This is a genomic window from Thermococcus sp. Bubb.Bath, assembly GCF_012027595.1.
Taxonomy (GTDB): Archaea; Methanobacteriota_B; Thermococci; order Thermococcales; family Thermococcaceae; genus Thermococcus.
On record NZ_SNUR01000004.1, the window covers coordinates 1 to 109805 of the forward strand.

Below are 109805 nucleotides of genomic sequence, written 5' to 3' on the forward strand. Positions count from 1 at the left end.
GCATACCTAACACCCGGAAGGGCGAACGGGTTGAACTTAACGGTTCCACTTGAATTGACGAGACCGGTCTGCGGGTCACCAACGAGGTTGAGGTCGAGAGCCCACCAAACGGCAATGCTCTTTATCAGGCTGACTGAATCACCGTACTGCTGGACAACGCTCTGGAGCTGGTTGTAGGGAGTCTCGTACCAGTAGAAGGCGTAGTCACCCTTAGCAACTGCCAGAAGGGCAGTCTGAGCGTTGCTGGTACCGTAAACATCAATCTCCTTCCAGTACGGGTCCCATGGAAGCGGCTGGCCATTGATCTTGTCGGTGGCAAAACCAATCCTCGTGTTGTTGGCGCGCTTGAGGACGACGGTGAGGCCCTTCGGATCGTAACTGTACACGTAGTACGGACCGTCACTTATGAGAATGTTCTTGTAGTTGTCAACCCACTTGATGACGTCGTTGTAACCTTCTTTGGCCATGTTAACGGTTATACCAGCCTGGTCCTCAGTGACACCCCACTTCTGGAGGTATGTGTTAATTCCGCTGTTATTGCTAAGCCAGATGGGTATTGGGTTGTTGAGGAGCTTCTGAGCCTCAGCCTTAAAGAGCTGGGCCTGCGTGGGGCTGATCATATCGAGCTGGTAGTCGACACCAGTGGAGGTGCTCCACGAGAACGTCTTGCCGTTAACGCCGTGGGCAACGGCTTCGCTCATGACGTTGTAGGTCTCCCATGGGAAGGCCGGCTGCTCCATGAAGTTTCCAACGGCGGTGCTCCAATAGTCGTATGGGACATAGAAATCCTGGTAGATGGTGTATTCGATGTAATCGTTAGTGACCTTGTCAACCTTAAGACCCTTAACGAGGGAGAGAACGCCCTGGTAGTTGTTGGCCCAAGCCTGGTCGTAGTACGGGTCGTTTTTGCTGTCTTGGTATGCCCACTCCCAGGTCATGGCGTAGTCGAAGAGGTAGTCGGCTAGGGTTATGGGCTGTCCATCCACCCACTGGCCAAGGCCGCACTTCCAGGTAACGGCACTCGCAGCCTTCTTACCAGCGTAGGGGTCAATCCACTTCTTCTGGGTTCCGTTCCAGATTATGGCATCGTCCGGAACGGTGACGTTGGTTGCAACGTTAACGAGCTGGCACTTGTAGTTGTGGTAGTGTGCATCTGGACCCACAACGTATGCCGGGTCATGAAGGAAGTACCAGATGCGGACAACGTAGACGTCGGTCATTCCACTGGGTGATGGATTGAAGACACCCATGAAGAGAGAGTTCTGGGACGCGAGCTGAACGATCTTAAGAACGTCGCCCTGCGGCTCCGCTGCACTTGCTGGTTTTGACACTACAAAAACACTAAACACCATCAAACCCATTATAAACAAACTGAAAACCTTCTTGTTCATATTCCACTGCCTCCTTTCAGTTTTGGCATGTCTGCCTTTCACAGGCCATGGCAGCATTAGTTTATACATTCAATCCCTTTTAAGGATTACGATAATCAGAGGGGCTATCACCGGGAGGGGCAAAAAATTTTAACGTCAATTAACGAAATGGGGAGCGTTGCTAGCCGGAAAATTTGAAGGAAAATTTTTTATTGATATGAAACAAAGGTCGTGCGGGCTTCAATGCACGAGCTCGTGATAAGAGGAAGGTTCCTAACATCCGAAGGGGTCTTTTGGAGGAGTCTCGGGATAGACCGGGGCGGGATAACAGAGATTTCAAAGGGTGAGCTTCCGGGAGAGAGGGTAATAGCACCTCAAAAGGAGGCCTTGATACTTCCGGGATTGATAGACACCCACGTTCACCTCAGGGACTTCCTCCAAAAGGAGAAGGAAACCGTTGAGAGCGGAACAAAGGCAGCCGTCCACGGGGGGATAACAGCAGTCTTTGACATGCCCAACACGAACCCACCCGTTATGGACAAGAGGACGTTTGAGAGAAGGCTGGAACTCCTAAAGAAACATTCCCACTCGGATTATGCCGTGGGGTTCCTAGTGGCAGGAAACTGCGGGGAAGCGGCTTCCGTCGATGCAGATTTCTACAAGATATTCATGGGGTCTTCCACGGGGGGAATATTCTCAGAAGACTTTGAGGCGGATTACTCATGCGCACCCGGCCCCGTGAGCGTTCATGCAGAAGACGCGGAGATTATAAGGGATAACCCGAAAAGACCGCCTCAAGCAGAGATAACGGCAATAAAACGCGCGGTAGAGGTCGCCAAAAAGATTAGGAAGCGCCTTAACATCTGCCACGTATCAACTGGCGAAGGGCTGGAAGAGATACTACAGGCAAAGCTGCCCTGGGTCTCGTTTGAGGCCACACCCCACCACCTCCTCCTGACCAGGAGAGACTACGAGAGAAATCCATACCTGAAGGTCTATCCTCCCTTGAGGGGAAATGAGGATAGAATGGCCCTCTGGAGGCACTTTAAAGAGATTCCAATTATAGCCAGTGACCACGCACCCCACACTCCAGAGGACAAGGAAAACGGCGCTGCTGGGATCCCTGGCCTGGAGACGGAGGTGGCCCTTCTACTGGACGGGGCATCGAGAGGCCTTCTAGAGTACACCGACATCGTGGAGAAGATGCACGACAACCCAATCAGGGCGTTTGGGATAAATGGAAGGAATTTCGAGGTGGGTGGAGAGGCCACGTTCACCGTAGTAGACCCCAAGATGGAATGGGTTGTTAAACCGGAGGAGTTTTATACAAAAGCCAAGTGGAGCCCCTGGGAGGGCAAAAAGCTGCGTGGGAAGGTTGTGATGACAATAATCCGTGGAGAAATCGTAATGGAGGAGGATGAAGTTCTGGAAAAGCCGGGAGGGGTGAGATTGAATGTTAACGGTAACGAGGATAAAAGAAGCCTTTGATGTAGCGCACAACGTTAAGGCCTTCCGACTCAACAGAAAGTTTGAGTTTACTCCAGGACAGTTCGTGATGGCGTGGATTCCCGGAGCTGGAGAAAAGCCATTCAGCCTGGCGGATGAGGACATGCTCGTGGTGAAGAAAGTCGGACCGTTCACGTCAAAGCTCTTTGAGCTTGGAACGGGGGACAGGCTCTGGATACGGGGACCGTACGGTAGAGGTTTTGAGCCAAAAGGGGAGAGAATCGCGCTCGTGGCTGGAGGGATAGGCATCCCCCCACTTTACGCTCTCACCAAACGGTGGAACAAAAAATTCAAGAGGATCACCTTAATCTACGGGGCCAAACGGAGGGAGGAACTTGTCCTCATAGACGTGGAGAAATACGTTGACGAACTCATAACGACCACGGACGACGGCTCTTCCGGGACGAAAGGGTTCCCCACGGATGTCTTGAGGGAGAGAAAAGACGAGTTCGACTTGGTCTACGCCTGTGGCCCGGAGCCCATGCTGCTGAAGGTTCTGGGGATAATGAATTACAGCCGCGTTCAGGTCTCGATGGAGAGGCGCATGAAGTGCGGAATTGGTGTCTGCGGGAGCTGCAATCTCGGGAAGTACCTGGTCTGCCGGGACGGACCGGTGTTTAAAGGAGATGAACTTAGAGAAGTCTTCGAAAACCCGAAGGTTTAAATCGATTAAATGGTTATAAAGATGTTAGGGGAAAGCCATGGGCCGCGAGGAGGTTGTTGTCGATAGAGAGGGCATGAGGGAGGACCTTCTCGGATGGAACATAAAAGAAGTGACAAAGCTCGCATTATCCTATGACTCAGCGTTCCAAATTTTAGTGGAACTATTGGAAGATAAGAACCCAATGGTCAGGGCAAACGCCCTCCAAGTAATAAAGGAGATGATAGGGTCCGGAACTCTCACACCCAAGAGAACGTCGATGGTGATAGACAAAATAATCAAACTTACAAAAGACGACAGCGAGAGGGTAGCCCTAAAGGCGCTTGAGGTCCTAAACAGCCTCCTTGAACGAGGGGAACTGAGGGAGGAGGAGTACGACAAAGTTACAGAGGCGTTGATGGATATAGTCAAGAGAGGTATGCCCATACTAAGTGAGTACGCCTCGGAGGGTCTTGGGAAAACTGGAGCAAGCGTGCTGAGGATAGCTAGAAAACTTATAGGGTGGCTGTTCAACCTCATCAGGTCATCCGAGGACCGGCAGGTCCAGAGCGCCGCGATATCGGCACTAGCTGAGATGGCTCACAGGACGGAGGACAGGAAGATATTCAATGAGATAGTCGATAAAACTGCGGACCTGCTCGAACACACAGACCCATACGTTCAGGAACGCGCACTCCTCGCCCTCGACAGAATGAGCACCAGAGCAGATATGATGACAAAGAGAAACAGGCTGAAGGTATTAAAAAAGGTCAAGGAAGTTCAAGGAAACATCAAACTGGCCTCCAAAGCCAACCTCCTCCTGGAGAAGCTGGAGAAGCTTGAAGGGGAAGAGCTCACTGAGAAAGTGGAAGTAAGGAAAAAACTTGAGGTAAGCGAGTACGGACCGGATGATGTTGAAAGGCTTCTGGATGCTGGAAGGGCAGATATAGTGGCCGAGATGGCAAAGCTTGACCCGATGGTGATGTCTCAAATACTGGAGATGCTAAACTCCGAAGACCCAACGAGAAAAATGGACGCCCTCTGGGTGCTTTCAAGGGTGGTGTCCCATCTTACCCCAACAGACGCATACTCGGTGCTCCCAACGCTGGGGGAGCTTTTGAAGAGCAGAAACCCGTGGACGCGAGAAACTGCCGCAGAAACCATGGCAGAGATATACGCCCTCTACCCCGGAACGGCAGGCTTTTTCACTTCACTCCTCGATGTCCTTCTCAAGTCCAACAGGCCGGCAGACGTTGAGGGTGCCCTTGAGTTGATAAGCGCCATACAAAAAAAGATGCCCACTGAGGAGTTCAACAGGGCAATAATAGACGTATTGTCCAAACTGATATCGCGGAAAGAGACGAGGGGTGTTGCCCTCCGTTTTCTAGCCAGAGAATCACAGAGGCTGCTAGAGATGGAACCCGAAACCCTACTTGCTCTAGAGAACACTGTAAAGAGTGTTTATGGGAGGGAAGGCGGGAAATACGACAACATAATAGCGGCGTTAGTTGATGCGATAGATGACATAATCAGGCTGAAAGCTGGAGAAGGGACCGGGAGAGCCCAGTAAACCTTAAGTTTTCAATATTGGGTTCAAAAAATCTTCTTAAATCTCCCCTTCTATTCTCAAGCGGTGGTAACCATGGAGAACGGGGACGTTATAGTTAAATTGAACGAGATTGAGGAGCTATTGGATAAGCTTGGGAAAGAACACCCAAAGGAAATAGCCGCATTCTCAAGGTTCCTGCGCGAGACACTCGACAACAAAGCTTTAACCACGAGGGAGAAGGAGCTCATCGCACTTGCCCTAGGCATCTCGGCTGGCTGTGAGTGGTGCATCTACCTCCACACTCAGAAGGCACTTGAAGCTGGTGCAAAACCGGAGGAGCTTCTCGAGGCGGGGCTGGTGGCGGTTCTCATGGCAGGAGGCCCAGCACTCATGCACCTCATCCCGCTCACGAAGGCTATAGAAGCCTTCAAAAAAGAGCATGGGGAAGGGTGAGTCCTCTTTCATTCTTCCGTGAGCTTCAGGATGGCCTCTGCAAGGTCACCCTTAGCCTCTTCTAGGGCTTTCTTTGCAGCCTCATAGTCAACCCCGGCCTGCTCCATGACGAGCTTTATGTCTTCCTCGGATATCTCCAGAACCTCACGGACTTCCTCGCTTCCGGGGACTATCTGATAGCTCTTCTCGCCCTGTGCGATAATTACGGTTATCGCAGGGTCCTTAAGGACTATCTCCTTGCCCTTCATCCTTATGACGACTTCCTCAACCCCTTCGAGCTCCTCCATCTTGATGCCCATCTGCTTCATGAGCTTCTTCATCTGCCTCGGATTCATTCCCATCATCTCCATCACCTGGGAGGAATTGGAAGGGGATTTTAAAAATGTTGGGAGAAACAAAATTAAGAACTTCATCCAGAGCTCAAACAGCTCTTCCTCCTTCAATCCGACTTTGAAAACTATCAGAACTTATAAGCTCCAGATAAGTATCTTGATGGGGTGAAAATAAATGCCCTTGCCTTCCCCCGATCAACCGGCCCCAACGGATAAAGGCATCTTGCTCGCTGTTCTGGGATTGGCCGCCCTGGCGGTCTTCTTCTGGGCCCTTTCGAAATGGATGGAGGGATATGCAGAGCGGAAGGAGAAAGAGCTCCAGGAGGAAGTAAAGGAACTTGAAGATGAGGGTAAGGTTTACTGATCTCCACATCACTCAAATTTTCCAAAAACCACTTAAATGGAGAAGTCTTAGTTTTTATCATGGGCACCGAAGTGGTTAGACTGGACGAAAACGGCAGGCTGTACCTCCCGGCGTCGCTGCGAAAGAAGTTGAAGGTGAAGGAATTCTACATTGAAGAGAGAAACGGAGAGATAGTTCTCATCCCGGTCAGGAAAAAGATCGAGAAGTACTGGGGCATCGTGAAGGGAGAGAAGCTGAACGCTGAGGAGATTAACAGGGTGATTGAGAAAGAGACAGAAAAGCTCCTGAGGGATGAGCTTTGAAGGTCTACGTGGACATCAACGTGATCTACTACGTCCTGACGGCTAACGATGAGTTCGGCCCGAGGGCAAAGGAATTAATCGAGGGGTACTACGGCAGAATGATAACCTCGGCACTGACCGTCTGGCAGCTCTACATCCTCCTCCGGCGTTCGGGGGCCAAGCTCAGAATAAGCCAAGTTTTGGAGGATTTGGGCGTAAAAGTCGTTGCCCTGACTCCGGAGATTATCAAAATAGCGGAGGAATGTAAGAAGCTCGACTTCGATGACTCCATACACTACGCCACGATGAAGGCACACGGGATTAACGTTATCCTCTCCAACGACAAGGACTTTGACAGAGTTGAAGACGTGAAAAGGCTGTTTTAGGTTCATAGAAAGGTAAGGGAGAAAAGGAAGCCAAAGCTCACTCTTTTTTCTCCTCCGGGAACTTCGAGGTCTCCTCGTTTGCTTTCATGATCTTGGCCCTGTATTCCTCGTACTTCTCCCTCGCCTCTTCCGCCTTCTCATTCTCGCCGAGGTAGTCGTAGGCCTCGGCAACGTGCTTCCACCACATCGGGTCTTCCTCTGCCTCCTCCAGGCAGTACTCGAGGAACTTCCCGTAGGCTTCCCTGGCGAGCTCCTCCATGCCGAGCTTCCTCGCTATGTTGCCGACGTCCTCCCAGAAGACTCCTTCCTCCTGGGCCTCGCCTTTGTAGTACTCTAGGGCCTTCTCCCAGGCTTCCCTCACCTTCTCCTCGTTTCCAAGCTCCTCGTAGAGCTTCGCCACGTCCTCCCAGAACCAGGGCTCCTCCTCGGCGTAGCGCTCCAGAGCCTTGGCGGCCCTCTCCATGTCTCCTGCCTTCTTCCAGTACTCATGGGCCTCCTTGAGGTAGTAGGTGTCCTTCTCCTTCTCGTAGAGCTGCTCATAAATTTCGGCCGCGTTGGAGTACTTACCGGCCTTCTCATAGGCCCAGGCCGCGCTCTCAAGCCAGCCGAGCTTTATGTACATCTCCGCGGCCTTGAGGTAGTCCCCGGCCTTCTCATACTTCCTTGCCGCCTGCTTGTACTTTCCAGCTTTTTCAAGGCTCTTAGCGCTCTTAAAGCGATCGATTAGACCGAGGTCGGGCTCGCTGATGTACCAGATTCCGAAGGCAAAGAGTGCTAGGAAGAAGATAATTATTCCGCCAATGACCCAGAGCCCCTTCCAGACCCAGCTCAGGTAGAGAGCATAGCCGCTTATTGCCGTTAAGACCCCCAGTATAATACCATACTTCCAGCTCTCGGCGTAGAGAGTGAGCGCCGTGAAGAACAGCAAACCGAGTGTAAGCACCAGGAAAGACAGCAGGAGCACGACCCTGAGGAGACCCGTCCAACCCCAGGCCCAGACTATTCCACCCGCTATTCCGAGGAGCACCAGAACGAACGTCAGGATGTAAACTTTGAGTTTGTCCATCTTTTCACCCCCTCAATTTCCAGCAGGAACTCCTTGTAAGACACCTTAGGAGTGTAATTGCCAATACCATTGGACGCTACCACGCGATGGCATGGGACCACTATGGAATACGGATTGCGCATCATAGCACCGCCAACAGCGCGTGGTGAAGTGTTTAAGCGCCGCGCCAGTTCACCGTAGGTTATAACCTCACCTCTTTTAACGGTTTTTGTTAGAACCTCGTAAACCTTCCTCTCAAACGGAGTGAGCCCGTCGAAAGACAGCATTGGGAGGACGTTCACGTTGGGAAGCCTCCCCCTGATGGCGTCAAAGACAGTTTCCGGGAACCTAGAGGCAGCGACGGAAGTATTAAAAGCCACTCCTCTCCTGGATAGGAAGGAGCCAAGGGTGATGACCCTCTCTCGGAGGAACTCGTCCCCCTCCAGAGAGTACGTTACTCCAAGGACTCCCCGCTCATCCCAGAGAACGGCCACCTTAATCTCCCTTCCAGCTATGTGAAAATCCCCTACGCTGAGCATCCTCATCGACAAGACTTTAAAGGGGTTGCCTTTAAACGGTTGTGGTGAGAGGGTGAAGGCAAGAGGTGAGCTGGGACTTTTAACGCTTGGACTCGCACTCATGGCTTACATTGGACTGAGGGTTCCGTGTGAGAAACTGCCCTACTTAGCGCCGTACCTTTTCCTGTCCATCCCCGCGGTCAAGAGGAAAGCACTGCCCTACGGGGCTGCAGCCCTTTTCTCGAGCCTGTTCATTGAATGGAAGCTCACTGGAAGCTACTTGACAGTGGTTGGAATGGCCGCAGCGTTCCTGACGATACCACTGAGGGTAGAGAGGCAGCCCGTGAAATTCTGGGAGCGGGGCCTGAACGTTGTAATCGCGGGGGCAATAGCGTACGTGGGCATTGTTTCGCCTGACTGGGGGATCAAAGTGGGAAGCCTCCTAGCAGCCCTAGCACTCCTCTCCAGCAACAGGGCCTTATCCAGCGGCGGCCTCCTGATGGCGTCGGGGATTCTGATTACCATTCCCCTGGCAAACCTAAGCGATTTAAACCACGACATATTCATGTTCTCTTCAACGGCGATCCTCCTGTACTCACTGCTCCATTTAAGGAAGCTCCTGAGGTGATCACGTGAAGGTTTATGTACTGGGAGCAGGCTCAATAGGCTCCCTCTTCGGGGGTTTACTTGCCAGGGCCGGCCACGATGTAACACTCATTGGGAGAGCAGAGCAGGTTAAGGCCGTAAGGGAAAGGGGACTTCACGTCTTCGGGGTCGAAGAGTTCACAGTTCATCCGAAGGCCACGTTAACGGCACCAGATGAGCCGCCCGACCTCCTCCTTCTCGCGACAAAATCCTACTCCACGAAGAGTGCCCTTGAGTGTGCTAGAGGTTGCATAGGGGAGGACACTTGGATTTTAAGCATCCAGAACGGACTGGGGAACGAAGATGAGGCCCTAAAACTAACAAAAAACGTCATAGGCGGAGTAACCACGAACGGAGCCATGCTCGTGGAGTGGGGCCGGGTACGGTGGGCAGGCAAGGGGATAACGGTGATAGGCCGCTACCCAGAGGGAAAGCACCCCTTTGTTGAGGAAGTGGCGAGAACGTTTACCTCAGCCGGGATTCCAATGACAACGAGCGAGAAAATATCCGGATGGAAGTGGGCGAAGGCGATAGTCAACTCCGTGATAAACGGCTTGGGAACCCTTCTGGAAGTTAAAAACGGCTTTTTAAAAGAGAACCCGTATCTTGAGGGTATATCCGTGAGCATAGCAAGGGAAGGGTGCATCGTGGCGCAGCAGCTCGGGATAGAGTTTGAGATACACCCCCTCGAGCTTCTTTGGGATACCATCGAGAAGACGGCAGAGAACTACAATTCAACCCTCCAGGACATCATGCAGGGCAGGAGAACGGAGGTGGACTATATAAACGGTAAGATAGTGGAGTACGCAAAATCCGTCGGTCTCGATGCCCCGATGAATGAACTCCTCTGGGCAATGATAAAAGCCAAGGAAGATAAAAGTAGAGAAGCAAAAAAGACAACTCGCTGAGAAAAGAGGGGGCAATGATAAAATAGATAAAGTCTGCATTCAAAATAGGTTGGGGGATGAGGATGTCGATATTCGGAGGCAAAGAAAACGACGTTTTTGAGGCCATAGATGACCATCTAGAAGCCGTGAAGGAAACTCTCACAGCCTTCAAGGAGCTCATGATTTCGTACATAAACGAGGACGTTGAGAGGGCAAGAACTTTTGAAAAAGAAGTCAGCCAGCTCGAAACGAAGGCAGACCAGCTGAGGAGGAGCATAGAGCTGATGCTATATGAAGGAGCCTTTTTGCCTGCAAACAGGGGGGACTACGCAAGGCTGAGCGAACTCATCGACCAAGTGGCTGATGCAGCCGAAAGCGCAGCCCATACCATAATCCTTTCCAAGCCAAAGGTACCGCTAGAATTAAAAGAGGAGTTCATAAAGCTCGTCGATACGGGTATTGAGACGTACGAGAAGCTTGTGGAAGCCGTCAAAGCACTGAACAAAGACGTTGACAAAGCAATGGAGCTTGCCAAGGCCGTGGAAGATGCAGAGGAAAAAGCAGACGATGTGGAGTACCACCTAAAGGAGAAGACCTTTGAGAGCGAGACGATAAGCACGTACGCGAAGATAATGTGGAACCAGATTATAACCAAAATCGGCGACATAGCCGATCGCGCCGAGGATGCGTCTGATCAGATTCTGCTCATGTCCGTCAAAAGAAGGGGATGAGGTGATGGAGATGAAGGTTCTCGTTGCAGCACCGCTGCATGAAAAGGCCATTGAGGTTTTGAAAAACGCTGGATTTGAGGTCCTTTATGAGGAATACCCGGACGAGGAAAGGCTTATTGAGCTCGTTGGGGATGTCGATGCCATCATCGTCAGGAGCAAGCCCAAAGTAACCAGAAAAGTCATCGAAGCGGCCCCGGAGCTCAAGGTCATCGGCAGGGCCGGTGTCGGGCTGGACAACATAGACCTAGATGCCGCCAAGGAAAGGGGCATAAAGGTAGTCAACAGCCCCGGCGCCTCAAGCAGGAGCGTTGCCGAGCTGGTGCTCGCTCTCACCTTCAACGTGGCTAGAAAAGTCGCCTTCGCGGACAGGAAGATGAGGGAAGGCGTCTGGGCCAAGAAGCAGTGCATGGGAATTGAACTTGACGGCAAGACGCTCGGTATTGTGGGCTTTGGAAGGATAGGCTACCAGATAGCGAAGATAGCCAAGGCCCTCGGAATGAAGGTTCTCCTCTACGACCCCTATCCAAACGAGGAGAGGGCAAAGGAGGTTGGAGGAACCTTCGTGTCCCTTGAAGACCTCCTCAGGGAGAGCGACGTCGTTACCCTCCATGTCCCGCTCATTGACGCCACGTACCACCTCATCAACGAGGAAAGGCTCAAGCTCATGAAGAAAACGGCCATACTCATCAACGCGGCGAGGGGGGCTGTGGTGGACAACAACGCCCTCGTCAAGGCCCTGCAGGAGGGCTGGATTGCCGGAGCGGGTTTGGATGTCTACGAGGAGGAGCCCCTGCCGAAGGACCACCCGCTCACCAAGCTCGACAACGTCGTCCTCACCCCGCACATAGGAGCCTCAACCGTCGAGGCTCAGATGAGGGCAGGCGTCCAAGTTGCCGAGCAGATAGTCGAGATCCTGAAGGGTTGAGTCCCCTTTTCCTTTTCTCCAAACTTTATCAGCATAGTGGGAAACTTTTAAGGAAAAGTTTGCCAGTATAATAGTGAAGATTGTTGCTCTCCCAATGGCAAACTATTTTAAACCCAGCACGAATTTTTAACAGGTGAGTGTCTATTGGAAGCCCCTGTTGATCCTATTGTTGAGGCCATCAAACTCGCGGTCACGAGGATTCCAGACGATACCGTTTCCGCTCTGAGGCGGGCCTACGAAAGTGAGGAGAGCGAAGTAGCGAGGTTCAACCTCGGCAACATCCTCAAGGCAATCGAGATCGGGAGGAACCGCTCGATACCAGTCTGCCAGGACACCGGGACCATGACATTCTTCGTGAGGGCCGGCGTTGAAAGCCCCCACCTCGGGGAAATCGAGGCCGCCATTCTGCAGGCTGTGAAAAGGGCCACCCTAGAAGTCCCGCTCAGACCGAACTCTGTGGACGTTCTAACTGGCAGAAACTCCGGCGACAACACGGGGAAGGGTGTCCCGATAATCCACTGGGAGCTGACCGGAGGGGACGAGATCGAGATAACCGTCTTCCCCAAGGGCGGGGGAAGCGAGAACTGCTCCGCTTTAGCTATGCTAACCCCAGCTGAAGGCTGGGAGGGCGTGAAGCGCTTCGTCCTTGGGAAGGTTAATGAGTGCGGAGGAAAGCCCTGCCCGCCGGTTATCCTCGGAGTGGGGATTGGCGGAAGTGCAGATCATTCGCTCAAGCTGGCCAAAAAGGCCCTTCTGAGAAGAATCGGCGAGAGGAACCCAGATGGGAGGATAGCCAACCTGGAGGAAGAGCTTCTCAAAGAGGTCAACTCCCTCGGAATAGGGCCCATGGGGATGGGTGGAAAGACCACTGCACTCGACGTTAAAATCGAGGTCGCCCATAGGCACCCGGCGAGTTTTCCGGTTGGTCTGGTCGTCCAGTGCTGGGCCAACAGGAGGGCGTTTCTCAGGATAAAAGCCGACGGGAGGGTCGAGGTTTGGCAGTGAGGCTGAGAGCACCGCTGAGGACGGAAGACGTCCTAAACCTCAGGGCCGGCGAGGTCGTTTACCTCTCCGGGCTCATCTACACGGCCAGGGACTCCGCCCACAGGAAGATTCTCCGGCTGGCAGAAAAGGGGGAGCTCCCGTTTAACCCCAAGGGGGCGGTCATATACCACTGCGGGCCGGTCGTCAGGAGAAAAGAGGAAGACTGGGAGATAGTTTCCGCAGGCCCGACCACGAGCGCGAGGATGAACCCCTACCTCGATGGTATTCTAGGGCTCGGCGTGAGGGGGATAATCGGGAAGGGGGGAATGGCGGTTGAACCTTTCAAAGGTCGCGCCGTTTACCTGGCCTTCACAGGAGGGGCGGGCTCTCTGGCCGCGGAGAGCATAAAGAAGGTGAAGAGCGTTTACTGGCTCGATGAGCTTGGAATTCCAGAGGCGGTCTGGGCCCTCGAAGTGAGGGACTTTCCCCTCCTCGTTGCGATAGACAGCCACGGGGACTCCCTCTACCGGTAGTCCTTCCGCCTCTCGTTCATGGGCTCGATGAAAGCTGAGTAGAACTCCCTCAGCTTCCTCGTGTGCTCCTCGATCCACTCACCGCTCACCCTTCTCCTCGCAACGCCATCGTTTACGGCCGCCTCTGCAACTGCCCTCGCCTCCTTCGGAAACACATCAGGGTGAAGCGGAGAGGGGATTATGTAGTCCTCGCCCAGCTCGTCGTCGCTCACGACCGAGGCTATGGCTTTTGCAGCGGCAAGCTTCATGCCGGACGTTATGTCTCTGGCCTTGACGTCGAGGGCGCCCCTGAAGATTCCTGGAAAGCCGAGCACATTGTTTATCTGGTTCGGGAAGTCGCTTCTTCCTGTGGCAACGACCCTCGCGCCGGCCTTCCTAGCCTCTTCCGGCATTATCTCAGGGATCGGGTTTGCCATCGCAAAGGTTATTGCGTCATCAGCCATCCCTCTGACCATCTCCTTACTCACTATCCCGCCAGCACTCACCCCTATGAAGACGTCGGCCCCTTCCATCGCCTCCTTCAGGCCGCCCTCTATCCCGTGAACGTTGTATTCCGCGATCTCGCGCTTGTAAGGGTTGAGGTCTTCCCTGCCCTCGTGTATTATACCCTTCCTGTCAACGGTGACTATTTCCCCCACACCAACGCTGTGGAGCGTCTTCGCTATCGCTATCCCCGCCGCTCCCGCACCGCTGATGGCAACCTTTATCTCCCTGAATTTCTTGCCGACGAGCTTCAGAGCGTTTATCAGCCCGGCGAGGGTTACGACGACCGTCCCGTGCTGATCATCGTGGAACACGGCTATATCAAGGCTCTCCCTCAGCCTCTCCTCTATCTCAAAGCATCTTGGAGCGGAGATGTCCTCCAAGTTTATCCCGCCGAAGCCGGGACTTATCAGCTCAACAGTCCTGACGATCTCCTCAACATCTTTCGTGTTGATCAGGATGGGGAAGGCGTCCACGCCCGCGAGCGCCTTGAAGAGAACCGCCTTTCCTTCCATAACCGGCATTCCGGCGACCGGCCCTATGTCGCCGAGGCCTAGAATTGCTGAACCGTCTGTAACAACTGCCACGGTGTTCGGTATGACCGTGTACTCGTCTGGATCGGCTCCGTTGGCTATCGCCTTCGAGGGCTCGGCAACGCCAGGGGTGTAGGCGAGGCTCAGGGTTTCTCTGTTAACAGGAACCTTCGATATGACCTCTATCTTCCCGTTGCCGGGGAAGTTGTCCCTGTGAAAGTCGAGAGGGTCCATATCACCACCAGGATTAGTGGCCTTGCAGATGTTAAAAACCCTATCCTTCCACTGGAAAATAAACTTAAATCTGCCCAGGAGTGGACCTTTCGGAACCAAAACTTTTTAAACCTCCCTCGGATTCACTAATACGGGTGCGGGCCGGTAGCTCAGCCTGGTATGAGCGCCGCCCTCGCAAGGCGGAGGCCGCGGGTTCAAATCCCGCCCGGTCCACCATTCAGCCCTTTCTGACGAAAGCGCTGGCGGAAAGTTGTATGCACTTCTAACAAGCCCATTTTTCAAGGGATTACTTACTAATTTACCTGATTTGAGGGATTTCCTCATCGTATAGCGCCCTTCGTACGCTAAAAAGAAAGTTTGAAATCAAGAGTAACGCGAGAGTTTTAAGATTAAACCCCCCATTAAGAATGCCATTCTGGGGAAACTACACTCATTAACCCACACAAATCTAAAAAGAAGGGAACATTTTGGTGAAGCTTTTTCTAAAAGCTTCCTGCGCGACGTTGAAGCGGAGCTTCAACGCACGGGACGATAGTCCCGTTGAGTTTGATCAAGGTTTGTGGCTCCTTGTAAATTGATGGTCTATATGTGATTTTCCACATACACGGGCTAAAAATGAATGAATTCCCTTATCATGACTTGTCAGAAGGAGTTTCTCTCCTTGACGCCCTCCGGGCGTCGATTACAAAGCAAACTCACAGAGAACAAGCCACTGGAAATTGGAATTAAGAATGGAAACAAATTTTCAAGAAAATCACTCCAAAACAGCACTTCTAACAAGAGCCAAGAACTTTTAATTAAACCCAGAAAAGCTACCGTCGTGCGTTGAAGCTTCGCTTCCCAGGAGCGCTGGCAAATGAACTTTGTCATACAAAGTTTAATTAGAAATGCCTTTCCCATAAAACGCGAGAAAATACGGGGCGTCAACTGTGCACTCTTTTTATACTCTTTATAGAGGGGTTTAATTCTAAGAGCAAGCTTTTACGAACTTTTTTGTTCTGGCGTCCGCAGGATGCATTGTGGAGAACAAACGCTTTGGAAGGCAAATGATAAGTAAACTCCTTAAAAATTTGCATTTCAAAAAAAGCACGCTCTTTTTCACTAATTTTTGCGAAGCAAACTGTTTAGGGTGTGGGGCGTAGCCCCCCAGCAACCTTTGCTTGCGCAAAGCTTGACCAAAAAGTAATTACTCTTGAGAATGAGCCGAAGAGAGTTTGTACGTGCTGTTTACTAGGTCAATTTTTAGGGCTTTTCAAGTCAAAAGTGGCGTTTTAACAGATGGGTTTACTCTCTCTTGCGCCCTTCGGGCGCTGTTAAAAGTAAACCTCTCTTAGAAAAAAAGTCTGCTCAAGGAGGAAAGCCTTTGGAATTAATGCACCTGAAAAGCACGTACAAACTTTGATGAAACTTTGCGCAGGCAAAGTTTCTGTGGTGGGCCCGCGGGGATTCGAACCCCGGACCTCCACCTTGTAAGGGTGGCGTCATAACCGTCTAGACCACGGGCCCGCCCGGATGAGAAAAAGATGGGAGGGATATAAAGCTTTCGCTAGACCTCATCCAGAATCTCCTTTGGAGCCCCTGCGAACTCAACCAGGTACTCGGCCTCGACTATGTGGAGCCTTCCGGGGACGATGAGGACGTGAGGTTGCCTCCCGAAGTCTTCCTTGATCATATCCCTGATGTGGCCCGCCCTGAGGGTTGGACTGAGGGAACCCGCCCTTGCGAGGACGACCACGAGCGTCTCGGGTGTGAAGACCTCCTGGCCCTTCATCTCCTCAACCTGTAGCAAGATCTCCATCGCCTCGTTGGCAGTCATGTAGCGGCCCTGGTCGGCCTTTATGTCGAGGAAGAGGAGGGTGTGGAGGCCCCTCTCCTTGTTCTCCCTTATCACATCATAGTGACTAGTCGGAAACCAGTTCTTCTCTGGATATGCAACGGTCGCGCTCTTGCCGAACTTGTAAATCTGAAGCCCGGTAATGGCAACCGCCGAGTAAATACTAGGGGCGTGAATTACGTAGCTCTCAATTCCCGCTTTCTTCGCCCTTATCCTGAGGTCTGCGTGCGTGGTAGCCACCATCGGGTCACCGGCCGTGAGGAAGGCGACCTCCTTGTCCCTCGCCTCGCTCAGCACAATTCTCTCAAAATTCAGCTCGACGTCCTCCCTGCTGAGCCGTTTTATTGGCTTCCCTATAAGTTCCTCGACCTTTTCAATGGTCGTTCCGGCGAGCAGGGAGGTGTAGAACTCCGCAAAAACTTTCTCGCACTTCCTCGCCGTTTCGAGTCCCTTGAGCGTTATGTCCTTCTCATCGTAAAGACCCAGACCTATGAAGTAAATTGCCATCCCCTTCACCGTACGGCGTTAGGGTTGAGGCTTAAAAGATGAACGGTAAAAAGGAGTAGAACAGAACAGAAGACTCAGATTATCAGAGAGACGAGGTCCCTTATCGCCCTCTCCGGGTCCTTGGCCTTGGTGACGCCGCTCGCGAGGAGAACACCTACGCTTCCAAGTTCGAGCGCCTTCTTAACATCCTCGCCTGTGCTTATTCCTGCGCCCGTCAGGACGCCAACGTCCGGGTTTACCTTCTTCACGAGTTCAACGGTGTTGGTGACCACCTCCGGCTGGGCCTTGCTCACTGGAATTCCTGTCCCTATGAGTTCGGGGGGCTCAACCGCAACGTAGTCCGGGCCGAGGGCAGCAACCGCCGCCGAAACCGCCGGGTTGTTGGAGCAGACCATCGTCATAAGTCCGACTTCCTCGGCGCGCCTTATGCTGGCCTCCAGATCCGCGAGGATCATCCTGTTCTCGGAGTGGTTGAGGAGGGTTCCAACGGCCCCGGCCTCCTTAACCGCCTCTGGAAGAACGTGGCCGGTGTGGCTTCCAGGCGTTATCGGGTCTATGTGCTGTGCGAAAACTGGAATCTCAACGCTCTCCGCTATCATCCTAAGGTCAACGAGCTGCGGTGCAACGACGAAGGTTATCCCTGTCTCCTTGGAAACCTTCTCGGCTGCCTTCGCTATCTCAAGGGCCCTCTTTCCGGTGGCCTCGATGTAGGTCTTGAAGTTTATCGCTATTATCGGCTCCTTAAGCTTCCCCATAGGTATCACCGAAAGTGTTAGGATTTTCCGGTTTAAACGTCTTTTCCCGCGAGACCAACACTACCCAGCGTAATCACCTACACAAAAGGGTTAAGTACCGCGGGAGAGGACTTATATGGGGGTTCAGCGATGAACAAGGCTTTACTCATAATGGGCATCATCACGGTAGGCCTGATGATATACGCGATTGAGACCGCGCAGATACCTCCAGCGAGCGTGGATTACCAGGAAGTGTACTACATCAACAACCAGAGCTCCGTTTACGTGGAGAAGGACGGATGGGGCCTCTTTGAGATGAACGTCAAACCGCGCATTAAGGGCTTCGAGCTCAGCCTGGAGTTTCCGAAGAACACAAGCTACCTGGTGGACATCGGGGGTAAAGAGTACAAGGGAACCGGAACCTTCAAAACTACGGTGAGCGGGAGCGAGACAATATACATCCACTTCAAAGTCAGCGACGAACTCCTCAAGGCCCTCTACTACAATGGAGCCACGTCCAAAATGGAGATACACCTTGAGAAGGCCCCGTTCTGGAGGGACCACTACACAATATACCTTATCCCCAGGAAGTCCAAGTGATTTCCTTCAATTTTTTAAAGACTTCCTCCGGGCTCATGAGCACCAGTTTAATCCCCAGTTCTTTTACGTAATCCTCAACCCAGCCAGGTTTTGCTCGGAAATGCGTGACAACCCAAAGCTCCGGAAAGCCCGCCCGATGGGCCTTCACAGCGTCGTAGAGAAGTCTCTGGGGAAACCACTTGAATGATGCCTCAAGCTCAATCGCGAGTAGCTTTTTCTCGCCGTCGAGGATTGCAATGTCTATCCGCGTGCCGTCAGGGGTTCGGTATTCGGGAACGGCCTGAAGGCCAAGCTCTGAAGAAAGCTCTATAATCTGACGGGTTAGGGTTTTCACCTTGATTCTATCACTCTCCAAGCAACAAAGTGGGAAGAGGGAAAAAGGCCTCAACTAAGCCTCTTCTTAACCTCTTCAATCGCTTCCTCCGCTTTGAGCGGGTTCTTTATCCTGCCCTGCGCCAATTCTTTCCTTCCTCCGCCGCCACCGCCGGCGACGCTCGTTATCACCTTCGCCAGCTCGCCGGCCTTGAGGTCTATGCCGTCTCCAACAGCCACCACAAAGTGACCCTCCCTCGTAATGAGGACGATGACGCGGTTGTCACTCCTGAGCTTGTTGGCCGCTTCCCTGAGGTCGTCGATGGTTCCTTCCACGACCTTTCCAATGAACTCAACATCGCCAACCTTCTCGACCTTCTCCTGGAGCTCGTAGACGAGTATCTTCGCCAGCTCCTTCCTGAGCTTCTCGACTTCTTTCCTGGCCTCTTTCCACTCGTTGAAGAACCTCTCCGCTGTCTCGGGCACCTTCTCGGGCGGCACGCGGAATACCTCGCTCGTCCTCTTGAGTATCCTCTCCGTCTCCTGCATCCAGTTCACGGCTGCTTCTCCAGCGGCGAAGATAATTCTCTCAACGCCGTCCTGTATCCTCTCGGTCCTGAGTATTTTAATCGGGCCGATTAAACCGGTGTTCGGTAAATGCGTTCCACCGCAGGCCTGGACGTCCCAGTCCTCTATCTTGAGAACCCTGATTACCCTTCCGGGGACGACGCCGCCCTGATACAAGCGGAACCCGTACTTCATCTCAGCCTCAGTCCTCGGGAGCCACTCCCAGGTAACCTTCCTGTTCTCCATGACTGCCCTGTTGGCGAGCCTCTCAATCTCCCTCAGCTCCTCCTCGCTTATGCGCTTGTAGTGGCTGATGTCGAGCCTGGCCCAGTCGGTGTGGAGCTGGCTTCCGGCCTGCCAGACGTGCTTTCCTAAAACGCGGACGAGCGCCCCCATGAGGACGTGCGTTCCCGTGTGGTGGCGCATGTGCTGTATTCTTCTCTCCCAGTTCAGCTTTCCGTGGACGGTGGTGCCTTCCTTAAAGAGCTCCGGCTTCTCCACCTTATGAAGAATGACCTTCCCTATCTTCTGAACGTTTGTAACCGGGATTTCCTCGCCGTCCACTTCCAGAACTCCCGTGTCGTAGGGCTGACCGCCACCCTCGGGGTAGAAGGCCGTCCCGTCAAGGACAACCCAGCCGTCTATGACCTTCAAAACCTTCGCGTCGAACTCCTTCATGAACGGGTCCTCGTAGTAGAGAGTCCTCGTGTTGGGGAGGTCTTTGACGAGCTCAAAGTCCACGACGTACTCAGCGGCCATCTTCTTCTCGGTCTTCTCGGCCTCTTTAGCCACCAAGGTGTAGAAGTTGTCAGGTATCTCGACCTTGACGCCTTCCTTTTCCGCTACTTCCCTGACTATCTCTGGCGTTAGCCCGTGGCTCTCGTAGAACAGTATGAGCTTCTCAAGCGGTATCTCGTTCTTTCCAGCCTTCTTGAGCTTGGTTATCTCGCGCTTAACGAGGTCACTGCCGCGCCTGAGGGTATCCTGGTAGCGCTTCTCCTCGACGTTGATTATGTCGAGGATGACGTCCTCCATCTCTTTGAACTCTGGGTAGGCCGGTGAGAGCTCCTTTATGTGCATGGCGACGATCTGGGCCAGTAATCCGTCTTCATCACCAAGACCAAGCTCCCTCAGGTGTCTTATGCTCTTCCTTATGAGGAGCCTCGCGAGGTAGCCGGCTTTCACGTTGGAGGGGATGACTCCATCTGCCAACATGAAGGTGAGGGTCCTCGTGTGGTCGGCTATCGCGTAGATCAACTCGTAGGGCCTTACCGCCTTCTCAAGCTCCTCGACGGTTATGCCTACCTTACCGGCGACCTGCTCCCTCAGATAGCGGAGGTCGCCCATGTCGTCGATGTCGAACATTCCGGCCAGTCTGGAGTTCTCCATCAGGATGCGCTCGTCTATCCTCTCTATTCCGGCCATCCTCTTGAGCGGCTCGACGACATAGCCGAGAACCGCGTCGTAGGCGGTAGGAGTTCCGTGGCTCATCCAGACGAGCCTCTCCAGACCGTAGCCGGTGTCAACCACGCGCGTCTCCATCGGGACATAAAAGTCGCCCTTTATCTCGACGACCTGGCTCGGGTCGGCGTTCTCTGGAGCTTTCTTGTACTGCATGAAGACGAGCGTCGCCACCTCAAGCCCGCGGTAGAGAACCTCGAAGGCAGGCCCAGCGTTCCCACCGCCGGCCCACGGGTTCTCCTTGAAGGTTATGTCCTCGGCCTTCATACCCAGCTCCTTGGTGAAGAACTCGAAGGCAAGCTCAACGGTCTCGTCCATCCAGTATATTGGCTTGCTCGGATAGTTAAAGGCGTGGTGGGCCATCATCTCGAACATCGTGAAGTGCCTGCCGGTTATTCCGACGTTGTCAATGTCCGTGAACCTTATCGAAGGCTGGCTTATTGTGAGCGGGTTCGCAGGGGGGTCTGCCTCGCCGCTTATGACCCACGGCTGAAAGTCCATGATTGAAGCTCCAACGAGGAGAACGTCATCGCGCCAGCGCGGAAGGACTGGGAAGCGCTTGACCCTACCGTGGCCTTTTCTCTCGAAGAAGCCCAAGAACTTTTCGCGCATCTCGTCAAGGGTGTACTTCTTCGGAATTCCTGGCTTCCCAATGAAGGAGTACTCATCACACGGCGGGTCTCCGCAGGTCTCCCTGTCCGGGTCGAGCGTCCAGAAGAACTTGCCGCACTTGGGGCACTGCTTCCTTATCCACCCCTCTTCTTTAAACATTCTCGTCGTCATGTCCATGCTCATAAATACCACCTCTTTAGCTGAACCTAAAAAGAAGGGGGAGTTAATTAAGGTTTCCGTTCATCATTACCCCGGTGATACGTTGGTATGGACGCTCGAAGGGGTACAAAAAATGGGGAGGAACCCTCGAACTACCAAAAAACCATATAACCAAAAGTAACATTGACTCAGTAAGCTAATGAACCCATGCCAAAGAGGTTGAGCTTCACCTATCTTTCGCTCATGGTAGCTGCGTTTATGGTGGGGCTAGGAAACGTCTGGAAGTTCCCATCGATGGTAATCGAATACGGCCTCAGTGGACTCTTAGTTTATCTGGCCTCGGTCGTTATCATTACGGGTATGCTGGCCGCAGCACTCGAGACCACCAAGAAAAAGGGATATGAGGTTATGGAATACTTTTCCAAGGAATACGGAAAACCTGCCTTCGCCCTGCTGTTTCTGGTGTTTGACGTTCTTCTCATTGGGTACTACTCCATCGTGGGCGGCTGGACCATCAGCTCGATGATTCTCACCAAAATTCCCAACAGTATGGCATGGAACATCAGCATGAGCCTCATATTCCTCCTCCTTATCCTGATAGTCCTCGTCGCCGGGAGGAGGTGGACGATGGACTTCATGGTGGCCTCATTCATCCTGTTCCTGATGGCCATGTCTGCCCTCATATGGGGGATGTACACAGCCACCGGCCGGGCAGCCCTGGCCGATACTATATGGAAGATTCTTGTCTGGAAGGGGGTAACTCCGAGGATGGCGCTGGATATGGCATCCCAGGCGGCGTACTCACTCGGGCTCGGTATGGGCTTCTACCTCGCCCTCGGCGCTATCATGCCGAGGAGGGTCTCAGGGACGGGAGTCGTTGTCGTTGGGGCGCTCATAGACACCCTGATGGCCATAGGCGGGCTCCTCCTCGTGGCGACGCTGATAACGATTGAACCCACCTCAACCGTGAACGGCTCAGAACTCATATTCAAAGACCTCCCAGAAACAATAAGGAGCACCCTGGGCCTCCCCCTGCTCTACGCATTCAACGTCTCCCTCTTCCTTGCGGCGATGACCAGCATGATCCCAATAGGGGAAGTAACCGGAAGGATCACCGGCGAGATTATGGGGGCTCCGAGGGAGGACGGGGTAATCCTATCACTTACCGCAGCGGCCGGAGTTGGGATAGTGGCCGCGATCCTAACCTGGCTCGGGTTCGACCCCGTTGGGATTCTCGATGGGACTGTATCGACCTTCATCCTCTTCGGGGGCATAATAGAGGCGTACGCGGCGGTTAAGTGGAGGGGCCATTTACCAAGCTGGCTCAAGGCATGGGCATGGATCGGGATAGTTACCGCGACCATCCTGGGCCTCTATGCGTTCACGAGCTGGAGTTCCATCCTGTCGCCTGCACTCCTAGTCATGATAGCACTCACAGTGCTACTCTTAAACGAGAGGCTAAGGAGAAGGCTCAACACCACTGGGAAGAGACTACCCAGGGGGCACTACCGCTGAGCTAATTCAGAAATGTCCACATCTTCAAACTCGTCCTCATCAACGATGACGAGCGGCACATTCATCTTCTTCAGAAAGTTGATCATGACCCTCTCCCTGCGCTCCATCATCTCAAGCTTGTGCCTCAAACTCGCGTTCTCAATGGCAAGGCCGTTGGCCTCGTCCACCTTCCTCTGGAGCTGCACCCTGAGTTCGGTTATCTCGTCCTCCAGCTCCCTAACCGATATCTCAAGGCGCTCTATCTCAAGCAGATAATCCCTGCATAGCTTTCTTTTTATCATAACCTCCTCCCCGCCTTGGGTGGCTTCTGAATCTATCTTCATCGTCTCCGATTTTAACGTTTCCCATGTGGAGGGTGCGAACCACCACTGGGTTGACTGAAATAAGGCTCTTCCCTTTCATTTCTTCATTCTCAGCGGCTTTTCAAACAAATAAAAACGGTCAGCCCCACGAATCCTCCTCATCCATCAGGGGGCTCCAGACTCATCATCCCGCCGTAATTGTTTTCAAAACTTTTTAATGGTTATCCTTCAACTTAATTAACAGGAAAAATAAATAGCATAGCCCTATATGGCGTATTCGTGAACGTGATCAGGATAACCCCACCTGAGTTCTTGTGAGTATTAGCCTGTAAGCGGAGAAAAAGGAACCGTTGTCTTTCAGGTCGATCTCTATTTCAAATAGCGAATAAAGCAACCATTGAATAAAAATATAAACATCAATAAATCTTCTCCGGCGGAATTAAAATTGAAGGAATTCTTTTTTGCAGCAATACTGGTCTAAAGTACTCCGATGGCCCCTTTGTTATTGCAATGTTTTCAACAAACGCGTTTTCTTCCAAAATCCCTTGAGCTATAATGACGTAATCGCTAATACTGACCAGGTAAGAATGGAATCTTTCTGGGACTTCATCACTGTTCACGATGAAAATATCCCAGAAGTTGAGTCCTTCTTTTATCAGTTTTTCTCCTACACGCAGACGTGCCATGAGTAAGTCCCTCACGCTCTTTTCCCCAAACTTGTCATATAATGTACTTAGCGTTGCGAGTGCATGTACCACTCTCCTATTCTTCAAGTCATAATCTTGGAGGATTCTCTTATGGACCCGCCCGTATTTCGGGATAATGGTGGTATCATCAACGTCCGTTAGGGGGTACACAAAAGCATAAGGCGGGGATTCCTTGTTGAGTAAGTCAATAACAGCTAAGTTCCCAGCTTCCCCCTCTTTGATGATATCAATTCCTCCAGACTTCATCCTCCGGTAAAACTTTCTAAAGGGGAGTGCAACGTTGGTTATTATGCCAAAGCCTCCTGCATCTATCTCATCTTTCATAAGTTTGACTACGATTTTCCAGCCAAGAGAGTACTGGTTGTACGAGAGCAGTAATATCCCTCCAGGGATAATTTCCCCAAGATAGTCCCACATACTCTTTGGAGAAGACATAGTGACCACCCATCAATTTGTTTTGTAGTAGATCCAACTGATATATAAGATTTTCTAGTACATACAATTCACAGGGAACAGCTTGGATTATCCAACATGAACACACTTAAAAATAAAATTTCCCACAAGAACCTTTGTAATTCTAGCAACAGCCCAATGACTCACTCACCAGAAAGCTCAGGAGGGAAAGGATAAAGATACAGAAATTCAAATCAAAAAAGCAGGTTGAATTAAAGCCCCAAAAGTTCCAAGAGCTCTTCCATGGCTTTTTCCTTCTCGACCGGTTTCTGCTCGCCGCTCTCCATGTCCCTTACCGTGACCTTGCCCTCTGCCAGATCCCTCTTCCCAACGAGGACCACATATGGAACTCCGAGCCTTCCAGCGTAGTCGAGAGCCTTCCTGAGCTTCCTGCCGGTTAGTTCGATGTCAGCTTTCATCATAGCCTCTCTAAGGCCCTGGGCTATCTCTATAGCTGTCTTCTTGACTTCCCTGTCCTCTCCGATTGGGATAACATAAACATCAGGTCTGAGCTTGATCTCCGGGAGGAGCCCCTTCCATTCGAGGATAGGGATGAGCCTCTCGATTCCTATGGCGAAGCCAGTTGCCGGGGTCGGCTTTCCTCCAAAGACCTCGATGAGATTGTCGTACCTGCCACCGCCGCCTATCGAGCCTATCCCGAGGTCGTTGGGAGCTATCGCCTCGAAGACGACGCTCGTGTAGTAGTCAAAACCGCGCGCTATGCCGAGGTCTATCCTTATCCATTTTGAGACGCCATAGGCATCGAGTAAGTCAACCAACTTGTAGAGCCTCGTTATTTCGGCCTTCGCTTCCTCACTCGTGAAGAGCTCTTCTGCCTTTGGAAGGACTTCATCGGGGAGACCCTTAATCTCGATTAGGGCGAGAACCTTCTCAACACCCTCCTCACTCAGCCCGAACTCCCTGAGGGCCCCGATAAATTCCTCCCTGTTCATCTTGTCCTTCTTGTCGATGAGCCTCATCAATCCGATATCATCCTCAACACCCAGCATCCTGGCAAACTCGTCGAGTAGAACCCTGTCCCCGATGTTCACGGTGAAGTCCTCAAGGCCAACCGCAAGGTAGCTCTGGGTGAAGAGCGCTATGACCTCGGCATCGGCCTCAACCTTCTTACTCCCTATCAACTCCACCCCAGCCTGCCAGAACTCGCGATAACGGCCGCTTTGGGGCTCCTCATATCGGAACATGTTGGCTATGTAGTACCACTTTATCGGCTTCGGCGCGTTCTGGAAGGAGTTGATGTAAAGGCGAGCGACGCTTGACGTCATATCCGGGCGGAGAGATACGTTCCTGCCGCCTTTGTCTTGGAAGGCGTAGAGCTGCTTGATAACCTCTTCGCCGCTTCTCAGCTTGAATAATTCAGTGTATTCAAACGTCGGAGTAAGGACTTCCTGGAAGTTAAAGCTCTCGAAAACTTCTCTTATTCTCTCAAAGACCCATCTCCTCTTCGCCATTTCCTCGGAAAGAAGATCCCTCGTCCCCTTGACTTTATCGAGTCTCACCACGTTCAACACCCAGCGGGGAAATGACCTTGAGGGTTAAAAGACTTGCTAAAGGAGACTACGAAACTAAGCCCCGGTCGTGAGCAGGTATATCCCTATGACCCCCTCAACCATCATCTGCGCTCCTATCGCCATGATGAAGAGACCTATTATCCTAATTGTTATACTAAGGGCGCTCTTGTTCACGGAGTTCATCATGTAGAGGGCAACGAACATTGAGAGCGCGACAACTATAATTGCTACCGCCGTTGCGGTGAGGGAGACAAAGTAACCGTACTCCGCTGTCATTGTTATCACGGCGGTTATAGCTGCTGGGCCTGCTATTAGGGGCATAGCAACCGGAACGGCCGCTAAAGCAAGGATATCCTTCTCCCTTTTGAGGGTGAACATACCACCGCTCTCAAGGGCATCAAAACCTATCTTGAACAGGACGAAGCCCCCGGCAACGCGGAGGGCGTTTATGTCGATGTGAAAGATATCCTGAAGGATTATCTGGCCGGCAACGGCGAAGCTGGCAAGGAGGAAAAAGCCTATGAGGTTGGCCCGGATTATGAGGTTCTTTATGTCTTCTATGTGAAAGTCCTCGCGGAGGAAGGTAACCAGGAGTATCTTATCGCTCGGGTCTATCATGATAAGCATGAGCAGGGCTGAACTCAGTATCGTCCCTATCTCGCTCATGTTCCCCGCTGGGAAGGGGAATTTAAAAAGCTATGCCAATCTGGTTATTACTGCGCCTACTCCCTTGAGAAGGCCCATTTAAGGAGGAACGGCGTGACTATCGTGGTTATCAAAACCATGGTCACCGGGATTGAAAAAACCCCGCTGTCGAAAACGCCCTCATCGAGGGCCACGTTGGCCATTATCAGGGCAACCTCCATACGGGGCATCATCCCTATTCCGACCTGGAGGGCCTCCTTAGGCCTGAAGCGCGAGACGAATGCCCCTATGCCACAGCCGAATATCTTACCCAGTATGGCCAGGGTTGCGTAGACGAGGGCAAAGGTTCCGGCGGTGGTTAGGACCCTCACATCGCTCTCTATTCCGATGCTCACGAGGAATATCGGGATGAAGAGAGAATATCCTATCGTCATAGTCTTGTTGGTTATCTCCCTCGCCTCCTCCGTCCCGGCAACCAGGATTCCCGCAAGATACGACCCTGTTATCCCGGCTATCTGGAACTGCTCGGCCAAGTAGGCGAAGATGAGCATTATGGCTATCGACATGGCCGTTATCGTTTCGGGAAGGGTTATCTTCTCCGAGGCTTTTAGGGCTTCCTTGACCGCGGGGTGACCAATTAGAAGACCAAGAGCGAAGTAAACGGCCACTTCGCCGAGGATTATGAGCAAGTCCTTGGCGTAGACGCTTCCCCTTGTGTTTATTCCCACCAGAATCGTCAGGACGATGATACCAATGACGTCATCAACGACGGCGGCAGCTAGAATAGTCGTTCCAACCCTCGTCCTGAGCTTTTTCATTTCCATTAAGATACTAGTGGTCAAACCAACGCTTGTGGCAGTTAGAACGCCACCGAGGAAGAGGGCCTGGACGTTGGAGTATCCCCAGACAAGGGCCCCGATGTAACCGAGGACAAATGGAGTGAGAACACCCAAGGAAGCGGCTATGAAAGCCGGAACCCCAACGTGCTTGAACTCCTCGATGTCCGTCTCAAGGCCAGCCAGAAATAGCAGCATAACAACTCCCAGCTCGGCGAGGAGCTTTACCCCCTCATCGTATCCAACTAGGTTTAGGATTGAGGGACCAATTAGAATGCCCCCGATGAGCTGTCCGAGGGCCGCTGGAAAGCCAAGGCGAACGGTGAGGTATCCGAACAGCTTCGCCACTACTAGTATCAGAGCGAGCTCAAGGAACACGTCCATGATTCTCATCCCCTGTCAGCTTCAGCTATTCAACTTGTTGCGGCATAATAAACTAGCCTGAGACTATGCGGATAAGCCGGATGATATCCTTAACCTCAAGAACCCCGTGAACTTTTTTCTCGTCGTCGATAACCGGAAGGTGGTGCTTGCCCGTTTCCAGCATTATCCGTATGGCCCTCCCGAGGTTGGAGTCGATGCTTATGGCAACTGGATTCCGAACCATAATATCCTCGACCCTGGATGCTCTGTTAATGGAGTACTTCTTGAGAAGGTTGACTCCAACAACGGAGTACCTCTTCGGCGGCTCAAAGAAGTGGAGTATGTCCTTCATGGTTACGAAACCCAGAAGCGTTCCTTCCTCATCAACGACAACCGCGGAGCTTTCCTCTCCCCTCAGCTTCTGGACGAGCTTGGAAAGTGGGTCACTGGGGTGGAGAGTCAGAAACTCAGTATCCATAACGAGCTTTACCGGAACCTTGGAGATGTAGCGGATGTTGTGACTAAGCCCATCTTTCCTCTGAAGTGTCAAAAGGCGTCTCTTGCTGTGGGTGAGATGGACTTTTTTAGCCTTGCTGGCTTTTGCCTTTGAGACATCGGAAACGTCCCCCATTACCCTCACTGGTGTATATTTATGATCAAAGATGTTTAAATGTTTTGGGCATCTGTTTACATAGAAATGCCTAAAACTTCCCAAAATTTTGGAATTTTTAGACATACAAAAGCCAAAAACTTTTTAAGGCAATGACCATAGAAATTGGCAAGGGAAATATGGTTTCTGAGAAAGGAATCGAAAAGGCTTATGACGTTGTTATAATCGGCGCCGGCCCCGCTGGGCTTTTTGCAGCCTACGAACTCTCCGAAAAGAGCGATTTTAAGGTTCTCGTGATCGACGAGGGTGGGGACGTTGACCAGCGCACCTGCCCCATGTACGAGCTCGGCTACTGCATCGGCTGCCAGCCCTGCCACATAATGAGCGGCGTCGGCGGTGCGGGTGGTCTGAGCGACGGCACGATAAACCTCCGACCGGACATAGGAGGTGATCTACGGGAGCTGACCAACGACGAGAACTACGCCTGGCAGCTCGTCTGGGAGGTTGACCAGATTCTTCTGAAGCATAAGTCTCCAAGGAACCTCTTCAGAGGCGACCCTGGGCAGGTCAAACACTGGGAGCAAAAGGCGGCCCAAGCTGGGGTGAAGTTCATTCCGATAATCCAGAGGCACATAGGCTCCGACAGGACGCCGGAGGTTATAGGGGAGATAAAGCGCCACCTGGAAAGCGAAGGCGTCGAGTTCCTCCTCTGGACGAAGGTCCTTGAGTTCAAAGAGGGTTGGGTGAAGGTAAAGCGCGGAAAGGACGTTTTTGAGATAAGAACTAAGTACATCATAGTTGCCCCCGGCAGGGGAGGGGCCGACTGGTTCCACGACGTTGCCCAGAAGATTGGGCTGAAAGCTAGGCATGGGCCGATAGATGTCGGGGTAAGGGTGGAAGTCCCTGCCATAGTCCTGGAGCCGATAACGAGCATAAACCACGACCCCAAGTTCCACATATACACCGACACCTACGACGACTTCGTTAGGACGTTCTGCACCAATCCAAACGGCTTCGTAGTTGAAGAGCGTTACGACGGCTATGTCGGCGTTAACGGCCACTCTATGCACGAGAAAAAGAGCAACAACACGAACTTCGCCTTCCTAACGAGGATAGAGCTGACGGAGCCCGTTGAGGACACAACAGCCTATGGAAAGAGCATCGCCCAGCTCGCGACCACGATTGGCGGCGGAAAACCGCTAATTCAGCGCCTCGGCGACCTTAGGAGGGGCAGGAGGAGCACATGGGCCAGGATTAGAAGGAGCGACGTCGAGCCGACACTCAAGCACGTCACTCCTGGAGACATTGCGATGGCCCTGCCGCACCGCGTCGTGACCAACATCATAGAGGGGCTTGAGAAGCTCGATAGGGTCCTTCCTGGAGTCGCGAGCGACCACACCCTCCTCTACGCTCCTGAGATAAAGTACTACGCGATGAGGGCCGAGGTGAACGAGAACCTTGAGACGAGCATTGAGAACATATTTGCCGCTGGAGACGGGGCCGGATTGAGCAGGGACATAGTTAATGCGGCAGCTACCGGTCTCCTCGCCGCAAGGGGGATACTGAAGAAGGAGGGTCTGTACACGGAAAAGGACTTCAGGAAGCCGGGCAACTGGAAGGAGAAGATTGAGAAGCTCGAAGACCAGCGCTAAGTTTATTGGGACTTACTTCCTAATTTTTTCCGGTGGTTATCATGGGGGCGATAGCCAAATTAATTGGGATCAGCTTTTTAGTCCTCCTCCTGTGGCTCGGCTACGCGGGCTACTCAATATCCCAGGGCGTCTCAAAGCTGGAAGCAAAATGGGGGCCTGTCAGCGAGGATGAGACGTCGATACTGGTAAGCGGCTCGTTCCAGAGGCCCCTATACCTCCCTCTCTCACTGAAGGAAGTAGATGTCGTTTTCATGAACGAGAGCGTTGCAAAGTTGGGCAAACTCGACTACTCCATGACATCCCCGAACTTCACCGCGGAGATCCTCATCTTCAACAAAAAGACAGTGGACGCGTTCCTGGAGTACCTCTCCAATGGGGAGAAAGGGGAACTGAACATAACGCTGGTTCCTTCACTCTTCGGCGTTCTCTCACCTAAACTCCAATTCTCAGTCCCTGTAAGGGAGAAAATCCTCGAAAGCATACATCTCTCCGCCAAGAGCCAGAACATCGCGGGCCTTCCGGGAGTGAAAACACCGGAGCTCAAGGACACTAAAGTGAGCTACAACGGGAAGGAGGGGGATAAGGCGGTCTTCACGACGACACTCGTTCTCTACAACCCGAACCCGTATCCAATCCCCGTTCTCAGGACTGCTTACAGAGTGTGGGTCAACGGCCTCGCAGTCGGCTACGGAGAGAGCGAGAAGAGCGTCGTGATACCCGAGAAAGGGACTATAGCGCTGCCGCTGAAGACTTACGTGAACCTGTCCACGATACCAAAGGTCTGGGAAATGCACGTGAAGAACGGTGAGGAGAGCACGGTGATGGCGAAGCTCTATCTGAGGATACAGATCAATCTCCCCCTGCTCGGAACGCAGATCAAGGAGGTAGAGCTGAAGACGATAAACGAGACCGTGAGGACAAACATAATGGGTGAGATAAACTCCCAACTCTCGGAGCTCAATACTTAAAAGGTCACCCCCTCTTCTTTTTTTCGGGGAGAGCAATGGAAGGAAAACTCAAAGTGAGAGAGGTTCACGACTTCCTGAACAGAATCTGGGAGGACATCTTCACACTCAACGAAGAGATTAAGGAGGAGCTTCCGCAACTGGGCTTTAAGGTCGAAGATGTCGAAGAAGTCTTCGGTGCGTACATATTCCTGGACGGTGAGTGGGGGCAGATGAGCTACCCCCACCCTGCCTTTGAAATAAAGCCCCAGATCGAGGTCGGGGCAACACCGGAGAGCTACTACCTGGTCGTGGCAGTCCCCAAGGAGAAGGTGAGCGAGAACTTCGTGGGACTCTTCCTGGAGATATTTCCACGCAGCTTCATCTATGGAAGCGAGAACTTCCTGAACGACTTCTACAACTGGAGGAGGGACGGAAGGGTCTCCCCGACGGAGGTACTGAAGAAACTCAAAGAGAGCGACGAGAAGGTTTTCCAGTTCGAGGCCAACTTTGGGAGCGTTAAGGCCCTCAAGCAGGGGGTAAAGAGGCTCATAGACCTCGGAAAGCGCTTTGAAATCTTTGACATCTGAGGTGTCGCCATGGGCTATGAAGAAGCGTTTCCGTCGGAGCTGAGGGACTACTACAGAAAGCTCTTTGGGGATGAGGCAGAGGATATTATGGCCTCGCTGAGAACGCCGGTGGAGAAGTACTACATAAGGGTCAACACACTCAAGACGAGCCGCTCGAAGCTGATGGGCATCCTCCGGAAGGAGGGTCTGAAGCCGAAGAGAAGCCCTCACCTCAAGGAGGGAATCTATTTCGAGAGGAAAGGACCGAACTTCGAAGATGACTACGAGCCCGGCCTGAAAAGGGTGACCGCCAACAAGTTCGCGAGTGAGAGCGTTTATCAGGGTGCCAACCTCTACGCGCCGGGAGTTCTCTCGGTGGATAAGAATATAAAACCCGGAGAAGAGGTTGAAATAAGGGATCCAAAGGGCCTGCTCGTGGGGATTGGAACCGCCAGAATGAGCGGAAATGAGATGCTGGAGAAAAAGCGGGGAATAGCCGTCGAGGTAAGCCTGCCGAAGTTCAGGCTGCCGAGTTTAAACGAGCTTGAGAGCTTTAAGGAGGGCCTCTTCTACGCCCAGAGCCTCCCTTCAATGGTCGTAGCCCACGTTCTTGAGCCAAGAGAGGAGGAGCTGATCGTTGACATGGCGGCGGCACCGGGGGGGAAGACCTCCCACATCGCCCAGCTCATGCAGAACAGGGGCGAGATAATAGCGATGGATAAATCACAGAACAGGCTCAGGAAGATGGGGGAGGAACTGGAGAGGCTCGGGGTAAAGAACGTCAAACTTATCCACATGGACTCAAGGAAGCTCCCGGAACTCGGAATCGAGGCGGACAAGATACTCCTCGATGCGCCGTGCACCGCCCTCGGCATAAGGCCCAAGCTCTGGGAGAGCAGGACGCCGAAGGAGATAGCGGCAACGGCCAGATACCAGAGGCACTTCATAAACGCCGCCATAAAATCCCTGAGGAAGGGCGGTGTTCTGGTGTACTCAACCTGCACGCTGAGTTATGAAGAGAACGAGGCCAACGTGAGGTACATGCTCGGGAAAGGGTTAAAGCTTGAGGAGCAGAGCGTTTTTATAGGGTCCCATGGTATCGGCATTGATAATGTCCAGAGGTTCTACCCCAACAGGCACCTAACCCAGGGCTTCTTCATAGCCAGGCTGAGGAAGGTGTGAGGATGGACTGGAGAAAGGCACTGCCATTCGTGGCTGGAATCACAGTCATGGGGGCCCTAATCTGGTGGGCGGGGACTGAGGGAGTCCTCCAGATCCTCGGGAGAACTAACCTATTCTGGCTTGGAATGGCGGTTTCAGCGTACATGGGGGGCGTGCTTACATGGGCTCTCCGCTGGCATGTTTTAATTAAGAGTCTAAACCTGAACGTCAAATTCAAGGACACCTTCGTAGCCCTCTTCGTCGGCATACTGTTCAACAACATAACCCCTGGGGCCAGGGGCGGGGGGGAGGCCTTCAGGATGTACTACCTCACCAAACGCTCTGACTCCACCTACGGGGAGATGCTGGCCACGATAACCGCCGACAGGATACTCGACCTCGTCCCGGTAATGATTATGCTCCTTCTCTCAACCTTCTATGCCTACGCTATGGGCGTTTACTCACTCTTCACCCTTCTTCTGATTTTGGACATCCTCCTGATGGCCCTCACTGGTATAGCGACCGTCATAATAACCAGCGAGAGGCGCATGAAGAGGATTACCTTTGGAATGTTCAACTTCCTCGAAAGGCTTGTGCCATCCAAGGTGAAGAAGCACGAGGATAAGTTCAACCAGCTGGTGGAGGTCAACATACCCCACTTCACAGACGGGTTGAAGCTCGTAGCGAGGGATAGAAGAGCGTTCCTCATCTCCCTCGGGTACTCCTTCATCACCTGGTTCTTCGTTATCCTGAGGAACTACCTCGTCTTCATCAGCCTCGGTCAGTCCGTGAGTTTTACAAGTATTATGATAGTCCAGATGATAGCAACGACAGTTGGACTAATAAGCATAATCCCAGGGGGCGCGGGCATCATAGAGGCGATCTCCGCAGGTTCCTTCGTGCTCCTTGGGATAACGAGGGATATGGCGGTCACCGCGAGCATTTTGGACAGGATAATCTCCTTCTGGCTGCCGCTCTTCCTTGGAAGCATCTTCCTCAGCCACTCTGGGCTGAAGCCGCGGGAAGTCAAGGGCGAAAAGGCCGCAGAAAAAGAGATCCAAGAAGCTAAAACCTCTTCTTAAGCCTGAAAGGGTACTTTGGATATATCTCGTTGGAGAACCTAACGAAGCGGGCTTTTCTGGGTGAGCGCTTTATTTTTATCTCAGTTTCTGGGGCCACCCTCATGTAGAACTGGCCGTCAATCGTCAGAATCAGCTCCCTCCGGGGAGGCTGAGTGACTACCTCGATTTCGCTTGAGGCTGGGACAACCATGGGCCTAGAACTGAGGGCTATCGGATTCAGAGGGGCGATTACGAACAGATCAAGGCGCGGATCAACGAAGGGGCCGCCAGCGGATAGGGCGTAGCCTGTGGAACCAGTAGGCGTCGCCACAATGAGCCCGTCCGAGCGTATCTCATCCGCCAGGCCGCCATCGACGTAGTATTTCATGTGGACTATCTTACCGGGGATTCCCGTAAGGATCGCGGTCTCGTTCAAAGAATCCGGAACGTTATTCTCCCCATTGAGATAGGTTCTCAGCTTCATTCTCTCATCGATGTGATATTCCCCCTCGAGGAGCCTGCTTAGCGCAAAAAAAGTCTCATGGGGCTCAACCTCCGTCAGAAAACCCAGGGTGCCCATGTTGACGCCAAGAATCGGGGAATCCTTCCTCGTCCGATGCTCAACCCGGAGTATGGTTCCATCCCCTCCGATGACTACGATGAAGTCAACATCAAACTCCTCAAGGGGCAGTACGTCACCCTCGTTGAACTCGCCGAGGTGCGACTGTGTTTCTGTGTCAACAACGACGTCGTAGCCGCTCACTTTGAGGAAATCGTAAACCCTATACGCGAGTTTGAGTGCCGCTGCCCTGTCCCTCCTGGCCACTATGCCGAACTTCATCGCCTCACCTAAAAATAAAAACTACGCTCGTTGCCTTTAAGGATTTCGATGGGAGAGAAAGGTTTTTGATTGAGGATGAGAAAGTTAAATGGTGGTCTGATGAAGAGAACCGCCCTCACAGTGCTCATCGTTGCGTTCCTCCTGGCAGGAACCCTCTGGAAGCCCACGATGGCCGGAAAAGGACCCCAGGACGTTTTCGACGCCGTGATGACCATAACAGTTTACGCCGACGGAACTGGAACAGCGGACGTTGTGGTGGAACTGAAAAACCCCTCCTACCAGAGTATTGTACTCGCCGCCAACAACTCAAGAGAGGAGTTTAGAAAGCTTGTGGAGCAGCTGGTCTACACAAACCTCGCGGAGGACATGAAGGAAAGAAGGGAGAACTTCACCATCTACGTTCCCCCAGGAGGACCGGTAAAACTCCTTGGAGGGTGGAGGGCGGAGGTTACATTCAGCGTTGTCCCATTCGCAGTCCCAGGAGAGCACGGGATGGAGTGCCCCTACAGCGGCCCGCTGGACTTCGTGGCGGGTGGAAGGGTCTACTCGTTCCTCTTCAGAAGGGTTATCCTGATTCTCCCACGGAACGCTACTGTCGTGTATACCTTCCCAGAACCAAACCAGAGCTCCGATAACGTCTTCATTTGGGATAACGCCACCTTCCTACCGATGTTCGCGTTTAAAGAACCCCAGGTGAGCAATAGGAACGGATGCACCCCACTGGAGCTTAACCTGAGTTACTCACCGGCAGAGGCCAAGGTTTTCTTCAACGCGAGCTTTTTATGCAATGGGACCTTCCCGAAGTTTCCGGGGGCAAAAGGGGTCTCGTATACGCGGGAGGGGAACCTAAGCGTTGTCAGTGGTTACCTCGTCCCAAAAATCAGCTACACAGAGGGGCTCTTGGAGAAAGAGTGGAAAGCGGAGTTAGAGCTCCCGTTTGGGTTCAGAAAAGTTAACGGGGCATCTACCGTTAAAGGAAAATCCGTTGAAATAACGGTCACGAAGAGGGGTCCGCTGTGGCTCCCATTCTGGGCGGGAGTTTCTTTGGTTTTAATAGGAATAACCATCGCAGGAGTGAGGAGGTGGAAACATGGAAGGAAGGATAAACCTTGACCCGTTTTTCTATCCAAATAGCGTCGCCGTCTTCGGGTCTTTCAAACCGGGGGCGATAGCGTACGAAATCCTAAGGAACGTCATGGAAGGAGGATTTGAGGGAAAGCTGATTCCGGTGAACCCGAAGGGCGGAAACGTCGAAGTCGCCGGAAGGAGGTTTGAAATCCGGAAAAAACTGGATGAGCCCGTTGATACAGCGATAATCGCGGTTCCCGCCAGAATCGTTCCAGCCCTGATTGATGGTATAGGGCATCTCATCAAGGGGGCCGTAGTCATCTCGGCGGGCTTCTCCGAGGTCGGAAACGAGGAGCTTGAGCGGGAGCTCGTGGAAAAGGCAAGAAAACACGGGGTAAGGGTAATCGGGCCCAACTGTGCCGGAGTCTTTGGAGTCCACGGGAAGTTCTTCGGCTCCTTCGAGGTTCGCGTTAAACCAGGCGGATTAACATTGGTAAGCCAGAGTGGTGCCTTTGGAGGGGCAGCTTTGGCAATGGGCAACGACGAGGGGATAGGCTTCTCGGCCTTTGTTTCCTATGGAAACGCCGCAGACCTGAACGAGAGCGACTTTTTGGAGTACTTCGCGGACGACCCGAACACGAGGGCGATAGCCCTCTACATCGAGGGAGTTAAGAATGGAAGGCGCTTTCTCAAAGCGCTCCGCTACGCCACCTCAAAGAAGCCAGTTATAATCCTGAAGGCGGGGAAGAGCGCGAGCGGTGCCAGAGCCGCCGCATCCCACACGGGCTCGTTGGCCGGTTCGTACGAGATATATCGCGCGGCCTTCAAGCAGACTGGTGCTATAGAGGTTGAGGAGATGGAGGAGCTCTTCGACGCGGCAAAGGCCTTTGAGATGTATGAAAAAGCCGGAAAGCGTGTTGCAGTAATAACCAACTCCGGCGGGCCGGGCGTCCTGGCAACGGATAAGCTCGAGAGGCTTGGGCTGGGGATAGCAAATCTGAGCGAAGAGACAGTTGAGACCCTCAACTCATTCCTCCCGCCACAGTGCTCTGTGAGGAACCCAGTGGATCTGATAGCAGACGCCGACTACGAGAGGTATAAGAGAACAATAGAGACGGTCTGCAGGGACGAGAACGTCGATTCCATTCTGGTTATCTGCGTCCCGCCAATATTCATACCGAGCGGGGAGATAGCTAAAGCGGTAATCGAGGCAGACTGCAGCAAGCCCGTAGTTGTGAACTTCATGGCAGGAGAGCTGGTCAGGGGAGGCGTCAGAATTCTCGAGGAAAATGGGATAAAGAACTTCACGACCCCCGAAAGGGCCGCGAAGGCTTTGAGGTGGCTCTCTCAGAGGTGATCACTTCTTCCTTTCGAATATTTCCTTAACCTCGTCCAGGACGCCGGTTTTACCGAAGACTATGAGAGAGCCCTCTTCGGGGAGCTTCGTGTCTCCCGAGGGAATTATCAGGTTTCCCTTCTTGTCGTAGACTGCTATGATTAGGGAGTCCTTGGGGAGTATAAGTTCGCGGACGGTCTTCCCAGCCACCCAGCTGTCTGGTGTTATCTCAAAGCGGACTATCTCCGCCCCCTCACGCGGGAAGAGAACCCTGTTAAAGCCGGGGTTGGAGAGGTTCCTCGATATGTACTCGGCGGCTATTTCCTCCGGCGAGATTATGAAGTTGAAGTACTTCCGTAAGTCCTCAACCGCCTCGAAAATCCTCTTGTTCTTGGGGTTGCTTATCCTGAGGGCGGTGTAGGTGTTGGGATTCAGGTTCTTGGCCAGGATGCAGGCGAGTATGTTTGCATCGTCCTTGCCCGTTAAAGCTGCGAAGGCGTCTGCCTGCTTTATGTTGGCCTCCTCAAGGGTCTTGGGGTCTGTGGCGTCTCCCTCAAGAACGAGGCCATTTATAAGAAGGGACAACTCCTTGGCCCTTTCCCCATTCTGTTCGATAACGGTAACGTCGTGGCCATCTTCCTCAAGCAGTTTGGCCACAAGGTAACCAACGCGGCCGGCACCCATTATTATCACGAACATATCCATCACCGGTGGGATTGTCAAAGTGTAAAGAAAAGAAAATCAGCCCTCCGTGAGGAGGTACTTGGCTATCTCAGCGTACGCTGGCCTGGTAACGAGTATTCCGATGAGGACACCGAGTATGGTGGTCACCGCGAATCCCTTGAGGGTGCCCACAAAGTAAATGAGGAGGAAGCTCATTGCAACTATCGTGGTCGTCGCGGATGCAAAGATAACGAAGAACGCCCTGGCAATCCTCCTGAACGTGCTTCTCCTGGTGGCAGAACTGATTCCACCGAGGAGCTCGTCGGTTATGACGATCTGCTGGTCAACCCCCGTACCTATAGCGGCGATGATACCTGCGATACTCGGGAGGTCGAGATTCCAGTGGATCAGCGCGGCTATTCCAAGGATTATGGTGACCTCAAAGAGACTCGTGCTGGTTACTGGTATGGCTATCTTCCAGCGTCTGTAGTGGAGGTAAACTATGAGGAGGACGGCTATGAGCGCTCCCAGTCCAGCTATTCCAGCCTGTTTCTTGAAGTTCTGGCCAAGGGTCGGGGAGATGTACTGCTCGCTTATGACGTGGAGCTTAACGGCCAGGGAACCGCTCCTGAGAACGGCGTACATCATCTTGGCTTCCTGCAGGGCGGCCTCCTTTGTTGCTGCCCCACCGGTTATCTCAAGCTGGGCCTGGTTGCCCTCTGCGGGGTCAAAGGCAAGGGAGTAGGGACCGTAGAGGTGGAGTATCCTCCTGATAAACGAGGGATAACTCTCGCCGTTCTGGGGGGTGTAATACGAGACGGCTATCTTGAGGTTCCCGTTCTTCACAATGCTGCTCACGTTGCTGTAGAGGTTCTTGGGAACATCGGCAAGGATTATGGCGGTCTTGTTGAGGGCAGTGGCGTTGTTAACTATCTCCTCAGGAGTCTGGTTGGTGTATGGAACAACGGTTATGTTGAGGCCCTTTTCAATCCTCTCAAGGAGGGTCGGGGCCTGGGCACCCGCCTGACCATTGAAAGCCTGGACGTCCTGAAGCTCCTGGTAGACCTGATGGGAAACCACCATGAGGGAGTTAACAGGTGGGTCAAGGAAGATGTCAACCGGCCACCCGACCTTGTGAGCTGCAATCTTCTTAAATTTGTTCTGAGCCTTGTCTGAGAGCTGGAATCCAACGCGCCATGCAGTCGGACCCTTCTGGAGGTCCAAACCATACTGGCCGGAGGGAACGGTGACGTCCGAACCAGTCGCGAAGACAGTTCCATCGAACTCAAGGTAGAGAACACCCTGGCTCTCTATTATGTCCTTGATCTGCTTCGCCTCCTCAAGGGTGACGTTGGCGACCTTTATGACGAAGAGTGTCTCACCGGTTTCTGACTCATGCTGGGCCTCTATCGAGATGTCCTTGATACCGAAGGTGTTTATCCTGTTCTGCAGGGAGGTGATTATCCCGTTGACGGTGTCGCCGCTAACCGGGTGGTCGGGCTTCGCAATCAACGCGACACCGCCGCCTATGTCAATACCGTAAGTGAGTCCGTAGGCCGCTATTGAAGCCAGAGAGCCGACGAGGAACAGGATAAGCAGGAGCACCCTCCAGTTGAGGAGGAGCTTCTTGAGGCTCTTTCTGCGTCTCGCCATCACTTACCCCTCCTGAGCTTTATGTTGAAGTGGAGCGGGCTTGAGATGTACCACCTAAGCACACCCGCATTTAGTACCCACGTGTTCATGAAGTCCGCGAGGAGACCGAATATGAGGACTATGGTGATGTTGTCTATGACTTCAGAGGTTGAGACAAGCCATAGGACGAAGAGAGCTCCAAGGGTGGTCGTGCTCATAGTGAAACCAGTGGAGACCGCGGACAGGTAGGCATCCTCAACGGTGTCCTCCTTCCTCTTGAGGAGCCTCGTTGTCAGGAGGATGTTGCTGTCGACGGTGTAACCTATGAGCATAAGCAGAGCGGCTATGGTGGCGGTGGTCAGGTTGATTCCGAGGAGTCCCATCGTGGCGAGCGCTATTACCATGTCCGAAAAGGCCGAGAAGATGATGGTTCCCGAAGGCACGAGATCCCTGAAGAACAGGAACACAACGACGGCCATTCCAAGGAACGCGTAAATGATGGCCTTTATTCCCTGCTTCTGGGCTATCCTACCGAACGTCGGATCAACTGTCATCGGGGTGATCTCCGCGTTGGGGTACTTCTCCTTCAGGGCGGACACTATAGCATCCGAATTTGAGCCCGCTGGGGCGTAGAGCCTTATTCCTGCGGTACCGCTAAGGTACTTGAAGCTCTCGGCATGGACCGAGATTCCAGTTTTCTGATGGACGTACGAAGCCACATAACCCGGATTAGCATTGAGGTTGTAAATGGTAATAACCACTCCACCCTTGAGGTCTATTCCCTTCTCCGGCGGGTGAACCGCCAGAACGAGGGCCGCTATCAGAAAGACTATCAGCGGGTAGAGTATCATCTTCTTGGGTTCCATTTTAACAAGGAAGGAGAGCCGCCTCCGTTTTTCATTGAGGAACCTCTCCCCACTTGAGAGGCCTTCCTTTTCACGAACCTTCTTCTTTGAGGCCATAGTAACACCCCTCGAAATTTTTAGATTTTTTAAACAGCACTGGGAACACTCGGATTGAATTCCCTCTACTCATAATGAAGAGCCGCAGTTTTAAAATTAGTGGTTCCCAGATTAAAAAGATGAAAGACCATTTTGAGAAATAGAGGAACAAACACAGATAAAATACCTTTCTTCCAGTATCCATCCCCATAAACATAGAACGGCAAGTATATAACCGCTCGTTAAATTCTCAAACCCAGAAAAGCCGATAAAAACCGAAAAGGCCAGATAATCTCCCGTCGATTTTGGCATAACTTTAAAAAGGAAAGCCCACAGTAGGAAGACAGGTGAGGGCCATGAGTGAGGTAGGAACAATAGGGTTTCACTACGTGGTTGAGGCTGCAGGTTGCGATCCCGAGATACTCAGTGACGCTAACAAGCTCAGGGAGATATTCCTTGAGGCCGCGAGGATAGGCAAGATGGAGGTTAAGATGACCCACTTCTTCAAGTTCTCCCCAACGGGCGTCAGCGGGATGGTCGTCGTTGCCGAGAGCCACCTCTCGATACACACCTGGCCAGAGAACGGGTACGCGGCAATAGACGTCTACACATGCGGCACGAAGGCAGACCCGGAGGCCGCCACCGACTACATCCTCGACAAAATCGGTGCCAAGTACGCTCACGTCTCAGAGATAAAGAGGGGCATCTACGAGGACGACGACACCTACACCCACATGATCATGACCTGGGAAGAAGCCCTAGACAGAACAAACGGAAAGGGCTAAGAAGCTCATAACAGCTTCTCTATCTCTTTTACCCTCTCTAGAGCGTCGTTGAGGGCTTTTCTGATGTTTTCCATCTTTGCCTTAAGCTGGTGGTTCTCCTCTTCAAGGGTTCTGACTTTCTCCTCCATCTCTCTGACATTACTTTCAAGCTCCTCCTTCTCCCGCTTGAGCTTCTCGTACTCCCCCAGGGCAACCACCTGGCCGCCCCTAGCCAGAACCTCGATGTTCCTGACGAGCTCGTCGAGCTTGCCCCCCTTTATGAGCTCGTAGGTCTCCCTGACGAGCTGGCCGGCTTTTGTCTCGCCCTTAAGGTGCTTCCTTATCGTCCCCTCGGTTCTGCCAAGCTCTTCAGCCATCTCACCAACCGTCATCCCTGCCTTCTCCCTGGCTATTGCACCGGCTGCCACCGCAAGGCTGTCAACCCAGGTTAACCTCTCCGCCGGGTCCTTTATCAGCTCTATGACCTCCGGCCTGAAGAGGGTCGCGAAGAGCAGAATGCTCTCAAGCCTGTGTATCTCCTCCCTTCCAATCGGGTTCAGTGGAACCTCCACCATCTTATCACCCCCTTTCGGTTTTTACATTTCACTCAATCTCAACAACGGCCTTCCTCTTGAGGACTTTGTCAGGATAGACGATTATTCCCCTGTCAGTAATGTCAAAGGGGTGTCTCTTCATGCTGTGGCTCGTTCCGCGCATCTTCCAGACAATGAGAGAGCGCTTTAGTTCACCGTCGATCTCGTCGAGGTCGAGGCGGATTATGCCGTCAACGCCGTGCTCAACGCCTGGCCCTCCAAAGCCCCTCTCACCGACGCTTATCTGGCTGACGAAGATGCTGGTAACCCCAAGACCGGCTAAGACCCTCTTGAGCTGCATCACGATGCCCCTCGCCATCGCCGGCTTGTTGATGTAGAGGGTCGTAACGGAGTCTATGACCACACGCTTGGCATTTATGTCCCTAATCGCAGTCCGGAGGACGTCTATGAACTCCCTAATGTCCGTCAGGTCGTGGACGATGTACTTCTCGTACTCCTTGCTCTTTCCGATTCCCGCGGTGAAGGCGTCGACCATCGCGAAGAGGCCCTCTTCTTCATATTTCTTAACGTCCCAGCCGAACTGGGCCATGTTCCCCCTGACCTGGACCGGGTGCTCCTCTAAAGCTACGTAGATTCCTGGCTCGCCCATCCCAAGGCCGTTCCAGATAAACTGCTGTGAGAAGATTGATTTTCCAGTTCCGGGTCCACCGCTGAGAAGGACGACGTTCCTCTCAGGTATTCCCCCGTGGAGTATCTCGTCCATCCCCGGAATGCCCGTCTTCACCATCCGGGTCATCGTGACCACCCCCTTAAACTAACCTTTGGTTATCATTATGTTCCTGCGCGGGAGGGCTTAAAAAGATTACGTTTGGTAAGAAAAGTCAGCAGACCCTACTCCGACGCAAAGCTTATATGTACAACCCCCCTTAACTAGTTAGGGGGAGTTGTGCATGGTGGAGAATTACTTCAACGTCCATCCGAGGATGGACACGAAGGAACTTTTTGGGAGGGAAGCCGAGACCAAGGGGCTTATGGACGTTTTAAAGGCCTCGGGCTGGAGTGCGGTACTTGGGCCAAGAATGGCCGGAAAAACAAGCCTCTCAATAGCCACTGCAGTTAAATATGCAGAAGAAGAAAAAACCGTGGTTATTTACATCAACCTGTCCACGGCTCGAAGTTTTAGGGATATGACATCTCGCCTTGTTTCTGCTGTTTCAAGGATGAACGAGAAAGGCCATATAAATGGTGCAGAGTTTCGGCTGTTCGTTCCCACGGGAATAGTGGGTGCAGGTCTCGACTTAAAATTCAAAAAACCCGACAAGAACCGTGTGAGCCAAAGGTTTGAGGAAGTCATATCGATTCTTCCGGAGAAGAGTGTTGTAATCCTTGATGAGGTACAGGAAGTTCAGGGACGCTTAGACAGGATGACGCGTGCTCTCTGGGCAGTTTTCAATGAAAGGCCAGATGTCAGGTTTATATTCACCGGTTCTTATTCAGGGCTTGTGAAGAAAGTAGTCGAGGCACATTACGAGGAACCCATGTTCGGAAGGGCTCCGATACAGATCAAGGTTCTTCCCTGGCCGAGGAGAACGGCGGAAGATTTCCTTATGGTGGGACTAAAGAAGTGCGGGGTTAATTACTCCCTCACTGAAGTGGGAAGTACTGTTGAAATTCTCGGAACCCTTCCGGGATGGCTCAATGAGTACGGGTTCAGACGCTGTCTTGGGGAAACCCATGAAGAGGCCCTCTCTCTTGTTAGGGATTCCGCGATCACAAGGGCAAGAAAAGAGCTTGAAAACCTGATAAAAATGAGGGATCCAAAGGCGAGGGAAGTCCTCCGTACCATTTCAGTAGCCCCTCGATCTTGGGGAGAACTTCTGAGAATAGGCCTCAGCAAGCCATCTCTGGACTCGCTATTGGACACATTAACCGAGGGACTGTTTATCCTGAAGAAAGAGCATATCGGCTACAGAACTGTGTACTCTTTCATAAATCCTGTTTACAGGGAGGCGGCAAAACTTCTCTAGCGCTTCCTCCTGATGAACTCACCGATGTCGGTCACGTTCAGAATGAACTTGTTCCTGCTCCCAGGGTTTATCCTCCCTATTCCAAGGATTACCCCGTTTTCATCGTAGATTACGAGCTTCTTGGTGCCCTGCCAGTTATAAGAGCGCACGCCGCTCTTCGGCACGTCTTTTCCGGTCGTGAAGAGGAAGCCGGCCTTTGGCGTTAGAACCACGTAGTTCTTCCGGACATCAACGAAGTAGAAGAACTCGACGTTGGGATAGAACTTCTCGACGAGGTTTTTGTCCACCTTTATCGTGCCGACGAAGGTTCCATATGAGTAGGGCTTGAGCTTCAAGTTTTCTATCTCAGCCCAGACCCTCTCGTTGACGGCGTAGACGTCCCGGAACTTTCCTTCCACTACCGCGAAGGTGTGGTGCTTTAGCTCGCCGTACTTTTCAGCCTCGCGGAGGATGAGGTCGTACTCCCATGAGGAGGCGCGCCGGTAGCGGAGTTCATCCATTTCCCTCACCATCGAGCCTCTCAATCAGCTCGGCAAACCCCGCCATGTCTGTCCTCTCGAACTCCCTCTCAAACTCCAGGCCGAGTTCAGCTATCTCCCCCGGCGTTATCGTCGTTTCCGGCTCCTCGGCGTTTATCCCCGGACAGCTCTCGTCATAGTAGAGCCAGAGCTTTTGCCCCCTGTATTCAAAGGGCATCTCCCCACCAATGCCAAGAGGTTTTCTGGAGACCATGAAAGGATAGATGCGGCAGATTATCGGATTAACATCGTGGATGGTGCACTTTCCGGTCTCCGGGTCGTGGAAGACGCACCCCAAATCCCACTCCCTCACCGCGAGGACGAAGCGGATTTTATCCCCTTCAACGGAGAATGTAACGAAGTCCTGGGGGTCTTTTCCGGTCTTCGCTATCCTCTCTATGTCCTTAAGAGTCAGGTAGATGTGCCTCCCCCTGCAGCAGTCGAGGCAGTAGAGGCATCTGAACGGAACCGGTTCGGTGAAGGGTTTGGGCTTGAAGCGCATCGGCTCACCTCACGTGTTCAAGTGGGCATCGAACTTTCCGTCGGGTTCGTAGTCAGCGTAGCCCCTGTCCAGCCTCTTGGCAACGTAGGGTCCGTTCTTCCGGTAGCCAAACTTCCTGTAGTAGTTCCTAACCCCAACTCCGCTTATGACAAGCATCTTCTTCACGTCGAACTCTTCACGGGCTATCCTCTCGGCCTCGGCCAGGAGCTCCCTTCCATAACCGCGATGCTGCCACTCGTACTTCGGCTTTCCGCCAATGGGCACGAGCGGACCGTAAACGTGGAGTTCCCTCACTATTGCAGACGGGCAGCAGTTTATCTCCTTTCTGTGCGCCTTTTCACTCGGAATCCTGAGGCGAATGAAGCCGATGAGAATGTCGTTCTTCGTGTCCTCGAAGCTCAGGAAAATCTCCTTTCCGCCGGCGGCATCGTAGTCCTCGCGGAGGAGTTCTATGTGCTCGATTTCCGGCTGGATTCCAAACTTCTCCATCATGTGGCCAACTTCCCTAAACCTAATCTCCCTCGGCCTGATTCCGCGCTTCACGAGCTCGTTGAAGACGAGCTGGCCGAGGTTTGAGTGCTTAACCCCCGCGACGATGAGCTTGGCGGGAATATCCCTCTGTATCCTCATGACGCGGACCCACTTGGGGAAGAGCTTGTAGGCCTCAACCAGAAGCTCAACGGCCTCCTCCGTCGTGTAGGGCCTGTATTTGCCGGCTTTGTACCAGGCGTAGAGCGGTGCATCGGCCGTAACGAGGGTCGGGTATATCTTTAACATGTCCGGCCTGTAACGGGAATCCTCGAAGATGGCCTGAAACGTGTAGAGGTCGCGTTCGAAGCTGCTTCCCGGCAGTCCGGGCATTATGTGGTAGTTTATCTTCAAACCAGCATCGCGCAGGAGCCGTGTCGCCTTGATTATCTCCTCGACGCCGTGGCCCCTCTTAGTCCTCTCGTGGATGAAGTTGAATACCGTCTGAACACCGAGTTCGACCCTCGTCGTCCCCAGTTTGAGCATTCTGTCTATCTGCCTCTCGAAGGCCCAGTCAGGGCGGGTCTCGATGGTTAGACCGACCATTCTCACCTTGGCCTTCTCGTTCTTCCTCTGCTCGTTTTCGAGGTAGTAGTAGGGCTTGCTGTGGGTTTTCTCCCATGCTCTCTTGAACTCGGGATCCTCCTCAAAAACAGACTTATCACGCTTCACTATGAGCCTCACGAGCTTGTCTTCGAGGTCGTCTATGTCTTTGAAGTAAGGAAAGTCGTTCATAGCCTTGAAGGCCTCTTTGACGAACCACTCCTGGTAATCGAGGTCAACCGCTGGAAAAGTCCCTCCCTGGATTATGACCTCCACCTTGTCCACATCGTGGCCGATATCGGTAAGCTGCTTCAGGCGGCGCATCATGATTATGTACGGGTGGTAGGCGCTCTGGACTGCCCTGAGCGCGGAGGGCTCCTTTCCGGTGTAACTCTGCGGCGAGCCGACGGAGGGGCCGCCGGGGCAGTATATACAGCGCCCGTGCGGGCAGGGAAAGGGCTTCGTCATCATGGCGACAACCGCTACTCCGCTGATGGTTCGGGTGGGCTTTTTCTTGAGGAGCTCCCTGAAGCGGTCACGCTCTTCCGCCGGAATGGCCTTCAGAATGTCGGAATTGCCAGGAATCTTTGAAAGGTGGTACTTGCGTGAAACAATGATTTTATACCTGTTAAGCTCCTCCCTCTCCTTAATCTCGCCGGAGAGGACTGCCCCCGCTATCTCCTCGACTGCTCTCCTGAAGTTCTCACCAGCTTTTGTCTCGCCCATACCAACACCTCTTGAGCCCAGTTATGGAGCGGTTTTAAAAGGGTTTGGAGGCAAAATTGGGAAAAGTTTATATTCACCTAGTGAATAATTCAGTTGGTGAATATAATGCGCTTCATCGATCGCGAGAAGGAGCTTGGGGTTTTGCATAAAGCGAGGGAAAGGAGCAGAAAAAAGCTCTATACACTGGCCATTTACGGCCTGAGGAGAGTAGGGAAAACTCGACTTTTGAGGGAATTCCTGGCCGAAGACGATTTATACTTCTTTGTTAACCGGGAGAAGGGAAGCACCGGGCTGTTAAGGGAGTATGAGAGCATTCTCCAGGAGAAGGGCGTGATAACGAAGAGGGAGAGAATAGAGAGCTGGGATGATTTTTTTGAGGTTCTCTTTGAGGGGTTTGAGGGGGCGGTTGCCTTTGACGAGTTCCAGGACTTCAGGTTTGTAGAGCCCTCTGTCTACCCGACCCTTCAGAGGCTCATCGATGAGAACGAAGAGAGAAGAAACATGCTTTTAATCTTCACCGGTTCAACGATTGGGGTGGTTGAAAAGCTATTCAGGGACTCGAAGGAACCCCTGTACGGAAGAATAAAGCGTGAGCTTCGTCTTAAGCCTCTGAAACTCTGGGGAAGCTATCAAATGGCCAGAGAGCTCGATATTGCAAAGCTGGACGATTTCTTTAAGGTTCACTCGGTATTCGGTGGCTTTCCCCGCTACTGGGTGGCCATTGAGGACGAAGGTCTGGAAGGGAGGAACGCGGAGGAAATCCTGAGGGAGCTGTTTTTTGATGAATACGCTCCCCTCGCCGAGGAAGTGCCCAAGATACTCTCTCTTGAATTCGGGAAGAGGTCCGGAGTTTACTACGACATCCTGGAGGCGATAGCCAAAGGGGCCACCTCGATAAGCGGAATAGCGGGCTACCTCAACAGGGACGAAACTTCCCTGACCAGACAGCTCCGGGAGCTCGTGCATTATTTCAGGCTTGTTGACTACGACAGGGCGGTTCTGGGGAAGAGGAGTGTTCTCTACATAAGCCACCCACTGGTGGCCTTCTGGTTCAGGTTCGTTCAGCCAAATCTTAGCATGTACGAGTTTGACAGGGAAAGGCTGTGGAAGCGGGTAAAAAATGGAATGGGGGACTATGTAGGTAAAAGGTTTGACTTCGCGTGCAGGGAGCTGCTTCTTCTTGAGGAACTGCCCTTCAAACCGGTCAGCATCGGAAGGCACTGGGGTTATTACCGGGAGAAAGGTGTTAGGAAGGTGTACGAAATAGACGTAGTGGCCCTTGACGAGAGCGGAAAACGGGCAATATTCGGGGAATGCAAATGGAGAAACCGAGCTCAGAACGGGCAAAAACTCGTGGAAGAACTCAAAAGGAAGGTGGAGCTGACGGGCTGGAAGGGGGAGGCCCACTATCTCCTGATTGGCAAGAGTTTCAAGAACGTCCCTGAGGGGGTTAAGGTTATAGACGAGGAAAGGATTAGGAAACTCCTGGAGGGATCGGAATGAACCGCGACGAACTCGTCTCGTTCCTGAATGAATACCTCAACGTCTCAGCCTACCCCGACAAATCCAGCAACGGCCTCCAGGTGGAGGGGAAGGAGGAGGTTGAACGCGTTGCCTTCACGGTGGATACGACTCTCAGGACGATAGAGCGCGCAGCTGAGGCCGGTGCCGACATGATGATAGTCCACCACGGCATGATATGGGGTGGGATAAACTACGTAACCGGGATACACTACAAACGCTTGAAAGCGCTGCTCTCTTCAGGGATTAACCTCTACGCGGCTCATCTTCCGCTCGATGCCCACCCAGAGGTCGGAAACAACGTTGAACTACTTAGGCTCCTGGGACTGGAGCCGAAAGGGCCTTTCGGTGAATACAGAGGACTCTCCATCGGATTCTGGGGAGAGTTCGAGGAGCCGCAACCGATAGAGAAAATCGCGGGGATAATCGCGGAGAAGCTCGATACAGCTGTGAAGACCTACGAGTTCGGGAAGAGGGAAATTAAAACCGTCGGGGCAATCAGTGGGGAGGGTGCCTTCGCTCTGGAAGAAGCCCGGAGGAAGGGAATCGACCTGCTCATAACCGGAGAGTTCGGCCACGCGGACTACCTAACGGCCATCGACCTGCCACAGAGCGTTCTGGTTGCCGGCCACTACAAGACCGAGACCCTTGGTGTTAGAGCCCTGATGCCGCTCCTCAGGGAGAAGTTCGGGCTGGATGTATTTTTCATCGACGAACCGACCGGGCTCTGACTTCCTTCGTTTTCACATTTTGCTTTTCCCTTGAGTTAAAGGATTCCCAAATGGGTCTATCAGGCCGGCGCGGATGAGGGATGAGCTGATCTTCGGCCCTATCCTGCTCCGTACGAGCTTTATCGTGATCACATCAAGCGGAGGTAGCCCCTTCTCTTCCCTCGCCCGGTTAACGATGATGGCCCCTTTGTACGTCTCTTCGCTGACGACGATGGCCTCAAGGTCTTTCAGCCTGTCGGCAAAGCCGATGGCGGTGTGTATCTTGATAACCCGGTAGTTCCTGAGGCCATTTACCTCGAAGAACTTGAGGAGATCCCGAAGGCGGAGCCCGTAGGGAAGTATTTTTTCGGCGTAGGGCTTATTCACAATCATCTCATCGGAGGTTAGGCCCACGTAGACGTACTCCCCAACTTCAAACGCCTTTCTGAGGAGGGCCTTGTGGCCGAGATGGAGCCTGTCAAACGTGCCACCCACTACAACCTTCCGGTACGGCTTCTGGCCCATTGACAACCCTCACAGGGGCTCGAATTCCCTCAGAAGGAGGGCCCTTTCACGCTCGTCTAACGCTTCCCCGTCCGCGAACACTACGAGAGTAGAGCCTGCCGATGTCACGTGATCCTTCAGGTTGATGAGGAACTTAAAGACCGATGTGAAATCACTATAGAGGAGGAGGTACTCAAGGCAGTCAATGACGACGAGGGAACCGGGCCTCTCCCTGACGAACCTTATGGCGTTGTCCTGAATTACATGAAGCGCCGTTGGGGAGATCCCCTTGTCAGTGACCTGGGTTATCCAAACCGGCACCACAAAATCGCCAAGTTCGGAGTAAAAATTCGGGTTTCGGGTGAAAACAATGGTCGGGCGCTGAAAGGATTTTATGACGTTGAGCACCTCGAACATCTTCCCGCGGGAGCCCATTATTAAATAGGCTCCTGTAAGGGCATCCTTTTTATCCTGGGGGGAAGGTTGGGATGGAGAAGTGGACGCCAGCGGGATGTATGAGTTCTCAAGTCGAATCACATACACTACCATCGTATAGATAACGCCAACTATCGAGACACCGTAAAAAAATACGTATAGGTAGCCTGCGTAAGGAACCTGGACAAAATCCGCAATGAGATCAACGGTCCTACCCGCAACACCAAAAGCCAAGAAGACAACTGCACTCCTTATGAACGGCTTGAGCTCAGCGGTGTAGCGGTTCCACCGCTTGGCGAAGAAGTACCATACGTAGAGGAGGGCAATCAGGAGGGTTACATCGTATACCAGCTGATACGTCGGAACCAGCAATTCCATAGTTCAACACCATCTGAGCCATTTAATTCTCGACGGCCCGTTAGCACGTCATCACGTGTTACTTAAACCTTTCGTCAAAACTAAAGGTTACCAAGTTACCTCGACCTCATCCGTGCGGAACTTCTGTCTGACTACGGTGTCTTCAATTTTAAACCTTATGCCGCCGCGGTACATTCTCAAACCTGTGTAAGCTATCATCGCACCGTTGTCTCGGCACAGATTGTAAGGTGGGACGAAGAACTCTATTCCTCTGTCCTCGGTCATTATCCTGAGCATCTCGCGGAGGCGGTTGTTAGCCGCGACCCCTCCCACCAGGACGACCTCTTCCTTTCCAGTATGAGCTACTGCCCTCTCCGTGACCTCTACAAGGGCAGAAAAGGCCGTCTCCTGGAAGGAGTAGGCCAGATCCTCGATACGGTATTTACCGGTCCGGTACTTTCTGACGGCCTCCGTGAGGACTCCCGAGAAGCTCAAGTCCATTCCTTTAACAGCGTACGGAAGCTCGATGTATCTCTCCCCGTTCCGGGCGAGCTTCTCTATCTTCGGTCCGCCGGGGAAGCCTATCCCAAGTTCCCTCGCGAAGGTGTCTATAGCGTTCCCAATGCCTATGTCCAGTGTCTCACCGAAGACGCGGTAGCGGCCGCCTTCTAAAGCCAGAACCTGCGTGTTGCCGCCGCTCACATAGAGGCCGACCGGATCCTTAACCCCGAACATCTTGGTAATCTCGACGTGCGCGATACAGTGGTTTACCCCAACTATGGGTTTGTTGTACTTTATCGCCAGCGCCCTCGCGGCGGTGGCCACGACCCTCAAACACGGGCCCAATCCCGGCCCCTGGGAGAAGGCTATGACGTCAACGTCCTCCATGGTTATTCCCGCAGTTTCAAGAGCCTTCCTAAGGAGGAGCTTGAGGAGGCTAGCGTGGTGCTCTGCGGCCTCCTTTGGATGGATACCACCTTTTTCGGTCGTTAGGGTGTCGAATACGTTGGCAAGGACTTTTTTCTCCGTCACGATGCCAATGCCAAGAGTATGGGCTGTTCCCTCGATGCCGAGAGCTATCATGTTGGAGGCCTCATAAAAAGGTGTTAAAAAAGTTATTGGGTGGGCCCATGAGAATGCAGTCACATACCTGAAACCGAGAGAACTGCAGGTTTTTAAGGCCAACCCACCAGGGTTTGAAGGTATGAAAGCCATTGGAGTTATCAGGACTTCAAGACGGGAACGCCTCAGCAAGGACGAATTCGAGGAGCTCCTCAGAAGTGCGGGTTACGACGTCCCCACAATACTTAAGCAGAACAGGGGAGAGCATCCACGCTACAACATCGGGCCGGGAAAGCTGAAGGAGCTCAAGGCTCTAGTGGAGGAGCTGAAGCCGGATAAGATCATCTTCGCTAACAGGCTTACCCCAAGTCAGGCCTACAACCTCTGGAAGGGGCTGAATGTCGAGGTGATGGACCGCTGGCAGCTCGTCCTTGAAATCTTTGAGAAGAGGGCCCACTCCAAGGAGGCTAAACTCCAAGTGGAGCTGGCATCACTCCAGTATGAGGTTCCACTCGTTAAGGAAGCGATAAGGAGGATAAAACTCGGTGATAGGGCAGGATTTAAGGGTATGGGCGAGTACCAGACCCAGCAGTACCTCAAGCACATCCGATACAGGATGGGGAAGATAAGAAAGGAGCTGGACAGGGTTAGAGCCGATAGAGAGGTCAAAAGGAAGAGAAGGGAAGAGCTGGGGTTTATCCTCATAGCTCTAGCTGGCTACACGAACGCGGGGAAGAGCACGCTCCTCAACACCCTCTCCGGGGAGGACGTTGAGGCAAGGCAGCAGATGTTCACAACCCTCGACACCACCACCCGGAGGTTTCAGCTCGGCGGAAAGAGGGTTCTCGTTACCGATACCGTCGGCTTCATCGACAACCTGCCGCCGTTCATCGTTGAAGCGTTTCATTCAACCCTGGAGGAGATAGTGAAGGCGGACATTCTCCTACTAGTCCTCGACGCAAGTGAGGCATGGAGTGAGATAAGGAGAAAGCTCCTGGCATCCCTCCGGGTTCTCAGGGAGCTAAAAACCCTCGACAAGCCGATGGTCGTTGCCCTCAATAAGATAGACGTGGTGAGCAGCGGACATTCTTTTGAAGTAAAGCGCCTGACCGAGGAGTTGCTCGAAGAGAGGGTTCCTGGTGCCAGGGTGGTGTGGATCTCGGCCAAAAAGAAAACCCTAGATGAACTCTACAGGGTCCTTGAGGAGATAATCCCAGGACTACCAAAGTACAGGCCCTTCAGGATACGGATATCACCTGGGGGAAACGTCCCAAAGGTTCTTTCGGTATTATCAGAGATAGGAGAGGTTTTGAAGGTTTCATACGGCGAGGAGACCGTGGTGGAGGCGCTCATCCAGGTGGGAATGATAAAAGAGCTGACAGGACTAGGAGTAAAGATAGAGCACTTAAACGAGGCCAGCAAGGCTGAAGAGTCTGAAAACAACGAGTGATATCGGGATCGCTATCGTCAGGATCGCCACCCAGCCGAAGAGGATGTCCTTGATGACCTTTCTGTCAATGCCCTCGCCTGTGATTATTCCAGCTCCAACAACTCCTCCAACTATAGTCTGGCTTGAGCTAACGGGAAGACCAAGGATGTTGGCCAAGCTGACGGGGATGGCAGAGCCGAACTGGGCGGAGAATGCCGAAATAGGGCCCAGGGCGGTTATCTTACTCTCGACGGTGTGCATGACGGCGTAGCTGAAGGTGAGGGAACCCATGGCCAAGCTAAGTGCCACGAGAATTCCGGCAGCCCTCGGTTCCAGGAATCCGGCACCAACTGTAGGGCCGGAGGCGTTTGCAACTTCGTTCGTCCCGAAGTTAACGGCCATGTAGGAGCCTCCGAGAATGGCCAGGGCCTTGTATAGTGCCTCGATCGTGGACACGCTCTTCATGAAGAGACTACTTTTCCGTAGAACTTGTAGAGAATCGCCACGAGGATTCCGGAAAGGATTGGAGAGACAACCCAAGCCGCAGCTATCTTAAGCATTGTGAACCAGTTGACGGGGCACCTATGCTGAGCCCAACGCCGACGACCCCTCCAATAATGGCCCGAGTCGTGGAGACGGGAAGCCCCTGATAGTAGCGAGGAAGAGAAGAACCACAAAAAAGCCGTGGAGTTCCTTGAGTCCAAAGCCGTTTCCGGGGTGAGGTTCGTAATCGGGCGCCCAGTTCTGATGGAGTTTCTCAACGGGACATCAAAGAGAGCCGGAAAAAAGGTCGCACTCGAACTCAAGAGGCCGATAGAGGCGATTAGGTTCGTAATAATTGAAAAAGAGACCGAGGAAGACTGGGAAAGGGCGTGGGAGATATTTGAAAGGTTTGACGACCACGACGGGATGGACGTTACAGACTGCCTAAGCTTCGCCATCATGGAGAGGCCCGGCATAAGGGAGACCTTCACCTTCAACGGGGATATTATCGCAGTTGGTTACAAGATAAAACTTAGGCTTTAGAGATGTCTGATTTCTCTTCCCTACAGATGACCAACAGACCTCACCTCAAAAGATATTTATACACCACCTCCAAGTCCGGCACATGAGGCTCTTACTCACAACCTCTCAGGGGATCGAGGACATCACCGGAAGAGAAGCCGCATCGCTTATGGAAAAGCTTGGAGTTCCGTTTCGAGTGGAAGAGAAGCCCTTAGGCGTTGAGGGGAGACTGCTCCTTGAGGCGGGTGAAGCTTACTACACCGACGAAAAGGGCAGAAAGAGGGAGCTTAGCATAGCAACTTACCTCAACGAGAACTCAAGGCTCCTCCACAGGGTTATTCTGGAGATAGCGAGCGAAAAGTTTGGGGGCATTGGGGAGGAAGAGCCTGAAACTGCCCTAAAGAGAATAAAGGAGTTCGTCTCGTCCCTTCCTGTTGAGCGCTTCGTGAAAGTGAGTGAGAGCTTTGCCGTCAGGCCCTTCAGGAAGGGCGAGCACAGGATAACGAGTCTGGATATTTCGAGAAAAGTTGGTGAAGCAATCTTTGAGAGGCTTTCGCGCTTTGGGAGTCCGAAAGTGAACCTCGACCATCCAGCAGTCATCTTCCGCGCCGAACTCGTTGGGGATGCCCTCTTCCTCGGGATAGACACGACCGGCGATTCCTCTCTTCATAAGAGGCCCTGGAGGGTCTACGACCACCCGGCACACCTAAAGGCAAGCATAGCCAACGCGCTCATAGAGCTGGCCAAACCTGATGGCGGGCCTTTTATAGACCCATTCTGCGGGAGCGGGACGATACTCATCGAACTTGCCCTCAGAGGCTACGAGGGGAGGATAATTGGCGTCGAGAAGTACAGGAAGCACATAATCGGGGCAAAAATGAACGCCCTGGCCGCTGGGGTGCTGGATAGGATAGAGTTCATTCAGGGCGACGCCACGAAGCTTTCCCAGTACGTCGGGAGCGTTGATTTTGCAGTCAGCAACCTTCCCTACGGCCTAAAGATCGGGCGGAAGAGCATGATACCGGGGCTTTACATGGACTTCTTCGGCGAGCTCGCCAAAGTCCTCGAAAAGCGTGGAGTGTTCATAACGACTGAAAAGAGGGCGATAGAGAAGGCCATGGCTGAGAACGGCTTCAAAATCGTTCACCACCGCCTCATTGGGCATGGCGGACTAATGGTTCACACCTATGTTGTGGAATAGAGAACAAGTGTCCATCTGGGTATGTTTTATTGCAGCAATATTTATATTTTCCAACCATCCTTCTGATAACCATAATATTTATATTTTCTGACCTTCTTTTAAACACCGGTGAACTCCATGAAGAGAGTTATCTCGGTGTTTATCGTCCTGCTGCTGGGGCTCTCCCTGGCGGCAAGTGGCTGTATATCCGGAGGAAACAGCTCGGGTACGAGCTCGAGCCACTCGACTAGTGGCGGGGGAACAAGCAGCCAAAAGCAGGTAGAGCTCTCCGTAATGGTTCCACAGGGGGATCCCACCCTCCAGCCATTCATTCAAACTGTTGCAAATGATTTCATGGCTAAACATCCTAACGTTAAGATCACGTTGCAGCCCGTCCCCTTTAGCCAGATGGTAACTACCGCTTTGGCCGCCCTCAAGAATAAGAACCCGTCGCCCAGTATCATAATCTTCTATCCTTCACAGGCTTCATCACTAGGCCCATGGCTGCTGGATCTGAGGAAATATTTTGACAATGGTCTGTTCAACAAGAGCGATATTCCTGAGTCATCGATGCTTCCGGTGTATCTACTGGACAAGAATGGCAACGTTCAGAAGATCTTCGGTGTCCCGTTCCAGCAGGTTTTCGGCTACGTGCTAATATACCGGAAGAGCATTTTCAACAATAAGACCTTGCAAGAAGAGTTCCAGCAGAAGTACGGGTTCCCCTTCGACCCGAAGGAATGGTCATCATGGGATCAGCTGATTGCAGCGGCGAGCTTCATACAATCCAAGCATCTCACAAAGTGGGCCCTGCTGTTCCCCGATGGTCTAGAACAGTCCATATTCAACACTTACACCGGGATCTTCTACACTTACGCCCTGAGCATGAATGACAGTTGCCCGGACATTCCGATCAAAGATGGGAAGATACCCACACATGGGTACTGGCTATATGTGAAGGAAGAGAACGGTACGATCGTCCCCACCTTTGATTGTCCCTCGGCTATCGAGGCATTGAAGGAGTATAAGAAGCTGATACAGTTTGAGCCGCCGATTGATGAACAAGCGATGGAGTACAGTCAGATCAGGGACCTCTTCAGGACTGGAGACTACGCCATGGTCGCAGCTTGGACTAGCTTCATACCAGTTTACAATGGCACCGGCTCGAAGGTCGCAGGTGATATCGATGTGGCACCCCTGCCCGGTGGCAAGAACCCCTGGGGCACAAGCCAGGCGCCGACGTTTATAGGTATAAACCCGTATGCCCCTGACGTTAAAATGGCCGCTGAGTTCATAGCATTCCTGCTACAGCCGAGTGAGATGAAGAAGGGTGCAGAACAGGTGGGATTCATACCGGCAACATTCTCAGGCCTTAGGGAGGCTTCAAAAGTACCTAAAACTGCCTGGGTGAAACAATTCATGCCCCTATTGGAGAAGTCCGCTATAACCAATATTCAGAGGCTTACGCTGCAGAATAGGATCCTAAACTTCTTCACCGGTCTGAAGCCAATATTCATCAACGAGGTCGCAAAGTACTTCAGAGGGCAACAGACAGCTGAGCAGGCGATGCACACTATTACCGAGCAATGGGAGAAGATAATGAAAGTGTCACCGAGTTGAGGAAACACTAAAGGGGAGAGGGGACCATGAAAAGGTTTAATAAGATTGATAAACACGTTTTTTTGCTGGCCCTCCCAGGGCTAGCCTATATTCTTGTTTTTACCCTTTACCCTATCTTAAACAATTTTTATCTTAGCCTTCATGAGCAAGATATTTATGGTCATCTTCACTGGGTGGGTCTTGGAAATTACAAATGGTTTACAGTAGACCCGTATTTTAACAATATATTGCATAATACTCTCCTATATTCCCTGGCAACGCCTACTATAGATATTATTTTGGCGGTACCCATTGCGATAGCCTTGAAGAGGATTGGTGGGAAATGGCTCATACCGCTTATGGTTTCCGCGTTTATACCGTGGGTTACGGCCGCCATGGCCTGGTACCTGTTCCTCAATCCCAACTATGGTTTGGGCTACTATCTCTTCGCATATGGTATAATACACACGAATCCAATGATGTCAAAATGGACCATAGTGCTTATAGATGTTTGGGAAACACTGCCTACGAGCGTCTTATTAATTTATGCTGGGCTGAGGGCCATACCGAAGAGTATAGAGGAAGCGGCCCATGCCGATGGGCTTACTGGAGCTAAGAAGTTGCTGAGCGTGGATCTCCCCCTTGTAATTCCAAATATTCTAACGGCATTCATACTGGCAACACTGGCTGGCTTTTTCACTTTTGATCCGATATATATTGGGACTTCTCAGGCTGGGCCTAGGATACTGGATGACTTGGCGTTCTATGCTTACGTTAACTTTTTCAATCTGGAGCCAGGATATGCTGCAGCCTTAATAGTACTAATGACAATAATCTCCACCATCCTATCAGTGGCGTATCTGAAATTGATGTATTCTAAGAAAGCTATGAGGCTCCCCGTGCCCCGATTTATACCCAATAAGGAGGTTCCCAAGGTACTCCACTATCTCGTCCTTGGGATAGTATTAGTATTCATACTCGTTCCCTTCGCTTGGCTGATACTCGTCTCCCTGAAGACACCTCTGGAGGTAATACAGACACCTCCTACGATATTACCCCATCATATAAGCCTCGGGAACTATAAGTGTGCGCTGTGGGTTTCATGTAACCATCCAGGTGTTCCTATGGGAGGATTACCATTCCTTATAACCAGCCTTGGAGTTTCAACGATCAATGTGCTGATAACAGTGTTGCTAGCTGGCATGTTGGCCTATGCAATGTCAGTCCATAGGTTCGGTGGGAACAAGCTCGTTACGTACATACTCTACCTTACGGCCACACCAACGCTAATCTACATAATACCATTCTACATAATCCTGAAGCACCTTAACATTATCAACACCTGGTGGGGGTTAATCCTTGTATATCCCGTGATGACGATACCGTACAATACGTGGATCCTCTACAACTACTACAAGACGTTCCCGAAGCAGATGGAGGAGGCTGCACTAGCCGATGGAATGTCGAGGATAAAAGCGTTCTTCAAGGTAGTTCTTCCACTCAATAAGTCGGGGCTTAGTGTCGCGGCAATATATGCGTTCATATTCTCTTGGGGGGCCTTAGTATTCCCGCTGGCATTTACCTATACTCCACTGGACCTGAGGCACTTCTGGAGGTTGAGCGGTGCCGAAACATATTCGATCTATATTGCGATGCTGATGAGTCCCGCAACTGCGAGCTATGGTGCTGTGGCCGCAGCCGGGATACTTAGCTCTCTACCTCCGTTAGTCCTGCTGGTATTGGCACGTAACAACCTGGAGAAACTGTGGGGGCTGAGGTGAGGAGATCATGCTCGTACTTGAGAATATTAGGAAGAGGTTCAAGGATTTTGAACTCTACATCGAGAAGCTGGAGTTCTATGATAACGAGTACGCAGTGATAGTTGCGCCATCGGGATCTGGTAAGACTACCACCCTGCGCATAATCGCTGGCCTCGAAACCCCAGACGAAGGGAGAGTGATCCTTGACGGGGAGGATATTACTAATCTTCCACCCTGGAAGAGAAACATTGGTATAGTATTCCAGAACTATGCATTATACCCTCACTTAACAGCCTTAGAGAACATTGCCATGCCACTGAAGATAAAGGGGCTTGACAGTGAGGAGATACATGAGAAGGTGATAGAGATAGCGAAAATACTGGAGATAGAGAAGATTCTGGATAAGTATCCAAGCCAGTTATCTGGAGGACAGCAGCAGAGGGTTGCATTGGCTAGAGCATTAGTGAAGGAGCCAAAGGTACTCCTGCTGGATGAACCTCTTAGCAACATAGATGCTAGGCTCAAACTGGATCTTAGGGGTTTTCTGAAGAGTGTTCAGAGAAGGCTACACATGACGGCAATACATGTCACGCACGATCAGGAGGAGGCCATGGCCATTGGTGACAGGATAGTGATAATAAACGAGGGGAGGATTGAGCAGGTTGGGACACCTGTAGAAGTGTACAATAGACCTAAAACCCTCTTTGTATACAATTTCGTTGGGCTAAGCAACCTTCTCCCAGGAAGCATGTTCGGTTTCAGCGACAATGTGATCGTAGGGTTTAGGCCCGAGAACGTAATGATATCCCTCACGGAGGACACAGGGTTGAAGGCTGAGGTCCTCACAATACAATATCTTGGCTCTCATAATCTGATAGAACTTAGAGTGGGGGAACATACGATTAAAGCCAGGACGAGCTTTGAGCTTCCCGTCAAAGAGAAGGAAACTGTTTACATTAAAATACCGCGTGAGAAAATGCTGCTCTTCGATAAAAAAGGAGGTGAGCTGATAAAATGATAATTCACTTCTTTGGTACTGGAGCCGGTGGGAGTCCTGGATCCAAGAGGTTCAGATCGTCCACCCTATTCGAGTTCGATGATGATCGCATCTTGCTAGTGGACTGTGGGGTGGGATGTCACTATAGACTGTCAGATAAGGGACTGCTAACAGAGGTCGATACAGTCTTTATAACCCACTCACATATAGACCACTTTCTAGGATTACCCGAGTTTCTCTTTCAGGCACACTTAGAGGGGAGAAAGAAGGAACTAACAGTATATGCCCCAAGGATCGTTGGGAGGATGATAGAGGTTGTAGCACCCTACCTTTACACAAGCCTGGGATTTAAGTGGGAGCTGAAAAACATAGAGCCGAGAACAATAAACGAGCTGGGTGACAATAAGTTATTTTTCTGCAGAGCATGCCATCCCACGGCGGAAGAAGCATATGCACTCCTCATACAGACCTCAGGAGGGTTGCGGATAGCTTATAGTGGCGACACTTCCGAGCCATGCCAGGACTTCTTAGAGTGCATTGGTGGAAGAGCGGATGTTTTGATTCATGAGGCAACATGTAATGAGAATAATAAAGACGTCTGCTATAAGTACGGACATACGACCACCATGGAAGCTGTGGAGCTCGGTGAGAAGCTGGGAGCCAAGCTAACGATACTGAACCATATAGACGAATACTTCAATAGCACCATAATACAGGACGTTGCACGGCTAAGGCTAAAGTACAGGACAAAGATACTCGTTCCGAATGACCTGGATTCTATCTATATCTAAGGGAGCGACGAGATAATGTGCAAGAAGGTTTTTATATTTTTACTGTCATACTCTTAATTCTCAACATCAAGTTGCGACGTAACAGTTATGGGAAGTTTTTTGTCTCCCTTAAAGTTTTAGCGGCGGGCTCTGTAAAGGGCAACAGAACATTTTATCAACTTCCATTGGTAGTTGTTTCACTGTGATCCACCCATATCCTAATAGGATGGGGGGAGATATATGTACACCTATGTTGTAGAATAGAGAACAATTATCTATATAGATTCATTACCTAAATATATTTTATTGCGGCAATCTTTATATTTTCTGACCTTCTTTTAAACACCGGTGAACTCCATGAAGAGAGTTATCTCGGTGTTTATCGTCCTGCTGCTGGGACTCTCCCTGGCGGCAAGCGGCTGCATCTCAGGAGAAAAGGGCGCTAATGCAACCTCGTCCAGCACGGCACAGACTTCAAGCCAGAGCTCTTCTCAGGCAAAGGTAATAACAATCCGCACCACAGGCGCAACCTTTCCCCAGTATCAGATACAGAAGTGGATTGAACTCTACCAAAACTCACATCCTAACGTTAAAATTGAATATCAGGGGGGAGGAAGCGGATACGGTCAGGAGACGTTTCTAAAGGGACTTACCGACATCGGCAGGAGCGATCCCGCCGTTAGTGCTGATGTGTGGAAAAAATTCCTGTCAACAGGTGACCAGCCACTCCAGTTCCCGGAGATAGTTGGTGCCGTTGTCGTGGCATACAACTTACCGGGAATCGGGGGAGGACTGAGACTAAGCCAGGCTGTTCTTGCCAAAATATTCCTCGGTGAAATTCAGTACTGGGACGACCCCGCTATCAAAAACCTTAACCCCAGTCTAAACCTTCCACACAGGAAAATAATAGTCATCCACAGAAGTGATGCAAGCGGAACCACCAAGATATTCACCACATACCTCAGCATCATAAGCAACGAATGGGCCAAGAAGGTTGGAGCGGGCCTGGTAGTAAACTGGCCAGTTGACGGGCTCGGAAGGGGATTAGCCGGGAAGGGGAACCCCGGGGTTGTGGCCATACTTAAAAACACTCCGTATAGTATAGCGTATACGGAACTCTCCTATGCTATAGAAGATAATCTGAGCATTGCAGCCATACAAAACAGAGCAGGGAATTTTGTTCTGCCAACGAACACAACTATAAAATCTGCCGTTTTAGCGGTTAAATCCTATATCCCCGCACCCACTGAAGGGTATAAAGAGAACCTTACACAGCTCTTGAATGCGCCGGGAAATAACTCATACCCAATAGTGGCATTCAGTCACATCCTCGTCTGGCAGAACAAGGGGGGAAAGCACTACAGCAAGGAGAAGGCGCAGGCTATCAAAGACTTCCTTACCTGGATTCTGACAGAGGGGCAGAAGTCAAAAAACCTCGCTCCTGGCTACGTTGGCCTGCCCCCCGCGGTCGCTCAGATAGGCCTCAAGGCTGTGAATATGATAGAGACAGGCTGAAGCCTTCTTTTTTCCTTCTTCTGGGTGAGAACGATGAAGCTCGGTGTCAACTCCTCCATCATCAGAGAAATCAGCGGGAAAGGATTTTCCTTGGATGATCTCCATGTGGACTTCGTTGAGCTCGGCTTTGACGACGCCGGTCTCCTCACTGAAAAAGGAGAGATAAACGAGGAGGTCATCAAAAACCTGAGCAGCCTTGGTGTGGAGTTCACCCTTCACGCACCGACTTCCGATGGAAAGAACCCCCTGGTAGATCTTGGAGTTTATGGGATGGAACCGGTGAAGAGGATGGAGAAGGTAATCAGGATAGCGAACCATCTTGGCGTGGAGGTCATCGTTGTCCACGGCGGAGACATAAGAAAGAGCTACACAAAGGCCTATGTGAACACTCTAAAGCATCTGAGAGAGCTGAAACCCATAGCGGAGAACAGTGGAGTAAAGCTCGTCATCGAGAACCTCTTTGAGGGGAAAATCGGAGCACTTCCACATGAGCTCCTCTCCTTCGCTAACGAAGGCTTTGAGCTGTGCTTCGACATCGGACACGCTTTCCTGACTTCCATGAATTCAGGGCTTAGAATGGACGAGTTCAGTGTTCTCTTCCCCTACACAAGCCACCTCCACATCCACGACAACAATGGCTACGAAGATGAACACAGGCCGCTCGGAGAGGGTATGATCGGTTTTTCCTACGCCGGCAGAGTGGTGGAGCTTACCAAAGCTGAAAGGGCCGTTCTGGAGATAAGGAGGTACAGGAAAAAGAGTTCAATCCTTTCAAACGTGAGCTTTCTCAAGGGGAAGCCAGACGAAAATTTTTTCCGAATGAACAAGGCAGAAGGGGGTAGTGAGGCGTGAGGAAGGTAGAATCGTTCAATGTTGCAACGTATCCTGCCGTCATCATCGTCTTCCTGCTGTTCGCGGGGATGCTTTTCGTTTACTTCACCAACGCCCTTCCGGCCCTTCACAGGTACGGCCTCGACATCTACACAAAGAACGTCTGGAAAGCGGCGGAAGAACCGAGCAAAGAGGTTTACGGCATAGCGGCAGCCATATGGGGAAGCGTCTACACCGCCCTCATAGCAATTCTCATAGCCCTACCTCTATCGTTGGCCTACTCGGTATTCGTCGTTGACTACGCGCCGAAGAGGCTTAAGAACGCCTTCATAATCCTCTCTGACATAATGGCGGGCCTTCCGACGATAATCTACGGCATATGGGGAGCGTTCTTCCTCGTCCCGTTCCTGAGGGAGTGGGTTATGAAACCACTTTACGAGCACCTCTCGTTCATTCCACTCTTTTCATATCCGCCGGTCGGGGGCTACGGCTACCTCTCGGCAGGGGTCCTCCTGGCGATAATGGTCACTCCCTTTGCATCCGCTATAATAAGAGAGGCCTACAACATGGTGCCCTTCACGTATAAAGAAGCAATCTACTCCCTTGGGGCAACGAGGTACGAGGCGACAAAAGTCCTCCTCAGCTACATAAAACCGGCGATAGTTTCAGGGACGATCCTCGCCTTTGGGAGGGCCGTAGGTGAGACGGTAGCCGTTTCCCTTGTGATAGGGAACACATTCAACCTCACCACAGCTCTCTTTGCTCCGGGCTACACCGTCTCTTCATTAATAGCCAACCAGTTCGGTAACGCATTCATCTATGAGTACATGACCTCAACGCTCTTCGCGGCTGGATTAATCCTCTTCGTAATTGGCCTGGCCGTGAACGTGGTCGGCCTCAAGATGCTCAAGAGGTGGGAGAGAGATGTTAGCATCTAACAGGAAAGCGAAGGAAAAGGCCTTTTTCATTGGGATAGGCACACTCACCATCCTGATATTCATCCCCCTGTTCCACATCATAGCCACAGTCCTTATCAAGGGCTTTCCAGTGATAGCTGAAAGGGGAACGAGGTTCCTCACGGGAACGCTCAGCGAGGGAGGAATAGGCCCGGCCATAGCGGGAACCTTCATCCTCACTTTCCTCTCGGCCCTCCTCGGCCTCCCGGTGGCCTTCCTCGTCGGGATCTATGCCTACGAGTACCCGAAGAGCACCCTCGGCCAGTGGACCAAGACCCTCCTCCAGATAATGATGGAGTTCCCGACGATACTGGTCGGAGTCTTTGTGATGCAGATCGTGGCGGTCCCTATGGGGACTTACTCCGCTCTGGCGGGGGCCTTAGCACTGGCGATAATCCTCATTCCCTACGTGGCCGTTTACACCCACGAGGCCCTCAGAGAGATACCATCAACATACAGGGAGGCCGGCTTTTCCCTCGGTATTACGAGGGCGAGGGTCGTCTTCAGAATCCTCGCACCGATGGCGAAGCGCGGCATTTTGACCGGCGTCCTCATAGGTATGGCCAAAGTGGCTGGAGAGACCGCACCGCTCCTCTTCACCGCTGGAGGGCTGTACGAGAGCTATCCATTGTCGATAACCAAGCCTGTCGGTGCCGTTCCACTCCTCATCTACCAGCTCATCCAGAGTCCGAATCCCGCTGACCATGCAACCGCCTGGGGGGCCTCGCTGGTTCTCCTTATCATCTTCCTCGGGATATTCATCCCGATACGCCTTAGCCTGAAGGAGGTGAGACTGTGAACTTCGCGATAGAGACGGTTAACCTTAACGTTTACTACGGCCAGAACCACGTGATAAAGGGCGTCGACCTCAAAATCCCGGACAAAGGGGTCTTTGCACTTATGGGGCCGAGCGGCTGTGGAAAGAGCACAATGCTGAGAACGTTCAACAGGCTGATAGAGTTGAACGAAGATGCAAAGGTCGAGGGTGAAGTCAGGCTCTTTGGAGAGAACATCTATTCGGAGGACGTTGACCCGATAGAGGTCAGGAAGAGGGTGGGGGTGGTATTCCAGTACCCAAACCCGTTTCCTCACCTGACCATATACGACAACGTGGCGATAGGCCCCAAGCTAAACGGACTGGTTAAGTCCAAGGAAGAGCTCGACGAGCGGGTTGAGTGGGCTTTGAAGAAAGCCGCCCTCTGGGACGAGGTGAATGACAGGCTGAACGACTATCCCAGGAACCTCTCTGGAGGGCAGAGGCAGAGACTCGTTATAGCGAGGGTACTCGCCATGAAGCCTGAAGTCCTTCTGATGGACGAACCGACGGCCAACATAGACCCTGTTGGAACTGCCAAGATAGAGGAGCTCCTCCTTGAGCTCAGAGAAGACTACACGATAGTACTCGTCACCCACTTGCCTGCCCAGGCTGCCAGGGTGGCTGACCACGTTGCCTTCCTCTACCTCGGTGAGCTGATTGAGGTTGGGCCGGCGAGAAAGGTCTTCGAGAACCCGGAGCATGAATTAACCGAGAAATATGTTACGGGAGCACTGGGGTGATACCATGAGGAAACTCCTTGACATGGGTGAAGAACAGCTCAGGAAGCTGATAAACGAGATGGGAAACGATGCTCTCAACTCTCTGGAGAACTCTAAGAAAAGTCTTGAAGGAGAGTTCAACTCGACGGAGGAGATATCTAGCAAGCTTCACCTTCTCAGGAACGAGGTCCTCGATATAGCGACCGAGCTCCTCGTAAGATACTCGCCGGTTGCCAGCGATCTGCGCTTCATTCAGAGTTCGATAGATGTGTCCTACGACCTCTACAGGATTTCGCGCTACGCCATGGAGATAGAGAGGACGGCAAGGATAGTCGGAGCCGAGGAGAGCGAGCTCCTCAAGGAAGGCTTTGAGCTGACGGTCGAGGCGGTTAAAACTGCAACAGAGGCCTTTGAGAACCTCGATGAAGTCTCTGCCGGAAAGCTCCTTGAGATAGACAACAGGATAGACGACCTCTACATCCAGTCACTGGAGAACCTGAAAAGCTCGGCCTCTTCTCCGGTCGAGGCCCTCATAATGCGCCACCTGGAGAGGATAAGCGACCACGCGAAGGAAATCGGGGCGAGGGTCGTTTACGTGAAGGAAGGGAAGAGGGTATAGTTCGTCTGTGGTTCTTTTGGTCGTCTTATTATTTTTAAGTTTAGGAACACTAAGAGAGCAAACAACAAAAAAGAATGATCAGCACAGTATCGAGCCCTCACTCAGAACGTCGAACTCTACCTTCCCTATCCCTTCTATCCACGCCTCTATGTGGTCGCCGTGCCTCAGCGGGCCGACGCCGGCAGGTGTTCCTGTCGCTATTATGTCGCCCGGTTCGAGCGTCATCACCGAGCTTATGTACTCTATCAGCTCCGGAACTTTAAAGACCATCCCACTCGTCCTTCCAAGCTGTCTCAGCTCGCCGTTCACCTTAAGGCCGATTTCTAGGTCGTCTATCTTCAACTCGCGCCTGTCGACGATTCTCGGCCCGACGGGAGCGAAGGTGTCGAAGCCCTTGGAGATAGTCCAGGGAAGGCCCTTCTTCCTCGCCTCTGCTTGGAGGTCGCGGGCGGTTATGTCGAGCATTATGGTGTAGCCCATGACGTAGTCCATCGCCTTCTCAGCCGGAACGCGCTTTGCCCTCTCCCCGATTATCACCGCCAGCTCGACCTCGTGGTCAACGCGCTTGCTCATCCTCGGCAGGATTATCGGCTCGCCAGGGCCTATTAAGGCGCTCGGAGGTTTGAGAAAGAAGATGGGCTTCTCTGGGATGTCGCTCTCCATCTCCTTTGCATGTTCTGCGTAGTTTTTAGCTAAGGCCACTATCTTGCTCGGCCTGAGTTCGTAGTAGGTATCGCGGAATGGGAGGCGGACCATGGTATCACCCTTTCAGCGGCTCTGGAATCGCCTTATCCCACTGCTCCTGGGCGAGCTCACCGGTGTACTTGAACTTCTCGATCTTCTTTTCTGCCTTTTTCCTCTTCTTCTGGTGCTCATTGAGGAACTTCTGAACGCGCTCAATCAGCTCACGCTTGCACTGGCCGCAGGTCAGCTCCCCAGCTTTGCACGCGCGGTAGCGCTCCATCAGCTTCTCGTCGTCCGGTTCGAAGAATATCTCAAACCATTTAAAGACGATGCACTTCTCAGGGTTTCCTCCCCTCTCGCGCTGCTCCTTGAGCGTCGGCCTTCCTCCCGTAAGGGCGAACTTCCATATCTTCTTTCCAGCCTTCTGCGGGTCGTCTGTGAGGTAAACGGCAGTTTCCGGCTTGCTGGCGCTCATCTTGCCCCCCATGCTGGTCAAACCGGGCACGAACTTGGAATGTATGGCGGCAGTCTTGTAGTAGCCAAGGCTCTCGGCGAAGTCCCTCTGAAGCCTCCAGTAGGGATCCTGGTCTATTGCCGCGGGGATAAGACAGCGCTTTTTCTCGAAGAAGGTCGGCGCCGCCTGTATGGCCGGGTAGAAAATCATCCCAATCTTGCTCTGCTCGTTGAAACCGAAAACGGCCCTCGCCATCGAGAAGTTTATCTTCTTGGCTATGGGAATGGCCATCTCGTAAATCTTGGTGAACTCACTGTTCTGGAAGATGAAGGTTCTATCGGGATCGAAGCCGACCGCTATGATGTCGAGGATGTTCTCGTAGGCCCACCTCTTGGTGTCATCAAAGCTCAGCTTCTCCTTGAAGAGGAACTTCTCGTCGTCGGTTATCTGAATGTAGAGGTTCACTCCAAACTTCTCCTGGAGCCACTTGGTCGCGAAGAACGGGATTATGTGGCCGATGTGCATCGGGCCGCTCGGGCCCCTGCCCGTATAGAGGAAAAAGCCCTTCCCGTTCTCATAATCTCCCAGAACCTTGTCGTAGTCCCTGTGGGAGAAGAAGAACCTCCTCCTGAAGAACAGGGGCAGTTCACTCCTCGTGAGCTCTGCCGTCTTCTCTATAAGTTCGTCCGTCAGCGGACTCGTTCCAAACTGCTCTATCAGCTTGTTGTAGTCCACGACACCCTCAACGTCCCATGGGGTAACCTTAAAGTCGTCCATTCAAACACCTCCGTTTCCAGTGGAAACCAAACTCCAGACTAAGGCGGTGCAGAAGAGTAACTCATCACCAAAGCCAAAAACGACCACCGAGCATGGAAGAAGAAAGGGCGGAGAGATTTTAAAGTTTTTGGGTGCAAAAGGTGTTTTTAGGAAAAGGGAGCACACCCAATTGGTGGGAGTATGGAGGTAGTTGAGGCCATCTATGAAAACGGCGTCCTCAAGCTCAAGAAAAAGCTCAACTTACCAGACGGTACCGAGGTCAGCGTTAAGCTTATTCCCAAGAAAATATCCGAGAAGACCTTTGGAATCGTGAAGATTGAGAAGGAGGAAGTTGACAAGCTTATCGAGGACTTGTGATTCTCCGAAAAAGCTTTTTTATCGGTTGTCTATATCGGCCAGTATGAACACCGAAACAGAAGGCACACTCCTCGCTTTCCTCGTCCTCCTAGCTTTGGGCCTTGAGCCTGTGGTAATAAAGGCCAGTTCAGTCAACCCCTTTGCCTTCGTCGCAACGGCATCGCTCTTCGCCTCCTGCCTCCTCTGGAAGGTTCTGTTTGCAACGGAGAGGGCAGAAGAGATTAAGGAAAAGCCCGGGGAGCTAAAAAAGACCTTTCTCACTGGTCTCTTTGCAACGGCTATAGCCTATTCCCTCTTCACCTACGGGACAAGGCTCAGCACTGCCATAAACTCCGCTATACTGACCCGCTTTGAAGTCTTCTACTCCTTCCTGATCGGGTGGCTCTTCCTGAGGGAGAGGGTAACGTCCCGGGGGGTACTCTCGGCGGTTGCCCTCGTGGTCGGCGTCTTCCTCGTCGTTACGGGCGGAAAGGGAGTTGAAGTAAGGACTGGTGACATTTTACTCCTTCTCACGCCCCTCTTCTGGCAGATTGGGCATGCAATAGCCAAAAGGACCGATTATTCTCCTCTAACGATAGCTACCCTCAGAAACACCTTTGGGGGGCTTCTGCTCCTTCCCCTTGTCTTTGAGACCAGATTTGCCTTCACACCGCTCGCCCTTGCCGAGGGCGTTATAATAGCCCTGACCCAGTCCCTCTGGTATTACTCGATAGCGAGGATAAACCTCTCGAAGGCCACCGCGATTCTCACTCCAGCTCCGGCGGTTACGATGGCCGTAGCCATAGTCTTTCTCGGGGAAAAGGTTGGAGTCTACCATCTCATCGGCTTCCTTTTGGTTGCCGTCGGAACGCTTATGATAGCTTTTGAGGAGAGCAAAAGGAGGTGATACTATGAAGGTTGTCGTCCTTGGCTCGGGCTCCTACAGTGGAACGCCAAAGCCGCTCTGCACCTGCGAGAACTGTTCAAGGGCGAGGATAAACCCAGCGTTGAGGAGAACGCGCTTTTCCCTCTACATCGAGAGCGGAATACTTGTTGATCCGAGCCCGGATTTACACTACCACCTTGAGCGGTTGAACAAAAAGGTTGAGAGGGTCTTCATAACCCACGCCCACTTCGACCACATAGCAGGCTTTCCGGAACTGCAGGTCTTCAAGAGTGTAGACGTTTACTCCCACAGGCAGGCAGTTGACATGGCAAAGCACCTCTCGGCAATATTCCTCGGCGGAGCGGCCCCGGAAAACAGGGACTGGCGCTACCATGAGCTCGAATTCGGGAGGTGGTACGAGATTGAGGGAATGAGGGTCTATCACTTCAGAACTGTTCACCGCTCAATTGAGAACTCCGGCGGCTTCATCTTCGAAATCAAGGGGAAGAGGATAGCCGTAACCGGCGATACCGGGCCGGAGATACTGCAGGATAAAGAAACACTTAAGCTCATTGAGGGTGCCGACCTTCTCATAGCGGAGATGACACACAGGGAGTCAATCCCAGGAACGCACCTCGGAGTTGATGATGCGGTAAAGCTGGCCGAGCTTACTGACGCTTCTTACACGGTTTTCGCTCACATAAGCCACAGCAACTACACGCACGAGGTTCTTGAGAAGAGGGTGAGGGAGAGCGGAATAAAAGGGGAGGTGGCGAGGGACTTCACGTGGATTGAGGTGTAGAAAGAGTTAAAGGGAAGTTGTGAGAAATACCACCGGGTGAGAGAATGGAGATAGTTGTTGAGGCTGTCTACGAAAAAGGCGTGCTTAGGCCGCTTAGGCCGCTTAAGCTTAGAGAAGGCGAGAAAGTCAGGGTAAAGATAATCAGCAAGGGCATAACGGAGTTCATAAGAAGCCTTGAAGAGGAGCTTCAAGTACCCAAAAGAGACCCCCTTGAAATACTATCAGAAGAAAGGGATAGGCTATGAACTTCGTAGTCGATGCTTCCCTCCTGATTGACGCATTTTCAAAATACAACATGGAGAGGAGAAAACTCGCTCTCTCCACCCTCAAAAAGATAGAGGAATACGAAATTTACGCCCCAAGATTGGCGCAGGTGGAGTTTGCAAGTGTCCTGTCGAGGTTCACGCCGGAAAGGGCCGTGGAGGAATTCCTTGGTGTGTTTGATTTCATAACGCTCGTCGGTGAGGGGGAGATTTCCCAAGATGCAATTCAGATTGCTCTCAAAACCCATTCAAGGGCAGCGGATGCCTATTATATAACGACCGCAAAACGCTTCAACGCGGTTCTACTGACAAATGACAGGAGGATGGCAGAGAACGCAAAGCTTTCTGGAGTTACTGCCATTTATGTACTCGAAGAGAATAAAAAGCTGCATGATTTAACTCACAAGAAAGAGGAGGAAAGAAACTGAGTTCAAAGCTCCCCGTTCTCCCTCAGCCACTCACCGTACTTGACGAGGGCGTAGACCGCATCAACGGCATCTTCCGTCGTCTCGTAGACTGGGATGCCCTTGAGCTCGATGTTTCTCGCCATCTTGTGCGGATAGTCTCCACCCGGAGCGACGAAGACTATCGGCTTGCCGTAAGCCTTCATCCTTTCCATTGCATCAACGATTCCCTCATCGAGAGCGGGACTCTGGAAGAGGGCTATGACAACGAGGAGGTCAACGTTCGGATCTTCGAGGGCGTAGCGCATAGCCATCTCGTAGCGGCTCGAGGGTGCGTCACCTATGACGTCGATCGGGTTCTTGTAGCTCATGTGGTGTGGAAGCTTTCCTTCTTCTACATCCTTCCTGAACTTCTCATTGGTCTCCTCGCCCAGCTCGGCAAGCTTCATGCCGCTCTCAAGCAGGCCGTCGCTCATCATGACTCCAGCACCCCCGCCGTTGGTAACTATAGCCACCCGGTTGCCCTTTGCCGGGCTCTGCATTGCCAAAGCCTTCGCGTAGTTGAAGAGCTGGCGCATGCTTTTAGCTTCTAGAACACCGGTCTGCTCGAATGCCGCCTGGTATATCTTGTAGGAACCTGCTAGAGAGCCGGTGTGGGAGGCGGCGGCCTTAGCCCCTGCCTCGGTTCTTCCGCTCTTGAGGACAACGACCGGCTTCTTGAGGGTCACTTCCTTAGCCGTGTTGAAGAACTTCCTTCCGTCCTTGACGCCCTCAATGTAGCCGGTTATGACACCAGTTTTGGGGTCGTCTCCGAGGTAGGCCATGAAGTCGCTCTCGTCCAAATCCGCCATGTTGCCGAGGCTGATGAACTTGCTCATTCCTATCTTCTCGCGGGCGGCCCAGTCGAGGATTGCCGCGCCGAAGGCACCGCTCTGACTCATGAAGGCGACCTTTCCGAAGGGCGGCCTTGCCTGCCTCTCCGGCGGGTTGAAGTTGCAGTCGAAGCCGTTCTCAAGATTGGTTACTCCCAGGCAGTTCGGACCAACGACCCTTATCCCCCACTTCCTGGCCCTTTTAACGAGCTCCTCCTCAAGGTCCGCCCTTCCGGCCTCTTTGAAACCGGCGGAAATGACGACGGCGGCCTTGATTCCTTTCTCACCACACTCGTCGATAACGTCGGGAACGAATCTTGCGGGAACCGCTATGACTGCTACTTCAACCTCCCCTGGGATGTCCTTAACGCTCCTGTAAACCGGGAACCTCTTTCCGTTGACATCTATTTCGCCGCCCTTCACGTTGACGGCGTAGACCTTCCCGTCGTAGCGGAGAGTTATTGAGCGCATTATCGCGTTTCCAACTTTCCCGGGCACGTTCGATGCCCCAATGACAGCTACACTCTTTGGATAAAACAGGAAGTCCAGATTCGGGGTCTCCATCGCAACCACCTCCGAAGGTTTTTCGGGAGTTTGTATTTAAGCCTTCCTCCCGGACGGACCGTTTTAATTAATGGATATTTTGTCCATAAGTCCTACAACTGAGCACTGCCTTTACATATATAAAACTACCGGCGGTTCCCGGGGCAAACCGAGCAAAAGAGTTAAATGCCCGAACGTTAAAAGAAACGTTAGAACGTTTAAATTAGGTGATTGTGATGTCCAAGGTCAAGGTGGTCACTGACCCGGAAGTAATAAAGCTGATGCTTGAGGACACGAGGAGGAAGATACTAGCCCTCCTTAGGGGTAGGGAGATGACGATATCGCAGCTCAGTGAAATACTCGGAAAGACGCCACAGACTATATACCACCACATCGAGAAGCTCAAGGAGGCCGGTCTCGTTGAGGTCAAGAGGACGGAGATGAAGGGCAACCTCGTTGAGAAATACTACGGAAGGACGGCAAATGCCTTCTACATCAACCTCTACCTTGGCGACGAGGAGTTACGCTACTTCGCACGCTCCCGCCTCAAGACGAAGCTTGAGATATTCAAGGCCCTTGGCTACGAGTTCAACGACGAGGAACTTCTTAACTTGATGGATGAGCTTCTCAAGAAGGAGTACGAGTACAAGACGGAGATTTCAAAGGAGATTGAAGCCAACGAGGAGAAGCTCAAGGACTTCTCAAACGAAGACATAATCCACGCTATAGAATGGCTCGCCATGGCCCGAATGGGCCGGGACGAAGAGGTTTTAAACCTCCTCAAGAAGCTCGGTGAGATACTCAAAAAGGAGGAATGAGGCGGGATGGGAAGAGGTATAAGGCTTCTCGTGCTGGACGTTCTCAAGCCTCACCAGCCAATAGTTACCGAGCTTGCCCTCGGGCTCAGCGAGCTTGAGGGTGTTGAGGGAGTCAATATAACCCTCGTTGAGATTGACAAGGAGACCGAGAACGTTAAGATAACCATAATGGGAGACGACCTTGATTACGATGAGATTTCCAGGACTATAGAGGAGTTCGGTGGGGTTGTTCATAGTATTGATATGGTGGCTGCCGGACGGCGCGTCGTTGAGGAGGAGGAAACTCCCCAGGACAAGCTTGAGGAGTACTGAGGGTCTGACATGAGGGAGGTTATGATAATCACCGACCCCAAGACGGCCAAGGTCCTCTCCGAGCCGACCCGCTTCCAGATACTCAAGCTCCTCAGGGAGAGGCCCATGAGTGTCAACGAGCTTAGTGAACTCCTTAACAAGGATAGGACAACGGTGTACCGGCATATCAAAGCCCTCGAATCCGAGGGGCTCGTGGAGGAAATAGACGCCCACGGCAACGAGAGGATATACGCGAGAACCGCGCGGATGTTCCTGATAAAGGTCGGCCATGATAAGAGCATTGAGGAGTTTAGGCAGGCCTACCTCCAGGTTGAGGCAGAAAGGCTAGTTGAAATACTTGAAAAGAGCGGCTTCACCATATACGACAGGGATGCCCTCAAGGCACTCGTTAAGGATGTTCTTGGCTTAATCGAGCTCCGTTCCCAGCCGATATTAAAACGCATCTCCGAGGCCGACGTGGAGCTGAACGAGGTAGAGCTCTTCCACCTTCTCAACATGCTCGTCTTCATCCAGAGCTGCGACCTATGTGAGAACGCTAAGAGGGCCATGGAACTTGTCTCTTTTTAGCTCCTATCTTCTGTGGTGAGACATCTCAATCTTGGCTCTGCGCCACCGCCGTTTTATTTGTCTTTTCTATGCCCTCTTGTTAATGCACTAATAGTTTTTCTAGTGTTATGTTATGCTCTGTAATGAATATTAATGGCAAAGCTTAAATATTTCACCATCGGTGATACATTGTTGCTCTGTGCACCAAACCGTTGAGGCTGTCTGAGGTGAACTCAAATGAAGAAAATTGCCGCGCTGGTAGTTGTGGCCGTAGTTCTGTTTGGTATTGGACTTGTATCCAAACCTGCCAGTGCCTCTAAGTACCTCGACCTGGATGACGGCGGCGTCATAATGCAGGCCTTCTACTGGAACGTTCCCGGCGGTGGAATCTGGTGGAACACGATAAGGGAGAAGATACCCGAGTGGTACAACGCTGGGATTTCAGCCATATGGATTCCGCCCCCGGAGAAGGGTGCAAGCGGCGGCTACTCAATGGGCTACGACCCCTACGACTTCTTCGACCTGGGACAGTACTATCAGAAGGGAACCGTCGATACCCGTTTTGGCTCAAAGCAGGAACTTGTTAATATGATAAAAACTGCCCACGCCTACGGCATAAAGGTCATAGCGGACATAGTAATAAACCACCGCTCCGGTGGAGATAAGGAGTGGGACCCCTACACAAACAGCTACACATGGACGGACTTTTCCAAGGTTGCCTCGGGCAAGTACAAGGCCCACTATATGGATTTTCACCCCGACAACTACAGCACCTCGGATGAAGGAACGTTCGGAGGCTTCCCCGATATAGATCACCTCGTCCCGTTCAATCAGTACTGGCTCTGGGCGAGCAACGAGAGCTACGCGGCTCTGCTGAGAAGCATAGGCGTTGACGCCTGGCGCTTCGACTACGTCAAGGGCTATGGGGCGTGGGTGGTCAAAGACTGGCTCAACCGGTGGGGCGGCTGGGCCGTCGGAGAGTACTGGGACACCAACGTTGACGCGCTCCTAAACTGGGCCTACGCCAGCGGCGCCAAGGTCTTCGACTTCCCGCTCTACTACAAGATGCATGAGGCCTTTGACAACAACGATATTCCCGCCCTCGTTTCGGCTCTCCAGAACGGGCAAACGGTGGTTTCACGCAACCCCTTCAAGGCGGTAACCTTTGTCGCCAACCACGATACTAATATAATCTGGAACAAGTACCCGGCCTACGCCTTCATCCTAACCTACGAGGGCCAGCCGGTTATATTCTACCGCGATTTTGAGGACTGGCTCAACAAGGACAAGCTGATCAACCTCATCTGGATACACGACCACCTCGCCGGTGGGAGCACTAAGATACTATACTACGACAATGACGAGCTCATCTTCGAGAGAACCGGTGATTCAAGCAGACCTGGTCTAATAACCTACATCAACCTCGGAAACAACTGGGCCGACAGGTGGGTCAACGTGGGCAGCAAGTTCGCCGGCTACCGCATCCACGAGTATACGGGCAACCTCGGCGGCTGGGTTGATAGGGACGTCCAGTACAGCGGCTGGGTCGAGCTCACCGCACCCCCCTACGACCCGGGCAACGGCTATTACGGCTACACCGTCTGGAGCTACCCGGGGGTTGGATGATATCCCTACCTCTTTTTCATTTGCCGGGATTCTATTCTGGTGCAATGTTCGGATTGGCTGATTCTGGCGTATTCTATCTTATTGCTAGTTAAAATTAAAACCAAAATCTTTTAAAGTTTAAATTGCTTTTTTGGATTGTATAATGCAAACGCACCAAGGTGAGTCCATGAGAAAGACGTTTATCTTCCCCCTGCTCATCGTTGCCCTCCTGCTGGTTCCTTTTGCAGGTGCAGTCTCATCTTTTACCGGTAACTTGGGCAATTCCAGTAGTGTTGTCACAGGAGAGATGACCTGCATCCCGCAAACAGTTCGCGTTCATGGTTCTGTAATGTGTGACCTCGAATTGAACCTCACAAAAAACGAGAGCGTGACTGTAGAGCTCAAAAGAATTTACCTCAATGGGAAGCTCGTATGGAGCCAAAATACTTCCTCTGAATCTGTTCGAGTGGTAAACCCACGGGTATCGCTTGGACCTACTAATGTAATGGGAGATTCCACCATAGTCATCACCCTGAACGATGAATTTGCGGACTCTTACTTTGGAAAGCCAGTCTTAGATTCATACACTGACAAACTTGCGGGGAGGACGTTCAGGGTTACGGTCGTTCTTGATGGGATGGAAAATCCCGTTGTTGGAACTTTCAAGGTGAAGGAGCTGGGCTACATGCACTTTGCCGAGGACATTCTGGCATATTTGTTTATTCTGGCCCTGGGAATTGCATTTGCCTTCGTTCCAAAGTGGAGCTATTCCTTGGGGGCGGGGATATTTTCCTTTGGCTTGGTGGGATACATTGCCAAAATAGCCTCGGAATCCCAGTGGATTCTCCGCTACGGCGGTTCTCCAGATTTTGTGTTCCTCGTGTTGCTCATTCCTATAGTCTTTCTCACGACACTTCTATCGGTGAAAAATCGCTCGGGTGGAATAATCGGTCTTTTCCTGTGGACGGGCCTTTTGGTGGTCTCTAAGTATGGTGACAACGGATGTGTTATGGCCTTTGTCTTTTCACTCGCCCTGTGGATTCTTGTGGAGACTCAGCTTTTCTCACTCGGCCATTATAGGGTCTCCCGTGTAATGCTTTTTGAGCTGGGCACTGTCATTCCCCTACTCCCGTATGCGGTTCCCCTGATGTATTGGGCGTTGGTGATACTGCCGGGATGGGCTTTCTGGATCTTTGCAATATCGTTTTTTGTCTTTGGAGGCATAATAAAGGAAGAATGCCTTATGATAATTACATGCAAAAGCCCGTACTGGATTGTTTACCCATCTTTCCTGATAGTCCTTGCTTTTACAAATTCTCCTTTCTCACTGGTGTATCTGCTCCCCGCTTTCCGTGTTCATCAGATTTCGAAGATGCTCCTTGAGGACTGGAGGAGGTTTGTTTCAGAGCCAGAAAACTGAGAACCGATGTAAAAAGAAATAAAAAGCAAAAGAAACCTCAAAAATCGAGCACCCACTTCACAGCGTGCGGCACCTTTCTGGCAACGTTCAAGGCCGTAAAGTTCTCCCCCATTTCCTCCTTCACCATGTCGCCCGCGAGGCCGTTTAGGAACGCCCCAACTGATGCAGCCCTCAGCGGAGGGTTCCCAAGCGCGAGAAGCGCCCCAACGAGTCCCGCTAAAACATCACCAGTTCCACCGGTCGTCATGCCCCTGTTACCAGTCTTGTTGTACTTCCAGGTTTTTCCATCGCTTATGACGTCGTAGGCCCCTTTGAGCAGGATCGTGCCTCCAACTGCCTTTGCTTTCTCCCTGACAAGCTTTGCCCTTTCTTCGAGACTTCCTTCGGGTTTTTCCCCGAACAGTATCCTAAACTCGCCGGCGTGTGGAGTTAGGACGAACTTCCTGCCTTTGAGAACGTCCAAGTCCTCGGCAACGGCCTTCAGAGCGTCGGCGTCTATAACTACCGGCTTCTCGCACCAGCGGAGGAACTCGACGACGAAGTCCTTTGTCTCAGCCTTCTCCCCGATTCCCGGACCCATAACGACTGCATCAACGCCATCGGCGAGCGCCAGAACGTCCTCCACGTTTTCTTTCCTAAAGTTTCTGCCCTCAAAGGGGCGCAGGATTAGGTTGGGATCGTTTATTCTTCTCGCCGAATACTCGGGCATTGCAAGGTAGACTAAGTCTACAAGGTAACTTGCAGCTTTCGTCGCCAGATACGGCGCACCGAAGTAGTTCTCGCTCCCACCGATCACGAGAAGCTTCCCGTTCTGCCCCTTGTGCTCGCCCCTTTTTCTCAGCGCGAACTTGGCATCACCGGGACCAACGAGGTGATAGAGCTCCCTTGGGTAGCCTATTTTGGGTATAACCCTTTCAAAACCCCCATATTCTTCCTTGTCCCACTGGAAGGTAACGGCAAAGTCGCCCTTAACGCGAATTCCACTAGGATAGCCGCTGGGGAGGTCAATGCTAACTATCTTCGCCTTTCCAGCGTACTCGTTTATCTTCTCGATTGCACTCCTTATAGGTTCCCTTGGCTCGCCTCTTGTTCCAGCTCCGAGGAGGGCGTCGACGATGACGTCAAACCCTGAGAGGTCAAGTGCCTGAATCTGAGAGGAGTCCTTGAGAATCTTAATCCCCACAAAGTCGAGGCCTTTTAGAATCTCCCAGTTGTGCCTCGCTTCCTCGCTCCTTATCTTTGCCTCGTCGCCGGCGAGGAATAGGGTAACGTCGTTGTCGAAGCTGAGGTGTCTGGCGGCAACGAAGCCATCCCCACCGTTGTTGCCCGTTCCCGAGAAGACGGCTATCCTAAGCCCCTTCCCAAAGCGCTCCTCGATGGTTCTCGCGACTCCCGAACCGGCGTTCTCCATGAGCTGGACCGGGGAAATCCCGAGCCATTTCGCGTTTATGTCCCAGATGTAGACGTCCTCAATGCGCATGATGACCACCAAGATAGGTTTGAGTGGGAAAGACGTAAAAGGTTAATCCTTGGAAGTGTATGCAAGGATGGCCAGAAAAGAGGTGAATGTAACGAAGGCTATAACTACCATATCTGCGCCCCATAGGTCAGATCCGTTGGGACCCACCGGGCTAGTGATGACCTTTCGAAGGGCGTAGTAAATAACGAGAAAGCCAGTATCAATGAAAAGGACAATAAAAAACAGTACTTTCTTGATGAAGTTCTCAATGCCTTCACATGGCATGCTCATTCACCCCCGCAGGAGGAGTAGTAGGAGGCGATGCTGATGAGCATCGTGCCGATTACGAAGATCGCAACTACAATGTCCAGTTCCTTCATTGGGGAAAGCTCAAAGGGAGAAGCATAACAGAGGTTCGTTGTTGCGCATGTCAGCCTCCGGATTTCATAGTAGATAATGAGGAAACTGGTGAGGAACAAGAACACAAAGCCGAGTGCGATTTTTTTGATGGCTCCATCAGTGCCCTTGCACGCCATTGGTACCACCAAGATTCTTACGCCTTTAAAGTATATTAATGTTTACCCCCTCAATTTCTTGCCATAAGCGACAGGGTCTTTAAAATTAAAGTTAAAATCTACCGTGTTGATGGTCGGATTTTGCTGTAATAAAAGCGATCAAGAACAGCGGGGAATACCACAGGAGTACCCATACTAAAAATGGGGCATACCCATAAGTCCAGCCGCCGATAAGAAGCCCCACGACTGCGGATGGGAACTCAAAGATGATTGCAAGTGCCACGTAAACTTTGAGCAGAATGGTTCCTCCCAATCTCCCGGTGAAGAGCAGAACAACCAGCTCAATCGCCCCCATTAAAGCTACGTAGAGCATCAGCGTCCAGGAAGGGATTTTCGCGAAGATCCAGAAGTTGTACATCACCGTGAGAAAGAGGGGATAACCAAAGGCGAGAAGCCTTAAAGAGAGCCTGAACAGGAAAAGGAATCTGGAGTATTCCCTCATTGTTCTCAGCTCCATGATGTATACCACCACACTTTCTCCATGGATGGGTTAGTGTCTACTGTGTCCATTAGATGGTTCCACGTGTTGCTAACATAGATTCCAACGGAGGATGAGTATGTTTTCACTCCATACCCATGGGTCGGAGCGGGTGTCGCGTATGTTTGGGAAACGTCATGGCAGAGGAGATAGCCACATTCAGTGTAAGTACTAAAAGTTGTTGAAAAAATAATGTTGCCATTTTCAACTCGTATACTCTCCACATCCTCACAGCCGTATGTGCTGTCTCTTCCGGGGTACTCCGAACAACGTATAGAGTCATAAATCTTGTCAAGTGAGGGACTGGGATGATCCTCATCGTAAAAATGAAGTTCATACTGAACGCTACTGGATGTGTAGTATACTACTATGTTAAACAGATCATTCTTTCCATCCACATTATATGAGTACCCACCATCATCAATTCCACTGCCCCCGTCTATATCCGCACGTACTTGAACCCACCAGTGAATTGGGTAGGGAATTGAGGAGCTCATAGGTGCATAATAATAGTCATAAACTTTGCCGTTGGCTTTAATTGATGCAACCTTGATGGGCTTCACCACGAGAGTCCTCGCATTCTTAGGATAAAAACTCTTCTGATAGAGGTAGGAGACATAATCACTAACAATGAGATGCTTAAGTACCTCCCTCTGCCTAGGTGTGAGATTCTGGGAATACTGGGAAATCTCGGCATCAAGTTGTCTGTTAAACTTCTTCAAAACGAGGTCGGTGAGTTCATCAACAAAATGGGGATCATTGATGGTTCCTTTGGCATGCGCAACGTCAATCTGCTCCCTGACAAAAAGATCAATAGCCGTCCAACCTCCCACGTCGGCCTGAGGCCGTGTGCTAACAAATCCTGAAAAAGCAAAAATCAACACTAATACTCCAACTAAGAGTCCTACCTGTTTCAAACGTGTCACCATTAAATATTAGATATTATCTTGTATATATAGTTTTCTATGTTGTGAATTGAAAAATTCAAGATAGAAGATAGGGAGATTCAAAAAGATTTCAACGCCCTCTTATAGTCCCTCTCCGAGTACAGCACGAGGTAGACCCTCTCAACGCTCCTCGCTTCCCTTTCAAACTCCTCGACGACCTCCCTGAAAGTCCTCACGACCTCCTCAAGCGGACAGCCGTAGATGCCTGCGCTTACCGCCGGAAAGGCTATGCTCTTAACGCCGAGCTCCTCTGCCTTCCTCAGCGCCCCAAGGATTGCTCTCTTTAACTTCTCTTTCTTCTCATCGTCCCAGACTCCTCCGCAGTAGGGCCCCACCGTGTGGATGACGTAGCGGATGCCGTGTTCTTCGAGCCTCATCGCGGGAGTTACAACTACCTCTCCATGCTCGATGAAATCCTTTCCGAGCTGCTCGCGCATCGCTTTCCTGCTTATCCTGATGTACTCCCTCGGATCCCCAGCGGCAGCCTTTGCTATGGCGTAGGCCACCCCGCCGCCGTGTTCCAGGTACTTGTTGGCAGCGTTGACTATTACCTCAGAGGGGAAGCGGGTTATGTCCCCCTTCATAACCTCAAACTTCATGTTCCCACCTCGACTGTAGTGTTATCCACGTTGTTTATCCCATTTTTGGGAGCCTACATACATAATGCACTCAGTTCGCTTAATGAACACTATGAGACACCAACGTTGTCGTTTCGACAAAAATCTATATATACTGCTTTCGTCATAATAGTATATTGGATGATTACGTACTCAATGAAATAAGTTCTGGAGGTCGTTTAGGGTGGCACGAAAAAAGTCGAAGCGCAAGGAACTCCTTGAGCTTGCAATGGACATAGGCGGAGAGGAGGCCGTTGCGGTAGTCAAGGCTCTCGAAAAGCAGAAAGAGTCCACCGATGAGGAGCTGGCAGAGGCTACGGAAATAAGGATAAACACCGTTCGAAGGATACTCTACGCGTTCTATGACATTGGAATCGCCGACTTCAGGAGAATAAGGGACAAGGAAACCGGCTGGTACTATTACTACTGGTTCCTCGTGACCAAGAGGCTTGACGAGATAATCAGAAACAGGAAGATGAAAGAGCTGGAAGAGCTCAAAAAGCAGCTTCAGGAGGAAACCGGGGAGATTTACTACTGGTGCGGCACCCCTGGACACCCAAGGCTTACCTTCGACGAGGCGATGGACTACCAGTTCCAGTGCCCGATCTGTGGTGGCATACTCATGGAGTACGACAACAGTGCCCTGGTTGAGGACCTCAAGCGCAGAATAGCCGAGCTTGAGGAAGAGCTGGGCCTCAGGAAGAAACCTGGTTCTTCCAAGTCTTCGAAGTCCTCCAAATCTTCTAAATCCTCCAAATCCTCCGGGTCGAAGAAGACGGCCAAGGCGGCTGCATGATTGGTTCGTAGTTTGAAGAATGGATAAAAACTTCGGGATGTGAACCTATGGACGTTGTTATTCCAGAGAAAATATACGGTGATAGAAGCGGTTTTTCGAAGCTCGACAGGAAGCTGAACTCCCTCTTGGGTGAGCTGGACGTTGTATGGAAGCTCTCCGCGGTTTCAAAGAACTGGGTAAAGGTTTCCCTCGCCGGTGAGGACGAGGAGATAAGCGCCAACCTGATCAGAGATGAGTTTGGGGAAATTCCTTACAGCCTCAAGACCCTTAAAGAGGGGGAATCCTACAGAGGGCGTTTTATAGAGCTGGGTTCCGTTGGCTACGGTCTTTACGTGGATATCGGTGTCCTACAACCCAAGCCCAAGGATGGACTCATACCCCTCTACTACCTCAAACGCACCTTCGGGGAGCTCCCGGTCAGGGAGATGATACGGAAGTTTGGCTGGGTGGACAACCTCCCCGTGGAAGTCACTGTTGAGAGGGTCGAGTTTGGGGCCAGGGAGATTGAGCTGACCTTCAGCGAAGCGCAACTCAAGCGCATCAGGGGCTGGCTTGAGGATGGCCACGACAAGCTCTTCATCGCGGGGACGATAAGTGAGAACGTCGAGGAGGTCCTCATAAAAACCGGCCATGGCAGGGACGTGCGGAGAATAGAGGAACTCGGGCTCATGGAGACCCTTCTCGTCCTGAAGAAGGGCACGCAGGCACCTGGAATTATCAAGGAGATAGGCCCCCACTTAAAGGGAACCCTCATCGGTGCCATTAAATTTTGATTCCCTTCTCATCTTTTCCTAGGATGTAAATTGACCTCACGGCCAGCACCACCAGGCAGATAATGGCGTAAGGTAAGACCTCTGGCCGTTCGAGGGCTACCAACCCAAGGATTGTAGTATTGGCCAGAAAGAACGGCGTTGTTCCTTTTCTCGTCTTAAGGATCCTGATTTCTTTGCCCGTTCCCGTGAGGGGGGCATAGATTACAACTCCCAGTGGGAGGAGAACCTGGAGAAGAACACTTCTGTCGCTGTATTCCACTGCAGGGGGATGAATGAAGAGATGAAAATGGAGCAGACCGAGTATTCCAAGCACGACCATTGCTACATATGCGAGGTTTCTCTTCTTCCGTGGGAAGGAAAAAGCGAAGGCAAATGGCATAACGGCGGTCCAGGGCTGAACCGCTATCGCTACCACAGACGTTGCGGAGAGTACTATAGTTTGAAAGGCTGCGATGATAGGATTGGGGGAAAACACGAGGGTTGAAGCGAGGGCAAGGGATATCGCGAATGCAGTTATTCCTACCATATCAAACGAGGGGGGATATAGGAAGGCCCTGAAAACGGGCATTGAAAAGAGGAGGCCAAACGTTAGGAAGCCCATCTCCCTTGCCCTCCGAGGGGCAGTGTAGAATACCGCAGTTACAAGGAGAAGGAGCAAATAGACGTAAGCGTAAAAGGCGCCCTCCGGAGATATATGAACCTCCCACGGGAGCAGCGAGTTAATATAACCGTTTAGGACATTTAGCGAGCTCTTATCGATGAGAGGAGGGGTGTTGTCCAGCCACACCGCCACGGTTGAAACCGCTATCAGGTAAAACGCCCAGGCGTATCCCTTCGTGCCCAGGTGACGGGCAAATAACGCGATGGTGACGAGGGAGAAGAGAATGAACACGAGCATGTTCATAGCAGAAAAGCTGATCCCACCTGCGTTAATCACACGTGTTCCCGCCGTGTATGCCTCCCCTGTTAGAGTTACTCCAACGGCGGCTACGAGAAAGAGCCCGATTAAAACGTCACCTCGTCTCATCAGTCCCCCCTAGACCGGTGCGATGAACCCGTTAAAAAGTTAACCCGGATGGCTTGAGGCGATAAAAGAACTGTAGAACGGAGAAACATTCCTGTTTTGAATCCTAAAATATTATAAGAGGAAAGTCATTCCCCTTCTTCTTCCTTTTCCTCTTTCTTCATGCTTTCGAGTTTCTGAACGAGCTTTTTAGCTATCTCTGAGAACGCTTTGGCCGCCACCGTGTCCTCGTAGAGGGCTATCGGGATTCCGGTGTCACTGGCTTCCCTGGCCTTGAGGTCAATTGGGATTTCCCCTAGGAAGTCAACGCCCTCCTTCTCGGCGAGCTTCCTGCCGCCGCCCCTGCCAAAGAGGTCTATCTCGTTGCCACAGTGTGGGCAGATGAGGTAGCTCATGTTTTCGATCACTGCGACGTATGGAACCTCCATCTTCTTCATCATGTTTACTGCCTTTCCAGTGTCGAGTAAGGCAACCTCCTGCGGAGTGGTGACTATCACTGCAGCATCGAGCTGGAGCGTCTGGGTAACGGTGAGTATCTCGTCGCCAGTCCCCGGGGGGAAGTCGATTATCATGAAGTCGAGCTCACCCCACTTGACGTCACCGAGGAGCTGCTTTATGGCCTTCGTCACGAGCGGCCCGCGCCATATCACCGGCTGATCCTCTGGAACGAGGAAGCCCATGCTCATGACTTTTATGGGGGTTATCTGGCCCATAAAGTCGTTCATCGGTGGGAGCATCTCGAACCTTCCGTCCTCCAGCCTCTCGGCCAGGACTTCTGCCTTCTCCACTCCGAGCATCTTGGCCACGTTCGGGCCGTGTATGTCGGCGTCTAGGACTCCAACGAAATAGCCCTTCTTGGCGAGGGTCGCCGCGAGGTTGACGGCAACGGTGCTCTTTCCAACTCCCCCCTTGCCGCTGAGGACGGCTATCTTGTACTTCCACTTAGCCTGCTTCTCCGTTATCCTCTGCTCAGTTGGGTCGGCATTGAGGCCGCCTACATTGAGAGTTGGGGCTTTGATCGTCATTTAACACACCTCCACATGGATTTTCCTTAACTTCTTAAAAGCTTTGTCCAAGTTTCTATCAGTATTACCCATATTTGTGTAATTAAAGGGGAACAACAACGGGAATTCCACGCACCTTCCCAATCTCGACGTCTGTCCCGTAGACCCTTTTGAACAGGTCGGGGCTTAGAACATCGTGAGTGCCCTCCGCAACGACCGTTCCTTCTGTGATAAAGACAAACCTATGTGCAAAGCGCAGCGCTAGGTTGATGTCGTGTACCACCATTATCACAGTCCTACCTTCCGAGGAGAACTCGCGCGCAAGCTTCATAACCTCAAGCTGGCTCTTAAGGTCGAGGTTGTTCGTCGGCTCGTCCAATATGAGTATCCTCGGTTCTTGGGCCAGGGCCCTAGCTATACTAACCTTCTGAAGCTCCCCACCGCTTATATCGTTCGTCTTTTTTAGGGCGAGGTGTTCAATGCCGAGCCTCCTAAGGGCGTTCTCAACGGTCTTTAAATCCTCCCTGCTGGGGGTTAGCCCCATGTAGGGTCTCCTGCCGAGGAGCACCGTATCGAATACTGTCATGAATCCCCTTCCCACCCTCTGGGGAACGTAGGCAACGATTCTGGCCAGTTCTCTTGGAGAGTACTCTCCAATCGGCCGGCCGAGTATTTCAACACCGTTACATCTCACTATTCCCGCCAAGCACTTCACGAAGGTGCTCTTTCCAGCCCCGTTTGGTCCAAGGATTGCAATGAACTCACCGGTCCCGGCTTTGAAGTTTATCCCCCTCAGAACCTCTATGCCGTTGTAGGAGAAGTGAAGGTCTCTAACCTTTATCATGTCCTGCCCTCCATCTTTACTAGAAGGTAGATGAACGCTGGGGCGCCTAGGAAGGAGGTTATAACGCCAACGGGCAGGTTCATCGGTGATAGGATGATCCTAGCGAGCAAATCGGCGGAAACCAGAAGCAACGCCCCGGCCAGGGCTGAGAGGGGAATCAGAAAGCGGTAGTCCCCACCGGCTGTAAGCCTCATAGAATGGGGGGCTATCAGACCTATGAAGCCTATAACCCCCACGAAGGCAACCGTCACGGAGGTTATGAACGCCGAGAGTAACGTTCCGATGAGCCTCTCACGTTCTATGTTCACCCCGACGCTCTTTGCAATGTCATCGCCGAGCGTCGAGGCGTTGAGATCCCACCTTCTAGGGAGAAAGTAGGCGAAGATGAGGGTGAAGGCAACCGTCATAATCCCATCTTCCCGCCATGTGGCCCTGGCGAGGTTCCCAAAGCTCCAGTAGACCATCGCCGAGAGCTGAAGCTCATTGGCGAAGTACTGGACGAGCGTGGTCAACGCGACGAAGAGGGAGCTCATGGCGACTCCAGCTAAAACTATGGCCTCCGGCGATAGACCCCTCAGCCTCGCCAGAGTGAGAATGACGAGGGTCGCGCTTATTGCCCCAAGGAAAGCGAATAGCACCACGGCGTAGGGGTTGTTGAGAAAAACCTGGCCGGAATTGAGCGAGTAGCCCGCACCAAGGATTATCGCTAGGGAAGCACCGAACATGGCCCCATGCGAAACGCCCATCGTGAAGGGCGTCGCCAGCGGATTCCTCAGGTACCCCTGAAGAACGGCTCCGGCCACTCCCATAGATGCCCCAACGAGAATTCCCGCCATTATCCTGGGCAGTCTTATGCCGAGGATGACAAGTCTGTCATCAGGGTTTCCGCCACCTGAAAGAACGTCAAATATAGCCCTCAGCGGCACGTGGTACTCTCCAAGTGAGAGTGAGAGGAGAGAGACGGCTAGTAAGATCAGAAAAAGGGAAAAACCTATGAGGAGTCTCTGTCTTATGTAAACCCTATAGTCCATGGCCATCACGGGTTTGTCGGCAGTCCGTAGGTCACGCTCCCGTTCGTGAGGTTTACCTCACCAAAACCACCGAACTCATTGGCCAGCTGACCGTAGACGGGCTTTCCATCGAGGAACTCGAGAATCTCATTCGCCTTCTTAATAGGGTCGATATTCTTGAACCTCTCCGGGTAAATCACCTTTCCGATATAGTATGCATCGGCAATCGCTATCCCCATGTTGGTGTTGTAAAAGTTGTAAGGCAAGACACCGTAAACGTGGCCTTTCTTGACCGCTTTAAGTGAGTTATAGAAGCTGGGATTGCTATTGTAGTCACTCAGGATTATCTTCAGGCCTCCCTCGTCGATGAAGAGATAATCCGGGTTCTCCTTCAGCAGGAACTCTTTGTCAACCTGCGCCCAGCCGCTTTTACTCCCTACCTTCGAGGCGATGTTGTTCAGGTGAAGAACTGTAAAAGGCGCGTAGTCAGTGTATGTGCTTGTAATCCCATGAGCGCCCTTGTAGCCGATCCCGCCGACGTAAACTGTCGGACCTTCAAGACCATTTGTGAGATTCTCGAGGTAGCTCTGTTGATTCTCTATGAATCTAATGACGTTCTCTGCTCTCTTCTCCTTTCCGAGTATCTTCCCGGCTAGGAGAAGCGAGTTGAAGAACTCCCTGTCTGTGAAGTTGCTCAGCGTTCCGTAGCTTAGGACCACAACTGGAATTCCAGTTTTGCTCTGAACCTCATTGGCCTCACTTCTGCTCACAAAAACCATGAAGATGACCTGTGGATGGACCTTAATGAGCGCCTCGAAGTTCGGTAGTTTCCCAGGTCCGCCAGGTCCGATTATGGGCAGTTTTAGAAGCTCAGGGTGGGCGAGTACGTAGGGCCTCCCATAGGGGAAGCGCTTCTCAAACTCCTCGATTCCAACCACCTTATCCGTTGCGTTCAGGTATACCATCATCCTCAGTGCCCCAGGGCCAACTGCAACGACGCGGGTAACGTTGACCGGCACCTTGACAGTTCTCCCTAGGGCGTCGGTTACCTGGACGTACTGAGGAGATACCGTCACGCTCGGAGATGCCTTGGCGGTGGTGGGAGAGTTGCTGGAAACGTTACTTGAACCTATGCACCCACTGACAGCCACTACCATCGCTATGAGAAAGATTGCAAAGAGCCTCCTCAATTCAATCACCACCTTTAAACTCCACTATTCCCCTGCCAACAACGCCCAGGAACTTCTCCCCAGCACAGCTGAGGCAGTAGGGTTTTCCCTCTATGTAAACGGCCCTCGTTTCCATAACGAGTTCCCCGCACTTGGAACAGCGCACGCTCTCGAATATGGGGGCCTGCTCTATTGGTGGCACGTTAACGTGCTCTACTTTAAACTCGTCCTTTGGCATGTGTAGTATCCTGTGGGCAGCTTCTTCCCAAAGCTCCCAGAGCCTTGTCTTCTCCTCAGGTGTTCCTTTCCTCTCCCTGACGACTTTGTTAAAAAGCTCGGTCGCCCCGGGAGGGTAGTACTTCTCCAGTTTTTCTGCGTCTGCATAGACCCTGACGCCCTCCCACGTCGAGCGCTTCACGAGGGTTAAAGCCGTCTTCCCTAGGTCGAGATAGATGAGCGAATTGTTGCCCAGGGTGCAACCGGTGGTAACCTGAACGCCATCGGCGAAGCAACTGTTGACCTCGACTATCGCTAGGATTGATTCGTCGACGCTTCCGGAGTAATCAAGCCTTCCAACGCCGAGCTCCTCCATTGCCACCAGAGACGCCCTTATTCCAAGCGCAAGGTATGGACAGACGTGCCCGTGGAACTCCCTCGCATATTCAAGCACTCCCTCTGCGTCCCTCCCCTCCACAAGCCGGTTGAGGTTGAGCATGGTATCACCAGATTAAAAACAAGTAACACAATTTTTAACCTTTTCTCTTTTATCGTGTTATGAACCAAGGGGTTCAAACATCAACTTGAAAAAAGGGGGACAATCCCCAACAGATCTTCAGATGTTAAACCAGCTCCCTTCCTGTCCCGGTCATGACGAGCTTGCCGTGCTTCACGCCCTTCAGGCTCAGGAGCCTGTCCGCTATCTCCTTTATCCTGCTCGCCTTGCCCTTGACGATAACGACCTCAAGGCAGTTGTGCTTGTCCATGTGAACGTGGACACTCGAGATTATCTCCCCTAAATACTCATGCTGTAAATCTAGGAGTTCTTTGACAACCTCCGCCTCGTCGTGGTTGTAAAGCATAGTTATTGTCCCGGCAACCTCGGAATCGCCAGTTTCCCACTCGTGCCGCACTATGAAGTCGCGCATCATGTCCCTTATGGCCTCACTCCTGTTGACGTAGCCCTTCTCCTCGATGATCCTGTCAAACCTCTGGAGAAGCTCCTCTGGAACCGAAACACCGAACCTAACGATGCCCATGGTAATCACCCGCTTGCAGACATATTAACGTATGGTTTTCAACTCCTCCCTTTTTAAGGTAGCACCCCCAACCAGTACCGGTGATACCATGCACGAGTGGGCACTGGCGGATGCCATAGTTAGGACCGTCCTTGACTACGCCAACAGAGAAGGAGCGAAGCGCGTCAAGGCGGTCAAGGTAGTCCTTGGGGAACTGCAGGACGTTGATGGGGAGATAGTGAAGTTCGCAATGGAACAGCTTTTCTCTGGCACGATTGCAGAGGGAGCGAAGATAGAGTTCATTGGGGAGGAAGCTGTCTTCAGGTGCCGGAACTGCGGCTATGAATGGAAGCTCAGGGAAGTTAAGAACAGATTCGACGAGCGCCTGAGGGAGGACATGCACTTCATTCCAGAGGTTGTTCACGCCTTTTTGGCCTGTCCGAAGTGCGGAAGTCATGACTTCGAGATCGTCAAAGGTAGGGGCGTTTACGTCGCCGGAATAATGATTGAGAAGGGGGGAGATGCATGATGGCTGGAATAGACCCGCGCGAGATAGCGATAAACGCGAGGCTTGAAGGGGTCAAGCGCATCATACCCGTCGTCAGCGGAAAGGGCGGCGTTGGGAAGTCGCTCGTATCAACGACCCTCGCTCTTGTCCTGGCGGAGAAGGGCTACAAGGTCGGCCTTCTGGACTTAGATTTCCACGGCGCGAGCGACCACGTCATTCTCGGTTTTGAGCCCAAGGAGTTCCCCGAGGAGGACAAAGGTGTTGTCCCTCACATTGTTCACGGAATAAAATTCATGACGATAGCCTACTACACCGAAGACAGGCCCACCCCTCTCCGCGGGAAGGAGATAAGTGATGCCCTCATCGAACTGCTCACGATAACCCGCTGGGACGAGCTTGACTACCTCATCATAGACATGCCCCCAGGTTTAGGTGACCAGCTCCTCGATGTCCTCCGCTTCCTTAAGAGAGGAGAGTTCCTGGTGGTCGCGACGCCCTCGAAGCTCTCTCTCAACGTTGTGAGGAAGCTCATTGAGCTCCTCAAGGAGGAAGGACACAAGGTCATTGGGGTCGTTGAGAACATGAAACTCCGTTCGGAGCAACTCGACGAGGAGAAGGACGTTGAAAGGCTCGCGGAGGAGTTCGGCGTTCCCTACCTGGCCAGCATACCGTTCTATCCTGACCTCGACTCGAAGGTTGGAAACGTTGAAGAACTAATGAAGACAGAGTTTACAGGGAAGATAAGGGAGCTGGCTGGGAAGCTTTAAGGGAGAAAAGGTTTTTCTCCGTTGTTTCCATTTCCTTACTGGTGGGGGCATGAATGGAATAAAGCTCATCAGAGAGACTGTTAAGGCCGTCTCAAAAGAGCTCGGGATTCCCGTTGTTGATGTAATTCTCTTCGGCTCTCGGGCTAAAGGCAATGCCCGCCCCGACTCCGACTGGGACATCCTCATAGTCACGGTCGAAAAGCTTGATTGGAAGGAGCGTCTAAAGCTTACCGGGGAGATACGAAAAAGGCTTGCCAAAGGGGGTATGGCCTCTGATATACTCGTTATCTAGAGGGAAGATCTCTCAAGGCTGAAGGACTCCAGGGAATACATCTACTACTACGCTCTCAGGGAGGGCATAAAGGTATGAGCCACCTCGACTGGATTAGAAAGGGAGAGGACGATTTGAAGCTGGCAGAGCTTGCCCTTGAGAACGGCATCTACGATTACGTGGCATTCCATGCACAACAGGCGGTTGAGAAATTCCTGAAGGCTTTTCTCGTTAAGAACGGGCGGCCTATAATGAAAACTCATGACATTGCCTATCTCACAGAAAAATGCAGAGGGATAGACCCTTCGTTTCAGGAGCTCTATGAGATCAATGCCCACTACCTTTCCGACTTTGCAGTGGAAGTTCAATATACCGGCTACTATTCCGTCCCGAAAGAACTCGCCGAAGAGGCCATTGAAATAGCAAAGGCAGTTCTGGACTTCGTGATTGATAAGCTTGGTGATCAAAATGAACGCCCTTGAGGAAATCTTCTCCGGAAAAAAGAGGATCGTGATATGTGGAATTGGCAACGACATAAGGGGAGACGATGCCTTCGGTGTCCTCGTTGCGGAGAGGCTGAAGGAGCTGGTAAAAAATCCTGGAGTCCTTGTAATCAACTGCGGCGAGGTTCCAGAGAACTACACGAGCAAGATAGCGGGCTTCAATCCAGACCTTGTCGTCTTCGTTGATGCTGTGGACTTCAGGGGAGATGTTGGAGAGTTCATCATAGCAGACCCAGAGGGAACTCTTGGAGAAGCCGTTTCGACCCACGGCCTTCCACTCAAGTTCGTGACCCAGTACATGAAGACGTTCATCAAGGCGGACTTCGTCCTGATAGGCTGTCAGCCGGGTTCAACGGGACTCTTTGAGGAGCCGAGCGAGCTAATAAGGGAGCGGGCGGGGAGGTTAGCAGAACTGCTTGCTAAAATATTAGAGGGCTGAGCTGATTGCGGAGATTCTGAAGAACAAGTAAGAAAGCTATTTAAAATTCCGTGAAAATTTTTGATCGTGGTTAAGATGGGCACGATAACGATTCACGTCCCAGAGGGCATTGATCCAAAAATCGCTAAGGGATTTGCTAAGCTGATAGAAGAGAGGCTTAGAGAACTAGCCGAGCTAGACCACCTCCTAAAGAACTCCGAGCTTACCGATGAGGACATTGAAGAAATCACAAAGGAGATAGGGGCGAGGAGGAGGGCTTTCTTTGAGAGAAAGAATCGTGGTTGATACCAACGTGCTCTTCTCGTTTTTCAAGCGTGAGAGTACCACCCGAAGGTTAATCCTCTGCATTTCAGCTGTTTCAACGATTTATGCTCCGGAATATCTACTCGAAGAGCTGAGGAGGTATTCTAAGCTGATCCAGAAAAAAGCTGGAATCTCAGAAGAGGAGTTTAACAAAATCCTCGACCGCCTCAGGAAGTACATTCTCTTCGTTGAGTACCCCTCTTATGAGGATTGGATTGATGTTGCAGTGGGTATCACACCGGATCCAAAGGATGTGGACTTCGTTGCCTTGGCTCTAAAATTTGATGCCATACTATGGAGCAATGACAAGGCTCTGAAGGAGATTGGAGGAATAAAAGTCATGAACACAGGGGAGATCATCTCAATGTATCCAGACTGTCTCGGGTTCTCAGTGGAGTGAGCCTCCCCAAATCCTCCCTTGTGTTCACGTTGAAAAAGCTCTCCCTCCAGCCCTCCGGCAGTTTTTCAATCTCAACATAACAGGCGTCGCTCTCCCTTATCGCCTGGTTTATCGCGTAGTTCCCTGAGTTTATCCGCTCCTCTAAAAAGCCCCTAAACGAGCTTGAATAAGCCGCATGGAGTGGTTCGAGGTAGCCATTGCCCCACCTTGGCACACAGGCGGGCTTTTTGGCCTTCTGAAAGCTCTCGATGATGAAGTCGATGAACTCAGGGACGAGGAGAGGCATATCGCCGGCGACAACAAAGGCATCGCCGAGGCTCAAAGCGGCGTGAATCCCGCCCATCGGCCCGACCATCAGTTCATCAACCACAACCTTATACCCAAAACCCTTCACATTCTCCGCGTTTTCCTTCGAGGCAACGAGAACTATCTTGTCTATTTTTTCCGCCTGCTCCAATCTCTCAAGGGTGTAGAGCAGGAGGGGCTTCCCGTTGATCCTGAAGAGAAGCTTATCTCCACCGAAGCGCCTGCCCCTCCCACCTGCCAAGATGGCTCCTATCATTCCTTCTCCTCCCTATCCACTGGAATGTACTCGATTGTGCTGATGTACTTCACGTACTCCATGGTCTTCTTCGGGTCGAGCATATCTTTCATGAGGTTCTGGAAGTAGTCCTCTTTGTCATAGGCCACATCATAGTTGACAATTACATCGAGGTAGCCGGAGTGGAAGTTCTCGGCCTCTTCCCTCGTGTAGAGCTCGAAGGATACGTGATAGCCGTACTTCGCTTCTATTGGATCCCTGATGTTCTCAACGAAGTCCGCAACGCGGTTCATCTTCACCGGGTCGTAGGGCTCCTCAATTATCACGACTACATCTATCTCCGGAAAGCTCGGATCCTTGAGGTGCTGGCCGTAGAAAATTATCGAAAGCAGATTGTCGCCGTAAAAGTTCTTTATGAGCTTTACAAGCTCCGTTTTTGCCTCCTTTATTCCCACGATTCCACCCCCTCAAAAGAGATTGGAAAGCAGAAAAATATAAAGTTTAATCAAAGCTCGGCTGGTAGCGGTACTCAACGTGGAGCTTACTCTCCGAGTCGAGCTTGCTCGCCGCTTCGAGGAGGGTCTTCCTGTCCTCCTCCGGCAAATCTTCCATCGGAATCTTCATGATGTCCTTGACCTCGATATCGAACTTTCGGGCGTTTTCATCGATGCCGAGTGCATCCTTTATGAGTTTCACCGCTTCTTCGCCCAGTTCTCCCTCTTCCTCTATGATAAGCATGTCCCCACCGTAGTGGCCCGTTATCCTAGCCGAGTACTCCGGGTAGTCCTCGTACCTGAAGCGGTAGAGCTTCCATAGCAATTCAGACACCCACCGTTACGGGGTACTTCTCCCTTAAGCTCTCCCCCCACTCACGATACTCCTTCACCATGCGCCAGAACTCGTTCTCAAGGAAGCGCATTGCCACGTTTATCCTTGAGTCGTTCTCTCTTAGGGCGTAGCCAGTTATCAAATCGTGGAGTCTCTCCTCAGGGTTGTCGGGAGATTCACCGTAAGCTCTTTCAACGAGTTTTATAAAGTCTTCAAGTACGGCGTCACGATCGTAATAGCCGACGACCCTCCTGAGCTCCTCGCGCAGAGTGAGCCAGTAGCGGAGTGGTATCGGTCTCTCTGGTATTTCAAACTTTATCTCGTTTTCCTTGGTGGGCTCTTCTTCCGGTGGGAGGGCTATCCAGTATTCCCCTTTCATCTTCTTCTCCTTGATGCCGAGGAGTTGGGCAACACCATAGAGTATCTCCTCCGGCGAGGGTGGACAGCCAGGGATGTACATGTCTATCGGCACTATCATCTCCGGTCCGCCACTCCTAAGTCTGTCCCTTCCCCTCTGCGGCGAGGTGTTGTATAGGGCGTAGCTGTCGTACCATATTCCGCCGCTGCAGGCACAGGTTCCAATGGCAACAACGATTCTTGGCTTGGGTGGCATGGCTTCGTAGGTCTTCTTGAGCGCTATCCTTGTCTGTCTCGTCAGTGGACCGGTTATCAGAAGTGTATCTGCGTGCCTCGGGGTGGGAACAACTTTAACACCCAGCCTCTCAAGGTCGTAGTAAGGACTCAGGACGTCGAGCACCTCGATATCACAGCCGTTGCAGGAACCGGCATCAACATGATAGACCCAGACGGACTTGAGCTTCTGCTTCCCCATCACTCCTCACCCCCTTCCGAATTGGGGGCCTTCTTGGGCTTTTTCTCCACGAGCATGAACGCTGGATAGACGTTGCCCTCCGTTTCCCTGAGCTTGACAACCGTTCTCCTCATCTTCTCCTCCTGCGTCAGCTTTATCCTGTCCTCGAGGGCGTACATGTTGAAAACGTCCTTCGGAAGGATGTTCCTGACGTACTCTATCTGCCTCTCTGTGAAGTCGAGGTATTCGCCGCACTCCTCGCAGTACGCTAACTTGTGCTCGACGACCTCGACTAGGTCTTCTTTGTTGTCGGTTGCCACCTCAAAGCGCGTCGTTGGCTCCATCGCACCGGTTGGACAGACCTCTATGCAGCGGGCGCAGCGGATACATCTTGCCGCGTTGTAGGTGAGCCTCTTGACGCCGTGCTCCTTGTCCCACTCCATTATGAGGGCATCGGGCGGACAGGCGTTGACGCAGGCCCCACAGCCAATGCACTTTTCAGGGTTGATGTGCGGAATCCCGCGGAATTCTGGAGGTTTCTCTATGTCAATAAAAGGATAGGGGGTGGTAACTGGGGCCTTCTCCTCGAACTTTTCTGCCTCGAAGCGATCCCACTTCTTCAGCCTCTCGCTGTAGGGAACGCTCTCAGCCATTCAGAACACCCCCCTGTACTTGATGGAGAGCTCGTTGAACTCGGCCTCGGTCAGAACCTTCACCTTACCCGTGTTAAGGTCAACGAACTGAACCCTCTCTGTACAGGAGTAGCACGGGTCAATGCTCGCTATGATGAGCGGTGCATCGGCCACGTGGTAGCCCTTGAGCATCTCTGGCACAGCTGGCAGGTTGTTATAGGTCGGTGCCCTAACCTTCCAGCGGTAGACCTTGTTCTTCTCGCCGGTCATGACGTAGTGGACGACTTCACCCCTGTGGGCCTCAGTGAAGCCGAGTGCCTCCTCGTACTCCGGCAGGCTTCCGATGGGGGTCATTATGTCACCGTCTGGCATCTGGTCTATGAGCTGCTCAACGATCCAGTAGCTCTCGAAGAGCTCGTCCATCCTCACGAGAACCCTCGCAAGGACGTCGCCCTCCTTGTAAACCGGAACCTTGAAGTCAACCTCGTTGTATGCCGTCGCCGTCTTAGTTGCCTGGTCGAGCCTAGCATCGATGTTCCTCCCACTGGCTCTTGCAGTCGGTCCGAGGACGGAGTATGCCTTGGCAACCTTGTATGGGAGTATCCCAACACCCTCGGCACGCTTGATGAAGGTGTTGGTGTTCAAGGCCACATCGAGGAACTTCTTGGTTTCCTCGCGCATCTGCCTGACGACCTTAAGAACGTCCTCCTTGCGGTAGTCGAGGAGGTCTCTCCTGACGCCGCCGACGATATTCATACCGTACTGCTTCCTGTTGCCCGTTAAGCGCTCAACCAGCCACATGACTGGCTCACGGATGCGCCAAGCGTGCATAAAACCGGTATCAAACCCTACCATATGGGCAGCAATTCCTACCCAGAGGAGGTGGTTGTGAATCCTCTCCAGTTCAAGCATTAGGGTTCTTATGTAGCGGGCCCTGTCTGGAATGTCTACATCGGCAAGCCTCTCGACTGCCATGGCGTAGCTGACGGAGTGCTGGTAGCCGCAGATGCCGCATATCCTCTCAGCGAGGAAGAGTACCTGGTTGTAGGTCAGCCTTCCTTCGCCGGTCTTCTCTATTCCCCTGTGGGAGTAGAAGCCGCGGTAGTCCACGTCAACTATCTCCTCCCCCTTGACGAAGAGCCTGAAGTGGGCGGGCTCCTCTATTCCCTCATGGACGGGGCCCATAGGTACGAGTGTTGTTTCCTCGGGTTTCTCCTTGAACTCAGGCTTCGGCTCTGACATCGGTGAGTACTTGTAGTCCATGTCCTTTCTGAGTGGGTAAACCCCCTCTGGCCAGTCCTCCGGGAGAATTAGCCTCCTTAGGTCGGGATGACCAACGGGGTTGAATCCGAGGAGGTCTCTCACTTCCCTCTCTATCCAGAGGGCCGCCGGAAGCTTTGCGGCAACGCTCGGGAAGCTTGGATTATCGGCTGGCATGTAGGTCTTTAGGAAGACCCAATAGTTCCTGTCCATGTTGAGTGGTTCGACCTGAACGCTGAGGAAAGGACTGTAGGCGAATTTGCCGTTGAGCGGCCTCTCGTCGGTTCCGACTGCCGTTGACATGTGTGTCTCCTTGAACTTCGGGTGATTGTGCCACCAAAGCACAGCCTCTGGGAGGACTTCGCGGTCGATCGTGAACATGTACTGGCCGTAGCTCATCCTCTTACACTCTTTTATGTGGTCCTTAAAGGCCTCGTAGAAGTCTCTGAGGCCCTCCCTCTCGGAGAGTATCTTCTCAACGTTGGCCTTGGCACAGCGGCCGTCTTCACATGCCTTGCATTCAAATCCAAAGTTAGCCTCCAAATCCTTCGTTGTCACCATATTCACCACCCCATGAAAGCCATTGCGAGTATTACAACTCCTGCGAAGAACATCCTCGTGTTCATTTTAACGACGTGGTCTATTCTGAGCCTCGCGTTGGTCGCCTCTATTGCCGCTATGATCGGGTAGAACGATATCGTCAGCAGGAACTGGAGCGCGAGCACTTCAGCGGCCTTGACGGTTGTGTTTACCGGCCCGACCCAAGGCATGACGAGGATGCTGATGAAGAACCACAGCAGGGTAAAGCGCTTGATGTGGATTGCGTAGTAGAACACTCCAAGGAGTCTGCCACTGTACTCCGTCAGAGGTCCACCAATGACCTCCTGCTCTGCCTCGGCTATGTCGAAGGGTACGAAGCCGCTCTCGACGTAGAGGGCATAAGCGAGCAGGATGTAGGTCAGTATGAGAGACGGTGTTAGGTGAAGGTTTGCTATGATGTCAGCTATGTTAAGCGAGCCCGCGTTGTATGCCATGACTCCGTAGAGGATGCCTATCAGCGGTTCAACGGTGAGAATTATCTGCATCTCCCTTCCTGAACCCAAATGGCTGAAGGCGTTCTGGACGGTGAGACCCGCTAGCATTAGGAATATACTGACCATTAGGACCACGTAGAAGAACACAACTAGGTTGAAGCCGATGTCCACTGGAATGACGTTGCCGTAGGGCAGGAGCAGGGCGGCAGTTATTGCCGATGCGAGGGCTAGATACGGTGCCCATGTGAAGAGCCTGCTCTGGGTGGGCTTAACTGATGGAAGGTTGAAGAGCTTCATGAGGTCGTACCAGGTCTGGGCCAGCGGTGGCCCGCGTCTGTACTGGAGCCTAGCCTTTACCCTTCTCGCTATACCATCGAGGTATGGCGGTAGGATGAATATTATGAGGATTCCAATGGCGGCAAACACGAGTCTTGTTATGTCGAACTCCATTTTTATCACCTCACAGCACCGCCAGTATTCCCATTATCGCCCCTACGACTATCAGTGCTATGACGACGAAAGTTCCGAGTTTTATCCCCGGAACGACGTCCTTGGCTATTCTAAGGAACCTGACGAGCGGTCTGAATATCTCCTCGTCAATGTAGAGTATCTCGCGCTCCCTTAGGTCATCGAGGTGCTCGACCTTTGTGTACGGCGTATCAACGATCTTGGTGAAGTAGCTGCCCATCCAGAGGTATGCCCTGACGATATAGTGTATTATCCCTGCTCCAACCGCATAGAACCAGTCGCTGAAACGGTAGAACGACCCTATCTTCTCCTCGTACTTGATGTAGATACCCTCTGCGTTCACCCGGTACTCATCCTCGTCAATCTGTGTCGAACCGCAGTCCCAAGGTTTGGCTTCCTTGCCGTACTCTGGCTTGAATGCGAGGTAGAACCCAAAGGCGAGAACCCCAGCAACTATCACGAAGAGTACTGGGCTGAAGAGCACCGAGCCAAAGCCTATCTTGTAAAGGTTCGAAGTCACGGTAGCTGTTGTTCCTCCATTTGCCGCGGAGAGTCCTTTGTTTAGGAAACCCACGACGAATCCGGGGAAGATACCGATGAATAGTGTCAAACCCGCGAGTATCCATTCACCTAGTTGCATGACTGAGGGGACTTCTTTGACTTCTTTGTATCTCTCCATCTCACCGCCAAACTGTGCTCCGTAGAACTTAACAAAGGAAGCAAGTGTTGCGGCGCTTATCAAGGCAGCTAGGACAGCTCCAAGGGACAGGACAAAGTTTCCGGACTGATAGCCGGCAACGTAGATGAGCCACTTGCTTATGAAGCCGTTGAACGGGGGAATACCCGCTATTGCCATTGAAGAGAACAGCGTCGCGAGTGCCGTTACCTTCATCCTTGAACCAAGCCCTCCCAGCTCGTTTAGCTCAACTGTGCCCGTAGCATATTCGACAGCCCCTGCCTCAAGGAATAGGGAACCCTTGAATATTGCATGGTTAATGGCGTGGAAGAGGCCAGCGAACATTCCAAGGGCACCAATCGCCCCCAATGCCCCCCCTTTGGGGATTAACACCATTCCGATGCCTATGCCCAACCATATGTACCCCATCTGACCAACGCTATGGTAAGCCAAAAGCCTCTTGGCATTGGTCTCGCGGAGGGCGTAGAGTGTCCCGACCGTGAGGGTCACCGCACCGAGTACAGCCACGAGATAGCCGAGTCCCACGCTCTGGCCTACCATTTGCCAGTCAAATCTTAAGAGGCCGTAGACGGCGGTCTTTATCATTATACCACTGAGGAGCGCTGAAACGTTGCTTGGCGCTGCTGGGTGGGCATCGGGTAGCCAGAAGTGGAGCGGAACTACACCCGCTTTTGAGATGAAGACGCTTAGTGTTAGGGCATAGAACAGGAACTTCGTACTGGATGATGCGGTCAGCAGGGCGTTGTGTATCGCGGGGTAGCTCAGGTTATGAACACTGCCGGTCAGGACTGAGGCGAGGCCCAGTAGCAGGAACAGGGGTATTGTATCCGCAAAGTGCATCGTCAGGTAGTACTTGAGGCTTGCATCTAAGTCCTTTCTCTCCTCCTTCCAGAAGATCAGGATGAACGAGCTGAGTGTCATGAGTTCCCAGGATACAACGAAGTACTCGAGGTTGCTGACGGTTACCACGAGGGCCATTGATGCTATGAACGTGTTATAGGCTACGGCATAGACCCATCCCTTGCCCTTCTTCTCGTGGTGATCCATGTACGAAATTGAGTATATTGCCGACGCTAAGCTCACTATGCCCACTATGAAGAGGAACACCGCCGAGAGTCCATCCACGTGCACTGGGATTCCGAGCACCGTTCCCTTCCATGGGCCTGACGTGTAAACTTGGTAAACTTCTCCGAGCAGGAGTAGTGCGCCTATTGCGGCCATGAAACTGGAGGCCTTAGTTGAGGCCTTGTAGTCTATGACAAGGCCAACTAGGCCACCTATGATAAAAGCCCAGAGAGCATATTCCAGTAGTGGCAGCATCTTCCATCACCTCACAGGAACCCTATCTTCTGCACGATATCCAGAGTAACCCATGGCGCCACGATTCCTATTAGTATTAGAACCACCATGACTGCGACCATGAGTGCTGGCTCCTTCTCCGCTTCACCGTTGGGTTCTCCGAAGAAGCTCTCCCTAAACCATAGCAGAACAATTACAAGGAGTATTGCTGCATCGAGCAGGACCACCCCAGGGAAGAGCCAGGAGGCTATTCCCTTTGCGTGTCTTGTGACCATGACTGTGAACGCCTTGCTGAAGAACAGGCCAAGCGGCAGTACTCCGGTCATTCCGAGGAAGCTCAGGAACCAGGCGATACTCGTCCAGGGGACTGTCTTTCTCATTCCCTTTACGAGCTTCATGTCGGTTGTCCCAAGGGAGTAGGCAAGGCCGCCGACGGAAGCAAATCCCAGGGCCTTGACCACTGCGTGGTTTACAACCTGGTAGAGTGCTATCTGGAGGCCGACGGTGTGTCCAAGGAGGGCGTAGGCGAGGGTTATGTATGAAACCCCAATCTGAGCTATCGTGGAGTAGGCCAAGAGCTTCTTGGCATCGCGCTGGAGTGGGTAGTATATCATCATCAGGAGTATTAGTGCAACTGTTAGGCTGCCCAACACCCAAAAGGTTGAGTCGTCAGGCTTCATGTACTGTATTACCCTGAAGAGCATGAAACTTCCGAGCGGGACTATTGAGGCAGAGTGGATGTAGGCACTCGCTGGAACCGGTGAGGCAGTTGAATCTGGAAGCCAAGAGTAGAAGAGCAGCTGGGAGCTCATGGCGAAGGACGCGAACATGACGAGTAGTAGGGCGGTGTTGTTCGCGGTCATCTTGTCAAGCTCCTGGCCGCCGCCGAGGACTGCAACGGCCCCGAGGATGAGGAGGACACCGAGGTTCAGAACGAGGAAGGCCTTGAGGGCGTCTTCCTTGGCGTTTTCATAGAAGTTCACGAGGTAGAGCATGACTATTGCCATTATCTCAAGAGCTATTGCGAACTGGACGAGGTTCGTGGAGTAGATAAACACCATAGTTGCACCGGTCAGGAGGCCGAGGAGCCCGTAGAACCTGCCCTTTCCGGGACCCATTGGGAAGGTTCTGTTGCTCTGGCTGAAGTACTGGGCCGAATAAACCGCTAGGAGGAACGCAATGAGAATCGAGAAGAGCCCCATTAGGACTGAGGCAACGTCGGCCGTTACGCCAAAGACCTCGCCGAGGTTTCCGGCTGAGACGTAAGCTGTATGGTAAACCTTGCTCGTATCACCAGTAAAGAACTCGTAGGCGCCGGCCGCGTTTATTAGGAATGAGAGTCCGAGAACGGTTGAAGCAAATGTATCTGCTGACTTCCCCTCTGTCTTCCAGGCAAGCACGAGGATGAAGGGCAGGAGCGCCGATGCCAGGAACAGTTCTATCACCTTCCATCACCCCTTGTTTTCAACCTTTTTGGTTTTCCTGCAAAAATAATGGTCAGAGGAGAAGGGCCTCCTCGCCCTCCCCTTTCTCGGCTGCTGCCTTGAGGTTGGCGACGACCTTTCCTTCCCTCTCCCAGAGTATCTCGTCTATCTCACCGAACTTGAGGGCCTCAGTTGGGCAGGCTGCAACGCACGCTGGAAGGAGTCCCTCTGCCCTCCTGTCGGCACAGAGGTCGCACTTGTCCATGATCTTGTTCTCCTCGTCGAGCTTCGGAATGCCGAACGGACAGGCAACGGCACACATGAGACAGCCGATACACTTGAGCGGGTCAAAAGCAACCGCACCGTCCTCATCCCTGAAGAGCGCTCCCGTTGGACAGACGTTCAGACAGGGGGCCTTCTCACAGTGGCGGCAGTTGAAGGGAACTGTGAAGAGGTCCGGGAACTCAAAGACCTTTATCCTGGCCTCACCGTGGGTCATTTCACAGGCCACTTCACAGGCCTTACAGCCAATGCAGCGGTTATAATCTAGGAAGATCTTCTTATGGGCCATTCTAACCACCTCACTCCTCCACCTTCTTCACCCTGGCCGCAACTGCCTTCAGCTCGGCCATCTTCGTCATCGGGTGTATCTCGTCCAGCGTGAGGAAGTTAGCCTGCCAGTGCCACGGAAGTGCTATCACGCCTTCCCTGACTTGCTCAGTGACCTCCGCCCTCACTAGAATGCTTCCGCGCCTGGTCTCGACTTTGACGAGATCGCCCGTCTTGATTCCAAGCTCTCTAGCGTCCTTCTGGTTTATCATGACGAACTCTTCCGGCCAGCGCTTCTGGAGGCTCGGGCTCTCCTCGCTCATGCTTAGGGTGTGCCAGTGGCCGACGAGCCTGAAGTTGGTGAGCCAGAACGGGTACTCCTCGTCGGGCATCTCAGGTGGCTCCATCCACTCGACGGGCTGGAGCTGAGCCTTTCCGTCTGGCGTCTTAAAGCCGCTCTTGAAGAGTATCTTAGTCCCCTCTCCTGGTTCAGTGCACGGGAAGAAGCATCCTTCTGGGTGCTCGGCGAGGTACTCAGGAGTTGCGCCCTTGAAGACCGGTATGACGCTGTTTATTTCCCTCAGGATCTCATCCGGGTGGGAGTACTTGAAGTACTCGCCGAGGCCGAGTTCCTTGGCGAGCTCAACTATGATGAGCCAGTCAGGCTTGGCCTCCCCAGGTGCTTCGGCGGCTTTGTAAGTCCTCTGTACCCTCCTCTCGGCGGAGATGGCCGTTCCGGTCTTCTCGAACCACGCTGCGGCTGGAAGGACTATGTCGGCATACTTGATAGTATCTGTGGGGAAGATGTCCTGGACAACGAGGAAGTCGAGCTTTTTCAGCTGCTCTCTAACCCAGGCGCTGTTTGGAGCCGACTTGGCGATGTTTCCTCCTGCGATGTACATCATGCGTATCTTCTTACCCATCTCACGGATCATGTTGGTGAGGTCGAGGCCGACCCAGTCGGGTGTCTTAAAGCCCCAGAGCCTTTCGAGTTCAGCCCTGGCGGCCGCGTCGGTAACGGGCCTCCCAGTCGGGAGATTGTTGGGTGCAATGCCGGTCATAGAGGCACAGAACCCACACTGTGCTCCGGGGAAGACGCCGCTCCAGACACCGTCCTTACCGATGTTCCCGGTTATCGCGATGAGGTCGGCTATCGCAAGTGCAGTGTTGAACCCGTTAACGTGCTGGTTCATTCCCTCGTTCACGAGGAAAGCAGCCCTCTTGGTTGCTATCATCTTGGCGGCCTTCCTTATGTCCTCGGCCGGGACGCCGCTTATCTTCTCGGCCCATTCTGGAGTGTAGTCCTTCACAGCTTCCTTGAGCTTCTCAAAGCCAGCGGTCCTCTCCTGGACAAACTCACTGTCATAGAGCTCCTCGGTTATGACGACGTTGAGCATAGCGAGGGCAACTGCGAGGTCAGTTCCAGGGTAGGGCTTGAGGTGGAGTGAGGCGTACTTGTGACCCCTGGTTGAGCGCGGGTCAACCACTATCATTTCAGCACCGTTGTCAAGGATGGCCTTCTCAACGTACTGTCCGAAGAATACTGGGGCGGTCTCGGCCGGGTTGTGGCCCCAGACCACTATCAGCTCGGCCCTGGAAACGTCCTCGAATGGGTTGGTAGCAGCACCACTTCCAAAGACCTTCGTCCTGGCGGGGCTGTTCGAGTACTGACAGTACCTTCCGGGGAAGTCGAGGTTGTTGGTTCCAATTGCCTTTGAGAACTTGTGAACGAGGTAGTTCTCCTCAAGGGTTATCTTCTCGCTCCCGAGGAAGGCTATCGCCTCCGGTCCATAGGTATCTTTTATCTCCCTGATCTTCTCTGCAATTATTCTGTAGGCTTCCTCCCAGCTTATCTCCTCGAACTCTCCTTCACCCTTCTCCCCAACGCGTCTGAGCGGCTTCTTGAGTCTCTTCGGGCTGTTGATGAACTGGTATGAGGCAACTCCCTTCGGACAGAGCTTTCCTCTGTTTGGGATCGTTGGGTGGTCGTAGTCGAACTCAATCCTCCTGATGTAGCCGTTCACGCTGACCGCGTAGAACCTGCACCCCACTGAACACCACGGGCACACAACAGGCACTAACTTCTCTGCCATAGCTATCACCACCATTATATGACTGACCAGTCATTTGGATTGCGCATTAGAACCTTAAATAGTTTTCTGAAATCGACGGCGAACTTGGTAAACAGAAAGGCTAACCTATTCCAAAGTGTCAACAACTTAAATTAAACACTAACGGAGAGCCTCAGGTGATTGAGAACTGCCTCAACAACTTTCCTAAGGTAATGACCCTCTGAGACCTTCAAATACTCCCTAGCATAGAGATAGTGCATTAGAGAACCGAGAAACATCTGAAATGCTATTAGTGCATCCTCGTAGCCTACTTTAACATAAGCAGTTATTCTTCTTGCCCCTTCCCTCAAAAGCTCGGAGCAGGACTGTTTGTAGATCTCGTTGATGGAATTATAGTGGGTTCTTATGGAGAGCATGTGGAAAAGAATCTCGGCTCGATACTCCTCTGAATAGAACTCAAGAAACTCCCTTCCAAGCTGGAGGAGATAGTCACCGAGCGTGGGATAAGAAACAGTTATGTACGGGTCGTTGAGGGAGGGCATGGCCATGATGGGCATTACCCCGAAGGCAAGCTCCTTTATCAGGTCGTCCTTGCTCCTGAAGTAGAGGTAGAACGTCCCCTTGGCAACGCCTGCCCTGGCCACTATCTCGTCCACCGTCGTCCTGTCGAAGCCCTTTTCTGCAAACAGCTCCATCGCCGTGGAGACTATCTTTTCCCTCGTCTTTCCCGGAGACTTTGTGGCCACTGCCCGCACCTCTGACTATCCGGTCATACTGAACATTTGTGTGTACCCTAACATTTAAACTTTTTGTTGGGAGGATAGAATCAAAATTGCAGTTTGAAAACTATGAGAAAAGGGGCAAGAAAGTTCAAGATAGAGTTTGATTAGAGAGTAGCTGACATTATATCCCCTCATCTATCTCTGTCACTTCTTTAAGCAGTTCCCCCAAGCTCCCCAGAGATCATCTGGGCAAAGAGTCCCATGTTCATCCCGAAGACGTATATACCATCGGGCATCTCAATGATTGAGAACTTACAAGGCATCATCGCTGAAATCCAGCGGTTTTCGGGTTTGCTTACTGCTTTTGTCGCGAAATCCTTGTTACAGACTTCAAGGACTGCGAATTTTACTCCAACTTTTTCGATATAGTTGTATTCTCCGACCACGGTCCAGTTTAGCTCTTCTGTCTTCCTCTTTAGCCTCTCAATTGTCTCCTTGAAGGGGTACTTGCTCGTAACCCCTCTTACCATCTGCTTCATCATGTCCTCCATGGACCCCATCTGACTGACTGGTCAGGGAAAGGAATATAAATAATTTTCTTCAACCATTGGTTGATAACCATGGCCCTGATGCTGGCTGGAAGGGTTGTTGAGATAAGAAACGGGAAAGCAATAGTGGACGTTGAAGGACAGCTGAAGGAGGCCAGCTTGGAGTTCATAAAAGACGTGAAGCCGGGGGATTACGTAAAGATGTACTACGGCATAGTCCTCGAAAAGGTCAGCAAGGAAGAGGCTGAAGAGACGCTGGCGAGGTGTTCCTATCACCACTCGTCCAGCATTGAGCTTACTTTCACGGTTTCAAACTTTAAGTTTTAGAAAGGCTGAATAAACTTCTTTCAAAGTTTTGGAAGGTGAGAAAGATGTGTCTCGCAACCGTAGCGAAGGTGCTTGAAGTTGACCCCTCAAAAGGAACCGCCTGGGTTGACTTCGGCGGAGTTGAGAGGGAGGTGAGGATAGACCTGATGCCAGATGTGAAGCCCGGCGAATACGTGCTTGTTCATACGGGCTTCATAATAGAGAAAGTCGACGAAAAAACCGCCAGGGAAATCCTAAACGCGTGGGATGAGGTCTTCGAGGTAGAGCCCGACGCCATGGGCGGCTACTACTATCCGGGTGATCGAACATGAAGGACGTTGAGAGGGTAATTGCCCCTTACAGGGATAGGGCGATAGCCCAGAAGTTAGTCGAGAAGATCAAAGAAGAAGCAAAGACCCTCGACGGTGAAATCAGGATAATGCACGTTTGTGGAAGCCACGAGGACACGATAACGAGATACGGGATCCGTTCTCTTCTCCCAAAGAACGTTAAGGTCGTCAGCGGGCCTGGCTGTCCAGTCTGCATAACACCCATCGAGGATATCATAGCGATGCAACGCATAATGAGGAAAGCAAAGGAAGAGGGCGAGGAGATAATCCTGACGACCTTTGGGGACATGTACAAAATCCCAACGCCGATGGGGAGCTTTGCCGACTTAAAGAGCGAGGGCTTTGACGTCAGGATCGTCTACGGTATCTATGACACGTACAGGATAGCCAAGGAGAACCCGGACAAGACGGTCGTCCACTTCTCCCCGGGCTTTGAGACCACCACCGCTCCCACCGCTGGAATGCTCAACGCTGTGGCCCAGGAGAAACTTGAGAACTTCAAAATTTACTCCGTTCACCGCTTAACCCCTCAGGGGATAGAAGTCCTCATAAAGCAGAAGAGCAGGATAGATGCCCTCATAGATGCCGGCCACGTCTCAACGATAATCGGCGTGAAGGGCTGGGAGTTCCTAAGCGAGCGCTATGGAACCCCGCAGGTCGTTGCGGGTTTTGAGCCGAACGATGTTCTCATGGCGGTTCTCCTTCTCATAAGGATGTACAAAGAAGGCGACGCGAGGGTCGTGAACGAGTACAAGAGGTCCGTTAAATACGAGGGTAACGTCCATGCCCAGAAGCTCATTGATAAGTACCTCAAGGTCGTCGATGCCAAGTGGAGGGCTTTGGGAATCTTCCCGAAGACCGGCCTTAAGGTCAGAAACGAGTGGAAGGAGTTCGAGATAAGGAACTTCTACAAGGTTGAAGTTCCCAAGGGGCTTCCAGAGCTTGAGAAGGGATGCCTCTGTGCCGCCGTGCTGAGGGGCCTGGCAATGCCAACGGACTGCCCGCACTTCGGAAAAGACTGCACGCCGAGGCATCCAATAGGGCCCTGCATGGTGTCCTACGAGGGAAGCTGCAACGTGTTCTACAGGTACGGCGTGCTGTATTGACACCAGAGGTTGGAAACTCCCCTATCGTTTTCAACTTTTGGTTTTGGAAAGGTATAAAGATTTAGAGGGACTGAGAGAAACGGTGGGAGGAATGAAGGCATATCACATTCACGTTCAGGGAATCGTTCAGGCGGTAGGGTTTCGGCCGTTCGTCTATCGGATAGCCCACGAGCACAACCTGGGGGGCTACGTCAAAAACCTCGGCGATGCGGGCGTTGAGATAGTCGTTGAGGGCAGGGAAGGGGACATCGAGGCTTTTCTCCATGAGTTATATAAGAAAAAACCACCTCTGGCAAGGATTGACAGGATTGAGAAGAAGGAGATCCCACCGCAGGGATTCGACCGCTTTTACATCGAGAAAAGCTCCAAGGGCGGAAAGGGCGGGGACTCAATAATTCCGCCGGACATAGCGATCTGCGATGACTGCCTCAGGGAGCTCTTTGACCCAACCAACAAGCGCTACATGTACCCCTTCATCGTCTGTACAAACTGCGGGCCGAGGTTCACAATAATTGAAGACCTCCCATACGACCGCGAGAACACCACGATGAAAGAATTTCCCATGTGCGACTTCTGCCGGAGCGAGTACGAGGATCCGCTCAACAGGCGCTACCACGCCGAGCCAATAGCCTGCCCCGTCTGCGGACCCTCTTACAGGCTCTACACCAGCAATGGACAGGAGATACACGGAGACCCGCTCAGGAAAGCGGCTGAACTCATAGACAAGGGCTACATCGTGGCCATTAAGGGGATAGGTGGAATACATTTAGCATGTGACGCCACAAGGGAGGACGTCGTGGCCGAGCTTAGAAGGAGAACCTTCAGACCACAGAAGCCCTTCGCTATAATGGCCAAAGACATTGAGACCATAAAGAGCTTCGCCTATGTGAGCCCGGAGGAAGAAGAGGAGCTGACCTCCTACAGGCGTCCAATAATAACGCTCCGCAAGAGAGAGCCCTTCCCGCTCCCCGAGAACCTTGCACCCGGCCTCCACACAATCGGAGTCATGCTTCCCTACGCTGGAACCCACTACATCCTCTTCCACTGGAGCAAGACGCCGGTTTATGTGATGACCTCGGCCAACTACCCCGGAATGCCGATGGTTAAGGACAACGAGAAGGCCCTTGATGAACTTAAAGATATGGCAGACTACTTCCTCCTCCACAACAGGAAGATTCTGAACAGGGCCGACGACAGCGTGATAAGGTTCGTTGACGGGAAGAGGGCAGTTATAAGGCGCTCGCGCGGCTTCGTGCCCCTTCCGATAGAGATACCCTTCGAGTACAACGGCCTGGCAGTTGGGGCGGAACTCATGAATGCCTTCGGCGTGGCAAAGAACAGAAAGGTCTACTCGAGCCAGTACATAGGCAACACCGGAAAGGTCGAAGTCCTCGAGTTCATGAGGGAGGCGATAGCCCACTTCCAGAAGATTCTGAGGGTTAAGAACCTCGATCTCATAATAGCCGATCTTCACCCGATATACAACACAACGAAGCTGGCCATGGAAATAGCGAACGAGCTGAACATCGAGCTCCTACAGGTTCAGCACCACTACGCCCACATAGCGAGCGTCATGGCAGAGAAAAACCTGGATTCAGCGATAGGGATAGCGCTCGACGGCGTTGGCTACGGGACCGATGGGAACACCTGGGGCGGCGAAGTCCTTTATCTGGGGTACGAGGACGTTGAGAGGCTGGCCCACATCGACTACTATCCGCTCCCCGGCGGGGATCTGGCGAGCTACTATCCACTGAGGGTGTTGATGGGAATACTGAGCAAGGTCTATTCGATTAACGAGCTTGAAGGAGTCATAGCCCACTGCTGTCCAAAGGCCATTGAGAGCCTCAAGTACGGGAGGGTCGAGTTCAACGTGGTTCTAAACCAGCTCGCCAAGGGTATAAACACCGCCTACGCCTCATCGACGGGAAGGGTTCTCGACGCAATAGCGGTTCTCCTCAACGTCGCCTACAGGAGGCACTACGAAGGAGAGCCAGCCATGAAGCTTGAGAGCTTCGCCTGCAAGGGCAAGAACGATCTGAAGTTCGAGGTTCCGGCCGAAGGAGAGCTGATTAAGGTTGAGAGTCTGTTCGAGCAGATCCTTGAGGCAATTGAGGGGGCATCACCAGCGGACATAGCTTACTCAGTCCACTTAGCTCTCGCGAGGGCCTTCGCTCAAACGGCGGTAGAGAAAGCCAGAGAGTTCGGCGTGAAGAACGTTGCCCTGAGCGGCGGAGTTGCATACAACGAGCTCATAACCAAGACGGTAAGGAAGGTCGTGGAGGCGAACGGGCTAAACTTCCACGTCACAACAGAAGTACCGAGGGGCGACAACGGAGTAAACGTCGGCCAGGCATTCCTTGGAGGCCTCTACCTCGAAGGCTATCTGACGAAGGAGGACTTAATGCTGTGAGAAAGGATATAAGAGATAATGACTTAGAGGTTTCGGGGAGAGCGCGAATGCCGATACTTCAAAAGGGTGAGCTTGAGGAAATACTCAAAGAGGTAAAGGCAAAGCTCCAGGAAATCCTTGGAGATAACTTAGTTGAGGTCATCCTCTTCGGCTCCTACGCGAGGGGGGAAGCTGAAGAGTGGAGCGACGTCGACGTGCTGGTTGTCGTGAAGCAGTGGCCAACGCTCGAGGAGCTTGACAGGATGGCAGAGGCGACCAATGAATATGCCATCGAAAAAGGAGTTGTGATATCACTAATACCCTATGTCGAGAAACCGGCCATGAGCTCGGATCCACTAATCCTTAACGTGATGCGGGAGGGCATAAAGGTATGATCGATTATCAACCCATAATACGCAAGGCCGAGAAAAGTCTGGAGGCCGCTAAGGCTCTTCTAAAAACAGGGGCCTATGAATTCGCCCTTTCCAGGGCGTATTACACGATGTTCTACTGCGCAGAGACACTCCTGTTAACAAAAGACATCTCGGTTTCGAAACACTCTGCCGTCATAGCACTCCTTGGAAGAGAGTTTGTGAAAACTGAGGAGGTTCCTCATAGGTTCTTTACCTATCTGAGGCTGGCCTTCCAGCTTAGACAGGTGGCAGATTATTCCTTTAAGAATAACCTGTCAGAGGAAGACGCCAGAGTTCAAATCGAAAGGGCCAAGGAGTTTTTAGACTTTACGCGCTCATACCTGAAGGAAAAAGGTCTGCTGGGGGATTGAAATGGACGAAAAGATAAAGCTCGAACACGGAGCCGGTGGAGAGATAATGGAAGACTTCCTAAGGGACGTCGTCCTCAAGACCCTAACCCTGAAATCCGCTGGAGGCATAGGGCTTGATGCACTCGACGACGGAGCCACAATACCCTTCGGGGACAAGCACATCGTCTTCACGATAGACGGGCACACGGTAAAGCCTCTCTTCTTCCCCGGAGGGGACATTGGTCGCCTAGCGGTCAGCGGGACGGTAAACGATCTGGCCGTTATGGGTGCGAAGCCAGTAGCGCTGGCGAACTCGATGATAATCGGCGAGGGCCTCGACATGGAAATTCTAAAGAGGGTTCTCAAGTCGATGGACGAGACGGCAAGGGAAGTCCCTGTCCCGATAGTCACGGGCGACACTAAGGTCGTTGAAGATAAGATAGAGATGTTCGTGATAACGGCCGGAATAGGGATAGCCGAACACCCGGTAAGCGATGCAGGGGCAAAGATCGGGGACGTTGTTTTGGTCAGCGGGACGATAGGAGACCACGGCATAGCCCTGATGAGCCACAGGGAAGGTATAGCCTTCGAGACCGGGCTCAAGAGCGACGTCGCACCGATATGGGACGTTATCAAAGCGGTTGCCGATGCAATCGGCTGGGAGAAGGTTCACGCGATGAAAGACCCTACGAGAGCCGGCTTGAGCAATGCGCTCAACGAGATAGCAAGCAAGAGCAACGTTGGAATCCTCGTGAGGGAAGCAGATATTCCGATAAGGCCCGAGGTGAGAGCTGCCAGCGAGATGCTCGGGATAAGCCCCTACGATGTCGCCAACGAGGGCAAAGTTGTCATGGTTGTCGCAAGGGACTACGCAGAGGATGCCCTTGAAGCTATGAGAAAAACGGAGAAAGGTAAGAACGCCGCGATAATCGGTGAGGTCATAGAGGACTACCGCGGCAAAGTTCTTCTTGAGACAGGGATAGGTGGAAAGAGGTTCATGGAACCTCCCGAAGGAGACCCCGTTCCAAGGATCTGTTAGTGCATCTCGAAGCCTTCCAGGGCTTTCTTCACTTCTTCCACGCTGGCCTCGTCTTCGAGCGTTGAGAGATCCCCGAGACCCTTTCCGGTTGCGAGGGCTTTTAGAACCCTGCGCATTATCTTTCCGCTCCTAGTCTTGGGCAGTTTGTTGACGAAAAAG

Annotated in this window: 120 protein-coding genes, 2 tRNA genes and 3 pseudogenes (1 of these 125 running past the window's edge); 66 read left to right on the forward strand and 59 right to left on the reverse strand. The window is 52.2% G+C overall.

Translation table 11 applies throughout. The features are described from left to right. Positions 1–1352, reverse strand: a pseudogene (locus E3E29_RS08700) (hypothetical protein); the annotation flags it as partial. Between the two features lie 261 nt (positions 1353–1613). On the opposite strand from E3E29_RS08700, the gene E3E29_RS08705 reads away from it, so the two are divergent. The 4 genes from E3E29_RS08705 to E3E29_RS08720 all read left to right on the forward strand — a co-directional run bounded on the left by E3E29_RS08705 (position 1614) and on the right by E3E29_RS08720 (position 5518). After that, a complete protein-coding gene (locus tag E3E29_RS08705; RefSeq protein WP_167910758.1) occupies positions 1614–2858 on the forward strand; it encodes a dihydroorotase in 1245 nt (414 codons plus the stop codon). Continuing rightward, positions 2824–3540: a dihydroorotate dehydrogenase electron transfer subunit gene (locus E3E29_RS08710; RefSeq protein WP_167910617.1), complete on the forward strand. Its 717-nt coding sequence runs from the start codon at positions 2824–2826 to the stop codon at positions 3538–3540. The genes E3E29_RS08705 and E3E29_RS08710 overlap by 35 nt, the downstream gene beginning before the upstream one ends. A 37-nt stretch (positions 3541–3577) precedes the next feature. Next, on the forward strand, positions 3578–5086 hold the full coding sequence (locus E3E29_RS08715; RefSeq protein WP_167910618.1) for a HEAT repeat domain-containing protein: 1509 nt from the start codon (positions 3578–3580) through the stop codon (positions 5084–5086). A 72-nt stretch (positions 5087–5158) separates the two neighbouring features. After that, positions 5159–5518: a carboxymuconolactone decarboxylase family protein gene (locus tag E3E29_RS08720; protein WP_167910759.1), complete on the forward strand. Its 360-nt coding sequence runs from the start codon at positions 5159–5161 to the stop codon at positions 5516–5518. Between the two features lie 8 nt (positions 5519–5526). Here E3E29_RS08720 and E3E29_RS08725 read toward each other — a convergent pair whose 3' ends face one another. Beyond that, positions 5527–5862: a nascent polypeptide-associated complex protein gene (locus E3E29_RS08725; protein ID WP_167910760.1), complete on the reverse strand. Its 336-nt coding sequence runs from the start codon at positions 5860–5862 to the stop codon at positions 5527–5529. Between the two features lie 163 nt (positions 5863–6025). On the opposite strand from E3E29_RS08725, the gene E3E29_RS08730 reads away from it, so the two are divergent. Genes E3E29_RS08730 through E3E29_RS08740 form a run of 3 tightly spaced genes read left to right on the forward strand, consistent with a single transcriptional unit; the run spans position 6026 to position 6881 of the window. Beyond that, positions 6026–6214, forward strand: coding sequence for a hypothetical protein (locus tag E3E29_RS08730; protein ID WP_167910619.1), 189 nt, complete (start codon positions 6026–6028; stop codon positions 6212–6214). A 59-nt stretch (positions 6215–6273) separates the two neighbouring features. Further along, the gene (locus tag E3E29_RS08735) at positions 6274–6516 is read left to right on the forward strand and encodes an AbrB/MazE/SpoVT family DNA-binding domain-containing protein (RefSeq protein WP_167910620.1); all 243 of its coding nucleotides are present in this window, start codon (positions 6274–6276) and stop codon (positions 6514–6516) included. Then, complete coding sequence (locus E3E29_RS08740; RefSeq protein WP_167910621.1) at positions 6513–6881, forward strand: type II toxin-antitoxin system VapC family toxin; 369 nt, start codon at positions 6513–6515, stop codon at positions 6879–6881. The genes E3E29_RS08735 and E3E29_RS08740 overlap by 4 nt, the downstream gene beginning before the upstream one ends. Before the next feature lie 37 nt (positions 6882–6918). Here the strand turns inward: E3E29_RS08740 and E3E29_RS08745 are convergent, their stop codons facing one another. Both E3E29_RS08745 and E3E29_RS08750 read right to left on the reverse strand, forming a co-directional pair. Beyond that, a complete protein-coding gene (locus E3E29_RS08745) occupies positions 6919–7947 on the reverse strand; it encodes a lipopolysaccharide assembly protein LapB (RefSeq protein WP_167910622.1) in 1029 nt (342 codons plus the stop codon). Next, on the reverse strand, positions 7920–8471 hold the full coding sequence (locus E3E29_RS08750) for a protein O6-alkylguanine-DNA alkyltransferase domain-containing protein (protein WP_342764704.1): 552 nt from the start codon (positions 8469–8471) through the stop codon (positions 7920–7922). The genes E3E29_RS08745 and E3E29_RS08750 overlap by 28 nt, the downstream gene beginning before the upstream one ends. 46 nt (positions 8472–8517) lie before the next feature. Here E3E29_RS08750 and E3E29_RS08755 point away from each other — a divergent pair, with 46 nt between their 5' ends. The 6 genes from E3E29_RS08755 to E3E29_RS08780 all read left to right on the forward strand — a co-directional run bounded on the left by E3E29_RS08755 (position 8518) and on the right by E3E29_RS08780 (position 13149). After that, entirely contained in the window at positions 8518–9072 is a 555-nt protein-coding gene (locus tag E3E29_RS08755) for a hypothetical protein (RefSeq protein WP_342764705.1), read from the forward strand. Between the two features lie 4 nt (positions 9073–9076). Continuing rightward, positions 9077–9997: a 2-dehydropantoate 2-reductase gene (locus tag E3E29_RS08760; RefSeq protein ID WP_167910623.1), complete on the forward strand. Its 921-nt coding sequence runs from the start codon at positions 9077–9079 to the stop codon at positions 9995–9997. Positions 9998–10059: 62 nt separating this feature from the next. Next, positions 10060–10707, forward strand: coding sequence for a TIGR00153 family protein (locus E3E29_RS08765; RefSeq protein ID WP_167910624.1), 648 nt, complete (start codon positions 10060–10062; stop codon positions 10705–10707). Positions 10708–10717: 10 nt separating this feature from the next. Further along, a complete protein-coding gene (locus tag E3E29_RS08770; protein WP_167910763.1) occupies positions 10718–11632 on the forward strand; it encodes a hydroxyacid dehydrogenase in 915 nt (304 codons plus the stop codon). A gap of 144 nt (positions 11633–11776) precedes the next feature. Further along, positions 11777–12637, forward strand: coding sequence for a fumarate hydratase (locus E3E29_RS08775; protein ID WP_167910625.1), 861 nt, complete (start codon positions 11777–11779; stop codon positions 12635–12637). Next, positions 12628–13149 carry a FumA C-terminus/TtdB family hydratase beta subunit gene (locus E3E29_RS08780; RefSeq protein ID WP_240922837.1) on the forward strand — a complete coding sequence of 174 codons (522 nt, stop codon included), beginning with the start codon at positions 12628–12630 and terminating at the stop codon, positions 13147–13149. The genes E3E29_RS08775 and E3E29_RS08780 overlap by 10 nt, the downstream gene beginning before the upstream one ends. Here the strand turns inward: E3E29_RS08780 and E3E29_RS08785 are convergent. Next, a complete protein-coding gene (locus tag E3E29_RS08785) occupies positions 13140–14399 on the reverse strand; it encodes an NADP-dependent malic enzyme (protein ID WP_167910626.1) in 1260 nt (419 codons plus the stop codon). The genes E3E29_RS08780 and E3E29_RS08785 overlap by 10 nt on opposite strands. A 138-nt stretch (positions 14400–14537) precedes the next feature. On the opposite strand from E3E29_RS08785, the gene E3E29_RS08790 reads away from it, so the two are divergent. Further along, positions 14538–14615, forward strand: a tRNA-Ala gene (locus tag E3E29_RS08790). Between the two features lie 1213 nt (positions 14616–15828). Here the strand turns inward: E3E29_RS08790 and E3E29_RS08795 are convergent. The 3 genes from E3E29_RS08795 to tpiA form a co-directional block, all read right to left on the reverse strand. After that, positions 15829–15905 (reverse strand) — tRNA-Val (locus E3E29_RS08795). Between the two features lie 40 nt (positions 15906–15945). Then, positions 15946–16740, reverse strand: a complete 795-nt coding sequence (dph5, locus tag E3E29_RS08800; RefSeq protein ID WP_167910765.1) for a diphthine synthase — start codon at positions 16738–16740, stop codon at positions 15946–15948. A gap of 74 nt (positions 16741–16814) precedes the next feature. Further along, positions 16815–17495 carry a triose-phosphate isomerase gene (gene tpiA / locus E3E29_RS08805; protein ID WP_167910766.1) on the reverse strand — a complete coding sequence of 227 codons (681 nt, stop codon included), beginning with the start codon at positions 17493–17495 and terminating at the stop codon, positions 16815–16817. Between the two features lie 129 nt (positions 17496–17624). Here tpiA and E3E29_RS08810 point away from each other — a divergent pair, with 129 nt between their 5' ends. Beyond that, a complete protein-coding gene (locus E3E29_RS08810) occupies positions 17625–18074 on the forward strand; it encodes a hypothetical protein (protein WP_167910627.1) in 450 nt (149 codons plus the stop codon). Here E3E29_RS08810 and E3E29_RS08815 read toward each other — a convergent pair. Then, positions 18052–18429, reverse strand: coding sequence for a hypothetical protein (locus tag E3E29_RS08815; protein ID WP_167910628.1), 378 nt, complete (start codon positions 18427–18429; stop codon positions 18052–18054). The two genes, E3E29_RS08810 and E3E29_RS08815, sit on opposite strands and share 23 nt — an antisense overlap. Before the next feature lie 29 nt (positions 18430–18458). After that, a complete protein-coding gene (alaS, locus tag E3E29_RS08820) occupies positions 18459–21209 on the reverse strand; it encodes an alanine--tRNA ligase (RefSeq protein WP_167910629.1) in 2751 nt (916 codons plus the stop codon). A 183-nt stretch (positions 21210–21392) separates the two neighbouring features. Between alaS and E3E29_RS08825 the strand changes: the two genes are divergently transcribed. Beyond that, positions 21393–22700, forward strand: a complete 1308-nt coding sequence (locus E3E29_RS08825; RefSeq protein ID WP_167910630.1) for a sodium-dependent transporter — start codon at positions 21393–21395, stop codon at positions 22698–22700. Here E3E29_RS08825 and E3E29_RS08830 read toward each other — a convergent pair. The 6 genes from E3E29_RS08830 to E3E29_RS08860 form a co-directional block, all read right to left on the reverse strand. After that, positions 22691–22981, reverse strand: coding sequence for a hypothetical protein (locus E3E29_RS08830; protein WP_167910631.1), 291 nt, complete (start codon positions 22979–22981; stop codon positions 22691–22693). The genes E3E29_RS08825 and E3E29_RS08830 overlap by 10 nt on opposite strands. 437 nt (positions 22982–23418) lie before the next feature. Beyond that, entirely contained in the window at positions 23419–24144 is a 726-nt protein-coding gene (locus tag E3E29_RS08840; RefSeq protein WP_167910633.1) for a hypothetical protein, read from the reverse strand. A 230-nt stretch (positions 24145–24374) separates the two neighbouring features. After that, on the reverse strand, positions 24375–25685 hold the full coding sequence (gene hisS / locus E3E29_RS08845) for a histidine--tRNA ligase (protein ID WP_342764709.1): 1311 nt from the start codon (positions 25683–25685) through the stop codon (positions 24375–24377). A gap of 63 nt (positions 25686–25748) precedes the next feature. Next, positions 25749–26360: a MarC family protein gene (locus tag E3E29_RS08850; protein ID WP_167910634.1), complete on the reverse strand. Its 612-nt coding sequence runs from the start codon at positions 26358–26360 to the stop codon at positions 25749–25751. 56 nt (positions 26361–26416) lie between these two features. Further along, complete coding sequence (locus E3E29_RS08855; RefSeq protein ID WP_167910768.1) at positions 26417–27559, reverse strand: cation:proton antiporter; 1143 nt, start codon at positions 27557–27559, stop codon at positions 26417–26419. A 52-nt stretch (positions 27560–27611) separates the two neighbouring features. Next, positions 27612–28169, reverse strand: a complete 558-nt coding sequence (locus E3E29_RS08860; protein WP_167910769.1) for an HPP family protein — start codon at positions 28167–28169, stop codon at positions 27612–27614. A 158-nt stretch (positions 28170–28327) separates the two neighbouring features. On the opposite strand from E3E29_RS08860, the gene E3E29_RS08865 reads away from it, so the two are divergent. From E3E29_RS08865 to E3E29_RS08885, 5 genes are read left to right on the forward strand one after another with little or no spacing between them, the layout of a single operon-like run. Continuing rightward, entirely contained in the window at positions 28328–29800 is a 1473-nt protein-coding gene (locus E3E29_RS08865) for an NAD(P)/FAD-dependent oxidoreductase (protein WP_167910770.1), read from the forward strand. A gap of 41 nt (positions 29801–29841) precedes the next feature. Then, a complete protein-coding gene (locus E3E29_RS08870) occupies positions 29842–30768 on the forward strand; it encodes an LEA type 2 family protein (protein ID WP_167910771.1) in 927 nt (308 codons plus the stop codon). A 35-nt stretch (positions 30769–30803) separates the two neighbouring features. After that, positions 30804–31334 carry a DUF3201 domain-containing protein gene (locus E3E29_RS08875; RefSeq protein WP_167910635.1) on the forward strand — a complete coding sequence of 177 codons (531 nt, stop codon included), beginning with the start codon at positions 30804–30806 and terminating at the stop codon, positions 31332–31334. Positions 31335–31343: 9 nt separating this feature from the next. Next, complete coding sequence (locus tag E3E29_RS08880) at positions 31344–32495, forward strand: RsmB/NOP family class I SAM-dependent RNA methyltransferase (protein ID WP_167910636.1); 1152 nt, start codon at positions 31344–31346, stop codon at positions 32493–32495. Between the two features lie 2 nt (positions 32496–32497). Beyond that, on the forward strand, positions 32498–33556 hold the full coding sequence (locus tag E3E29_RS08885) for a lysylphosphatidylglycerol synthase transmembrane domain-containing protein (protein WP_167910637.1): 1059 nt from the start codon (positions 32498–32500) through the stop codon (positions 33554–33556). On the opposite strand, the gene E3E29_RS08890 is transcribed toward E3E29_RS08885, so the two are convergent. After that, a complete protein-coding gene (locus E3E29_RS08890) occupies positions 33540–34376 on the reverse strand; it encodes an NAD(+) kinase (protein ID WP_167910638.1) in 837 nt (278 codons plus the stop codon). The two genes, E3E29_RS08885 and E3E29_RS08890, sit on opposite strands and share 17 nt — an antisense overlap. 99 nt (positions 34377–34475) lie before the next feature. On the opposite strand from E3E29_RS08890, the gene E3E29_RS08895 reads away from it, so the two are divergent. Both E3E29_RS08895 and E3E29_RS08900 read left to right on the forward strand, forming a co-directional pair. Then, on the forward strand, positions 34476–35489 hold the full coding sequence (locus E3E29_RS08895) for a hypothetical protein (RefSeq protein ID WP_167910639.1): 1014 nt from the start codon (positions 34476–34478) through the stop codon (positions 35487–35489). After that, positions 35467–36801 carry an acetate--CoA ligase family protein gene (locus E3E29_RS08900; protein WP_167910640.1) on the forward strand — a complete coding sequence of 445 codons (1335 nt, stop codon included), beginning with the start codon at positions 35467–35469 and terminating at the stop codon, positions 36799–36801. Before E3E29_RS08895 ends, E3E29_RS08900 begins: the two co-directional genes overlap by 23 nt. Here the strand turns inward: E3E29_RS08900 and E3E29_RS08905 are convergent, their stop codons facing one another. Genes E3E29_RS08905 through E3E29_RS08915 form a run of 3 tightly spaced genes read right to left on the reverse strand, consistent with a single transcriptional unit; the run spans position 36802 to position 40037 of the window. After that, the gene (locus tag E3E29_RS08905; RefSeq protein WP_167910772.1) at positions 36802–37479 is read right to left on the reverse strand and encodes a TrkA family potassium uptake protein; all 678 of its coding nucleotides are present in this window, start codon (positions 37477–37479) and stop codon (positions 36802–36804) included. It abuts the gene before it with no gap. A 42-nt stretch (positions 37480–37521) separates the two neighbouring features. Next, the gene (locus E3E29_RS08910; RefSeq protein WP_167910641.1) at positions 37522–39096 is read right to left on the reverse strand and encodes a preprotein translocase subunit SecD; all 1575 of its coding nucleotides are present in this window, start codon (positions 39094–39096) and stop codon (positions 37522–37524) included. Further along, the gene (locus E3E29_RS08915) at positions 39096–40037 is read right to left on the reverse strand and encodes a protein translocase subunit SecF (RefSeq protein ID WP_167910642.1); all 942 of its coding nucleotides are present in this window, start codon (positions 40035–40037) and stop codon (positions 39096–39098) included. The genes E3E29_RS08910 and E3E29_RS08915 overlap by 1 nt, the downstream gene beginning before the upstream one ends. A gap of 335 nt (positions 40038–40372) precedes the next feature. On the opposite strand from E3E29_RS08915, the gene speD reads away from it, so the two are divergent. Then, positions 40373–40801, forward strand: coding sequence for an adenosylmethionine decarboxylase (speD, locus tag E3E29_RS08920; RefSeq protein WP_167910643.1), 429 nt, complete (start codon positions 40373–40375; stop codon positions 40799–40801). 5 nt (positions 40802–40806) lie between these two features. Here the strand turns inward: speD and E3E29_RS08925 are convergent, their stop codons facing one another. Both E3E29_RS08925 and E3E29_RS08930 read right to left on the reverse strand, forming a co-directional pair. Further along, the gene (locus tag E3E29_RS08925; protein WP_167910773.1) at positions 40807–41352 is read right to left on the reverse strand and encodes a hypothetical protein; all 546 of its coding nucleotides are present in this window, start codon (positions 41350–41352) and stop codon (positions 40807–40809) included. A gap of 31 nt (positions 41353–41383) precedes the next feature. Next, positions 41384–42130 (reverse strand): KaiC domain-containing protein, encoded by a 747-nt coding sequence (locus E3E29_RS08930; protein WP_167910644.1) that lies wholly within the window; start codon positions 42128–42130, stop codon positions 41384–41386. Between the two features lie 154 nt (positions 42131–42284). Here E3E29_RS08930 and E3E29_RS08935 point away from each other — a divergent pair, with 154 nt between their 5' ends. Then, positions 42285–43361 (forward strand): ATP-binding protein, encoded by a 1077-nt coding sequence (locus E3E29_RS08935; RefSeq protein ID WP_167910645.1) that lies wholly within the window; start codon positions 42285–42287, stop codon positions 43359–43361. On the opposite strand, the gene E3E29_RS08940 is transcribed toward E3E29_RS08935, so the two are convergent. From E3E29_RS08940 to E3E29_RS08950, 3 genes are read right to left on the reverse strand one after another with little or no spacing between them, the layout of a single operon-like run. Continuing rightward, positions 43358–43861 (reverse strand): PUA domain-containing protein, encoded by a 504-nt coding sequence (locus E3E29_RS08940; protein WP_167910774.1) that lies wholly within the window; start codon positions 43859–43861, stop codon positions 43358–43360. The two genes, E3E29_RS08935 and E3E29_RS08940, sit on opposite strands and share 4 nt — an antisense overlap. Beyond that, positions 43854–44381 carry a YkgJ family cysteine cluster protein gene (locus E3E29_RS08945; protein WP_167910646.1) on the reverse strand — a complete coding sequence of 176 codons (528 nt, stop codon included), beginning with the start codon at positions 44379–44381 and terminating at the stop codon, positions 43854–43856. The genes E3E29_RS08940 and E3E29_RS08945 overlap by 8 nt, the downstream gene beginning before the upstream one ends. A 9-nt stretch (positions 44382–44390) precedes the next feature. After that, entirely contained in the window at positions 44391–46178 is a 1788-nt protein-coding gene (locus E3E29_RS08950) for a tRNA uridine(34) 5-carboxymethylaminomethyl modification radical SAM/GNAT enzyme Elp3 (RefSeq protein ID WP_167910647.1), read from the reverse strand. 105 nt (positions 46179–46283) lie between these two features. Between E3E29_RS08950 and E3E29_RS08955 the strand changes: the two genes are divergently transcribed. Together E3E29_RS08955 and E3E29_RS08960 are read left to right on the forward strand one after the other, a co-directional pair. After that, positions 46284–47681: an ATP-binding protein gene (locus tag E3E29_RS08955; RefSeq protein ID WP_167910775.1), complete on the forward strand. Its 1398-nt coding sequence runs from the start codon at positions 46284–46286 to the stop codon at positions 47679–47681. Further along, positions 47678–48430 (forward strand): Nif3-like dinuclear metal center hexameric protein, encoded by a 753-nt coding sequence (locus tag E3E29_RS08960; protein ID WP_167910648.1) that lies wholly within the window; start codon positions 47678–47680, stop codon positions 48428–48430. The genes E3E29_RS08955 and E3E29_RS08960 overlap by 4 nt, the downstream gene beginning before the upstream one ends. A gap of 12 nt (positions 48431–48442) precedes the next feature. Here the strand turns inward: E3E29_RS08960 and coaD are convergent, their stop codons facing one another. The 3 genes from coaD to E3E29_RS08975 form a co-directional block, all read right to left on the reverse strand. Continuing rightward, positions 48443–48934 carry a phosphopantetheine adenylyltransferase gene (coaD, locus tag E3E29_RS08965; protein ID WP_167910649.1) on the reverse strand — a complete coding sequence of 164 codons (492 nt, stop codon included), beginning with the start codon at positions 48932–48934 and terminating at the stop codon, positions 48443–48445. A gap of 9 nt (positions 48935–48943) precedes the next feature. Then, entirely contained in the window at positions 48944–49726 is a 783-nt protein-coding gene (locus E3E29_RS08970; protein ID WP_167910650.1) for a DUF835 domain-containing protein, read from the reverse strand. Positions 49727–49813: 87 nt separating this feature from the next. Next, a complete protein-coding gene (locus tag E3E29_RS08975; RefSeq protein ID WP_167910651.1) occupies positions 49814–50788 on the reverse strand; it encodes a bifunctional N(6)-L-threonylcarbamoyladenine synthase/serine/threonine protein kinase in 975 nt (324 codons plus the stop codon). 121 nt (positions 50789–50909) lie between these two features. Between E3E29_RS08975 and hflX the strand changes: the two genes are divergently transcribed. Next, positions 50910–52217 carry a GTPase HflX gene (hflX, locus tag E3E29_RS08980; protein ID WP_167910652.1) on the forward strand — a complete coding sequence of 436 codons (1308 nt, stop codon included), beginning with the start codon at positions 50910–50912 and terminating at the stop codon, positions 52215–52217. Here hflX and E3E29_RS08985 read toward each other — a convergent pair. Continuing rightward, positions 52173–52845 (reverse strand): annotated as a pseudogene (locus E3E29_RS08985) (inorganic phosphate transporter); the annotation flags it as partial. The gene hflX and the pseudogene E3E29_RS08985 overlap by 45 nt on opposite strands. A 20-nt stretch (positions 52846–52865) precedes the next feature. Here E3E29_RS08985 and E3E29_RS08990 point away from each other — a divergent pair. From E3E29_RS08990 to E3E29_RS09045, 12 genes and pseudogenes are all read left to right on the forward strand, one after another. Continuing rightward, positions 52866–53222: pseudogene (locus E3E29_RS08990) on the forward strand (PIN domain-containing protein); the annotation flags it as partial. An 82-nt stretch (positions 53223–53304) separates the two neighbouring features. Next, the gene (gene trm14, locus E3E29_RS08995) at positions 53305–54402 is read left to right on the forward strand and encodes a tRNA (guanine(6)-N2)-methyltransferase (RefSeq protein ID WP_167910654.1); all 1098 of its coding nucleotides are present in this window, start codon (positions 53305–53307) and stop codon (positions 54400–54402) included. A gap of 117 nt (positions 54403–54519) precedes the next feature. Beyond that, positions 54520–56001 carry an ABC transporter substrate-binding protein gene (locus E3E29_RS09000; protein ID WP_167910655.1) on the forward strand — a complete coding sequence of 494 codons (1482 nt, stop codon included), beginning with the start codon at positions 54520–54522 and terminating at the stop codon, positions 55999–56001. Positions 56002–56063: 62 nt separating this feature from the next. Next, positions 56064–57761 carry an ABC transporter permease subunit gene (locus tag E3E29_RS09005; RefSeq protein ID WP_206205856.1) on the forward strand — a complete coding sequence of 566 codons (1698 nt, stop codon included), beginning with the start codon at positions 56064–56066 and terminating at the stop codon, positions 57759–57761. Between the two features lie 7 nt (positions 57762–57768). Continuing rightward, positions 57769–58758 (forward strand): ABC transporter ATP-binding protein, encoded by a 990-nt coding sequence (locus E3E29_RS09010; protein WP_167910657.1) that lies wholly within the window; start codon positions 57769–57771, stop codon positions 58756–58758. Beyond that, complete coding sequence (locus E3E29_RS09015) at positions 58755–59528, forward strand: MBL fold metallo-hydrolase (protein ID WP_167910658.1); 774 nt, start codon at positions 58755–58757, stop codon at positions 59526–59528. The genes E3E29_RS09010 and E3E29_RS09015 overlap by 4 nt, the downstream gene beginning before the upstream one ends. A 336-nt stretch (positions 59529–59864) precedes the next feature. Next, positions 59865–61022 carry a phosphate ABC transporter substrate-binding protein PstS gene (pstS, locus tag E3E29_RS09020; RefSeq protein ID WP_167910776.1) on the forward strand — a complete coding sequence of 386 codons (1158 nt, stop codon included), beginning with the start codon at positions 59865–59867 and terminating at the stop codon, positions 61020–61022. A 33-nt stretch (positions 61023–61055) separates the two neighbouring features. Further along, positions 61056–61874: a sugar phosphate isomerase/epimerase family protein gene (locus tag E3E29_RS09025; protein WP_167910659.1), complete on the forward strand. Its 819-nt coding sequence runs from the start codon at positions 61056–61058 to the stop codon at positions 61872–61874. Continuing rightward, the gene (gene pstC, locus E3E29_RS09030; protein ID WP_167910660.1) at positions 61871–62791 is read left to right on the forward strand and encodes a phosphate ABC transporter permease subunit PstC; all 921 of its coding nucleotides are present in this window, start codon (positions 61871–61873) and stop codon (positions 62789–62791) included. The genes E3E29_RS09025 and pstC overlap by 4 nt, the downstream gene beginning before the upstream one ends. Beyond that, the gene (pstA, locus tag E3E29_RS09035) at positions 62778–63608 is read left to right on the forward strand and encodes a phosphate ABC transporter permease PstA (protein ID WP_167910661.1); all 831 of its coding nucleotides are present in this window, start codon (positions 62778–62780) and stop codon (positions 63606–63608) included. Before pstC ends, pstA begins: the two co-directional genes overlap by 14 nt. Further along, a complete protein-coding gene (locus E3E29_RS09040) occupies positions 63605–64366 on the forward strand; it encodes a phosphate ABC transporter ATP-binding protein (protein ID WP_167910662.1) in 762 nt (253 codons plus the stop codon). The genes pstA and E3E29_RS09040 overlap by 4 nt, the downstream gene beginning before the upstream one ends. Positions 64367–64370: 4 nt before the next feature. Then, on the forward strand, positions 64371–64964 hold the full coding sequence (locus E3E29_RS09045) for a phosphate uptake regulator PhoU (protein ID WP_167910663.1): 594 nt from the start codon (positions 64371–64373) through the stop codon (positions 64962–64964). A gap of 78 nt (positions 64965–65042) precedes the next feature. Here the strand turns inward: E3E29_RS09045 and E3E29_RS09050 are convergent, their stop codons facing one another. Beyond that, positions 65043–65720 carry a fumarylacetoacetate hydrolase family protein gene (locus E3E29_RS09050; protein WP_167910664.1) on the reverse strand — a complete coding sequence of 226 codons (678 nt, stop codon included), beginning with the start codon at positions 65718–65720 and terminating at the stop codon, positions 65043–65045. A 4-nt stretch (positions 65721–65724) separates the two neighbouring features. Then, positions 65725–66879, reverse strand: a complete 1155-nt coding sequence (locus E3E29_RS09055) for a tryptophan--tRNA ligase (RefSeq protein ID WP_167910665.1) — start codon at positions 66877–66879, stop codon at positions 65725–65727. A gap of 180 nt (positions 66880–67059) precedes the next feature. Between E3E29_RS09055 and E3E29_RS09060 the strand changes: the two genes are divergently transcribed. From E3E29_RS09060 to E3E29_RS09080, 5 genes are read left to right on the forward strand one after another with little or no spacing between them, the layout of a single operon-like run. After that, complete coding sequence (locus tag E3E29_RS09060) at positions 67060–67236, forward strand: antitoxin AF2212-like protein (RefSeq protein ID WP_167910666.1); 177 nt, start codon at positions 67060–67062, stop codon at positions 67234–67236. A 43-nt stretch (positions 67237–67279) separates the two neighbouring features. After that, positions 67280–68122, forward strand: a complete 843-nt coding sequence (locus E3E29_RS09065) for a DMT family transporter (RefSeq protein WP_167910667.1) — start codon at positions 67280–67282, stop codon at positions 68120–68122. A 4-nt stretch (positions 68123–68126) separates the two neighbouring features. Then, positions 68127–68903 carry an MBL fold metallo-hydrolase gene (locus tag E3E29_RS09070; protein ID WP_167910668.1) on the forward strand — a complete coding sequence of 259 codons (777 nt, stop codon included), beginning with the start codon at positions 68127–68129 and terminating at the stop codon, positions 68901–68903. A 44-nt stretch (positions 68904–68947) separates the two neighbouring features. Beyond that, on the forward strand, positions 68948–69148 hold the full coding sequence (locus tag E3E29_RS09075; protein ID WP_167910669.1) for an antitoxin family protein: 201 nt from the start codon (positions 68948–68950) through the stop codon (positions 69146–69148). Then, on the forward strand, positions 69145–69594 hold the full coding sequence (locus E3E29_RS09080; RefSeq protein ID WP_167910670.1) for a type II toxin-antitoxin system VapC family toxin: 450 nt from the start codon (positions 69145–69147) through the stop codon (positions 69592–69594). The genes E3E29_RS09075 and E3E29_RS09080 overlap by 4 nt, the downstream gene beginning before the upstream one ends. A 2-nt stretch (positions 69595–69596) precedes the next feature. On the opposite strand, the gene E3E29_RS09085 is transcribed toward E3E29_RS09080, so the two are convergent. Continuing rightward, positions 69597–71006, reverse strand: coding sequence for an acetate--CoA ligase family protein (locus E3E29_RS09085; RefSeq protein WP_167910671.1), 1410 nt, complete (start codon positions 71004–71006; stop codon positions 69597–69599). A gap of 215 nt (positions 71007–71221) precedes the next feature. Here E3E29_RS09085 and E3E29_RS09090 point away from each other — a divergent pair, with 215 nt between their 5' ends. From E3E29_RS09090 to E3E29_RS09110, 5 genes are all read left to right on the forward strand, one after another. Beyond that, positions 71222–71803, forward strand: coding sequence for a winged helix-turn-helix domain-containing protein (locus tag E3E29_RS09090; protein ID WP_167910777.1), 582 nt, complete (start codon positions 71222–71224; stop codon positions 71801–71803). 6 nt (positions 71804–71809) lie between these two features. Next, positions 71810–72115, forward strand: coding sequence for a DUF211 domain-containing protein (locus E3E29_RS09095; RefSeq protein WP_167910672.1), 306 nt, complete (start codon positions 71810–71812; stop codon positions 72113–72115). Positions 72116–72124: 9 nt separating this feature from the next. Then, positions 72125–72682 carry a transcriptional regulator gene (locus tag E3E29_RS09100; RefSeq protein ID WP_167910673.1) on the forward strand — a complete coding sequence of 186 codons (558 nt, stop codon included), beginning with the start codon at positions 72125–72127 and terminating at the stop codon, positions 72680–72682. 216 nt (positions 72683–72898) lie between these two features. Beyond that, positions 72899–74287, forward strand: a complete 1389-nt coding sequence (locus tag E3E29_RS09105; protein ID WP_167910674.1) for an alpha-amylase — start codon at positions 72899–72901, stop codon at positions 74285–74287. Positions 74288–74453: 166 nt separating this feature from the next. After that, positions 74454–75686: a hypothetical protein gene (locus E3E29_RS09110; RefSeq protein ID WP_167910675.1), complete on the forward strand. Its 1233-nt coding sequence runs from the start codon at positions 74454–74456 to the stop codon at positions 75684–75686. Positions 75687–75723: 37 nt separating this feature from the next. Here E3E29_RS09110 and E3E29_RS09115 read toward each other — a convergent pair whose 3' ends face one another. From E3E29_RS09115 to E3E29_RS09140, 6 genes are all read right to left on the reverse strand, one after another. Beyond that, positions 75724–77166: an NAD(P)H-hydrate dehydratase gene (locus tag E3E29_RS09115; RefSeq protein ID WP_167910778.1), complete on the reverse strand. Its 1443-nt coding sequence runs from the start codon at positions 77164–77166 to the stop codon at positions 75724–75726. Positions 77167–77208: 42 nt separating this feature from the next. Next, positions 77209–77436 (reverse strand): hypothetical protein, encoded by a 228-nt coding sequence (locus tag E3E29_RS09120; RefSeq protein ID WP_167910676.1) that lies wholly within the window; start codon positions 77434–77436, stop codon positions 77209–77211. Further along, positions 77433–77690: a hypothetical protein gene (locus E3E29_RS09125; RefSeq protein ID WP_167910677.1), complete on the reverse strand. Its 258-nt coding sequence runs from the start codon at positions 77688–77690 to the stop codon at positions 77433–77435. Before E3E29_RS09125 ends, E3E29_RS09120 begins: the two co-directional genes overlap by 4 nt. A gap of 82 nt (positions 77691–77772) precedes the next feature. After that, positions 77773–78177, reverse strand: a complete 405-nt coding sequence (locus E3E29_RS09130; RefSeq protein ID WP_167910678.1) for a hypothetical protein — start codon at positions 78175–78177, stop codon at positions 77773–77775. Next, positions 78168–79127, reverse strand: a complete 960-nt coding sequence (locus tag E3E29_RS09135) for a hypothetical protein (protein ID WP_167910679.1) — start codon at positions 79125–79127, stop codon at positions 78168–78170. Before E3E29_RS09135 ends, E3E29_RS09130 begins: the two co-directional genes overlap by 10 nt. Before the next feature lie 77 nt (positions 79128–79204). Then, positions 79205–79744, reverse strand: a complete 540-nt coding sequence (locus E3E29_RS09140) for a [protein ADP-ribosylglutamate] hydrolase (RefSeq protein WP_167910680.1) — start codon at positions 79742–79744, stop codon at positions 79205–79207. Positions 79745–79946: 202 nt separating this feature from the next. On the opposite strand from E3E29_RS09140, the gene tfe reads away from it, so the two are divergent. Further along, the gene (tfe, locus tag E3E29_RS09145; RefSeq protein WP_167910681.1) at positions 79947–80558 is read left to right on the forward strand and encodes a transcription factor E; all 612 of its coding nucleotides are present in this window, start codon (positions 79947–79949) and stop codon (positions 80556–80558) included. A gap of 47 nt (positions 80559–80605) precedes the next feature. Then, positions 80606–81331 carry a DUF2110 family protein gene (locus tag E3E29_RS09150; protein WP_167910682.1) on the forward strand — a complete coding sequence of 242 codons (726 nt, stop codon included), beginning with the start codon at positions 80606–80608 and terminating at the stop codon, positions 81329–81331. Here E3E29_RS09150 and E3E29_RS09155 read toward each other — a convergent pair. The 7 genes from E3E29_RS09155 to nikR form a co-directional block, all read right to left on the reverse strand. Next, the gene (locus E3E29_RS09155) at positions 81321–82358 is read right to left on the reverse strand and encodes a hypothetical protein (RefSeq protein ID WP_167910683.1); all 1038 of its coding nucleotides are present in this window, start codon (positions 82356–82358) and stop codon (positions 81321–81323) included. The two genes, E3E29_RS09150 and E3E29_RS09155, sit on opposite strands and share 11 nt — an antisense overlap. Before the next feature lie 125 nt (positions 82359–82483). After that, on the reverse strand, positions 82484–83380 hold the full coding sequence (locus E3E29_RS09160; RefSeq protein ID WP_167910684.1) for an Mrp/NBP35 family ATP-binding protein: 897 nt from the start codon (positions 83378–83380) through the stop codon (positions 82484–82486). An 82-nt stretch (positions 83381–83462) separates the two neighbouring features. Next, positions 83463–84203, reverse strand: coding sequence for an ABC transporter ATP-binding protein (locus E3E29_RS09165; RefSeq protein ID WP_167910685.1), 741 nt, complete (start codon positions 84201–84203; stop codon positions 83463–83465). Further along, on the reverse strand, positions 84200–85234 hold the full coding sequence (locus E3E29_RS09170) for an iron ABC transporter permease (protein ID WP_167910779.1): 1035 nt from the start codon (positions 85232–85234) through the stop codon (positions 84200–84202). The genes E3E29_RS09165 and E3E29_RS09170 overlap by 4 nt, the downstream gene beginning before the upstream one ends. A gap of 5 nt (positions 85235–85239) precedes the next feature. Next, complete coding sequence (locus E3E29_RS09175; protein ID WP_167910780.1) at positions 85240–86403, reverse strand: iron ABC transporter substrate-binding protein; 1164 nt, start codon at positions 86401–86403, stop codon at positions 85240–85242. A gap of 1 nt (position 86404) precedes the next feature. Further along, on the reverse strand, positions 86405–87097 hold the full coding sequence (locus tag E3E29_RS09180; RefSeq protein WP_167910686.1) for an FmdE family protein: 693 nt from the start codon (positions 87095–87097) through the stop codon (positions 86405–86407). A gap of 124 nt (positions 87098–87221) precedes the next feature. Then, positions 87222–87638, reverse strand: coding sequence for a nickel-responsive transcriptional regulator NikR (nikR, locus tag E3E29_RS09185; RefSeq protein ID WP_167910687.1), 417 nt, complete (start codon positions 87636–87638; stop codon positions 87222–87224). Positions 87639–87726: 88 nt separating this feature from the next. On the opposite strand from nikR, the gene hypA reads away from it, so the two are divergent. From hypA to E3E29_RS09220, 7 genes are all read left to right on the forward strand, one after another. Then, on the forward strand, positions 87727–88146 hold the full coding sequence (gene hypA, locus E3E29_RS09190; RefSeq protein ID WP_167910688.1) for a hydrogenase nickel incorporation protein HypA: 420 nt from the start codon (positions 87727–87729) through the stop codon (positions 88144–88146). Next, positions 88146–88892, forward strand: coding sequence for an Mrp/NBP35 family ATP-binding protein (locus E3E29_RS09195; RefSeq protein WP_167910781.1), 747 nt, complete (start codon positions 88146–88148; stop codon positions 88890–88892). The genes hypA and E3E29_RS09195 overlap by 1 nt, the downstream gene beginning before the upstream one ends. A 49-nt stretch (positions 88893–88941) precedes the next feature. Beyond that, a complete protein-coding gene (locus E3E29_RS09200) occupies positions 88942–89184 on the forward strand; it encodes a nucleotidyltransferase domain-containing protein (protein ID WP_167910689.1) in 243 nt (80 codons plus the stop codon). A 74-nt stretch (positions 89185–89258) separates the two neighbouring features. Further along, positions 89259–89645 carry a HEPN domain-containing protein gene (locus tag E3E29_RS09205; protein WP_167910690.1) on the forward strand — a complete coding sequence of 129 codons (387 nt, stop codon included), beginning with the start codon at positions 89259–89261 and terminating at the stop codon, positions 89643–89645. Next, the gene (locus tag E3E29_RS09210; RefSeq protein WP_167910782.1) at positions 89632–90105 is read left to right on the forward strand and encodes a hydrogenase 3 maturation endopeptidase HyCI; all 474 of its coding nucleotides are present in this window, start codon (positions 89632–89634) and stop codon (positions 90103–90105) included. Before E3E29_RS09205 ends, E3E29_RS09210 begins: the two co-directional genes overlap by 14 nt. Positions 90106–90171: 66 nt before the next feature. Beyond that, a complete protein-coding gene (locus E3E29_RS09215; RefSeq protein WP_167910691.1) occupies positions 90172–90390 on the forward strand; it encodes a hypothetical protein in 219 nt (72 codons plus the stop codon). Continuing rightward, positions 90368–90808 carry a PIN domain-containing protein gene (locus E3E29_RS09220; protein ID WP_167910692.1) on the forward strand — a complete coding sequence of 147 codons (441 nt, stop codon included), beginning with the start codon at positions 90368–90370 and terminating at the stop codon, positions 90806–90808. The genes E3E29_RS09215 and E3E29_RS09220 overlap by 23 nt, the downstream gene beginning before the upstream one ends. Here the strand turns inward: E3E29_RS09220 and mobA are convergent. The 13 genes from mobA to E3E29_RS09285 form a co-directional block, all read right to left on the reverse strand. Next, on the reverse strand, positions 90765–91370 hold the full coding sequence (gene mobA, locus E3E29_RS09225; protein WP_167910693.1) for a molybdenum cofactor guanylyltransferase MobA: 606 nt from the start codon (positions 91368–91370) through the stop codon (positions 90765–90767). The genes E3E29_RS09220 and mobA overlap by 44 nt on opposite strands. Then, a complete protein-coding gene (locus tag E3E29_RS09230) occupies positions 91367–91804 on the reverse strand; it encodes a nucleotidyltransferase (protein WP_167910694.1) in 438 nt (145 codons plus the stop codon). Before E3E29_RS09230 ends, mobA begins: the two co-directional genes overlap by 4 nt. A gap of 46 nt (positions 91805–91850) precedes the next feature. Continuing rightward, positions 91851–92177, reverse strand: coding sequence for a hypothetical protein (locus E3E29_RS09235; RefSeq protein ID WP_167910695.1), 327 nt, complete (start codon positions 92175–92177; stop codon positions 91851–91853). Continuing rightward, complete coding sequence (locus E3E29_RS09240) at positions 92170–93009, reverse strand: NADH-quinone oxidoreductase subunit B family protein (protein WP_167910696.1); 840 nt, start codon at positions 93007–93009, stop codon at positions 92170–92172. Before E3E29_RS09240 ends, E3E29_RS09235 begins: the two co-directional genes overlap by 8 nt. After that, the gene (locus tag E3E29_RS09245; RefSeq protein ID WP_167910697.1) at positions 93009–93641 is read right to left on the reverse strand and encodes a 4Fe-4S dicluster domain-containing protein; all 633 of its coding nucleotides are present in this window, start codon (positions 93639–93641) and stop codon (positions 93009–93011) included. The genes E3E29_RS09240 and E3E29_RS09245 overlap by 1 nt, the downstream gene beginning before the upstream one ends. Continuing rightward, on the reverse strand, positions 93642–95441 hold the full coding sequence (locus tag E3E29_RS09250) for a hydrogenase large subunit (protein ID WP_167910698.1): 1800 nt from the start codon (positions 95439–95441) through the stop codon (positions 93642–93644). 2 nt (positions 95442–95443) lie between these two features. Further along, positions 95444–96364 carry a respiratory chain complex I subunit 1 family protein gene (locus tag E3E29_RS09255; protein WP_167910783.1) on the reverse strand — a complete coding sequence of 307 codons (921 nt, stop codon included), beginning with the start codon at positions 96362–96364 and terminating at the stop codon, positions 95444–95446. Between the two features lie 10 nt (positions 96365–96374). Beyond that, positions 96375–98399, reverse strand: a complete 2025-nt coding sequence (locus E3E29_RS09260; protein WP_167910699.1) for a proton-conducting transporter membrane subunit — start codon at positions 98397–98399, stop codon at positions 96375–96377. An 11-nt stretch (positions 98400–98410) separates the two neighbouring features. Next, positions 98411–99823 (reverse strand): proton-conducting transporter membrane subunit, encoded by a 1413-nt coding sequence (locus E3E29_RS09265; protein ID WP_167910700.1) that lies wholly within the window; start codon positions 99821–99823, stop codon positions 98411–98413. Between the two features lie 52 nt (positions 99824–99875). Beyond that, a complete protein-coding gene (locus tag E3E29_RS09270; protein WP_167910701.1) occupies positions 99876–100373 on the reverse strand; it encodes a 4Fe-4S dicluster domain-containing protein in 498 nt (165 codons plus the stop codon). Between the two features lie 10 nt (positions 100374–100383). Continuing rightward, positions 100384–102444, reverse strand: coding sequence for a molybdopterin oxidoreductase family protein (locus E3E29_RS09275; RefSeq protein ID WP_167910784.1), 2061 nt, complete (start codon positions 102442–102444; stop codon positions 100384–100386). A 131-nt stretch (positions 102445–102575) separates the two neighbouring features. Further along, positions 102576–103169, reverse strand: a complete 594-nt coding sequence (locus E3E29_RS09280) for a TetR/AcrR family transcriptional regulator (RefSeq protein ID WP_167910702.1) — start codon at positions 103167–103169, stop codon at positions 102576–102578. Between the two features lie 188 nt (positions 103170–103357). Further along, on the reverse strand, positions 103358–103705 hold the full coding sequence (locus E3E29_RS09285) for a DUF302 domain-containing protein (RefSeq protein WP_240922839.1): 348 nt from the start codon (positions 103703–103705) through the stop codon (positions 103358–103360). Positions 103706–103765: 60 nt separating this feature from the next. Here E3E29_RS09285 and E3E29_RS09290 point away from each other — a divergent pair, with 60 nt between their 5' ends. The 7 genes from E3E29_RS09290 to hypE all read left to right on the forward strand — a co-directional run bounded on the left by E3E29_RS09290 (position 103766) and on the right by hypE (position 109646). Beyond that, positions 103766–104020: a HypC/HybG/HupF family hydrogenase formation chaperone gene (locus E3E29_RS09290; protein WP_167910785.1), complete on the forward strand. Its 255-nt coding sequence runs from the start codon at positions 103766–103768 to the stop codon at positions 104018–104020. A 44-nt stretch (positions 104021–104064) separates the two neighbouring features. Then, positions 104065–104331, forward strand: coding sequence for a HypC/HybG/HupF family hydrogenase formation chaperone (locus E3E29_RS09295; RefSeq protein WP_167910786.1), 267 nt, complete (start codon positions 104065–104067; stop codon positions 104329–104331). Beyond that, positions 104328–105455 (forward strand): hydrogenase formation protein HypD, encoded by a 1128-nt coding sequence (gene hypD / locus E3E29_RS09300; RefSeq protein WP_167910703.1) that lies wholly within the window; start codon positions 104328–104330, stop codon positions 105453–105455. Before E3E29_RS09295 ends, hypD begins: the two co-directional genes overlap by 4 nt. A gap of 91 nt (positions 105456–105546) precedes the next feature. Continuing rightward, the gene (gene hypF, locus E3E29_RS09305) at positions 105547–107865 is read left to right on the forward strand and encodes a carbamoyltransferase HypF (RefSeq protein WP_167910787.1); all 2319 of its coding nucleotides are present in this window, start codon (positions 105547–105549) and stop codon (positions 107863–107865) included. Positions 107866–107912: 47 nt separating this feature from the next. Then, entirely contained in the window at positions 107913–108239 is a 327-nt protein-coding gene (locus E3E29_RS09310) for a nucleotidyltransferase domain-containing protein (protein ID WP_167910704.1), read from the forward strand. Continuing rightward, positions 108236–108628 carry a HEPN domain-containing protein gene (locus tag E3E29_RS09315; protein WP_167910705.1) on the forward strand — a complete coding sequence of 131 codons (393 nt, stop codon included), beginning with the start codon at positions 108236–108238 and terminating at the stop codon, positions 108626–108628. The genes E3E29_RS09310 and E3E29_RS09315 overlap by 4 nt, the downstream gene beginning before the upstream one ends. Position 108629: 1 nt before the next feature. After that, complete coding sequence (gene hypE / locus E3E29_RS09320; protein WP_167910706.1) at positions 108630–109646, forward strand: hydrogenase expression/formation protein HypE; 1017 nt, start codon at positions 108630–108632, stop codon at positions 109644–109646. Here the strand turns inward: hypE and acs are convergent. Beyond that, positions 109643–109805: the 3' end of an acetate--CoA ligase gene (gene acs / locus E3E29_RS09325; protein WP_167910707.1), read on the reverse strand. Its footprint extends 1778 nt past the window's final position; 163 of the gene's 1941 nt are visible here — the last part of the coding sequence; its start codon lies beyond the right edge, outside the window; the stop codon is at positions 109643–109645. The genes hypE and acs overlap by 4 nt on opposite strands.

Excerpts from the sequence above, each read along its gene's own strand:
- E3E29_RS09165 (WP_167910685.1), bottom strand. The coding sequence starts at position 84,203 with ATGATAAAGGTTAGAGACCTTCACTTCTCCTACAACGGCATAGAGGTT.
- E3E29_RS09095 (WP_167910672.1), top strand. The coding sequence starts at position 71,810 with ATGGGAAGAGGTATAAGGCTTCTCGTGCTGGACGTTCTCAAGCCTCAC.
- E3E29_RS08875 (WP_167910635.1), top strand. The coding sequence starts at position 30,804 with ATGGAAGGAAAACTCAAAGTGAGAGAGGTTCACGACTTCCTGAACAGA.
- E3E29_RS09285 (WP_240922839.1), bottom strand. The coding sequence starts at position 103,705 with ATGGGGTCCATGGAGGACATGATGAAGCAGATGGTAAGAGGGGTTACG.
- E3E29_RS09260 (WP_167910699.1), bottom strand. The coding sequence starts at position 98,399 with ATGCTGCCACTACTGGAATATGCTCTCTGGGCTTTTATCATAGGTGGC.
- E3E29_RS09015 (WP_167910658.1), top strand. The coding sequence starts at position 58,755 with ATGATAATTCACTTCTTTGGTACTGGAGCCGGTGGGAGTCCTGGATCC.
- E3E29_RS08935 (WP_167910645.1), top strand. The coding sequence starts at position 42,285 with ATGGTGGAGAATTACTTCAACGTCCATCCGAGGATGGACACGAAGGAA.
- E3E29_RS09310 (WP_167910704.1), top strand. The coding sequence starts at position 107,913 with ATGCCGATACTTCAAAAGGGTGAGCTTGAGGAAATACTCAAAGAGGTA.
- E3E29_RS08720 (WP_167910759.1), top strand. The coding sequence starts at position 5,159 with ATGGAGAACGGGGACGTTATAGTTAAATTGAACGAGATTGAGGAGCTA.
- E3E29_RS09150 (WP_167910682.1), top strand. The coding sequence starts at position 80,606 with ATGGACGTTGTTATTCCAGAGAAAATATACGGTGATAGAAGCGGTTTT.
- hypA (WP_167910688.1), top strand. The coding sequence starts at position 87,727 with ATGCACGAGTGGGCACTGGCGGATGCCATAGTTAGGACCGTCCTTGAC.
- E3E29_RS09025 (WP_167910659.1), top strand. The coding sequence starts at position 61,056 with ATGAAGCTCGGTGTCAACTCCTCCATCATCAGAGAAATCAGCGGGAAA.
- E3E29_RS09075 (WP_167910669.1), top strand. The coding sequence starts at position 68,948 with ATGGAGATAGTTGTTGAGGCTGTCTACGAAAAAGGCGTGCTTAGGCCG.
- E3E29_RS08895 (WP_167910639.1), top strand. The coding sequence starts at position 34,476 with ATGAAGAGAACCGCCCTCACAGTGCTCATCGTTGCGTTCCTCCTGGCA.
- E3E29_RS09200 (WP_167910689.1), top strand. The coding sequence starts at position 88,942 with ATGAATGGAATAAAGCTCATCAGAGAGACTGTTAAGGCCGTCTCAAAA.
- E3E29_RS09090 (WP_167910777.1), top strand. The coding sequence starts at position 71,222 with ATGTCCAAGGTCAAGGTGGTCACTGACCCGGAAGTAATAAAGCTGATG.
- E3E29_RS08900 (WP_167910640.1), top strand. The coding sequence starts at position 35,467 with ATGGAAGGAAGGATAAACCTTGACCCGTTTTTCTATCCAAATAGCGTC.
- hypF (WP_167910787.1), top strand. The coding sequence starts at position 105,547 with ATGAAGGCATATCACATTCACGTTCAGGGAATCGTTCAGGCGGTAGGG.
- E3E29_RS08725 (WP_167910760.1), bottom strand. The coding sequence starts at position 5,862 with ATGATGGGAATGAATCCGAGGCAGATGAAGAAGCTCATGAAGCAGATG.
- pstA (WP_167910661.1), top strand. The coding sequence starts at position 62,778 with ATGTTAGCATCTAACAGGAAAGCGAAGGAAAAGGCCTTTTTCATTGGG.
- E3E29_RS09245 (WP_167910697.1), bottom strand. The coding sequence starts at position 93,641 with ATGGCTGAGAGCGTTCCCTACAGCGAGAGGCTGAAGAAGTGGGATCGC.
- E3E29_RS09295 (WP_167910786.1), top strand. The coding sequence starts at position 104,065 with ATGTGTCTCGCAACCGTAGCGAAGGTGCTTGAAGTTGACCCCTCAAAA.
- nikR (WP_167910687.1), bottom strand. The coding sequence starts at position 87,638 with ATGGGCATCGTTAGGTTCGGTGTTTCGGTTCCAGAGGAGCTTCTCCAG.
- tpiA (WP_167910766.1), bottom strand. The coding sequence starts at position 17,495 with ATGGGGAAGCTTAAGGAGCCGATAATAGCGATAAACTTCAAGACCTAC.
- E3E29_RS08710 (WP_167910617.1), top strand. The coding sequence starts at position 2,824 with ATGTTAACGGTAACGAGGATAAAAGAAGCCTTTGATGTAGCGCACAAC.
- E3E29_RS08705 (WP_167910758.1), top strand. The coding sequence starts at position 1,614 with ATGCACGAGCTCGTGATAAGAGGAAGGTTCCTAACATCCGAAGGGGTC.
- E3E29_RS09180 (WP_167910686.1), bottom strand. The coding sequence starts at position 87,097 with ATGCTCAACCTCAACCGGCTTGTGGAGGGGAGGGACGCAGAGGGAGTG.
- E3E29_RS08855 (WP_167910768.1), bottom strand. The coding sequence starts at position 27,559 with ATGGACGTGTTCCTTGAGCTCGCTCTGATACTAGTAGTGGCGAAGCTG.
- E3E29_RS08945 (WP_167910646.1), bottom strand. The coding sequence starts at position 44,381 with ATGCGCTTCAAGCCCAAACCCTTCACCGAACCGGTTCCGTTCAGATGC.
- E3E29_RS08750 (WP_342764704.1), bottom strand. The coding sequence starts at position 8,471 with ATGAGGATGCTCAGCGTAGGGGATTTTCACATAGCTGGAAGGGAGATT.
- E3E29_RS08860 (WP_167910769.1), bottom strand. The coding sequence starts at position 28,169 with ATGGGGGACGTTTCCGATGTCTCAAAGGCAAAAGCCAGCAAGGCTAAA.
- hypE (WP_167910706.1), top strand. The coding sequence starts at position 108,630 with ATGGACGAAAAGATAAAGCTCGAACACGGAGCCGGTGGAGAGATAATG.
- E3E29_RS09205 (WP_167910690.1), top strand. The coding sequence starts at position 89,259 with ATGAGCCACCTCGACTGGATTAGAAAGGGAGAGGACGATTTGAAGCTG.
- pstS (WP_167910776.1), top strand. The coding sequence starts at position 59,865 with ATGAAGAGAGTTATCTCGGTGTTTATCGTCCTGCTGCTGGGACTCTCC.
- E3E29_RS08940 (WP_167910774.1), bottom strand. The coding sequence starts at position 43,861 with ATGGATGAACTCCGCTACCGGCGCGCCTCCTCATGGGAGTACGACCTC.
- E3E29_RS09130 (WP_167910678.1), bottom strand. The coding sequence starts at position 78,177 with ATGGAGCTGAGAACAATGAGGGAATACTCCAGATTCCTTTTCCTGTTC.
- E3E29_RS08840 (WP_167910633.1), bottom strand. The coding sequence starts at position 24,144 with ATGTCTTCTCCAAAGAGTATGTGGGACTATCTTGGGGAAATTATCCCT.
- E3E29_RS08880 (WP_167910636.1), top strand. The coding sequence starts at position 31,344 with ATGGGCTATGAAGAAGCGTTTCCGTCGGAGCTGAGGGACTACTACAGA.
- E3E29_RS09315 (WP_167910705.1), top strand. The coding sequence starts at position 108,236 with ATGATCGATTATCAACCCATAATACGCAAGGCCGAGAAAAGTCTGGAG.
- E3E29_RS09050 (WP_167910664.1), bottom strand. The coding sequence starts at position 65,720 with ATGGTCCGCCTCCCATTCCGCGATACCTACTACGAACTCAGGCCGAGC.
- E3E29_RS09210 (WP_167910782.1), top strand. The coding sequence starts at position 89,632 with ATGAACGCCCTTGAGGAAATCTTCTCCGGAAAAAAGAGGATCGTGATA.
- E3E29_RS08785 (WP_167910626.1), bottom strand. The coding sequence starts at position 14,399 with ATGGACCCTCTCGACTTTCACAGGGACAACTTCCCCGGCAACGGGAAG.
- E3E29_RS08735 (WP_167910620.1), top strand. The coding sequence starts at position 6,274 with ATGGGCACCGAAGTGGTTAGACTGGACGAAAACGGCAGGCTGTACCTC.
- alaS (WP_167910629.1), bottom strand. The coding sequence starts at position 21,209 with ATGAGCATGGACATGACGACGAGAATGTTTAAAGAAGAGGGGTGGATA.
- hflX (WP_167910652.1), top strand. The coding sequence starts at position 50,910 with ATGAAAGCCATTGGAGTTATCAGGACTTCAAGACGGGAACGCCTCAGC.
- E3E29_RS08950 (WP_167910647.1), bottom strand. The coding sequence starts at position 46,178 with ATGGGCGAGACAAAAGCTGGTGAGAACTTCAGGAGAGCAGTCGAGGAG.
- E3E29_RS08930 (WP_167910644.1), bottom strand. The coding sequence starts at position 42,130 with ATGACCCGGATGGTGAAGACGGGCATTCCGGGGATGGACGAGATACTC.
- E3E29_RS08915 (WP_167910642.1), bottom strand. The coding sequence starts at position 40,037 with ATGGCCTCAAAGAAGAAGGTTCGTGAAAAGGAAGGCCTCTCAAGTGGG.
- E3E29_RS08745 (WP_167910622.1), bottom strand. The coding sequence starts at position 7,947 with ATGGACAAACTCAAAGTTTACATCCTGACGTTCGTTCTGGTGCTCCTC.
- E3E29_RS09275 (WP_167910784.1), bottom strand. The coding sequence starts at position 102,444 with ATGGCAGAGAAGTTAGTGCCTGTTGTGTGCCCGTGGTGTTCAGTGGGG.
- E3E29_RS09100 (WP_167910673.1), top strand. The coding sequence starts at position 72,125 with ATGAGGGAGGTTATGATAATCACCGACCCCAAGACGGCCAAGGTCCTC.
- E3E29_RS09070 (WP_167910668.1), top strand. The coding sequence starts at position 68,127 with ATGAAGGTTGTCGTCCTTGGCTCGGGCTCCTACAGTGGAACGCCAAAG.
- dph5 (WP_167910765.1), bottom strand. The coding sequence starts at position 16,740 with ATGGCAATTTACTTCATAGGTCTGGGTCTTTACGATGAGAAGGACATA.
- E3E29_RS09000 (WP_167910655.1), top strand. The coding sequence starts at position 54,520 with ATGAAGAGAGTTATCTCGGTGTTTATCGTCCTGCTGCTGGGGCTCTCC.
- E3E29_RS08770 (WP_167910763.1), top strand. The coding sequence starts at position 10,718 with ATGAAGGTTCTCGTTGCAGCACCGCTGCATGAAAAGGCCATTGAGGTT.
- E3E29_RS09290 (WP_167910785.1), top strand. The coding sequence starts at position 103,766 with ATGGCCCTGATGCTGGCTGGAAGGGTTGTTGAGATAAGAAACGGGAAA.
- E3E29_RS08850 (WP_167910634.1), bottom strand. The coding sequence starts at position 26,360 with ATGAGCGAGATAGGGACGATACTGAGTTCAGCCCTGCTCATGCTTATC.
- E3E29_RS08955 (WP_167910775.1), top strand. The coding sequence starts at position 46,284 with ATGCGCTTCATCGATCGCGAGAAGGAGCTTGGGGTTTTGCATAAAGCG.
- E3E29_RS09060 (WP_167910666.1), top strand. The coding sequence starts at position 67,060 with ATGGAGGTAGTTGAGGCCATCTATGAAAACGGCGTCCTCAAGCTCAAG.
- E3E29_RS09105 (WP_167910674.1), top strand. The coding sequence starts at position 72,899 with ATGAAGAAAATTGCCGCGCTGGTAGTTGTGGCCGTAGTTCTGTTTGGT.
- E3E29_RS08730 (WP_167910619.1), top strand. The coding sequence starts at position 6,026 with ATGCCCTTGCCTTCCCCCGATCAACCGGCCCCAACGGATAAAGGCATC.
- E3E29_RS09170 (WP_167910779.1), bottom strand. The coding sequence starts at position 85,234 with ATGGACTATAGGGTTTACATAAGACAGAGACTCCTCATAGGTTTTTCC.
- E3E29_RS08825 (WP_167910630.1), top strand. The coding sequence starts at position 21,393 with ATGCCAAAGAGGTTGAGCTTCACCTATCTTTCGCTCATGGTAGCTGCG.
- E3E29_RS09255 (WP_167910783.1), bottom strand. The coding sequence starts at position 96,364 with ATGGAGTTCGACATAACAAGACTCGTGTTTGCCGCCATTGGAATCCTC.
- E3E29_RS09055 (WP_167910665.1), bottom strand. The coding sequence starts at position 66,879 with ATGGACGACTTTAAGGTTACCCCATGGGACGTTGAGGGTGTCGTGGAC.
- E3E29_RS09085 (WP_167910671.1), bottom strand. The coding sequence starts at position 71,006 with ATGGAGACCCCGAATCTGGACTTCCTGTTTTATCCAAAGAGTGTAGCT.
- E3E29_RS08830 (WP_167910631.1), bottom strand. The coding sequence starts at position 22,981 with ATGATAAAAAGAAAGCTATGCAGGGATTATCTGCTTGAGATAGAGCGC.
- E3E29_RS08960 (WP_167910648.1), top strand. The coding sequence starts at position 47,678 with ATGAACCGCGACGAACTCGTCTCGTTCCTGAATGAATACCTCAACGTC.
- E3E29_RS09140 (WP_167910680.1), bottom strand. The coding sequence starts at position 79,744 with ATGAAGTTTGAGGTTATGAAGGGGGACATAACCCGCTTCCCCTCTGAG.
- E3E29_RS08885 (WP_167910637.1), top strand. The coding sequence starts at position 32,498 with ATGGACTGGAGAAAGGCACTGCCATTCGTGGCTGGAATCACAGTCATG.
- hypD (WP_167910703.1), top strand. The coding sequence starts at position 104,328 with ATGAAGGACGTTGAGAGGGTAATTGCCCCTTACAGGGATAGGGCGATA.
- mobA (WP_167910693.1), bottom strand. The coding sequence starts at position 91,370 with ATGATAGGAGCCATCTTGGCAGGTGGGAGGGGCAGGCGCTTCGGTGGA.
- E3E29_RS08870 (WP_167910771.1), top strand. The coding sequence starts at position 29,842 with ATGGGGGCGATAGCCAAATTAATTGGGATCAGCTTTTTAGTCCTCCTC.
- E3E29_RS09195 (WP_167910781.1), top strand. The coding sequence starts at position 88,146 with ATGGCTGGAATAGACCCGCGCGAGATAGCGATAAACGCGAGGCTTGAA.
- E3E29_RS09110 (WP_167910675.1), top strand. The coding sequence starts at position 74,454 with ATGAGAAAGACGTTTATCTTCCCCCTGCTCATCGTTGCCCTCCTGCTG.
- E3E29_RS09155 (WP_167910683.1), bottom strand. The coding sequence starts at position 82,358 with ATGAGACGAGGTGACGTTTTAATCGGGCTCTTTCTCGTAGCCGCCGTT.
- E3E29_RS08910 (WP_167910641.1), bottom strand. The coding sequence starts at position 39,096 with ATGGCGAGACGCAGAAAGAGCCTCAAGAAGCTCCTCCTCAACTGGAGG.
- E3E29_RS08975 (WP_167910651.1), bottom strand. The coding sequence starts at position 50,788 with ATGATAGCTCTCGGCATCGAGGGAACAGCCCATACTCTTGGCATTGGC.
- E3E29_RS09250 (WP_167910698.1), bottom strand. The coding sequence starts at position 95,441 with ATGGTGACAACGAAGGATTTGGAGGCTAACTTTGGATTTGAATGCAAG.
- E3E29_RS09120 (WP_167910676.1), bottom strand. The coding sequence starts at position 77,436 with ATGAGCATGCCATGTGAAGGCATTGAGAACTTCATCAAGAAAGTACTG.
- E3E29_RS09045 (WP_167910663.1), top strand. The coding sequence starts at position 64,371 with ATGAGGAAACTCCTTGACATGGGTGAAGAACAGCTCAGGAAGCTGATA.
- trm14 (WP_167910654.1), top strand. The coding sequence starts at position 53,305 with ATGAGGCTCTTACTCACAACCTCTCAGGGGATCGAGGACATCACCGGA.
- E3E29_RS08865 (WP_167910770.1), top strand. The coding sequence starts at position 28,328 with ATGGTTTCTGAGAAAGGAATCGAAAAGGCTTATGACGTTGTTATAATC.
- E3E29_RS09010 (WP_167910657.1), top strand. The coding sequence starts at position 57,769 with ATGCTCGTACTTGAGAATATTAGGAAGAGGTTCAAGGATTTTGAACTC.
- E3E29_RS08810 (WP_167910627.1), top strand. The coding sequence starts at position 17,625 with ATGAACAAGGCTTTACTCATAATGGGCATCATCACGGTAGGCCTGATG.
- E3E29_RS08905 (WP_167910772.1), bottom strand. The coding sequence starts at position 37,479 with ATGTTCGTGATAATAATGGGTGCCGGCCGCGTTGGTTACCTTGTGGCC.
- E3E29_RS09065 (WP_167910667.1), top strand. The coding sequence starts at position 67,280 with ATGAACACCGAAACAGAAGGCACACTCCTCGCTTTCCTCGTCCTCCTA.
- E3E29_RS08970 (WP_167910650.1), bottom strand. The coding sequence starts at position 49,726 with ATGGAATTGCTGGTTCCGACGTATCAGCTGGTATACGATGTAACCCTC.
- E3E29_RS08890 (WP_167910638.1), bottom strand. The coding sequence starts at position 34,376 with ATGAAGTTCGGCATAGTGGCCAGGAGGGACAGGGCAGCGGCACTCAAA.
- E3E29_RS09135 (WP_167910679.1), bottom strand. The coding sequence starts at position 79,127 with ATGGTGACACGTTTGAAACAGGTAGGACTCTTAGTTGGAGTATTAGTG.
- coaD (WP_167910649.1), bottom strand. The coding sequence starts at position 48,934 with ATGGGCCAGAAGCCGTACCGGAAGGTTGTAGTGGGTGGCACGTTTGAC.
- E3E29_RS09160 (WP_167910684.1), bottom strand. The coding sequence starts at position 83,380 with ATGACGATCAAAGCCCCAACTCTCAATGTAGGCGGCCTCAATGCCGAC.
- speD (WP_167910643.1), top strand. The coding sequence starts at position 40,373 with ATGAGTGAGGTAGGAACAATAGGGTTTCACTACGTGGTTGAGGCTGCA.
- E3E29_RS09080 (WP_167910670.1), top strand. The coding sequence starts at position 69,145 with ATGAACTTCGTAGTCGATGCTTCCCTCCTGATTGACGCATTTTCAAAA.
- E3E29_RS08765 (WP_167910624.1), top strand. The coding sequence starts at position 10,060 with ATGTCGATATTCGGAGGCAAAGAAAACGACGTTTTTGAGGCCATAGAT.
- E3E29_RS09270 (WP_167910701.1), bottom strand. The coding sequence starts at position 100,373 with ATGGCCCATAAGAAGATCTTCCTAGATTATAACCGCTGCATTGGCTGT.
- E3E29_RS09240 (WP_167910696.1), bottom strand. The coding sequence starts at position 93,009 with ATGGGGAAGCAGAAGCTCAAGTCCGTCTGGGTCTATCATGTTGATGCC.
- E3E29_RS09115 (WP_167910778.1), bottom strand. The coding sequence starts at position 77,166 with ATGCGCATTGAGGACGTCTACATCTGGGACATAAACGCGAAATGGCTC.
- E3E29_RS08715 (WP_167910618.1), top strand. The coding sequence starts at position 3,578 with ATGGGCCGCGAGGAGGTTGTTGTCGATAGAGAGGGCATGAGGGAGGAC.